At 67.8% G+C, this 113976-nt stretch carries 107 protein-coding genes, 1 tRNA gene, 3 rRNA genes and 2 pseudogenes (2 of these 113 only partly in view); 72 read left to right on the top strand and 41 right to left on the bottom strand.

The window, feature by feature from the left end:
• Positions 1–52: the start of an FAD-binding oxidoreductase gene (locus ABTV10_RS08715; RefSeq protein WP_499034037.1), read on the bottom strand. 1328 nt of this gene lie to the left of the window's left edge; only the first 52 of its 1380 coding nucleotides appear in the window; its start codon is at positions 50–52; its stop codon lies beyond the left edge, outside the window.
• 72 nt (positions 53–124) lie between these two features.
• Here ABTV10_RS08715 and ABTV10_RS08720 point away from each other — a divergent pair, with 72 nt between their 5' ends.
• From ABTV10_RS08720 to ABTV10_RS08740, 5 genes are all read left to right on the top strand, one after another.
• Positions 125–769 carry a maleylpyruvate isomerase family mycothiol-dependent enzyme gene (locus ABTV10_RS08720; protein ID WP_499034038.1) on the top strand — a complete coding sequence of 215 codons (645 nt, stop codon included), beginning with the start codon at positions 125–127 and terminating at the stop codon, positions 767–769.
• Positions 770–788: 19 nt separating this feature from the next.
• On the top strand, positions 789–1529 hold the full coding sequence (locus ABTV10_RS08725; protein WP_499034040.1) for a DUF429 domain-containing protein: 741 nt from the start codon (positions 789–791) through the stop codon (positions 1527–1529).
• A gap of 121 nt (positions 1530–1650) precedes the next feature.
• Positions 1651–2169: a DUF3558 domain-containing protein gene (locus ABTV10_RS08730; protein WP_499034042.1), complete on the top strand. Its 519-nt coding sequence runs from the start codon at positions 1651–1653 to the stop codon at positions 2167–2169.
• Between the two features lie 25 nt (positions 2170–2194).
• Positions 2195–2569: a hypothetical protein gene (locus ABTV10_RS08735; RefSeq protein ID WP_499034043.1), complete on the top strand. Its 375-nt coding sequence runs from the start codon at positions 2195–2197 to the stop codon at positions 2567–2569.
• Between the two features lie 98 nt (positions 2570–2667).
• Positions 2668–4242 (top strand): hypothetical protein, encoded by a 1575-nt coding sequence (locus ABTV10_RS08740; protein WP_499034045.1) that lies wholly within the window; start codon positions 2668–2670, stop codon positions 4240–4242.
• A gap of 16 nt (positions 4243–4258) precedes the next feature.
• On the opposite strand, the gene ABTV10_RS08745 is transcribed toward ABTV10_RS08740, so the two are convergent.
• From ABTV10_RS08745 to ABTV10_RS08755, 3 genes are read right to left on the bottom strand one after another with little or no spacing between them, the layout of a single operon-like run.
• Positions 4259–5698 (bottom strand): HAD-IB family hydrolase, encoded by a 1440-nt coding sequence (locus tag ABTV10_RS08745; RefSeq protein WP_499034047.1) that lies wholly within the window; start codon positions 5696–5698, stop codon positions 4259–4261.
• Positions 5699–5703: 5 nt separating this feature from the next.
• Positions 5704–7998 carry a glycerol-3-phosphate 1-O-acyltransferase gene (locus ABTV10_RS08750; protein ID WP_499034048.1) on the bottom strand — a complete coding sequence of 765 codons (2295 nt, stop codon included), beginning with the start codon at positions 7996–7998 and terminating at the stop codon, positions 5704–5706.
• The gene (locus ABTV10_RS08755) at positions 7995–9485 is read right to left on the bottom strand and encodes a wax ester/triacylglycerol synthase domain-containing protein (RefSeq protein ID WP_499034049.1); all 1491 of its coding nucleotides are present in this window, start codon (positions 9483–9485) and stop codon (positions 7995–7997) included. The genes ABTV10_RS08750 and ABTV10_RS08755 overlap by 4 nt, the downstream gene beginning before the upstream one ends.
• 199 nt (positions 9486–9684) lie before the next feature.
• On the opposite strand from ABTV10_RS08755, the gene ABTV10_RS08760 reads away from it, so the two are divergent.
• Positions 9685–9972, top strand: coding sequence for an FmdB family zinc ribbon protein (locus ABTV10_RS08760; RefSeq protein WP_499035152.1), 288 nt, complete (start codon positions 9685–9687; stop codon positions 9970–9972).
• Positions 9973–10002: 30 nt separating this feature from the next.
• Complete coding sequence (gene fmdA, locus ABTV10_RS08765; protein WP_499034050.1) at positions 10003–11256, top strand: formamidase; 1254 nt, start codon at positions 10003–10005, stop codon at positions 11254–11256.
• 18 nt (positions 11257–11274) lie between these two features.
• On the opposite strand, the gene ABTV10_RS08770 is transcribed toward fmdA, so the two are convergent.
• A complete protein-coding gene (locus ABTV10_RS08770) occupies positions 11275–12207 on the bottom strand; it encodes a hypothetical protein (protein WP_499034051.1) in 933 nt (310 codons plus the stop codon).
• Between the two features lie 352 nt (positions 12208–12559).
• On the opposite strand from ABTV10_RS08770, the gene ABTV10_RS08775 reads away from it, so the two are divergent.
• Positions 12560–12925, top strand: coding sequence for a hypothetical protein (locus ABTV10_RS08775; RefSeq protein ID WP_499034052.1), 366 nt, complete (start codon positions 12560–12562; stop codon positions 12923–12925).
• Here ABTV10_RS08775 and ABTV10_RS08780 read toward each other — a convergent pair.
• From ABTV10_RS08780 to ABTV10_RS08795, 4 genes are all read right to left on the bottom strand, one after another.
• Positions 12883–13548 carry a Type 1 glutamine amidotransferase-like domain-containing protein gene (locus ABTV10_RS08780; protein WP_499034054.1) on the bottom strand — a complete coding sequence of 222 codons (666 nt, stop codon included), beginning with the start codon at positions 13546–13548 and terminating at the stop codon, positions 12883–12885. The genes ABTV10_RS08775 and ABTV10_RS08780 overlap by 43 nt on opposite strands.
• A gap of 6 nt (positions 13549–13554) precedes the next feature.
• Positions 13555–14376, bottom strand: a complete 822-nt coding sequence (locus tag ABTV10_RS08785; protein ID WP_499034055.1) for a maleylpyruvate isomerase family mycothiol-dependent enzyme — start codon at positions 14374–14376, stop codon at positions 13555–13557.
• Positions 14373–15098, bottom strand: coding sequence for a mycothiol-dependent nitroreductase Rv2466c family protein (locus ABTV10_RS08790; protein ID WP_499034057.1), 726 nt, complete (start codon positions 15096–15098; stop codon positions 14373–14375). The genes ABTV10_RS08785 and ABTV10_RS08790 overlap by 4 nt, the downstream gene beginning before the upstream one ends.
• 345 nt (positions 15099–15443) lie before the next feature.
• Positions 15444–15818 carry a DUF488 domain-containing protein gene (locus ABTV10_RS08795; protein ID WP_433611705.1) on the bottom strand — a complete coding sequence of 125 codons (375 nt, stop codon included), beginning with the start codon at positions 15816–15818 and terminating at the stop codon, positions 15444–15446.
• 287 nt (positions 15819–16105) lie between these two features.
• Between ABTV10_RS08795 and ABTV10_RS08800 the strand changes: the two genes are divergently transcribed.
• The 3 genes from ABTV10_RS08800 to ABTV10_RS08810 are packed head-to-tail and all read left to right on the top strand — an operon-like array spanning position 16106 to position 18960.
• Positions 16106–17203 carry a Re/Si-specific NAD(P)(+) transhydrogenase subunit alpha gene (locus tag ABTV10_RS08800; protein ID WP_499034058.1) on the top strand — a complete coding sequence of 366 codons (1098 nt, stop codon included), beginning with the start codon at positions 16106–16108 and terminating at the stop codon, positions 17201–17203.
• The gene (locus ABTV10_RS08805; protein ID WP_499034059.1) at positions 17204–17536 is read left to right on the top strand and encodes an NAD(P) transhydrogenase subunit alpha part 2; all 333 of its coding nucleotides are present in this window, start codon (positions 17204–17206) and stop codon (positions 17534–17536) included.
• Positions 17536–18960 (top strand): NAD(P)(+) transhydrogenase (Re/Si-specific) subunit beta, encoded by a 1425-nt coding sequence (locus ABTV10_RS08810; RefSeq protein WP_499034061.1) that lies wholly within the window; start codon positions 17536–17538, stop codon positions 18958–18960. The genes ABTV10_RS08805 and ABTV10_RS08810 overlap by 1 nt, the downstream gene beginning before the upstream one ends.
• Before the next feature lie 84 nt (positions 18961–19044).
• On the opposite strand, the gene ABTV10_RS08815 is transcribed toward ABTV10_RS08810, so the two are convergent.
• Positions 19045–20253, bottom strand: coding sequence for an MFS transporter (locus ABTV10_RS08815; RefSeq protein ID WP_499034063.1), 1209 nt, complete (start codon positions 20251–20253; stop codon positions 19045–19047).
• A gap of 123 nt (positions 20254–20376) precedes the next feature.
• Here ABTV10_RS08815 and ABTV10_RS08820 point away from each other — a divergent pair.
• The 3 genes and pseudogenes from ABTV10_RS08820 to ABTV10_RS08830 form a co-directional block, all read left to right on the top strand.
• Positions 20377–20505, top strand: a pseudogene (locus ABTV10_RS08820) (hypothetical protein); the annotation flags it as partial.
• 33 nt (positions 20506–20538) lie between these two features.
• Entirely contained in the window at positions 20539–20868 is a 330-nt protein-coding gene (locus tag ABTV10_RS08825) for a transposase (protein ID WP_499035126.1), read from the top strand.
• The gene (locus ABTV10_RS08830) at positions 20865–21719 is read left to right on the top strand and encodes an IS3 family transposase (protein WP_499028888.1); all 855 of its coding nucleotides are present in this window, start codon (positions 20865–20867) and stop codon (positions 21717–21719) included. Before ABTV10_RS08825 ends, ABTV10_RS08830 begins: the two co-directional genes overlap by 4 nt.
• A 72-nt stretch (positions 21720–21791) precedes the next feature.
• Here ABTV10_RS08830 and ABTV10_RS08835 read toward each other — a convergent pair whose 3' ends face one another.
• From ABTV10_RS08835 to pdhA, 3 genes are read right to left on the bottom strand one after another with little or no spacing between them, the layout of a single operon-like run.
• Positions 21792–23027, bottom strand: a complete 1236-nt coding sequence (locus ABTV10_RS08835; RefSeq protein ID WP_499034066.1) for a dihydrolipoamide acetyltransferase family protein — start codon at positions 23025–23027, stop codon at positions 21792–21794.
• Positions 23024–24022: an alpha-ketoacid dehydrogenase subunit beta gene (locus ABTV10_RS08840; RefSeq protein ID WP_499034067.1), complete on the bottom strand. Its 999-nt coding sequence runs from the start codon at positions 24020–24022 to the stop codon at positions 23024–23026. The genes ABTV10_RS08835 and ABTV10_RS08840 overlap by 4 nt, the downstream gene beginning before the upstream one ends.
• Positions 24019–25116, bottom strand: coding sequence for a pyruvate dehydrogenase (acetyl-transferring) E1 component subunit alpha (gene pdhA, locus ABTV10_RS08845; RefSeq protein WP_499034068.1), 1098 nt, complete (start codon positions 25114–25116; stop codon positions 24019–24021). Before pdhA ends, ABTV10_RS08840 begins: the two co-directional genes overlap by 4 nt.
• Before the next feature lie 168 nt (positions 25117–25284).
• Here pdhA and ABTV10_RS08850 point away from each other — a divergent pair, with 168 nt between their 5' ends.
• The 4 genes from ABTV10_RS08850 (at position 25285) to ABTV10_RS08865 (ending at position 28069) form a co-directional block, all read left to right on the top strand.
• Positions 25285–25755 carry an Lrp/AsnC family transcriptional regulator gene (locus tag ABTV10_RS08850; protein ID WP_499034070.1) on the top strand — a complete coding sequence of 157 codons (471 nt, stop codon included), beginning with the start codon at positions 25285–25287 and terminating at the stop codon, positions 25753–25755.
• Between the two features lie 151 nt (positions 25756–25906).
• Complete coding sequence (locus ABTV10_RS08855) at positions 25907–26950, top strand: phosphotransferase family protein (RefSeq protein WP_499034073.1); 1044 nt, start codon at positions 25907–25909, stop codon at positions 26948–26950.
• Positions 26951–27014: 64 nt separating this feature from the next.
• Complete coding sequence (locus ABTV10_RS08860; RefSeq protein ID WP_499034074.1) at positions 27015–27626, top strand: DJ-1/PfpI family protein; 612 nt, start codon at positions 27015–27017, stop codon at positions 27624–27626.
• Positions 27623–28069 (top strand): MarR family winged helix-turn-helix transcriptional regulator, encoded by a 447-nt coding sequence (locus tag ABTV10_RS08865; RefSeq protein WP_499034075.1) that lies wholly within the window; start codon positions 27623–27625, stop codon positions 28067–28069. Before ABTV10_RS08860 ends, ABTV10_RS08865 begins: the two co-directional genes overlap by 4 nt.
• Here the strand turns inward: ABTV10_RS08865 and ABTV10_RS08870 are convergent.
• The 4 genes from ABTV10_RS08870 to ABTV10_RS08885 all read right to left on the bottom strand — a co-directional run bounded on the left by ABTV10_RS08870 (position 28066) and on the right by ABTV10_RS08885 (position 30993).
• A complete protein-coding gene (locus ABTV10_RS08870) occupies positions 28066–28524 on the bottom strand; it encodes an acyl-CoA thioesterase (RefSeq protein ID WP_499034076.1) in 459 nt (152 codons plus the stop codon). The genes ABTV10_RS08865 and ABTV10_RS08870 overlap by 4 nt on opposite strands.
• 29 nt (positions 28525–28553) lie before the next feature.
• Entirely contained in the window at positions 28554–29036 is a 483-nt protein-coding gene (locus ABTV10_RS08875) for a DUF6328 family protein (RefSeq protein WP_433611722.1), read from the bottom strand.
• 8 nt (positions 29037–29044) lie between these two features.
• Positions 29045–29884, bottom strand: a complete 840-nt coding sequence (locus ABTV10_RS08880) for a shikimate 5-dehydrogenase (protein WP_499034077.1) — start codon at positions 29882–29884, stop codon at positions 29045–29047.
• A 68-nt stretch (positions 29885–29952) separates the two neighbouring features.
• Entirely contained in the window at positions 29953–30993 is a 1041-nt protein-coding gene (locus ABTV10_RS08885; RefSeq protein ID WP_499034078.1) for an ABC transporter substrate-binding protein, read from the bottom strand.
• 452 nt (positions 30994–31445) lie between these two features.
• Between ABTV10_RS08885 and ABTV10_RS08890 the strand changes: the two genes are divergently transcribed.
• The 5 genes from ABTV10_RS08890 to ABTV10_RS08910 all read left to right on the top strand — a co-directional run bounded on the left by ABTV10_RS08890 (position 31446) and on the right by ABTV10_RS08910 (position 36666).
• Complete coding sequence (locus ABTV10_RS08890) at positions 31446–32543, top strand: AraC family transcriptional regulator (protein ID WP_499034079.1); 1098 nt, start codon at positions 31446–31448, stop codon at positions 32541–32543.
• A gap of 238 nt (positions 32544–32781) precedes the next feature.
• Entirely contained in the window at positions 32782–33837 is a 1056-nt protein-coding gene (locus tag ABTV10_RS08895) for a beta-keto acid cleavage family enzyme (protein ID WP_433610569.1), read from the top strand.
• A gap of 92 nt (positions 33838–33929) precedes the next feature.
• Entirely contained in the window at positions 33930–34955 is a 1026-nt protein-coding gene (locus ABTV10_RS08900; RefSeq protein ID WP_499034082.1) for an ABC transporter substrate-binding protein, read from the top strand.
• Positions 34952–35857, top strand: a complete 906-nt coding sequence (locus ABTV10_RS08905; protein WP_433611730.1) for an ABC transporter permease — start codon at positions 34952–34954, stop codon at positions 35855–35857. The genes ABTV10_RS08900 and ABTV10_RS08905 overlap by 4 nt, the downstream gene beginning before the upstream one ends.
• Positions 35854–36666: an ABC transporter ATP-binding protein gene (locus ABTV10_RS08910; RefSeq protein WP_499034084.1), complete on the top strand. Its 813-nt coding sequence runs from the start codon at positions 35854–35856 to the stop codon at positions 36664–36666. The genes ABTV10_RS08905 and ABTV10_RS08910 overlap by 4 nt, the downstream gene beginning before the upstream one ends.
• A 135-nt stretch (positions 36667–36801) precedes the next feature.
• On the opposite strand, the gene ABTV10_RS08915 is transcribed toward ABTV10_RS08910, so the two are convergent.
• The 3 genes from ABTV10_RS08915 to ABTV10_RS08925 are packed head-to-tail and all read right to left on the bottom strand — an operon-like array spanning position 36802 to position 39051.
• Entirely contained in the window at positions 36802–37446 is a 645-nt protein-coding gene (locus ABTV10_RS08915) for an NAD(P)-dependent oxidoreductase (protein ID WP_499034087.1), read from the bottom strand.
• Positions 37443–38264 carry an SGNH/GDSL hydrolase family protein gene (locus tag ABTV10_RS08920; protein WP_499034088.1) on the bottom strand — a complete coding sequence of 274 codons (822 nt, stop codon included), beginning with the start codon at positions 38262–38264 and terminating at the stop codon, positions 37443–37445. The genes ABTV10_RS08915 and ABTV10_RS08920 overlap by 4 nt, the downstream gene beginning before the upstream one ends.
• A 28-nt stretch (positions 38265–38292) precedes the next feature.
• Complete coding sequence (locus tag ABTV10_RS08925) at positions 38293–39051, bottom strand: SDR family NAD(P)-dependent oxidoreductase (protein WP_499034089.1); 759 nt, start codon at positions 39049–39051, stop codon at positions 38293–38295.
• Positions 39052–39097: 46 nt separating this feature from the next.
• Between ABTV10_RS08925 and ABTV10_RS08930 the strand changes: the two genes are divergently transcribed.
• Positions 39098–39589 (top strand): MarR family winged helix-turn-helix transcriptional regulator, encoded by a 492-nt coding sequence (locus ABTV10_RS08930; protein WP_499034091.1) that lies wholly within the window; start codon positions 39098–39100, stop codon positions 39587–39589.
• A 13-nt stretch (positions 39590–39602) separates the two neighbouring features.
• On the opposite strand, the gene ABTV10_RS08935 is transcribed toward ABTV10_RS08930, so the two are convergent.
• A complete protein-coding gene (locus ABTV10_RS08935; RefSeq protein WP_433611742.1) occupies positions 39603–39920 on the bottom strand; it encodes a hypothetical protein in 318 nt (105 codons plus the stop codon).
• Between the two features lie 88 nt (positions 39921–40008).
• Between ABTV10_RS08935 and ABTV10_RS08940 the strand changes: the two genes are divergently transcribed.
• The 4 genes from ABTV10_RS08940 (at position 40009) to ABTV10_RS08955 (ending at position 44450) form a co-directional block, all read left to right on the top strand.
• Entirely contained in the window at positions 40009–42825 is a 2817-nt protein-coding gene (locus ABTV10_RS08940) for a DEAD/DEAH box helicase (protein WP_499034093.1), read from the top strand.
• Entirely contained in the window at positions 42822–43628 is an 807-nt protein-coding gene (locus ABTV10_RS08945; protein WP_499034095.1) for an SWIM zinc finger family protein, read from the top strand. Before ABTV10_RS08940 ends, ABTV10_RS08945 begins: the two co-directional genes overlap by 4 nt.
• Positions 43629–43659: 31 nt before the next feature.
• Positions 43660–43872, top strand: coding sequence for a hypothetical protein (locus ABTV10_RS08950; RefSeq protein WP_499034096.1), 213 nt, complete (start codon positions 43660–43662; stop codon positions 43870–43872).
• Positions 43873–43952: 80 nt separating this feature from the next.
• A complete protein-coding gene (locus ABTV10_RS08955) occupies positions 43953–44450 on the top strand; it encodes an SRPBCC family protein (RefSeq protein WP_499034098.1) in 498 nt (165 codons plus the stop codon).
• Between the two features lie 56 nt (positions 44451–44506).
• Here ABTV10_RS08955 and ABTV10_RS08960 read toward each other — a convergent pair whose 3' ends face one another.
• On the bottom strand, positions 44507–44872 hold the full coding sequence (locus tag ABTV10_RS08960) for a nuclear transport factor 2 family protein (RefSeq protein ID WP_499034100.1): 366 nt from the start codon (positions 44870–44872) through the stop codon (positions 44507–44509).
• A 127-nt stretch (positions 44873–44999) separates the two neighbouring features.
• Here ABTV10_RS08960 and ABTV10_RS08965 point away from each other — a divergent pair, with 127 nt between their 5' ends.
• From ABTV10_RS08965 to ABTV10_RS08975, 3 genes are all read left to right on the top strand, one after another.
• The gene (locus tag ABTV10_RS08965; protein ID WP_499034103.1) at positions 45000–45773 is read left to right on the top strand and encodes a helix-turn-helix domain-containing protein; all 774 of its coding nucleotides are present in this window, start codon (positions 45000–45002) and stop codon (positions 45771–45773) included.
• A 74-nt stretch (positions 45774–45847) separates the two neighbouring features.
• Complete coding sequence (locus ABTV10_RS08970; RefSeq protein ID WP_499034106.1) at positions 45848–47176, top strand: alpha/beta fold hydrolase; 1329 nt, start codon at positions 45848–45850, stop codon at positions 47174–47176.
• 124 nt (positions 47177–47300) lie between these two features.
• The gene (locus tag ABTV10_RS08975) at positions 47301–48293 is read left to right on the top strand and encodes a linear amide C-N hydrolase (protein ID WP_499035153.1); all 993 of its coding nucleotides are present in this window, start codon (positions 47301–47303) and stop codon (positions 48291–48293) included.
• Positions 48294–48308: 15 nt separating this feature from the next.
• On the opposite strand, the gene ABTV10_RS08980 is transcribed toward ABTV10_RS08975, so the two are convergent.
• Positions 48309–49985 (bottom strand): sulfatase family protein, encoded by a 1677-nt coding sequence (locus ABTV10_RS08980; protein ID WP_499034107.1) that lies wholly within the window; start codon positions 49983–49985, stop codon positions 48309–48311.
• A gap of 215 nt (positions 49986–50200) precedes the next feature.
• Here ABTV10_RS08980 and ABTV10_RS08985 point away from each other — a divergent pair, with 215 nt between their 5' ends.
• The 6 genes from ABTV10_RS08985 (at position 50201) to ABTV10_RS09010 (ending at position 56902) form a co-directional block, all read left to right on the top strand.
• The gene (locus tag ABTV10_RS08985; protein WP_433611759.1) at positions 50201–51709 is read left to right on the top strand and encodes a CoA-acylating methylmalonate-semialdehyde dehydrogenase; all 1509 of its coding nucleotides are present in this window, start codon (positions 50201–50203) and stop codon (positions 51707–51709) included.
• A gap of 105 nt (positions 51710–51814) precedes the next feature.
• Positions 51815–52960: an acyl-CoA dehydrogenase family protein gene (locus tag ABTV10_RS08990; RefSeq protein WP_433611761.1), complete on the top strand. Its 1146-nt coding sequence runs from the start codon at positions 51815–51817 to the stop codon at positions 52958–52960.
• A gap of 48 nt (positions 52961–53008) precedes the next feature.
• On the top strand, positions 53009–54157 hold the full coding sequence (locus ABTV10_RS08995) for an isobutyryl-CoA dehydrogenase (RefSeq protein WP_499034109.1): 1149 nt from the start codon (positions 53009–53011) through the stop codon (positions 54155–54157).
• Positions 54154–55221, top strand: coding sequence for an enoyl-CoA hydratase/isomerase family protein (locus tag ABTV10_RS09000; RefSeq protein WP_499034110.1), 1068 nt, complete (start codon positions 54154–54156; stop codon positions 55219–55221). The genes ABTV10_RS08995 and ABTV10_RS09000 overlap by 4 nt, the downstream gene beginning before the upstream one ends.
• Positions 55218–56129, top strand: a complete 912-nt coding sequence (gene mmsB / locus ABTV10_RS09005) for a 3-hydroxyisobutyrate dehydrogenase (protein WP_433611765.1) — start codon at positions 55218–55220, stop codon at positions 56127–56129. The genes ABTV10_RS09000 and mmsB overlap by 4 nt, the downstream gene beginning before the upstream one ends.
• Positions 56126–56902 carry an enoyl-CoA hydratase gene (locus tag ABTV10_RS09010; protein WP_433611766.1) on the top strand — a complete coding sequence of 259 codons (777 nt, stop codon included), beginning with the start codon at positions 56126–56128 and terminating at the stop codon, positions 56900–56902. The genes mmsB and ABTV10_RS09010 overlap by 4 nt, the downstream gene beginning before the upstream one ends.
• 71 nt (positions 56903–56973) lie before the next feature.
• Here the strand turns inward: ABTV10_RS09010 and ABTV10_RS09015 are convergent, their stop codons facing one another.
• The 3 genes from ABTV10_RS09015 to ABTV10_RS09025 form a co-directional block, all read right to left on the bottom strand.
• Positions 56974–57510, bottom strand: a complete 537-nt coding sequence (locus ABTV10_RS09015) for a MarR family winged helix-turn-helix transcriptional regulator (protein WP_499034112.1) — start codon at positions 57508–57510, stop codon at positions 56974–56976.
• 954 nt (positions 57511–58464) lie between these two features.
• Positions 58465–59814 (bottom strand): alpha/beta hydrolase domain-containing protein, encoded by a 1350-nt coding sequence (locus ABTV10_RS09020; RefSeq protein WP_499034113.1) that lies wholly within the window; start codon positions 59812–59814, stop codon positions 58465–58467.
• A 232-nt stretch (positions 59815–60046) separates the two neighbouring features.
• Entirely contained in the window at positions 60047–60397 is a 351-nt protein-coding gene (locus ABTV10_RS09025) for a rhodanese-like domain-containing protein (protein ID WP_433611773.1), read from the bottom strand.
• Between the two features lie 108 nt (positions 60398–60505).
• On the opposite strand from ABTV10_RS09025, the gene ABTV10_RS09030 reads away from it, so the two are divergent.
• Positions 60506–61018 carry a MarR family winged helix-turn-helix transcriptional regulator gene (locus ABTV10_RS09030; protein ID WP_433611775.1) on the top strand — a complete coding sequence of 171 codons (513 nt, stop codon included), beginning with the start codon at positions 60506–60508 and terminating at the stop codon, positions 61016–61018.
• Here ABTV10_RS09030 and ABTV10_RS09035 read toward each other — a convergent pair.
• The 3 genes from ABTV10_RS09035 to ABTV10_RS09045 are packed head-to-tail and all read right to left on the bottom strand — an operon-like array spanning position 60973 to position 64084.
• Positions 60973–62109: a sulfotransferase family protein gene (locus ABTV10_RS09035; protein WP_499034115.1), complete on the bottom strand. Its 1137-nt coding sequence runs from the start codon at positions 62107–62109 to the stop codon at positions 60973–60975. The two genes, ABTV10_RS09030 and ABTV10_RS09035, sit on opposite strands and share 46 nt — an antisense overlap.
• A gap of 22 nt (positions 62110–62131) precedes the next feature.
• A complete protein-coding gene (locus ABTV10_RS09040) occupies positions 62132–62914 on the bottom strand; it encodes an SDR family oxidoreductase (RefSeq protein WP_499034117.1) in 783 nt (260 codons plus the stop codon).
• A gap of 3 nt (positions 62915–62917) precedes the next feature.
• Positions 62918–64084, bottom strand: coding sequence for a hypothetical protein (locus ABTV10_RS09045; RefSeq protein WP_499034119.1), 1167 nt, complete (start codon positions 64082–64084; stop codon positions 62918–62920).
• A gap of 92 nt (positions 64085–64176) precedes the next feature.
• Here ABTV10_RS09045 and ABTV10_RS09050 point away from each other — a divergent pair, with 92 nt between their 5' ends.
• The 3 genes from ABTV10_RS09050 to cysC all read left to right on the top strand — a co-directional run bounded on the left by ABTV10_RS09050 (position 64177) and on the right by cysC (position 68067).
• Complete coding sequence (locus tag ABTV10_RS09050) at positions 64177–65112, top strand: IclR family transcriptional regulator (RefSeq protein ID WP_499034122.1); 936 nt, start codon at positions 64177–64179, stop codon at positions 65110–65112.
• Between the two features lie 175 nt (positions 65113–65287).
• Entirely contained in the window at positions 65288–66214 is a 927-nt protein-coding gene (gene cysD / locus ABTV10_RS09055) for a sulfate adenylyltransferase subunit CysD (protein ID WP_499034124.1), read from the top strand.
• Entirely contained in the window at positions 66214–68067 is a 1854-nt protein-coding gene (gene cysC / locus ABTV10_RS09060; RefSeq protein WP_499034127.1) for an adenylyl-sulfate kinase, read from the top strand. Before cysD ends, cysC begins: the two co-directional genes overlap by 1 nt.
• On the opposite strand, the gene ABTV10_RS09065 is transcribed toward cysC, so the two are convergent.
• Positions 68068–69318: an RNA-guided endonuclease InsQ/TnpB family protein gene (locus tag ABTV10_RS09065; protein WP_433611789.1), complete on the bottom strand. Its 1251-nt coding sequence runs from the start codon at positions 69316–69318 to the stop codon at positions 68068–68070.
• A gap of 54 nt (positions 69319–69372) precedes the next feature.
• On the opposite strand from ABTV10_RS09065, the gene ABTV10_RS09070 reads away from it, so the two are divergent.
• Both ABTV10_RS09070 and ABTV10_RS09075 read left to right on the top strand, forming a co-directional pair.
• Positions 69373–70491, top strand: a complete 1119-nt coding sequence (locus ABTV10_RS09070) for a 3'(2'),5'-bisphosphate nucleotidase CysQ (RefSeq protein WP_499034129.1) — start codon at positions 69373–69375, stop codon at positions 70489–70491.
• 26 nt (positions 70492–70517) lie between these two features.
• On the top strand, positions 70518–70763 hold the full coding sequence (locus tag ABTV10_RS09075) for a Rossmann-fold NAD(P)-binding domain-containing protein (RefSeq protein WP_433611793.1): 246 nt from the start codon (positions 70518–70520) through the stop codon (positions 70761–70763).
• 28 nt (positions 70764–70791) lie between these two features.
• Here ABTV10_RS09075 and ABTV10_RS09080 read toward each other — a convergent pair whose 3' ends face one another.
• From ABTV10_RS09080 to ABTV10_RS09090, 3 genes are all read right to left on the bottom strand, one after another.
• Positions 70792–71265: an SRPBCC family protein gene (locus tag ABTV10_RS09080; RefSeq protein WP_499034131.1), complete on the bottom strand. Its 474-nt coding sequence runs from the start codon at positions 71263–71265 to the stop codon at positions 70792–70794.
• Entirely contained in the window at positions 71262–71615 is a 354-nt protein-coding gene (locus ABTV10_RS09085) for an ArsR/SmtB family transcription factor (RefSeq protein ID WP_499034133.1), read from the bottom strand. Before ABTV10_RS09085 ends, ABTV10_RS09080 begins: the two co-directional genes overlap by 4 nt.
• 66 nt (positions 71616–71681) lie before the next feature.
• A complete protein-coding gene (locus ABTV10_RS09090) occupies positions 71682–74987 on the bottom strand; it encodes an arabinosyltransferase domain-containing protein (protein WP_499034135.1) in 3306 nt (1101 codons plus the stop codon).
• Between the two features lie 90 nt (positions 74988–75077).
• On the opposite strand from ABTV10_RS09090, the gene ABTV10_RS09095 reads away from it, so the two are divergent.
• Both ABTV10_RS09095 and ABTV10_RS09100 read left to right on the top strand, forming a co-directional pair.
• Positions 75078–76115: a TIGR03617 family F420-dependent LLM class oxidoreductase gene (locus ABTV10_RS09095; RefSeq protein WP_499034142.1), complete on the top strand. Its 1038-nt coding sequence runs from the start codon at positions 75078–75080 to the stop codon at positions 76113–76115.
• A complete protein-coding gene (locus ABTV10_RS09100; protein ID WP_499034144.1) occupies positions 76112–77380 on the top strand; it encodes a hypothetical protein in 1269 nt (422 codons plus the stop codon). Before ABTV10_RS09095 ends, ABTV10_RS09100 begins: the two co-directional genes overlap by 4 nt.
• Positions 77381–77442: 62 nt before the next feature.
• Here ABTV10_RS09100 and ABTV10_RS09105 read toward each other — a convergent pair.
• From ABTV10_RS09105 to ABTV10_RS09115, 3 genes are all read right to left on the bottom strand, one after another.
• Positions 77443–77515: transfer RNA gene (locus tag ABTV10_RS09105), tRNA-Arg, on the bottom strand.
• 170 nt (positions 77516–77685) lie between these two features.
• Positions 77686–78411 (bottom strand): DUF305 domain-containing protein, encoded by a 726-nt coding sequence (locus tag ABTV10_RS09110; RefSeq protein ID WP_499034146.1) that lies wholly within the window; start codon positions 78409–78411, stop codon positions 77686–77688.
• Positions 78412–78420: 9 nt separating this feature from the next.
• A complete protein-coding gene (locus ABTV10_RS09115; protein WP_499034149.1) occupies positions 78421–79338 on the bottom strand; it encodes a thioredoxin-like domain-containing protein in 918 nt (305 codons plus the stop codon).
• Between the two features lie 167 nt (positions 79339–79505).
• Here ABTV10_RS09115 and argS point away from each other — a divergent pair, with 167 nt between their 5' ends.
• The 8 genes from argS (at position 79506) to prfA (ending at position 89986) form a co-directional block, all read left to right on the top strand.
• The gene (gene argS / locus ABTV10_RS09120) at positions 79506–81158 is read left to right on the top strand and encodes an arginine--tRNA ligase (RefSeq protein ID WP_499034151.1); all 1653 of its coding nucleotides are present in this window, start codon (positions 79506–79508) and stop codon (positions 81156–81158) included.
• Positions 81155–82576, top strand: coding sequence for a diaminopimelate decarboxylase (gene lysA, locus ABTV10_RS09125; protein WP_499034153.1), 1422 nt, complete (start codon positions 81155–81157; stop codon positions 82574–82576). Before argS ends, lysA begins: the two co-directional genes overlap by 4 nt.
• Entirely contained in the window at positions 82573–83886 is a 1314-nt protein-coding gene (locus ABTV10_RS09130) for a homoserine dehydrogenase (RefSeq protein WP_433611814.1), read from the top strand. Before lysA ends, ABTV10_RS09130 begins: the two co-directional genes overlap by 4 nt.
• The gene (gene thrC / locus ABTV10_RS09135) at positions 83883–84986 is read left to right on the top strand and encodes a threonine synthase (protein WP_433611815.1); all 1104 of its coding nucleotides are present in this window, start codon (positions 83883–83885) and stop codon (positions 84984–84986) included. Before ABTV10_RS09130 ends, thrC begins: the two co-directional genes overlap by 4 nt.
• Before the next feature lie 35 nt (positions 84987–85021).
• Positions 85022–85954: a homoserine kinase gene (gene thrB, locus ABTV10_RS09140; RefSeq protein ID WP_433611817.1), complete on the top strand. Its 933-nt coding sequence runs from the start codon at positions 85022–85024 to the stop codon at positions 85952–85954.
• A gap of 328 nt (positions 85955–86282) precedes the next feature.
• Positions 86283–88352 (top strand): transcription termination factor Rho, encoded by a 2070-nt coding sequence (gene rho, locus ABTV10_RS09145; protein ID WP_499034157.1) that lies wholly within the window; start codon positions 86283–86285, stop codon positions 88350–88352.
• Between the two features lie 159 nt (positions 88353–88511).
• The gene (gene rpmE, locus ABTV10_RS09150; protein ID WP_127917483.1) at positions 88512–88745 is read left to right on the top strand and encodes a 50S ribosomal protein L31; all 234 of its coding nucleotides are present in this window, start codon (positions 88512–88514) and stop codon (positions 88743–88745) included.
• Positions 88746–88906: 161 nt separating this feature from the next.
• On the top strand, positions 88907–89986 hold the full coding sequence (gene prfA, locus ABTV10_RS09155; protein ID WP_499034160.1) for a peptide chain release factor 1: 1080 nt from the start codon (positions 88907–88909) through the stop codon (positions 89984–89986).
• A 6-nt stretch (positions 89987–89992) separates the two neighbouring features.
• On the opposite strand, the gene ABTV10_RS09160 is transcribed toward prfA, so the two are convergent.
• Entirely contained in the window at positions 89993–90400 is a 408-nt protein-coding gene (locus ABTV10_RS09160) for a hypothetical protein (RefSeq protein WP_499034161.1), read from the bottom strand.
• A gap of 142 nt (positions 90401–90542) precedes the next feature.
• Here ABTV10_RS09160 and prmC point away from each other — a divergent pair, with 142 nt between their 5' ends.
• The 13 genes and pseudogenes from prmC to ABTV10_RS09225 all read left to right on the top strand — a co-directional run bounded on the left by prmC (position 90543) and on the right by ABTV10_RS09225 (position 101813).
• Positions 90543–91436, top strand: a complete 894-nt coding sequence (prmC, locus tag ABTV10_RS09165; RefSeq protein ID WP_499034164.1) for a peptide chain release factor N(5)-glutamine methyltransferase — start codon at positions 90543–90545, stop codon at positions 91434–91436.
• 33 nt (positions 91437–91469) lie between these two features.
• Positions 91470–92132, top strand: a complete 663-nt coding sequence (locus ABTV10_RS09170) for an L-threonylcarbamoyladenylate synthase (protein WP_433611827.1) — start codon at positions 91470–91472, stop codon at positions 92130–92132.
• Positions 92133–92195: 63 nt separating this feature from the next.
• Positions 92196–93374: a glycosyltransferase family 4 protein gene (locus ABTV10_RS09175; protein ID WP_499034167.1), complete on the top strand. Its 1179-nt coding sequence runs from the start codon at positions 92196–92198 to the stop codon at positions 93372–93374.
• 60 nt (positions 93375–93434) lie between these two features.
• Positions 93435–93890, top strand: a complete 456-nt coding sequence (locus ABTV10_RS09180; RefSeq protein WP_499034169.1) for a Cg1360 family ATP-synthase-associated protein — start codon at positions 93435–93437, stop codon at positions 93888–93890.
• A gap of 389 nt (positions 93891–94279) precedes the next feature.
• Positions 94280–95059, top strand: a complete 780-nt coding sequence (atpB, locus tag ABTV10_RS09185) for a F0F1 ATP synthase subunit A (protein WP_433611831.1) — start codon at positions 94280–94282, stop codon at positions 95057–95059.
• 70 nt (positions 95060–95129) lie between these two features.
• Positions 95130–95381: an ATP synthase F0 subunit C gene (locus ABTV10_RS09190; RefSeq protein WP_433611833.1), complete on the top strand. Its 252-nt coding sequence runs from the start codon at positions 95130–95132 to the stop codon at positions 95379–95381.
• Between the two features lie 27 nt (positions 95382–95408).
• Positions 95409–95951 carry a F0F1 ATP synthase subunit B gene (locus ABTV10_RS09195; RefSeq protein WP_499034172.1) on the top strand — a complete coding sequence of 181 codons (543 nt, stop codon included), beginning with the start codon at positions 95409–95411 and terminating at the stop codon, positions 95949–95951.
• 5 nt (positions 95952–95956) lie between these two features.
• Complete coding sequence (locus tag ABTV10_RS09200; RefSeq protein WP_433611837.1) at positions 95957–96781, top strand: F0F1 ATP synthase subunit delta; 825 nt, start codon at positions 95957–95959, stop codon at positions 96779–96781.
• Positions 96782–96851: 70 nt separating this feature from the next.
• Positions 96852–98366: pseudogene (gene atpA, locus ABTV10_RS09205) on the top strand (F0F1 ATP synthase subunit alpha); the annotation flags it as partial.
• A gap of 168 nt (positions 98367–98534) precedes the next feature.
• Positions 98535–99515, top strand: coding sequence for a F0F1 ATP synthase subunit gamma (locus ABTV10_RS09210; protein WP_433611841.1), 981 nt, complete (start codon positions 98535–98537; stop codon positions 99513–99515).
• Between the two features lie 39 nt (positions 99516–99554).
• Positions 99555–100967 carry a F0F1 ATP synthase subunit beta gene (gene atpD / locus ABTV10_RS09215; RefSeq protein WP_499035154.1) on the top strand — a complete coding sequence of 471 codons (1413 nt, stop codon included), beginning with the start codon at positions 99555–99557 and terminating at the stop codon, positions 100965–100967.
• A gap of 6 nt (positions 100968–100973) precedes the next feature.
• Positions 100974–101342 carry a F0F1 ATP synthase subunit epsilon gene (locus ABTV10_RS09220; RefSeq protein WP_127917497.1) on the top strand — a complete coding sequence of 123 codons (369 nt, stop codon included), beginning with the start codon at positions 100974–100976 and terminating at the stop codon, positions 101340–101342.
• Between the two features lie 36 nt (positions 101343–101378).
• Positions 101379–101813: a DUF2550 domain-containing protein gene (locus ABTV10_RS09225; RefSeq protein ID WP_499034175.1), complete on the top strand. Its 435-nt coding sequence runs from the start codon at positions 101379–101381 to the stop codon at positions 101811–101813.
• 81 nt (positions 101814–101894) lie between these two features.
• Here ABTV10_RS09225 and ABTV10_RS09230 read toward each other — a convergent pair whose 3' ends face one another.
• On the bottom strand, positions 101895–102473 hold the full coding sequence (locus ABTV10_RS09230) for a cob(I)yrinic acid a,c-diamide adenosyltransferase (protein ID WP_499034178.1): 579 nt from the start codon (positions 102471–102473) through the stop codon (positions 101895–101897).
• Between ABTV10_RS09230 and murA the strand changes: the two genes are divergently transcribed.
• The 4 genes from murA to rrf all read left to right on the top strand — a co-directional run bounded on the left by murA (position 102472) and on the right by rrf (position 109552).
• Entirely contained in the window at positions 102472–103788 is a 1317-nt protein-coding gene (gene murA / locus ABTV10_RS09235; RefSeq protein ID WP_499034181.1) for a UDP-N-acetylglucosamine 1-carboxyvinyltransferase, read from the top strand. The two genes, ABTV10_RS09230 and murA, sit on opposite strands and share 2 nt — an antisense overlap.
• 556 nt (positions 103789–104344) lie before the next feature.
• Positions 104345–105865: ribosomal RNA gene (locus tag ABTV10_RS09240) — 16S ribosomal RNA — on the top strand.
• A gap of 321 nt (positions 105866–106186) precedes the next feature.
• A 23S ribosomal RNA gene (locus ABTV10_RS09245) occupies positions 106187–109315 on the top strand.
• A 120-nt stretch (positions 109316–109435) separates the two neighbouring features.
• Positions 109436–109552, top strand: a 5S ribosomal RNA gene (gene rrf, locus ABTV10_RS09250).
• Together the 16S, 23S and 5S rRNA genes form the textbook arrangement of a ribosomal RNA operon.
• Positions 109553–109753: 201 nt before the next feature.
• Here the strand turns inward: rrf and ABTV10_RS09255 are convergent.
• Complete coding sequence (locus ABTV10_RS09255; protein WP_499034183.1) at positions 109754–111355, bottom strand: adenylate/guanylate cyclase domain-containing protein; 1602 nt, start codon at positions 111353–111355, stop codon at positions 109754–109756.
• A gap of 43 nt (positions 111356–111398) precedes the next feature.
• Between ABTV10_RS09255 and nucS the strand changes: the two genes are divergently transcribed.
• Both nucS and ABTV10_RS09265 read left to right on the top strand, forming a co-directional pair.
• The gene (nucS, locus tag ABTV10_RS09260; RefSeq protein ID WP_433611850.1) at positions 111399–112088 is read left to right on the top strand and encodes an endonuclease NucS; all 690 of its coding nucleotides are present in this window, start codon (positions 111399–111401) and stop codon (positions 112086–112088) included.
• 58 nt (positions 112089–112146) lie between these two features.
• Complete coding sequence (locus ABTV10_RS09265) at positions 112147–112467, top strand: Rv1322 family protein (protein WP_499034185.1); 321 nt, start codon at positions 112147–112149, stop codon at positions 112465–112467.
• On the opposite strand, the gene ABTV10_RS09270 is transcribed toward ABTV10_RS09265, so the two are convergent.
• Both ABTV10_RS09270 and mce read right to left on the bottom strand, forming a co-directional pair.
• Positions 112464–113417 (bottom strand): hypothetical protein, encoded by a 954-nt coding sequence (locus ABTV10_RS09270; protein WP_499034188.1) that lies wholly within the window; start codon positions 113415–113417, stop codon positions 112464–112466. The two genes, ABTV10_RS09265 and ABTV10_RS09270, sit on opposite strands and share 4 nt — an antisense overlap.
• A gap of 98 nt (positions 113418–113515) precedes the next feature.
• On the bottom strand, positions 113516–113976 hold the 3' portion of the coding sequence (gene mce, locus ABTV10_RS09275; protein ID WP_499034190.1) for a methylmalonyl-CoA epimerase. 19 nt of this gene lie beyond the right edge of the window; 461 of the gene's 480 nt are visible here — the last part of the coding sequence; its start codon lies beyond the right edge, outside the window — the gene reads right to left on this strand; it ends in the stop codon at positions 113516–113518.

Genomic DNA, 113976 nt, shown 5'->3' on the forward strand with positions numbered 1-113976 from the left:
CGGGTAGCGCGCCGATGAGTTGATCGAGAACCGCCGGGTCCAGCGTCGTCATGCGTCCATTCTCCTCCGGATGCCCGATTTTCGGACGGAGGCGGACCCGGGCCGATAGCGTCGAGGCGACGGTATGTCGACGAAGGGGGTTGGAGTGTCGGACTTCGAGCAGGATCGGGATCTGCTGATTCGGCTGTGGCGGATGTGGGCGAAGCGGGCCGCGGAACTGTCGGACGAGCAGTGGGCGGCCGAGACGCGGCTGCCCGGCTGGACCGTGCGAGACGTCTACGTGCACGTCACGCCCGATGTCCTGATCGCGATGCTCGCCGCGCCCGCCGCCGACGGCGACGCGCAGGTCACCAGCGCCGCGGAGATGCTCCGGATCTTCAACGCAGACCCGGCCGAAGCGGAACCGCTGCACGCGCAGCTCGCCGAGATGGTCCGTCAGCTGGCGGCCGATGTCGATCGCGGAACCATCGTCGAGCGTTTCGATACGGAGCTGCCCGAGGCGTTCGGTCGGCTCACCGGGCTGAGCCGCGACACCGTCATTGCGCACCCGATTCTGGAGTCCGTCTCGCTGGGCGCCTTCCTCGACATGGCGATCATGGAGGCGACGATCCACTGGCTCGACGTCGTCGACGCGGTCGGCGGTCCCGAGCCGGAGTCGCTGGCCCTCGAGCGTGCGCGCGACGTCCTCGCCGCGGTGCCCGATCCGTTGACGTTCGTCGAGGCGGCGTCGGGACGGTCGGCCAGCCAGGTGCTGCCGGTGATGCGCTGAGGATCGAAAACCCCAGGGCATGAGGACCGTCGGCATCGACCTCGCGGCCGAACCCGCGAAAACTGCTGTCGCGAGTATCGATTGGCGTGGCGGATCGGCTCGTGTGGTCGATCTCCGAGTCGGTGGCACCGATGACGACCTGGTCGCGGCGGTCGCTGGTGCCGACAAGTGTGGGATCGACGCGCCGTTCGGGTGGCCGGACGCCTTCGTCGACTTCGTTCTCGCACACCGGTCCCGGCGGCCGCAGCTCGAGCTCGAGCTGAGCAGTCGCGCCGGACGCCTGCCGCTGGTCCGGCGGCGCACCGACCGGGTCGTCCACGAGTCGACCGGCATCGTGCCGCTCAGTGTGTCGGCGGACCTGATCGCGCACGTCGCGCTGCGGTGCGCCGGGTTGCTGGCGCGGCTCGAGGTGTCCGGGGTCGACGTGGATCGAGTCGACGGCACGGTGGTCGAGGTGTATCCGGCTGCGGCGCTGCAGCAGTGGGGACTCCCGTTCCGCGGCTACAAGGGGCTGGCCAATCGGCCGAATCTGCAATCGCTCGTCGTCAGCTTCGACGCGCAGATCGACGGCCTGGAATTCGGCCAGTTCCGCGACACTTGTGAGTCGTCGGACGACGCGTTCGACGCCGTGGTCGCGGCGGTGATCGCGCGGGCGGCGGCGCTGGGGCGAACCCGGATGCCTTCGCCGGCGGACGAGGGCGTGGCGCGGCGCGAGGGCTGGATTCACCTTCCGGACGCGGGGATCGCGACGCTCATGTGACGCTCCGGCCTGCGCTGTCGTGCCGTAGACATACCTTCGAAAGGAGGGGAACCGAATCGGCCGGTCTTGCGTCTGTTTAGGGTGGAGCGGTCTGGAACTAGGGGAGGAGCGCCGGATGCGGGTGGGTGCCGTGATCGGGCTGGTCGGCGCTGGGGTGCTGCTGGCGGGTTGTGGGTCGGGTGACGTTGAGGGCACCGCTGCTGCTGTGGACGGCACGGCACAGGAGCCGGTGTTCAGCCCGTGCGACGACATTCCTGATGAGGCCCTGATTGAGTTAGGGCTTAGCCCTAGTACCGAATCGCCCGACATCGTCGGGGTGAAGCAGCCGGGCTGGAAGATCTGCAAGTGGCAAGGGGCGGGGCCTGCACTCAGCGTGTTCGCGACGACATACACATTGGACGACGTGCGAGCAAACGCACGGAACGTCGAGTTCAATCCTGTCGAGATCGGGAACCGGCAGGGTTTCACATACCGGGAGACGACGGACAAGAATCGCCGCAACTGCGACGTGGCACTGGCGTCCGGCAATGGTGCGGTCCTTGTCTCAGTCGCCTATCTGGGCGTGGATCGAGTGGAAGAGGAGCCTTGCTCGGTTGCCGTACAGCGAGCTACGCGCATCGCTCCATACATTCCGCGGTAGCTCGGGTGCGACTACAGGGGGATCAGTGAGATCTATCAGTTGGCAACAGGTCGGCGCTGCGGTCGAGGCAGGTGAGCTCTTCCTCGAACCGGGAACAGCTCGGAGGTGTGCGGATCGCTGCGACGAGTTGATAGCGCAGTTGAAGGACATGCATCTCGAGTCCCAGGGGCTGACAAAGATCGACGGGTTTGGCGACAAACTCCCATCGGGCCTCGCTTTGGCTGCGAAGTTCGAACGTAAAGCATCCGGTGGTGAGTACTCGCTTGATCAAGCCATTACCGACCACATCGCGGTCGTCGGTGAGATGCGCGACGTCTTCCTCAAGATCGAGGCCTGCTACGCCGCGACGGAGGAAGCGATCACCGCAGCCATGACGGCGGTCGGGTCGCAGATCAGGTAAGAACTTCGGGTGCCGCGGCTGAGGGGATGGCGTGGCACCGCATCGGCCTTTCCATCGGATCGGCCGAACGGAACGCACGACAAGAGGGGGAACGTGGCATGGCGTGGTCTGACTTCATCGGCGAAGCGGCATCGGAGGTTGGAGACGCGTTCGTCGATATTGGGCGCGGGGCGGTCGAGTATGCCCGCGACCCAGCGAACTTCGTCGCCGAACTCGTCACCGGCACCGACTACAACGAGCGTGACCGCGTCCGCGACGAGCAGGCCTCCGGCAACGCCGAACGCGCCGGGATCTACCAGGAGCAGACCGGACTGTACAGCCAGGTCGGCAACGACTTCGACGATCCGGTCCTCGGTTCGCCGGATGCGTTCGAAGCCATGTCACACCAGGACATCAAGTCTGCTGTCGACGCCATGAACGGTGAGGCACTCCGTGCGAGCGCCGAAGGCTGGAAGAAGATCGGCCAATCGCTCGAACAGTCCCTCAACGACTTTCGAGACTTCATGTCCTCGACGATCACGGACGGCGCGTGGGAAGGCGTCGCCGCGGACAGCGCCAAGCTGGCCACCGCCAACTACGCAGAGGACTCGGCCAGGCTCGCGGCCGCCGGCAAGCTCGTCGGCAGCAAGATCGAGGAAGCCGCCACCGCGATCGACCAGGTGAAAGCCACCGTCCCGCCCGTCGCCGAACGGTCGTTCCTCCAATCCGCCATCGACCGGACGCTCCCGTCCGTCGGGATGCTCAAGTTCATGCTCCACGAGCGGGACGAGGCCCACCAAGAGGCCATCCAGATCATGCGGAGCGTCTACACCCCGGTCATGCAGCAGTCCGACACCAACGTGCCCAAACTGCCCAAGCCGCCGCAGGTCACCAACGGTGATCCCGGTAACGCACCCTCGAGCACGGTCGACTTCCGTTGGGAAGGCGCACCGACCGACCGCATGCCGTACCAGGCACCGAACCCGGGCTCACCGGGACCGAGCGCGGGGCTACCGGGCGCCCCCGGAGGACCCGGCGCGGCACCCGGCGCCGACACCCCCGGCGCCGACACCCCCGGACCCGACGCCTTCGGACCCGGCACCACCGGCCCGAACCCCCTCACCCCCGGCGGCGGCGACCAGTATGCCGGCACCCCGAACGCCGTTGACGCGCAGACCAACCCGGCCTCCGCGTGGACGGCGCCGGCCGCCGCGAACGGCAGCGACGCCGCCGCACGCTACGGGCAGACCGGCCTTGGCACGCTCGGCCCGCTCGGCGCGGGAACCGGCAGCGGCTACGGCGGCGCGGGCGGCGGCTTCGGCGGCGGGGTAGGGTCGGCCGGATCCGGTGCGGGTGGCGGCTACGCCCCCAGCGGATTCCTCAGCGGCGGGCTCGGCGGCAGCAGCGGTGGTGGGCTCGGCGGCAGCAGTGGCGGCGGCGGCCTCGGTGCCAGCGGTGCAGGCGGCCCCGGTGCGGCGGCAACAGGAGCCGCCGGGGCAACCGGCGGCGGCGCGGCGGCGGCCGGTCGCCCCGGCGCCCCCGGCGGTTCCGGGATGATGCCCGGTGCGGGTGCCCGCGGCCGCGGCGAGGACGACAACGAGCACAAGACGCCCGGCTACCTCGTCAACGTCGACAACGGCAACGAACTGATCGGCAAGCTGCCGCTCGCCGCCCCGCCGGTCATTGGATCCTGAACGGGGCCAACAAGTCCTACGCCTTCACCGGCCCCGCCCGCAGCACGTCGTCGAACCGCTCCCGCACCTCGGCGATGTGCTGGTCGATGTCCTCGGCCGTCCAGTCCTCGGTGCTGATCGGTTCGAGGACGTCGACGTAGACGGTGCCGGGGTGCGCGATGAACGAGTTGCGCCACATCAGGTCGCCGGCGTTGTGGACCACGATCGGCACGATGGGCACCCGCGCCTGCATCGCCAGGTGGAACCCGCCCTTCTTGAACCGCCCCAATCGCGGTGTGGGGGAGCGGGTTCCCTCCGGGGCAATCGCGATCGACGTGCCGCTCTTCAGTTTCTCCACCGCGGGCGCCAACGCGGCCCGGGCCTGCGTGCTGTCGGCCCGGTCCACGTACGCCACATCCAGCAGCGCCCCGACCGCCGCGAACCGCGGATCGTGCGCCGCCTCCTTCTTCGCCACCCCGGTGACGTCGCGTCGAATCACCTTGCCCACCACCAGCATGTCCAGCGAACTCTGGTGGTTGAACATGAACACCGCCGGCCGGTCCTTCCACGCGTTGTCCTCACCGGTGATCTTCACGTCGATCCCGCAGATCGCGAGCGCCAGATCGGGGCCGAACGTGCCCACCAGATTGGCCGCCAGCCGCCGATTGCGGGCCAGCACCCCCGCCGTCACGCCCGCAACGGTCGTCGCAGTCAACGTTCCCAACGCTAACCCGGTGCGCGCCGTCGCGACCGGCGTCGCCCCCCGCTCGGGCTTGCGCAGGTTCACCGACAGCCACCCCTCGTCGTGCGCGATCCCCGCCAGCCGCCGGTCCGGATTCAGCGCCACCGGACGCCCCACCGAGTCGAGCATCGGAACATCCTCGACACCATTGGAATACGCGAACGCCTCCGACAGCGGCGCATCCACCTCGTCGGCGAACTCGCGCAGCGCCTTCGCCTTCGCCGGCCCCCACAGCGCCGGACCGGTCATCCCACCGGTCAGCATCCCGTCGACCACCTCCGGCCGGCTGCACAGCACATCGTCGATCCCGAGGTCGTCGGCGAGGTACTGCGCCTGATAGACCGTCGCCGACGTCGCCATCACGATCCGATGCCCGGCGCGGCGGTGCGCGTCGAGCAGCCGCCGCACGTCCGGGTAGATCATCGACGCGACCTCCTGACGGAACAGTCGCTGACTCCACTCCCACAGTTCGTCCTCGCTCCGGCCGGCCAACCCGGTGACCGCGACGGCCATCAACCCCCCGACGTCGGCGCCCCGGAACTGCGTGTCGAACGCCGCACCCGTGGTGCGCAGCAGTTCGGCGAGGCTGATGTCGAAGCGGCGCAACCGGTCCCGGTACACGACGCTGGCGGTGTACCCGGTGATGAGGGTGCCGTCCAGGTCGAACGCCGCCAGGGTCGTCGGGCCCTGGGGGGCGGCGGCGATCGCGGCGAACAGATCCTCGAGTCGGTTCATCGGTCCTACTCCGCGGGCCCGTCGGCCGCCCCGGCGACCGAGTCGGGGCCCTTCACCTCGTCCAGCTTGGCGTGCGCCAGGTCGCGGATCTCCCGGACCCGCCGGACCAGCATCCTGACCTCGGCGGCGAATGCGCGTCGCCGCTCGGGCACGGACGGGTCGTCGACCCCGATCAGCCTCCGGTTGCGCGCCAATTGCAGCGCGGTGCCGAACAGTTCCGAGGAGATCGATTCACTGCTCGCGATCTGCTGCCGCAGCCGACGCTGCTGCGCCAACGCGAGACACTCCGTCGTGAAGGTCTTCTCGTCGAAGTTCTCGGACACCGGGGCAGCGAGCAGGTGATCGGCCACCACCTCGTACGCCTCCAGGAACGGTTGCAGCACCCGGTGCGCAAAATAGGGGCGAACCTGCTCCAGGACGTTGCGCACGTGTCCGGGATTGGCGAGATCGTCCTCCCAGCCGGGATCGATCAGGCTGAGCTCCGCGCGCAACTCCTGGCGGAAGGTGTCCTTGTCGCTGAAGAAGAACTCGAATTTGAGCAGGTCCCGGATCCGCAGCGCCTCGCGCCACCCGTCGGCCAGCGTATCGGCGAACTTCTCGTCCACCGCCGCGACCAACACCATCTCCGCGATCGCCCGGACCACCAGGAAGTGGATCATGTTGTTGCGGTAGAACGCCGCCACCAGTCCCTGATCCCGGCCGAGGTAGTAGACGCGCTCGTTGCCCTCGTCGAACCGCTTGAGCACCCCGGCATCGACGTGGGTGAACAACGCCCTGCGGATCACCTGGGGGTTCGTCAGGTCGACATCCCCGGCGGTGGGCAGCTTGCGGTCGGTGATGTAGTCCACCATCGGCGCGAGAATGAAACCGAGTTCGGGCACGGTCAGCGCGCGGTCCTCGATGCCGAGGAACGCGAGCATCACCAGTGACGACGCCGTGATCGGCGTGACCTCGTTGATGCAGTGGCAGACCTCGATGCCGGTCTTCTGGATGGCCAGACGCAGATCGTCCTCGCGCGCCAGGGAGTCCCGCAGCGACAGCGGACGTCCGATCGACACATGCGCGACGCCGCGGCGCTGACCCTGCGCCCGGACGTAGCCGATCAACCAGCGGAAGCTCTCCTTGCGCTTGGCCGCGCCGTGCGCCTCGGCGGCCATCGCGCTCACCTCGTACAGCTGGTCGTACACCAGCGACACCGGTACCAGGTAGACGTCGGACGCGTCGCTCTCGAGGAACGCCTGCGCCAGGTAGGTCAGCAGCCCGTACCGCGGCGGGCGCAGCTTCCCGGTCCGCGAGCGGCCGCCCTCGATGTACCACTCGAGGTTGAAGCGCTTGTTCAGCAGGAACCGCATGTACTCGCGCAGCGTCCACTTGTAGATCTCGTCACTGCCGAACTTGCGTCGGATGAACACCGTGCCCGACCGCTTGCTGATCGGACCGACCGGCCAGAAACTGACGTTCACACCGCCCATCACGTGGTTGAGCGGCAGATCGTTCGCCAGCAGCGCCGGCCGCAGCACCAGCGGATCGAGGTACGAGCGGTGGCTGGGCAGGAACACCAGCGAATGGTCACGATTGAGTTCGCGGAGATCCTCGAACCGGGTGGTGTCGACGTCCAGCCGATACGCGCGAGCGAAGTAACGGCCCAGCTGATCCCACAGCGCGATGGCCCGCCGGCTCTGCGCCGCGACCATCTCGTCGAGGTCGGCGCGGGCCCGCTGGTCGACGTCGCTGACGGTGAGATTGAGCTGTGCGGCAAGCCTCTTCACGCCGGCCGTGAAGCGGCCGGTGTCGGTGATCTCCTCCACCACGAATCGTGACACCTTGTACTGCGTGCCGAGGAGCTTGCGCTCGGCCCGCTCGAGGGCGAGGGCGGCCTGCCGCCGGATGAAGTCGGGCAGCGACCCGCCGCCCCGCTCGGCCAGACGGTCCCGCAACTCGTTCAACGGCGCCGAGTCGCCCTCGATGACGCGGCACCGCGCGGGATCGTCGCGCAGCACCCGACGTTGCGCGCCGGGGCCCAGGTGCAGCGGATCGCGCGACGAGAGCACCTCGCGCAGCCGGCGGGCCCGATGCCCGTCGGTGATGTCGGGCAACCACACCACCCGTACCGGCGTCAGCTCCGGATCGTCGTCGCGCTGCGACAGCGGGATCAGCCCCTGATCGGTCGTCGTGACCGTCACGGTGGGCTCCCCGGACTCGGCCTCGCGCCGCTGGAGCCACGTCTGCAGCACCCGATTCTCGGTCTCGGTCATCGGCTCGGTGAGATAGACCCGCGTGTGATGGTTCGTGCTCGTCATCTCCGCGCTCCTTCCGATCCCTCCGCCTTGCCGCGGGCGCTCCCGAGCGCCACCACCTCGTCGAGCCCCTCCTGCAGGCAGCGCATGAACAGCGCCGGCTCGGTGACGGCGGCGGTGTCGAGGTTGACGCCGATGCAGCACACCCCCACATGCGAGACCATCGTCGCCATCACCGCGCACCCCGGCGCCGGCGCGAACGGGAACACCCGCTCGATCCGCGCGCCCGCCAGATACACCGGGACGGGGACGCCGGCGACGTTCGACGCCTGCAGATCCAGGCCCTTCGACTGGGACAGATACCACTCGGCCAGCAGTCGGGTCGGCAGGCGGACCAGCAGCGGCGACGCGGCCTCGACAATGTCGAGTGCGGGTTCCTCGCGCAGCGCCAGCACGATGGCGCGCACCTTGCGGATGCGCATCGCCGGGTTCTCCTCGGTCGCCGGACCGGCGAACCGGACCGCCGCGAACCGGTTGCCGCCGGACGTATCCGACGCCGCCCGCATGTTGATCGGCATGCCCATCGGCACCTTCCCGACCTCGGCGCCCATCGCCTCGTGGTAGCGGCGATACCCGCCGAGCAGCGCCGCGACGTACGCGTCGTTGACCGACCCGCCGGCGGCATGTGCGGCGATCCGCAGGTCGTGCAGCCCCACCTCGAGCACCCCGAACCAGCGGCCGAGGCCGCGGTCGCGGAGCAGGGGAGAGCCAGTCGCCGGCGGCGGTTGGACCACCCGGCGCAGCGAGTTCGCGTAGTCGAGGACCTCGCCGGCCGCGTCGAGCGGGCGGCGGACCGCGTCGAGCGCCAACCGGAGCGAGCCCGTCACCAGCCCGGCGATCCGGCTCGGCGCCCGCCGCGCCTCGGTGACCACCTCGTGGCCGAGCGCGGAGAGGTCGTTGAGATGCTCGGGCGGCGCCGGCTCGCGATCGGGCTTGTCGGGGGTGGGTTCGGGACGGCGGCTGTGCAGCAGCGTCATCATCTGGATGCCGCCCATCCCGTCGGTCATGCTGTGGTGCGTCTTGACGACGTACACCGCGCGGCCATCGTCGATGCCCTCGATCAGCACCGCCATCCACGGCGGGCGGGCCTTGTCGAACGGTTCGGTCGCCAGGTGACGGCACAGGCGCAGCGCGTGATCGAGATCGGCCGGCTCCGGCAGCCGCACCCGGCGCAGGTGGTAGTCCAGATCGAACTCGGGATCGACCGACCACACCGGGTTGCCCAGCCCGAACGCCGGTTCCACCGCCCGCATCCGGATCCGGGGAACGATGTGCGACGCCCACTCGTGCGCGCGGACCAGACGCTCCCAGTCCGGTGCCTGATCGAGAACGTCGACGGCGACGATCGGCGTCCGCAGCTCCGGCCGGACCTCCTCCATCCGCCACATGCCGGTCTCGAAGTCCGACATGATGCGACTCATGCCCCACCCGACCGCGGACAGGTCGACGTCCACCGCGCTCGGAGGGATGAACGGTTGTCCGTCGGCCATGCGCACGCTCCTCGGATCCGCACTGACGAGATCGCTCTGGGGTGTCGCTTCAAGTGTGGACCCGTGCGCGCGGACGCGTCATGGAATTCAGTGCTTCACCAGTTCGGACGATGCGGACATGTCGTGTCGCGCGCGGTCCGGCCCGGTCTCGGATACCGTTTGAGGGACTTCGATCCTTACCCAGCGAAAGGACGCGGTCATTCCCCTCTACCAGTTCCGGTGCGATCGCTGCGGTCCCTTCGACCGCACCTTCCCGATGGCCGCCGTCCCCGACACGAGCGCCTGCCCCGACTGCGCGTCCGACTCGCGTCGGCAGGTGACCGCACCGCGCCTCGGCCACGGCGCATCGACGCAGATGCGACTGCTCGACGCGACCGCGCGGTCCGCGAGCGAGCCCGCTGTCGTGCGCGGTCCGCGCCCCGGCGCAGGCCGCACCGCGCAGACGGTCACCACCAACCCGCTCCACCGAAAGTTGCCCCGTCCCTGAGTGATTCGCCCACGTCGTGAGGAGCCTTGCATGCCCGAGCTGTTGTTCCCGTTGGATTCCCGCAAGAAGTTCACCGAGCAGGAGAAGATCGGCCACAACCGGTGGCACCCCGACATCCCGGCCGCGGTGACGGTCAAACCCGGCGACTCGTTCCGGGTGCACTGCCGCGAATGGTTCGACGGCGCGATCCACAACGACGACTCGGCCGACGACATCCTCAATGCGCCGCTGACGACGGTGCACACCCTGTCCGGCCCGTTCGCGGTCGAGGGGGCGAAGCCCGGTGACCTGTTGATCGTCGACATCCTCGACATCGGGCCCATCCCGCAGGAGGATTCGGGGCCGCTCGCCGGACAGGGCTGGGGCTACACCGGCATCTTCCCGCGCGACAACGGCGGCGGGTTCCTCACCGAGCAGTTCCCCGACGCGTACAAGGCGGTGTGGGACTTCTCCGGGCAGACCGCCACCTCCCGGCACGTGCCGCACGTGAAGTTCACCGGCATCGTCCACCCCGGTCTGATGGGGACCGCGCCGTCGCACGCGCTGCTCGGCAAGTGGAACACCCGCGAGGCCGCGTTGATCGCGACCGACCCCGACCGGGTGCCGCCGCTGGCGCTGCCGCCGGAGCCGCGGGACGCGATCCTCGGCACGCTCACCGGCGCCGACTTCGACCGCGTGGCCGCCGAGGCCGCGCGCACCGCCCCGCCCCGCGAGAACGGCGGCAACCAGGACATCAAGAACCTCACCAAGGGCAGCCGCGTCTTCTACCCGGTGTTCGTCGACGGCGGCAAGCTCTCGGTGGGTGACCTGCACTTCTCCCAGGGCGACGGCGAGATCACCTTCTGCGGCGCCATCGAGATGGGCGGCTTCATCGACCTGCGCGTCGACCTCATCAAGGGCGGCATGGAGACCTACGGCGTCGCGGAGAACGCGATCTTCATGCCCGGCAACACCGACCCGCAGTACTCCGAGTGGCTGGCCTTCTCGGGAACGTCGGTGACCCTCGACGGCGAACAGCGCTACCTGGACTCGCACCTCGCCTACCAGCGGGCGTGCCTGCACGCGATCGAGTACCTCACCAAGTTCGGCTACAGCCCGGAGCAGGCGTACCTGCTGCTCGGCGCCGCGCCGATCGAGGGCCGACTGTCCGGCGTCGTGGACATCCCGAACTCGTGCGCGACGGTGTACCTGCCGACGGCGATCTTCGACTTCCCGATCGCCCCGTCCGCGGCCGGCCCCGTGAAGATCGATCCGGGTATCGGCGCGCCGCACTCGGCGCGTTAGGCCCTGCGCGTTTGCCGGTCAGCCCTTGCCCTCGACGAGGTGCACGACGAGGGTGAGGCGACCGGCCGGCGTCCACGCGCCGACGGCGACGTTCCCCGAACCCAGATACGTGAGGCTCTCGATCTCTCCCTCGTCGCCGAAGTCGATCGGCAGTGCGATGCGTTCGGGCGAGTCGAAGTTCTCGTCGGTGACGATCAATGCGTCCTCGGTCGCGTACACGGCGGCTCGGTCGTCGCTGATCCAGCATCCGGCGAGCCCGAAACCGTACGCGGCGTCGACGTCGCTCGCGTCGAGCCGTGCGATCTCCTTCAGATCCGGCCACGACAGGATCCGTACAGTCTCCGGATCGCTGGGATACGGGGTGACCAGCAGCCGTGCGCCCGACGGACTGAAGCCCGCGATCACGGGATCCTCTCCTGCGAGGATCTCGGTCAGGTGGAGGCGCGATCCCTCGGCATCGACGCGGAAGGCGAGAACGCCGTCCTGCCCCATGGCGACCTCGAGAATCGCCGTGTCTTCGGCAGGATGAGGATGCAGGAAGGCGCGAGCATCGTCGGCGTCGATCGTCTGGTCGTCGAGGATCGCCCCGGTCGCGGAATCGAGCACGAGCAGCCGGTGACACTCGACGTCCGGGACCGCGACGACAAGTACACCGCCCAGGAGCGCAGCCGCGTCGGCGCGTAGTCCGGGCACCGTGACCACGTCGTCTCCTGCGATGACGAGGCCGCCCGCGGAGGCGAGTACGAGCAGATCGAGGCCGGCCGCCGCAAGGACGCGGACCTCCTCCTCCAGAGCGAGCTCTCGCTGCGAGTTCTCGGCGAGTCTGTCGTCGAGAAGACGCACCGCACCGTCTCGCCACAGCGCGAAAGTCGGACGCCCGCCAGCCTCGCCCGCAAAGACGAGACCCGACATCGGGTCCAGGACGTCGATCACGTCAGCGGAAATAAGCATTCGAGCACTGTACAAAGACGTTGTCAGACACGATCCAGTCGTACGGTGCCGTCCTGTGCGCGCGCGATATTAGCAGCGCAATGTGCCCTTGTGGGGTCCTACGAATGGACTCGAGTCGAATTCGTCGGCCGCAGGTTTCGTCCGTTTGTGCGCCCGGTGAACGCCAGGTTTCGTTATTCAATCGTGATGATCAAACAGTAACGCCCCTGTCTTACGTCGCGTTAGCGTCGATTTCAATCGCTCAGCGCTATCGAAGTGTTACGCGAAGTCACCATCATCAACATCCTTGTCGCCCGGAACGTGATGTCCGTCAGACCGGGGAACGCCGTCGGGGAGAAAGGGGCGCGGAGTCGTGAGCGCTTCGTCGAACTGCATCGAGGACTACGTCGCGGCCATGTTCGCGTACGAATTCATGGACGGGGGAGTCGACTACGACTCGCTCGCCCGCATCCACCGTGGCGAGGTGAGTGACTGGGTGTCGGCCGTCGCCGGCTCCGGGCTCTTCACCAACGCGCAGGTCGAGGGCATCGATGCGGTGTGGCGGCGCGACCCGAAGGCCCTGCTCGACACCCTGCTCTCCGAGGCCGACGAGATGACGGTTCGGCGCTGCGAGACGACGTGGGCCGCGCTGGACCGGCCGGCGCCGGTCGAGCACGCCGAGATCGCGGTCGGCGGCTACAGCAACGTCGCGGTGGCGGCGTCCACCACGATCGCCTGATCGTCGGTCAAACATCTGTAGGGAACCCCGGCGGCACGGCAGGCCTCGATCATTCGGGCCGATTCGTCGCTGGGGTTCGCCATGTCCGGCGCCGTCTGTGCACTGTCGACGGCCGGGCAGTGCGGCACGATCGCGAAGTCGACCAACCCCAACCCGTCCCAGCGAGGCTCCCTCCCGCACGTCGGAGCTACCTCGGCGGGGTCGTCGGCGCTGTCCACCCCGACCAGCGTCGGCGCCATGACGCACGCACCGGCGCTGTAACCGGCGTAGGCGAGCGCGCCGGCGCGGAGCAACCGAGGTAGCACCTCGTCGCCGCCGCATCGGGCCAATTGCGCCCGCAGCACGAACGTGTTTCCGCCCCGCACCCAGACCGCGCGGAATGCCGACAGCGCGTCGGCCAACCGGTCCGGCCGGCCCGCGTGGTCGCGCAGATCCACCTCGGTGGCCGTGAACCCGAGCCGCCGCAGCGGGACAACGTCGCTGACCACCGCCGACTCCCGGGCCCGCGCGGGCCAGGCGTCGGCCGCGTTTGCGATCACCGCGATGGGTCCGGGCCCGCCCACCAGATCCACGAAGCGGTCGACGTGGGCGCCGAAACGATACGACGACAGGAACAGTCGCACGCGCGGTCAGATCGTGTACGTCAGGTTGTCGACGATCCGGCGGCCCACCCCGACGTCCCCGCCGAGTTCGAACTCCGAGACATGCTCGGCCGCCTTGGTGCGGCCGCACGCCAGGCGGGTGAACAGGCGCGAGTCCATCGCGATGGTCGACGTCGCCGGCCCGGACAGCTGCGGCACCACCGCGGCCCGGCCGTCCACCTCGACGTGGATGGTCCGGGCCAGCGGGCCGGACAACTCGAACGTCACCCGGGCGCCCTCGGGAGCGCGGCCGAGCTTGCCGACGATGAATCCCAGCGCGTTCTCGATCTCCATGAATGCGAGGTTCCCGCGGCTGCCGCCCTCGTCGCCCGCCGGTACGGGCAGGGCGTCGCGGATGTCGTGCTCGTGGATCCAGCAGTCGAACAGGCGGATGCGCATGAACCGGCCGTACGTCGCCGGGCCGGCGGGAGTGACGGCGGCGGCGTCGAAGTCGGCCTGCGTCATGTCGGAGAGCGCCTCGCGCCGGCTGGACGTGATCTCGCGGAACATCGCGAGAATCTGCTCCCCGGTATGGGCGCGCAGTCCCTCCACCCAGCGCTCGTTGAGGGCCCCGATCTCGTTGCGCACGTGGGGAAGTGCATGCACGTCGATCGCGGTCTCCGGCGGCTTCAGCCCCGACAGCAGCGACTCGGTTCCGATGATGTGCGAGACGATGTCGCGGACGGTCCAGCCGGGCAGTGCGGTCGGGGTGATCCAGGCGTCGCCCTCGACGGTGGAGAGCAGGTCGTCGAGGACGGCCCACTGCTCGGAGAGGGCATCGACGATCATGCCCTGGGGGAACTCGCTCATGTATCGCGCTCCGTTTCCAGTACCGAGAGGTCCACGACCTCTCCACGATCGACACTCTGCCAATCGCGGCCTCGCACATACGGTTCGAGGGCCCGTCCTATGTGCTCGGCATCCGACGGCCCCTTGATCCGCTGGATTTCGTACACGTGCGGGAACTCCAGCAGTTCGGTCACCGTGTTCCACAGCCGCACCGCCGCCTCACCCTCGGGCGGATCGATCAGCACAGGGCCGAAGAACGCGGTGCCCTGAACGAACAGCGTCGGGACGCCGAACCCGCCCGCCGCGACCACGCGGTCGTGGTCCGCCCGCACGTCGTCGTGCGTCGTCGGGTCGGCCAGGGCGGTGTCGAGCAGTCCCGGGTCGAGGCCCAGCCGGCCCAGCAGGTCGCGGGCCACCGCGGGGTCGTGCGGCTTCCCGCCGTCGACGTGCAGCAGGTGCCCGGTCGCGAAGTACCAGCGGTCCAGCAGGTCCATGCTCTCGCGGCGCAGCAGGGCACCGATCCGCATCAGTGACCATCCGTACGACCACTCACGCTCCCACGGGTGCTTCTGATCCTCGCGCCGGTTGATCTCCTCGAGGCTGAAGAAGCGCCACGCGACGTCGATGCCGGTCTCGGCGCGCACATGCCGGATCCACCGCGACGCGTGGAACGCGAACGGACACATCGGGTCGAAGTGGAAATCGACCGACGTGATCGCCTCGACGCCCCCGTCCGTGGTCACCCTGTCACTCTATGACCGATCGCCGTCCGGAGCGACGACTCGACCCGGAAACATCGCGGCAGGGCCGTCCGGTCACTGGCGCCTCACGCCGCCGAGGCTGCGTTCGTCGTCGACGACTGTGAGGACATGTATCACGCTGCGCCCGTGACGTTCTGCGGAACGATCGAGCCGGTGGGCGCGACGGTGATCGTGATGGACCGGTTCGAGGCGACCGAGGCGCTGGCCTGATCCACGTGTCGAGCATGTGAGGAAGTCAAGGCGATCGTCCAGCTGGCGGACGGTGTGACGGGAAACGCCGACGTGGAAGCGCGACCCCCGCTGGCCCGGTACGTCCTCGCGTGAGGGTCAGGCCGAGCGCTCGAGCTCCAGCAGGAACTCCCGCAGCACCGCCGCGTGACTGTGCTCCACGTCCTTGGTCGCGGTGAGGAGGACGAGCGGACGGTCGCCGGCGAGGGTCCGCACCCGCTCGACGGCGCTGCGGCCGTCCGGAGATTCCAACTCAGCGAGATAACGGGAGCGAAACTCGGCAAACTCTGCTACATCGTGGCTGTACCACCGGCGCAGTTCCGTCGACGGCGCGAGATCCTTCGCCCAGTCGTCGTAATAGAACGAATCCTTGCGCAATCCGCGCGGCCACAGCCGGTCGACGAAGACCCGGAAACCCCGTTCCGCACCGGGATGGTCGTACACACGTTCGATCTGGACGGTGTTCGCGGGCATCTCCCGCCTCCTTGTCTTGGGCCGATCCGGGCGCCAGGTTACGTCCATGTGAAATGGTGAGCTGTATCACAAAAAGTGTCTCGCATGGTGGTATACGTCTGTTCGGACTCGATTCAGACAGCTTCAGCGACTTGCGTGTGTTCCCTTGCTCACGGTAGTTCTGGCTACCATCGTGGACCACTTGCATCGGTCGGGTCATCGTCCGTCGATCGCTCGATAGTTGCCGCCCGTCGCGGCAGGCACACCATCTACCGCAGGAAGTCGAGATATTGGATACATCGAAGAGCGTGGCACAGGTGCGCCCGTCGGTCGGTGTCGTTCGGGAGACGAGCGACGGCGAACGACGGGTGGCGCTGGTGCCCAAGGTTGTGGCGTCGTTGGCCGCGAAGGGGGTCGACGTCGTCGTCGAGCCCGGTGCCGGGCTGGGCGCGCTGATTCCGGACGAGCTGTACAAGGAGGCGGGCGCGACGATCGGCGACGCCTGGGCGGCCGATGCGGTCGTCAAGGTCGCGCCGCCGTCGGACGCGGAGGTCGCCAAGCTCCGGTCGGGGCAGACGCTGGTCGGCTTCCTCGCGCCGCGCAACGCCGACAATCAGATCGGTGCCCTCGCCGCCGCGGGTGTCAGCGCGTTCGCCGTCGAGGCGATCCCGCGTATCTCCCGTGCTCAGGTGATGGACGCGCTGTCGTCGCAGGCGAACGTCGCCGGCTACAAGGCCGTCCTCGTCGCGGCGTCGGAGTCCACCCGCTTCTTCCCGATGCTGACCACCGCTGCCGGCACGGTGAAGCCCGCGACCGTGCTCGTGCTCGGTGTCGGCGTCGCCGGCCTGCAGGCGCTGGCGACGGCCAAGCGTCTCGGTGGCCGCACCACCGGCTACGACGTCCGTCCGGAGGTGGCCGACCAGGTCCGCTCGGTCGGTGCGCAGTGGCTCGACCTCGGCATCGACGCCGCCGGTGAGGGCGGTTACGCCCGTGAACTCACCGACGCCGAGCGCGCCCAGCAGCAGCAGGCCCTCGAGGACGCCATCAAGGGCTTCGACGTCGTCATCACCACCGCGCTGGTGCCGGGCCGTCCCGCGCCGCGTCTGGTGACCGCCGCCGCGGTGGAGGGCATGAAGCCCGGCAGCGTGATCGTCGACCTGGCCGGTGAGACCGGTGGCAACTGCGAGCTCACCGAGCCCGGTCAGACCGTCGTCAAGCACGGCGTGACGATCTGCTCGCCGCTGAACCTGCCGGCCACGATGCCCGAGCACGCCTCGGAGCTGTACTCGAAGAACGTCGCTGCCCTGATCGAGTTGATGCTCGACGAGAACGGCGCCCTGGCGCCGGACTTCTCCGACGAGATCCTCGCCGGCGCGTGCGTGACCCGGTCGAAGGAGAACTCGTAGATGTACACCGAACTGTTGGCGAACATCGCGATCCTGGTCCTGGCCGGGTTCGTGGGCTTCGCCGTGATCTCCAAGGTGCCGAACACGCTGCACACGCCGCTGATGTCGGGCACCAACGCCATTCACGGCATCGTGGTGCTCGGCGCGCTGGTCGTGCTCGGGCATCTGCCCGGGGACGCCCCGTGGTCGATCAAGGTCATCCTGTTCGTCGCGCTGGTGTTCGGCACCCTGAACGTCGTCGGCGGCTTCGTGGTCACCGACCGCATGCTCGCGATGTTCAAGCCGAAGAAGGACGCCCCCAAGGCAGCTGAGAAGAAGGGGGCTGACGCCTGATGAGCTACCTCGTCACGATCCTGTACATCGTCGCGTTCTCGATGTTCATCTACGGTCTGATGGGCCTGACCGGCCCGAAGACCGCGGTGCGCGGCAACTACATCGCGGCCGTCGGCATGATGGTCGCCGTCGTCGCGGTCCTGATCGACATCCGCGACACCGACAACTGGATTCTCATCATCGGCGGCCTGCTCGTCGGCGTCGTGCTCGGCGTCCCGCCGGCGCTGCGGACGAAGATGACCGCGATGCCGCAGCTCGTCGCGCTGTTCAACGGTGTCGGTGGCGGCACGGTCGCGCTGATCGCGTGGGCCGAGTTCCTCAACTCCGACGGCTTCACCACCGTCGAGACGACGCCGTCGGCGCCGTTCATCGTCGGCTCGCTGTTCGCGGCGATCATCGGTTCGGTCTCGTTCTGGGGCTCGCTGGTCGCGTTCGCGAAGCTGCAGGAGCTGCTGAACAAGGGCTTCGAGAAGAAGGTCGTCGCGTCGGCGAAGCTGTTCCAGCTCGCGAACATCGTCCTCGCGCTGGTGTCCGTCGGCCTGGCCGTCTACATCGGCCTGGGTGCCGACGGAGACCCGCAGTCGCCGTGGCTGATCGTCGGCCTGCTGGTCGCGGCCGGTGTCATGGGTCTGTTCGTGGTGCTGCCGATCGGCGGCGCCGACATGCCCGTCGTCATCTCGCTGCTCAACGCGCTGACCGGTCTGTCCGCGGCGGCCGCGGGTCTGGCGCTCAACAACCAGGCGATGATCGTCGCCGGCATGATCGTCGGCGCGTCGGGCTCGATCCTGACCAACCTGATGGCCAAGGCGATGAACCGCTCGATCCCGGCGATCATCTTCGGCTCCTTCGGCGGCGGTGACGCCGGCGGTGCGGGCGCCAGCGCGTCGGGCGGCACCGTGAAGGCCACCTCCGCGTCCGATGCGGCGATCCAGATGGCGTACGCCAACCAGGTCATCGTGGTGCCCGGCTACGGTCTCGCCGTCGCGCAGGCGCAGCACGCGGTCAAGGAGATGGCGGCCCTGCTCGAGGAGAAGGGCGTCGAGGTCAAGTACGCGATCCACCCGGTCGCCGGCCGCATGCCCGGTCACATGAACGTCCTGCTCGCCGAGGCCGACGTCGCGTACGACGCGATGAAGGAGATGGACGACATCAACGGCGAGTTCTCGCGCACCGATGTCACCGTCGTCATCGGCGCCAACGACGTCACCAACCCGGCCGCCCGCGAGGACGCGAGCTCGCCGATCTACGGGATGCCGATCCTCAACGTCGACCAGTCGAAGTCGGTCATCGTCCTCAAGCGGTCCATGAGCTCGGGCTACGCCGGCATCGACAACCCGCTGTTCACCGCCGACCAGACCTCCATGCTGTTCGGCGACGCGAAGAAGATGGTCTCCGAGGTCACCGAGGAACTCAAAGCCCTGTAGGCCTCGGCGCATTCCGGATACACGAAGACGGCACCTGGCGGGCGATCCCCCTCCGCCCGCCAGACGAAGGGACCCTTCACACGCTCACGGCGTGTGAAGGGTCCCTTCGGCCGTTACGGCGACCGTTCGGCGGGGCGGGTGCACCACACCGGCGAAGCGGGCCGCGACGAGAACGCACACGAGCGGCACGATCATGGCGATGGTGAGCGGCACCAGATGCGTGAGCCATCCGATCGTGGCCGGGCCGGCGAGGAAACCGATGTAGCCCATGCCGACGACTCGGGACATGTTCGCCCCGGCCGCGCCGGCGCCGAGGTTGCCCGCGGCGGTGAAGATCTGCGGCACGCACCCCGAGAGCCCCAGCCCGAACAGTGCCCACCCCAGCAGGGTCGTCGGCAGCCACCCGGAGACGACGACCAGCGCCATGCCGGCCGCCGCGACCAGGGCTCCGTAGCGGACCACCGCGACGGGACCGAGCGCGGCGCTGACGCGGTCCGCGGTGAACCGGCCCACCGTCATCGTCAGCGAGAAGGCGCCGAACGCGAGCGCCGCGACGGACTCCGGGACGGCCAGATGTTCCTTGACCTGCAGCGTGGTCCAGTCGTTCGCGACGCCCTCGGCGAGCATGAGCGCGAACGCGACGGCGCCCAGCGCCAGCACTCGCGGCGAGTATCGCCCGCCTGGGCGGGCGTCGTGGTGTTCGCGGCGCGGGTGCGCCGACAGCGGTAGCAGCCGGGTCGTGCACACCGCGACCACGACGACCCCCACCGCGGCCGACGCGGCGAGCGTGACCGTCGGCGACCGGCCGGCGGCGATGGTCGCCGCGCCGACCGCTGATCCCACGACGCCACCGATCGAGAACATCCCGTGGAACGCCGACATGATCGGGCGCCGGTAGGCCTGCTCGAGGAGGACGGCCTGCGAGTTCATCGACACGTCGAGGGCACCGTTGCCGAACCCGAAGATCACCAGTGCCAGGCCCAGCTGCCATGCGTTCGACGCCAGACCGGGGCCGATGGTCGCGACCGACAGCAGTGTGCCGCTGAGCGCGACCAGCAGCCGGCTGCCGAACCTGTCGGCGAGCGGTCCCGACAGCTGCATACCGGCGATCGCGCCGACGGCCAGCAGCAACAGCAGCGACCCGAGTGTCGAGTGGGAGATGTCGGTCCGGGTCTTGATCGCGGGAATGTGGACCACCCACATCGCGAGCAGGAACCCGTTGATCCCGAACACGCCGAAGATCGCGGCCCGCGCCGAGCGCAGATGCGTCGGCTGCTCGGTACGGGGATGCACGTATTCCTTTGTACCCAAGGCCCGGGACAGCTGAAGGGACCCTTCATACGCTGACAGCGGGTGTGAACTGCTCCCCGGAAGTTGGACTGAGAAATTCGGTTCCGATGTCCGGGGAGCAGTTTTATGCGTGCACGAAGTTCACTGTCCGAGGATCAGCGGGTGGTGGCTGTAGCGTTGTTCGAGGTCGGTGTGGGTGACCGCACGGTCGCGACGAGGTTGGGCGTGGGTCGGCCAGCCGTCAGACGGTTGTATGACCGGTGGCGGGTTCGCGGAAGAGGAGTTCTGGTGGCCAAACCTCGGGACAGACGGTCGTTCTCGTTCGAGTTGAAACTCGACGTAGTGCGCCGCGCTATCGCCGGCGAGGCGAAGGTCGACCTCGCCCGCGAGTTCGACCTGTCCTCGCCGAAACTGATCGAGACGTGGGTGCGCAAGTACCGCAACGAGGGCGAGGACGGGCTGCGCCCGAAGCGGGCCGGGCGTCCCCCGAAACCCGCCGATCCCGGGCCGGACGAGGTCAGTGAGCTCGAGCAGCTGCGCCGCGAGAACGAGGTGCTGCGGGCGCAGGTCGCCTACCTGGGAAAATTACGGGCCTTGAGGGCGCAACAACGACGGTGAAGGTCGCTGCCGTCGTCTCCCTCAAGGCCGAACACCGCATCGATGTGCTGCTCGAGGCCACCGGGGTGGCCCGGTCGACGTTCTTCTATCACCAGGCGCGTCTGCGGGCACCGGACCCGAACGCCGAGTTGAAGGCCGCGATCACCGAGGCGTTCGTGCGCAGCCGCGGCCGCTACGGGCACCGTCGCATCCACCACGCACTGACCCGTGCCGGCTGGCGGGTGGCGAAGAAGACGGTGCTGACGCTGATGCGCACGCTCGGGCTGGCCTGCCGGGTCCGACGCAAGCGCAAGTACGTCGCCTATCAGGGCCAGGTCGGCACGATCGCGGCGAACCTGCTCGACCGCGACTTCACCGCCGACGCCCCGAACCGCAAGTGGGTCACCGACGTGACCGAGTTCCGCATCGGCGACGACAAGCTGTATCTGTCACCGGTCATGGACCTGTTCGACCGGCAGATCGTCGCCCACTCGATCGGCCCGTCACCGACGCTGCAACTGACCAACAGTTCGCTGCAAGCCGCGCTCGCGACCCTCGACGACGGGCAGGCCCCGCTCGTGCACTCGGATCAGGGATTCCAGTACCAGCACTCGTCCTGGCGACGGCTGCTCGCTGAAGCCGCTGCGACCCAATCGATGTCGCGCAAGGCCAACTGCTACGACAACGCCGTGATGGAGAACTTCTTCGGCCACCTCAAAGCCGAGCTCTTCGACCACACCCGATACCCCGACACCGAGGCGCTGACCACCGCGATCGACGACTACATCGACTGGTACAACACCGAACGGATCTCCACAAAACTCGAGGGCCTGAGCCCGGTGCAATACCGGACCCAGGCCCTCGCGGCTTAGGCTCCCACTTAGCCAGTCCAACAATCGGGGACCAGTTCAGTGAAGGGTCCCTTCAGCTGATGCCGGGTGCGTTCAGAGCAGCGCGAGCAGGGCGGGCACGGGGTCGGTGAGCACGGCCCCGAGATCGGCGAGGAACGTCGACGCCTGCTCGCCGTCGACCAGGCGGTGGTCGACGGTCAGGCTCAGCGTCGTCACGTCCCGCGCCACGATCTCGTCGCCGCGGACCCATGGTCGCCGGTTGATCGCGCCGAGCGCGAGGATCGCCGCCTCGCCCGGGTTGAGGATCGGGGTGCCGGTGTCGACGCCGTAGACCCCGACGTTGGTGATCGTGATCGTCCCGCCGGTCAGGTCCTGCGGGGTTGCCCGACCCGATCGTGCGGTGTCGGTGAGGTTGGCGATCGCCCGGCACAGGTCGGGCAGCGTCAGCGTCCCGGCGTCCTTGACGTTCGGTACGACGAGGCCGCGCTCGGTTGCGGTCGCGATCCCGAGATTCACGTAGTGCTTGGTGACGATCTCCTGCGGGTCCTCCGACCACGACGAGTTCAGTTCCGGATGGGCTGGCAGCGTGAGCAGCAGCGCCTTCGCCACCAGCGACAGCGGCGTCAGGTGCAGCCCCTCGAAGGCCGTCGAGGCGCGCAGGTGCCCCAGCAGGTGCACGGTCTCGGTGACGTCGACGGTCAGGAATTCCGTGACGTGCGGCGCCGTGAAGGCGCTGGCCACCATCGCCGCCGCGGTCTGTCGACGGACGCCACGGATCGGTGTGCGGGTCTCCCGCGCGTCCGGGACGGGGGAGGCGACGGCGGGTGTGGCCGCCGGCCGAGCCTGCTCGACGTCGTCGACGGTGACCGCACCGTCGCGGCCCGTGCCGGTGAGTGTGGTCAGGTCGACGCCGAGTTCGCGGGCGGTGCGCCGGGCGGCGGGCACGGCGTCCGGCCTCGCTCCCGCGGACCGGGACGGCTGCGCGGCGGGCCGCCGGCGCCGGCTGGGGGCGGGGGACGACGGCCCGTAGCCGACGAGCACCGAGTCGGTCTTCGGCTCGCCCCGCGGTGCGGCGCCGGCGGGCCGGGCGGACTCGATCCGGATCAGGGCGGCGCCGACGGGCACCGTGTCGCCGGGCCGAGCCAGCAACTCCCGGACCACGCCCGCGAACGGCGACGGCAACTCCACCAGCGCCTTGGCCGTCTCGACCTCCGCGATCACCTGATTGAGTTCGACGGTGTCGCCGACGGCCACCGCCCACGACACCAGTTCGGCCTCGGTCAGCCCCTCCCCGAGGTCGGGGAGCCGGAACTCCTCCACCCCGCTCACGACGCCAGCACCTCGTCGACAGCGGCGAGGATCCGGTCGGCGTCGGGGACGTGGTGCTTCTCGAGCTTCGCCGGCGGGTACGGGATGTCGAATCCGCCGACCCGCTGGACGGGCGCCTCGAGTTGGTAGAAGCAGCGCTGCGAGATGCGGGCGGCGATCTCCGCGCCGAGCCCGACGAACACGGGGGCCTCGTGCGCGACGACGAGCCGTCCGGTGCGCCGTACCGATTCCTCGACGGTGTCGAAGTCGATGGGGGACAGCGACCGCAGATCGACCACCTCGAGCGACGTGCCCTCGGCGGCGGCGATGTCCGCGGCCTGCAGGGCGGTCGGCACCATCGACCCGTATGCGACGAGGGTGGCGTCGGTGCCCGCCCGGGCGATCCGTGCCCAGTCCAGCGGCAGGTCGGGTTGCGCGTCCACGTCCACCTCGCCGCGGTCCCAGTAGCGGCGCTTGGGTTCGAGGAAGATCACGGGATCGTCGAGGGCGATCGCCTGTCGGATCATCGCGAACGCGTCGGCGGGATTGCCGGGCGCGACCACGCGCAGGCCGGCGGTGTGCGCGAAGTACGCCTCCGGCGATTCCGAATGGTGCTCGACGGCGCCGATGCCGCCGCCGTAGGGGATGCGAATCGTCAACGGCGCCGTCACGTGGCCGCGGGTCCGGTAGTGGATCTTGGCGACCTGCGACACGATCTGGTCGAACGCCGGGTAGACGAAGCCGTCGAACTGGATCTCGCACACCGGCCGATAGCCGCGCAGCGCCAACCCGAAAGCGGTTCCCACGATGCCGGATTCGGCGAGCGGCGTGTCGAGGACCCGGGCCGGGCCGAAGTCCTTCTGCAGCGTGTCGGTGATGCGGAAGACGCCACCGAGCTTGCCGATGTCCTCGCCCATCAGGACCACCTTGGGGTCGTCCTCGAGCGCCCGACGCAGCCCGGCGTTGAGCGCGCCACCGAGCGTCATCGTGGTCGCGGAGCTGATGACGGCGTTCATGACAGGGCCTCCTCACCTGCGGTCAGGCTGTCGAGGTACGCCCGATACTCGGCGCGTTCCTCTGCGATCAGGGGATGGTCGGTGGCGTAGACGTGCTCGAACAGCTCGTCCGGGCCGGGCTCGGGCGCGTGGAGGGCACCGGCGCGCAGGCGGGACGCGACCTCGTCGGCGCGGGCGGTGACGCGCGCGTCGAAGGCGTCGTCGACCAGTCCCTCGCGGTCGAGCAGTCGGCGCATCCGCTCGATCGGGTCGCGCGCCTTCCACACCTCGTTCTCGGCCGCCGCTCGGTAGCGGGTGGGATCGTCGGCGGTGGTGTGCGGGCCCATCCGGTACGTGATCGCCTCGACGAACGACGGGCCGGCGCCCTCGCGGACGCGGCGCGCGGCCTGCCGGGTCACCGCCAGGACCGCGAGGACGTCGTTGCCGTCGACCTGGACGGCCGGCATGCCGTAGCCGGCGGCGCGCAGCGCGATCGGGTGGGGGCTCTGCAGTTGGACCGGTTCGCTGATGGCCCACTGGTTGTTCTGACAGAAGAAGACGACGGGCGCATTGAAGCTCGTCGCAAAGCCGAGTGCCTCGGCGATGTCGCCCTGGCTGGTCGCGCCGTCACCGAAGTAGACGACGGTGGCGATCTCGGCGCCGTCGAGGTGCGCGCCCAGCGCGTACCCGGTCGCGTGCAGCCCCTGCGATCCCACGACGATCGCGGGATTGGTCATGTTGACCGTCGCCGGATCCCAGCCCGAGTACGCGCAGCCCCGCCACATCCGCGTCATCACGGCCGGGTCGACGCCGCGACAATAGGCGACGGCGTGCTCGCGGTAGCTGGTGAAGATGTAGTCGTCGGGATTCAGGGCATGCACCGAGCCCACCTGCGCGGCCTCCTGCCCGAGCAGCGGCGCCCAGATGCCCAGCTGCCCCTGCCGCTGCAGGTGCGTGGCCTCGGTGTCGATGCGCCGGGAAACCACCATGTCCTCGTACAGATCCCGGAGTTCGTCGGGGCCCACGTCGGACACGAGCGCGGCGTAGTCGGGTCGGTGCACGCGCCGTCCGTCGGGTTGGACGAGCTGCACCGGAAAGTCGATCCTGTCGGCCATCGGGGTCACCTCGCTGGCTCTGGATCCGACGGCGCCTCGTGAGCGATCGCCGGATCGTTTGTGCTCTACCTCACAGCATCCGCCGTTCCGCGATCTGCGCAAGTGGCATCGTCACGATTCAGCATTGTGCACAGGTTCGGGGGTACTCCGACGGGCATACTGCGGATTATGACCACTCTCGATGCCACCGATGCCCGTCTCCTGCTCGAGCTGTCCCGGAACCCGAGGGCGACCGGTGTGGAGCTGGCCCAGCGACTCGGCCTGTCGCGCAACACGGTCCAGGCTCGCCTGTCCCGCTGGGAGGCGTCCGGTGCCCTCGGTGGGTTCGACCGTCGCGTCGACCCGCGGGCCCTCGGCTACCCCCTCGCCGCGTTCGTCGCCACCCAGGTGGACCAGCATCGACTCGACGACGTCGTCGACGCGCTGGCCGACATCCCCGAGGTCGTCGAGGTCTACGGCATGACCGGGCTGACCGACCTGTCGGTGAAGGTCGTGGCGACCGACGCGGACGACCTGTACCGGCTGGCTGGGCAGATCCTCAAGATCCCCGGCGTGGAGCGCACCAACATGGCGCTGGTGATGCGCGAACTGGTCGGTCCGCGAACCGCGCCGCTGCTCGACCGCACGGCCCGGCAATGAACGGTGAGCATTCCGTAATACCCGCGTGACGGCCTGTGGGGGGCTAGCATCTGCGGACGGGCGTCGCGGGGGCGCCGGATCGAAACACGCAGAGCAGTCGTTTTTCACCATCCGGAAGTACGCACGAGGCACGGCAGGGGAGTGATGCGCAATGGGCGTTGTGGGCCTGAACGAGGACGCCGTCTCGACGTGGATCACCGGACTCGGCGTGGGTGCGCTGGCGCCACTGTCGTTCGAGCGGATCGGCAGCGGCCAGTCGAATCTGACTTATGCGGTGCGTGATTCGGGGGGTGGCCGGTGGGTGCTGCGCCGCCCGCCCCTGGGTCGGCTGCTCGCCTCCGCGCACGACGTGGAACGGGAGCACCGAATCCTGTCCGCTCTGCAGGGAACTGGTGTGCCGGTTCCGAAAATGCTCGGTCTCACAAAGGATCCGGCGATCACCGACGCGCCGCTGGTCCTCATGAGCTACGTCGACGGCGTCATCATCGACGACGTCGTCGCCGACGGTGAGCAGGCGGCCGCGCGGCTCACCCCCGAGCGCCGCCGCGCGATCGGGCTGTCGCTGCCCAAGGCGCTGGCGAGTATCCATCGCGTGGACCTCGAAATGGCCGGCCTGCTCGATCTGGCCAGCACCAAGCCCTACGCGCCCCGGCAACTCAAGCGGTGGTCCGCGCAGTGGGAGCAGTCCAAGACGCGCGACGTGCCCGGCATCGAATCGCTCACCGAGCGCCTGTGGCGGAACATCCCGGAGCAGACGGAAACCACGCTGGTGCACGGCGATTTCCATCTCAGCAACGTCATCACCTCACCCGACGACGGCCGGGTCGTCGCGGTACTGGACTGGGAGTTGTGCACGCTTGGCGATCCGCTCGCCGACCTCGGCGGGTTGCTCGCGTACTGGCCGCAACGCAGCGACGGAATGTCCGGGCTGCTCATGGCGTCGACGCTCGAGGGCTTCCCGACCCGGGACGAACTGGTGGAGGTGTACGTCCACGAGACCAAGCGGGACGTGTCCGCCGTCGGCTTCTGGCACGTCCTGGCGCTGTGGAAGCTCGCGATCATCGTCGAGGGGGTCCTGCGCCGCACCATGGACGATCCGCGTAACCGGGCCGAGGGTGGTGGCCCGACGGCTGAGGTCGTCGACGGCATCGTGCGTCGGGCGGTCGCGACGGCCGACGAGGTCGGCCTGAGCTGATCGCACCCGCCGTGTCTACGCGCCGCACATTGACATGGTGCTGTCAACATGACAGATTGCTGTCATGACTGAAACTGTGTACGTCGCCGTGTACGACACCTTCGTCGACTGGGAGATCGGCCTCGCGATCGACCACATCAACAAGCCGACGTGGCAGAAGCAGCCGGGCCGCTTCACTGTCTCCACGGTCGGCGCCACCCGCGAACCCGTCGTGACCATGGGCGGTCTACGGGTCGTCCCCGACACCACGCTCGACGAGATCGGACCGCAGGGGAGCGCGATGTTCATCCTGGCCGGCAACGACATCTGGAACACCGACCAGTTCACCCCCTTCGCTGCCAAGGCTCGCGAGTTCCTCGACGCCGGGGTTCCGGTCGCGGCGATCTGCGGTGCCACCGGTGGGCTGGCGATGGCCGGGCTGCTCGACGACCGCGCGCACACGAGCAACGCGGCCGAGTTCCTGAACTCCGTCGGCTATGCGGGCGGGCACCTGTACCGAGACGAGCCGGCAGTCACCGATCGCGATCTCGTCACCGCCGCGGCGAACGCTCCGGTGCACTTCGCCCGCGAGGTCCTCGAGCGGCTCGACGTGTTCGAACCGAACGTCCTGGCCTCATGGTTCAAGCTCTACGGCCAGCGCGACCCTGCGGGCTTCTACGAACTGATGGCCGGATGAGCACGCGTGCGGAACAGGACCTGCTCAGCGGTCTCGCGCTCGGGACTTTCCGGCTCAACGGCCAGTTCCTCGACGTCGCGGAGGGCCTGGCGCGCCCGGTCGGGCTGACCGCGGCGTGGTGGCAGGTGCTCGGCGCCGTCTTGCCGGAGCCGCTGTCGGTCTCCGATATCGCGCGCGAGATGGGGATCACCCGGCAGAGCGTGCAACGGATCGCGGATCTGCTGGTCGCACGCGGACTGGCCGAGTACCGGCCGAACCCGGCCCACCGTCGCGCCAAGCTCGTCGCACCGACCGAGGAGGGGCGCCAGGCGAACTCCCGAATCAACCCTGCTCATGCGGAGTTCGCCGGCCGCCTGGCGCGGGCCGTCGGCCACGACGAGTTGGCGGACACCCTCGCCGCGATTCGCCGGCTGTCGGCCGCCTTGGACCGGCTCGCCGACTAGTCGTACGAGACGGTGAGCAGGCTTGCGGCGCTGCGGATCTCGGGCGGAATCGGGACCGGCCGACGGGTGTCGGGGTCGACGTACACATGGACGAACCGTCCTGTGGCGGCCAGTTCCAGGATGCCGTCGGGGTCCTCCCGGAAGATCGCCAGCGCGTACACGATGCTGCTGGTTCCGAGGCGTTCGACGGACAGGCCGACGTGCAACTGGTCGGGGAACGACAGTTCGCGCACGAACCGGCACGATGTCTCGGCGACTATCCCGATCGCGGGCAGCTCGCGGATGTCGAGTCCGGTGCTGGCCATGAGCCATCCGTTGACCGCGGTGTCGAAGTACGAGTAGTAGGTGACGTTGTTGACGTGCCCGTAGTGGTCGTTGTCGGCCCAGCGGGTCGGCACCGGCCACAGTGCGGGATACGCCTCGGCGCGCGGGTCGGGCTCGTCGGGGGCTGCCATGGGATCAGACGATAATCCCTCGCGCGCGGCTAGCGCAGTTCGTCGTCGCGCCGCAGCAGCGACGGGACGACGAACCACAGCGCGACGAAGACCAGCGCGGTCAGCGCGCCGATCAGCTTCGCGCCCCACCCGCCGACGGCGATTTCCGCGACGATCAGCACCGTCCCGACCATCGTGGCGGCGAGGAACCCCGAGCCCGCAAGCGCGCACCGGTTGGCCTGGCGGAGGATGTCCTCGCGACGGCGGTGCCGGAACAGGACCCGGTGCCACACGGCGGGGGCGATCAGCAGCGCCGACGACGCCGCCGCGCACAGAACGGTGATCAGGTGCAGGGTGCGCACGTAGGTGGACTGTTCCTCGTAGGCCTCGGTGAAGACGACCGCGAGCAGGAACGCGAACAGGATCTGCACACCGGCCTGCTGCACACGGAGTTCCTGCAGTAGTTCGCTGAAGTTCCGGGCGAGCCGCGCGTTCGGCGTCTCGCCCGAGTCGGAGGGTGGCAGGTGCGGCATCGGGGTTCCTAGGACCTCGAGAACTCCGACGCCCGCCGGATCTGGTCGTCGCTCGGCCGCACACCCGTGTACAGCGTGAACTGTTCGGCGGCCTGCAACGCGATCACCTCGGCGCCGGTGATGACGGTCTTGCCGTGAGCGGTCGCGGCGCGGATCAGTGGGGTGTCGGGCGGCACCGCGACCACGTCGAACACCGCCTCGGCCGCGTGGACAGCGTCCTCGGGGAACGGCAACGCGGCGGCCGTGTCGATGTCGGGGCCGCCCGCCATGCCGATCGGGGTGGCGTTGACGAGGAGCTGGGGGTGCGCGTCGCCGAGGTCGGGCTGCCACTCGAAGCCGTAGGTCTGGGCCAGCTCCGGGCCCACCTCGTGGTTGCGCGCGACGACGGTGACGGTGCGGAAACCGCTGTCCCGCAGCGCAGCGACCACAGCCTTCGCCATGCCGCCGCTGCCCGCCACCGCGACGGTGAGGTCGGGGCTCAGCTGCGCGCGGTGCAGGAGATCGGCGACCGCCTGGTAGTCGGTGTTGTACGCGTGCAGTTCACCGTCCTCGTTGACGATCGTGTTCACCGAGTCGATCGCCGACGCCGACGGATGCACCACGTCGACGTGCTCGATGCACGCCTCCTTGAACGGCATCGACACCCCGCACCCGCGGATGCCGAGGGCCCGGATGCCGGCGATCGCCGCCGGCAGATCGGTGGTGGTGAACGCCTTGTAGACGAAGTCGAGGCCGAGTTCGTCGTACAGGTAGTTGTGGAAGCGGGTACCGATGTTGCTGGGCCGGCCCGACAGCGACATGCACAGTCGGGTGTCCTTGGTGACGGCTCCGGTGATCGTGCGGTTCACCCGTCCACGCTAACCGGCGTCCGCCGCTCGTGTCGGCGAGTCGTCGCCGACACGAGCGGACGTCTTACCTATCGGGGATCGCCGCCCGCGCACGGCGCATAGGTCGAGTCGGCGAAGTTCGGCACCGACGGTGCAGGTGACGCGACCAGGGGTGCCTGCGCTGCCCACGCGTCGGCCTGAATCGTCGGCTCGAGGAAGGCGTTCTTCAACGTGGCCCAGGACTTCGCGCCTCCGGCGGGGGTGTCCCCGATCAGCTCGGCGAGCCACTTGCCCATCGCCTCGTCGTTCCGCGGGTCTCGCGAGAAGTCGTAGGCATCCCAGATGGCGCGGCAGTAGCTCATGATGTCGTTGGGCCGTTGTTCGACCGCGTCGCACGAGGTCGTGTAGTACGCCTGGACCAGCGGCGAGAGGGCGTTGCCGTCCCGGCCGACGATGTCGGTCACGCGGACGACCTCCGACGGGGGAAGCTGCTGCTCCATCGTGGGGCCGTAGTAGAGCGCGTCGACCTGCTTGGCCTTGAACGCCTGGATCGCAGTCGCGGGGGCACCCACGGCCACGAACGTGACGTCCTTCGCCGGGTCCATACCCGCTGCGCTGAGCAGCGCCGAGATCCACAGCTCGGTGCCGGATCCGCGGGCGATCACCCCGATGGTCTTGCCCTTCAGGCTGTGCATGGTGGTGTTGGGATCGGCGGGGTCACCCGTGATCTCCGTACCTGGCTGCGCGACGACCTCCAGCGTGTTGCCGACGGTGCCGCCCATGGCCTTGACACAGGCGCCTTTGTCGATCGCCGGCCACATCAGCGCGGGCACCATGGTGTCTACCGCGATGTCGTTGGAGATCAGCGCGGTCGCGAGGCTGTTGGCGTTGTCCATGGTGACCAGTTCGACGTTGACCCCGCGCTTGTCGAAGAATCCCTCGTTCTCGGCGACGTAGGTCATCAGGTCGGCGGGCACACCGCGCGACAACCCGACCTTCAGCACGGCGCCCTCGCCGTCGGCCCCGGAGCTGGCTGCATTGCTACTGCTGCAGGCTGCGAGCGAGAGTGCGGTGCCCGCTGCGGCGAGGAGGGCGAGCGCGTTGCGCGTCCAAATACGTTGACGATTCATTACTTCCTCATATCTGTGTACGGCCCACCGGGTGGGAATCGTCGGATGTGCGTAGTGATGCGCGTGCTCGCGCAGGGCGGTTGTTCGCCGTCGGCCTGGATCAGTCTTCGGACTGTCGCGTCCGGCGCGCGGTCATCTCCTCCATCAGGATGGGGAGGTCCACTCGGGTCCGTACAGCCCGTCCAAGCCCTCGTTCCAGCCGCCCTCGGCCCTCATGCGTTCGACAACCGGGTACGCGCTGTCCGTGCGAGTCATGGTGTCCTCCTGTCGGCCGGAGTCGGCCGGGTCTGCTGTGTGCCGGAATCGGCGAAGTGGATCAGATGGGCTGGTGCCGTGGCAGGTTCGCGGCCTCAGACGGCTGTCGAGTGACGTAGGTCACGGTAGCGTGCGGCTCGGGCCAAAACTTGACGGTCCGGGTCGCGAAACTTGACGATTGGGGCTAGCTTTCTCGGATGCTGATGCTCCGGAGTGCTGTTCTGAACGGCTATGTCGAGGTGGCGGAGTCGGTGGGCTTGAACCCGCATCCGCTGATGCGGGTCGTCGGGATCGACCCGGGCGCCTTCGCCGCCACCACCGGGTGGATCTCGGCGCACTCGGTGGATCGCCTCCTGGAGATCTCCGCGGCTCAGTCGGGCTGCGCGGATTTCGGCATCAGGATGTCGGTCGACCGCGGACTGTCCACCCTCGGACCGGTAGGGCTCGTCGCCCGGGAGGAGCCCGACGTCCGCAGCGCGTTGGGCATCGTCCTACGGCATCTGAACCTGCACAACGAGGCCATCAGCCTGAGCCTGGCCGAGACCAGGGGCCTGGCCACCTTTCATGTGCAGTCCGCCCCCGGCATCACCCTGGGCCGCCAGTCCATCGAGCTGGTGGTCGCGTCCGTCTTTCGGATCCTCGCGGACCTCCTGCCCGAGGGCTGGCGGCCGGTGGCCACCTATTTCGCGCACGAGGCGCCTCCGAACGTCGAGAGGCACCACCAGGTCTTCGATACGACAGTGGCATTCGGCCGCGAGATCGACGGGATCATCGTTCCGTCCAGCGACCTCGACACGCCGAACCCGCTGTCCAATCCGTTGTTGCGCCCGTTCGTTCAGGAGTACCTCGAGCTGTTGGCGCCGGCCACCGGCACGTCGATGTCGTTCCAGGTTCGCGACCTGATTGCCACGCTCCTGCCCACCGAGAGCTGCTCGGCCGCGCGGATCGCTCGCAGCTTGGGCATGGACCGGCGCACGCTGCATCGGCATCTGGCGATGTCGGGCGAATCGTATTCCTCGATCCTCGACGCCGTGCGAAGGGAGCACGCCCAACTCGCGATCGAGCGGGGGGACTGCTCGTTCACCGAACTCGCCGCGGAGTTGGGGTTCTCGGAGCTGAGCGCCTTCTCGAGGTGGTTCCGGCAGCGATTCGGTGTAAGTCCACGAGCCTGGACGAAACGGTTCGCATCCGATACCACGGCGGTGCGGAGCGGGCGGAGGCCGCCGTCGAAAGCGCATGTTCCGCTTGGGCGTTCGGCCCCGAAGCCCGCGTCCGATGCGAGAACGTCCGCCTGATCGTCGTCGGCGTCGACGGCTCGATCCCCTGGCTACTGCGAGGAAAAGTCTCTCCCAATTAGTCAAGTATTGCGACCCAAACCGTCAAGTTTGAGTTCGCGCCTCACGCTAACGTGATCTGCGTCACCCGGTAGCTGCGAGTGGTGCCGTCCCCGTTGTCGATCGACGCGACGGCATACCGCGCGGTGGCCCAGTCCGTGTCCTGACTGGCGCCTCTTTCCATGAACGGAGATCTGCAATGCATTTCCACGACGATGCACTCTTCCCTGAGAACCAGGACAAGCTCGTTATCACCGTCGCGCCGTACGGTCCGGAGTGGGCGGTGGAGGACTTCCCGGAGGATCTGCCGCTGACGATGGACGAGCACGTCCAGCAGGCGGTGGACTGCTTCGAGGCGGGCGCGACGGTGCTGCACATCCACGTCCGTGAGGAGGACGGCAAGGGCTCCAAGCGGCTGTCGAAGTTCAACGAGCTCCTCGGCCGGCTGCGTGAGGCGGTGCCGGAGATGATCCTGCAGGTCGGTGGATCGATTTCGTTCGCGCCGGAAGGTGACGGCGCGGACGCGAAGTGGTTGCCGGACAACGTGCGTCACATGCTCGCCGAGCTGGATCCGAAGCCGGACCAGGTCACGATCGCGATCAACACCAGCCAGATGAACATCATGGAGCTGATGACGCCGGGCGATATCAAGGGCACGTCGCTGGAGAACGCCGAGCTGGCGCACACCTACCGTGAGATGACGGTGCCGGCCGGCCCGGAGTGGGTCGAGGAGCACCTGCGCCGGTTGCAGGCCGCCGGCATCCAGCCGCACTTCCAGCTGTCGAGCATTCCGCAGCTCGAGACGGTGGAGCGGTTGATCCGTCGGGGCGTGTATACCGGTCCGCTGAACCTGACGTGGGTGGCGATCGGTGGTGGCTTCGACGGCCCGAACCCGTACAACATGATGCAGTTCATCAACCGGGTTCCGGACGGTGCCTGCCTGACCCTCGAGACGCTGATGCGCAGCGTGTTGCCGGTCAACACGATGGCGATCGCGATGGGTCTGCACCCGCGTTGCGGTAACGAGGACAACCTGTGGGCGCCGAGTGGCGAGGTGAAGATCACCTCGGCCGAGCAGGTTCGTCAGCTGGTGCGGGTCGCGAAGGAGCTCGGCCGTGAGGTCGCCACGGCGAAGGAGGCCCGCGACATCTACAAGATCGGTACCACCTACAAGGATGCCGACGAGACCCTCGCCCAGCTCGGTTACGCCCCGAACCGTCGCCCCGGCCAGGTCGGCTTCACCCAGCACGCCTGACGATCCGCCGGCGGAAGCCCGGCCGTCGTCGACGCAGGACGCGGCATACACCCGCCTGCTTCCACCAAACCTGAGCAACCAGAGGACTTTTCATGACCACAATCCGCACGCGCGCGGTCAAGACGGTTGCGATCGCCGCAACCGCCGTCGGCGCGGTCACGTTGGCAGCATGCGGTGGGGACACCTCGGCCGCAGAGGGCTCCGTGATGAAGGTCGGCATCACCCAGGGTGTGCCCGGCGACCTGATGGCGGTCGTCGCCGAGAACGAGGGCTTCTTCGACAAGCGGGGGGTCGACGTCGAGTTGATGCCGCCGTCGCTGACCACTGCCCAGTCCGCCGCCGTCATCTCCAACGACCTCACGGTCGGCACCATGGTGCCCGGCACGCTGTGGCCGGCGATCGACAAGGGCGCGTGTGTGAAGGCGCTCGGCTCGACCCTGGGCAACACGCTGGAGGTCATCGCGCAGCCCGGCACCGAGATCAAGGGCGACCCCACCGATCCTGACACCACGATGCAGAGCCTGAAGGGCAAGACCATCGGTGTCACGTCCCGTGGGTCCGGCATGGAGCTGTGGATCACGGAGTTGCTGAACGAGGCGGGCCTCGACCCGGCAAAGGACGTCACGTTCGTGGCCGTCGGCGCGCCCGCCACCGCGATCCAGGCGTTCAAGGCCAAGCAGGTGGACGCCATGTACTACGGCCCCACGATGGAGGAGCAACTGCCGCCGTCGGAGGTCGTCCCCGTGACCGACATCATCGGCCGGGACGGCAACGCGCTCTCGCCGCTCGTGCAGGGCTACCCGTCCGCGTCGTGCAGCACGATCGAGCAGCGCCCCGACGACGTGCTCAACTACTGCAAGGCCATGTGGGATGCCTACGACTTCTCGCAGGATCCGCAGAACGCGGCGACCATGGCCAAGTGGCTCGGTGGCCTGGTCGGCGTCACACCCGAGGCCGCGCCCGCGCTCTGGGAGTCCATCAAGGGCGTGTACATGCCCTTCACCATCACCGAGGAGTCGTGGAAGGCGCAGGCGCCGCTGGCCGGTTCGCCTGCACCCGAGGCACCGAACTTCGCCGACACCGTGTACCAGCCTTGCGCAGGAGGTGATCCCCGATGAGTGTCATGCCCGCTCAGGTTGCCCGATCCGAGACACTCGCTCCGAACGCGGCCGTGGGCGGCACGCGTGCCGCCGGCAAGGTGAAGAAACAGAAGAAGAACAAGGTTGTCGTCGGCGCCACCGGTGCCAAGGCGAAGCTGTCGGGTGCGTCGCTGCTGGCGGTGCAGCTGGGTCTGTTGGTGGCACTGCTCGGACTGTGGCAGTTGACCTACAACTACGCCGGTAGCAACAAGCTCGTGGTCTCGAACCCGCAGCTGGTGTGGAAGGCGTTCGTGGCCTGGCAGGACAAGGGCACCTTCTGGCCGGACCTGTGGTCGACGGTGTCGGCGGCGTTGATCGCGCTGGTCGCCAGCGCGGTGATCGGCATCGCTCTGGGCATCGGACTGGCGCTGTCGCCGAGCGTGGAGGCGGTGGTCTCCCCGTTCCTCGACGCGATCAACGCCATGCCCCGCATCGCGCTGGCACCGGTGTTCGTGATCTATTTCGGCATCGGCTCGACGTCGAAGATCGTGCTGGCCTTCACGCTGGTGGTGTTCATCATCACCATCAACACCCGTGCGGGTGTCGCCAGCGCCGACCCGGAGTTGCTGCGGCTGTCGGTGGTCATGGGCGCGAACAAGTGGCAGCGCTTCTACAAGGTGCTGCTGCCGGTGGCGGTTCCCTCGATCTTCGCGGGCCTGCGACTGGGTCTGATCTACTCGCTGCTCGGCGTGGTCGGCGCGGAGCTGATCGCATCGACCGCCGGCCTGGGCCAGCAGATCTCCGCGTCCTCGGCCGCGTTCGACCTGGGCACCGTGTATGCGGCGCTGATCGTGCTGGCGATCATCGCGGCGGCGTTCAACGCGGCGTCGGGCCGCATCGAGAAGGCAATTCTCCGTTGGCAACCCCCTCAGGACTCATGATGATGCATTCGACCGTGACGACGACGGGCGCCGCCGGCGCCGACACCATCGAGGATCCGGCCTTCGAGATCCGCTCCGCGACACTGGATTACACCCCGCCGGGGGCGACCACGTACTCGGGTGTGCGCGATCTGTCGCTCACCGGCAAGCGTGGCGAGCTCCTGGTGCTGGTCGGACACAGCGGCTGCGGCAAGACCACCGCGCTGAACCTGATGGGTGGACTGATCCAGCCGACCACCGGTTCGGTGTCGGTGCTCGGCACCAGCCCGGCACAGGCGCGCTCGCAGATGGGCTACATGTTCGCCCGCGACGCGCTCTACCCGTGGCGGACCGCGCTGCGCAACGTCGAGCTGGGCATGGAGATCGCCCACGTCGACAAGGCCGAGCGGCGCGAACGAGCGATGGACATGTTGCGCAGGGTCGGTCTCGAGTCGGCGGCCGACCGCTACCCCTGGCAGCTGTCCCAGGGCATGCGCCAGCGGGTCGCCCTGGCCCGGACGTGGGTGATGAAGCCCGCCCTGATCCTGATGGACGAGCCGTTCTCCGCCCTCGACGCGCAGACTCGCGACGTCGTGCGCGACGAATTCCTCAACGTGTGGAGTCAGGAACGGCAGACCGTCGTGTTCGTCACCCACGATCTGGGCGAGGCGCTGCTGATCGCCGACCGCGTCGTCGCGATGCGCGAAGGCCAGGTGGTGATCGACACGAAGGTCGAACTCGACCGGCCCCGCGACACCGTTGACATCGAGAGCTCCGCCGAGTACCGGGAGATGCTCGCCGAACTCCGCGAAGCACTGAACAAGCACTGACCTCACAGCACTTCCGAGGCACCGAGCGAGGGCCGGCCCAGGCGATGGGCCGGCCCTCGCCGTGTGCGCGTCGACGGCCGTGAGGTCAGCGGTGCGCCGGGCGGCACCGAACTCGGCGTCAGGAGCGCGGGATCGTCAGCGGCCTCCGGAGATTTCCACAGTCGCTTTCCATGTCGAGCGATCACCGATTGCAGAGAGCATGTAGTGAGCCAGGTCGGCGCGGGTGATGGTTCCGGCGTCGGGCAGCCGGGCGTCGACAGCGGTGCGGTAGCTGCCGGTGGGAGGCTTGTCCGTGAGCATGGGCGCTCGAATGACCGTCCATTCGGCCTCCTGGGTACGCAACGACGCCTCCATCCGTCTCATGTCCGCGTACCCGTGCCGGTACAGTCGCTGGACGACGAGACGAGTGACGATCTTCTGCAGGACGGGCGTGTCCGGGGAGATGTCGAGTCCGGCCGAGGACAGGCAGAGGAGTCGGCGTGACGGACTCGGGCCCATCGCGGCCAGCACGTTGAGGGTTCCTTCGGAATAGACCGTCGTCGGGCGTTTTCGGTCGGTGCTTCCCAGGCAGGAGAGCACCGTGTCGTGTTCGGCGGCGGCGTCCTGCCAGGCGCCGGCCTCGAGAACATCACCCGCGACGATCCTCAGCGTGGAGCTTTCCGGATGGGCGATCTTCTCGGGGCGGCGGGCGATCACCGTGACGTCGTGTCCGGCAGAGACGGCCTGGGTGAGTACCTCGGCTCCGGTTCCACCGGTCGCACCGAGCAGCAGAAGTTTCATCGCAGACCACCTTCGGAGAGTGCTTCCAGAACCCGGGCCGCCAGCGCCTCTTGGCTCGCGATGCCGAGGTGCAGGCCGTCCTCGGTGGAGGCATGAGGACCGGAGGCAGCGGGCGTGCTGTCGACGACGAGGCCGGGCAGGTCGGCGATCGCGGCCGCGAGCGAGGCGAGATCGGCGTTCGTCCACGTGATTCCGGCGCTGCGGAAAAACGGGAAGGCAGCGACCTGTGTTTCGTCGACCGGCGTCGGGGTCACCCAAACCCAGCGCGCGTTGTCACCCGGGAAGGCTTGGGCGCGCAGTGCGGTCAGGTTTCGTAGTGTCTCCTGTCGGGTCACCAGCGGGGGTCCGTCAGCGGCGCCCAAACGTCGGGAGTCGTTGCCGCCCAGCATGCAGAACATCCAGTCCGCGCTCTGTCCCCGGATCGCAGGCACCGCGGCGAGCATCTGCGTGCTCGTGGCACCGGCGACCGCAAGATTGGTGAAGCGCAGCTCGAGATCGGGCCGCTGTGTGTCGAGTGTTGCGCGCATTATCTCGAACCAGGAAAGTCGGTCGGCGGTGGTGCTCTCGCCGATAGCCACGATGCGCGCGCCGTGTTCGAACGGCAGCTTCTCGATGTGTGCGCTGACCTGGGGGTCGGCTGCGAGTCGGGCTGCCGCCTCGGTTCGCTGGATGTCGAGGGCCTCGAGGACCGCGCGGTACTGGTCCTCGTCGGTGCCGAAAATGCCTGAGAGCGTGGGTACATTCAGGTTCTGGGCGTAGGGAAGCACGCGCTCGGGCCGCTGAAATCGGATGAGTTTCTCGAGCATCGGGTTGATCATTTCCAGTCCCTTCGGTTGAGCGTCGTGGTCACAGAGTCATTCCTCCGGTGACGTCGAGAGTCGTCCCGGTGATCCACGACGCGCGGTCACTGACGAGAAACGCGATCGCTGCGGCGACGTCCACCGGCTGTCCGATCCGACCGAGAGGTACACGGGCGGCAATAGCGTCGAGCTGTGGTGAAGGTATGCGCTTGTTCAACGCGGCGGTCTCGATGATGGAAGGCGCCACACAGTTGGCCCGGACAGCCGACGCTGCGTACTCCTTCGCGATGTGCTCCGTCAGCATGACCACGCCTGCTTTCGCGGCAGCGTAGGCCGCGTTTGCCTGCGAAGGTCGACGACCGGCACTCGACGCGACGGTCACAATTCGCCCTCCGCCCCGCTTCACCATCCCGGGGAGCACTGCACGAATGGTGAGGAACACCGACGTCAGGTCTGTGTCGATCACACTTCTCCATCGATCGGGACCGAGGGCCGCGGTCGGAACAGGTGCCCCGGCGCCGCCGGCAAGCGTGACGAGCACGTCGATCGGCCCGAGTCGCTGTGCCACGTCGGCGACGACCTCCGCGAGATGGTCGCCGTCACTCACATCTCCGACATAGCCGGCACCGGCGACGCCCGCTGCCCGCGCTTCGGCGACGAGCGCGTCGAGAACCGCGGGGGTACGCCCGTGAACCGCGACGTGGGCACCCATTCGTGCGAGAGTCCGCGCGACCTCGGCGCCGATCGAGCCCGAGGCGCCGGTGACGAGAGCAACGTGACCGGACAGGGATTGAGTATCTGTCATGAATCATTCATAGCAGTGAATGATTATGTTTCGCTAGCATTATGCGGTGTCCGAACACGCGCAAATGCCTCAACAGCATCGAATCGCGCCATTCGTCAGCTTCCTGCTCTCCCAAGTGGGAGCCTTCGCCGCCGCGCGCTTTGCGGAGCGGCTGGAAGATCTGGCCCTGCAGCCCAGCGATGTCGGGATTCTGAGACTCATCGCCGCCGAGCCGGGTCTCAGCCAGCAGGCCCTCGCGGACAGGCTCAACGTCGCCCCCAGTCGGGTCGTCGTCTTGATCGACGGGCTGGAGAACAAGGGCCTGGTCGCTCGTGAGCGGAGCACGCGTGACCGGCGAATCTACGAACTTCAACTCACAGGCGACGGGCGCGCGGTGATGGGTCGGATGCGCGAGGTCGGTGCCGCACATGAAGCCGACATGGCAAAAGCGCTGACGGACGACGAACGAGAGACCCTCGCGATCTTGCTGAACAAGATCGCCGCGAGCCATGGGCTCACCTCCAACGTGCATCCCGGGTACCGCGCAGCCCGCGAATGAGCGGGGGTCCGGGTCAGGAGTGTGGGAACTTCGCGGCGTGGATCGAACCGGCGTCGACGCCGTCGTGGCCGATGAGCCACGAGCCGCCGTTCTGTCGGCACTCGGCGATCTTCCCGAAGATGCTCAGGAGGAAGTAGATCGCCTCCTCGGGGGAACCGGTGGTGGCCAGTCGATGCGATTCGCCGTGTTTGGTGACGTCGAGCCACACCCCGGCCTGTCCGTCGAGGCGCATCGCGACAATGTGATCGGTGTCGACGAACGCGACCTTGCGCTGCTGCCACGGTGTGTTGGGCGAGTACACCTGTTCGAAGACTTGAATCATGATCGGCATGACCGGCTCCAGTTTCGTCTGGGCTCAGTATGGCCTGGTAGCGGGGTGAATTCCAGGCATGTCGGTGCGGGCTGGTTGGATGGATCGCATGCTGCACGGGCTCTGGTCGCCGGGCGCGGGCCTCTTGCTGTGGCGAGGCCCGGAGTCCGAGCTGCCCGATCTGCCGGAGCCGCTCGGCCGGGTGCTGCGCCGCCGCTTCCGTCGCCACCACACCGTGCAGGTCCCGGGTCCGGTCGGGACGGCGCCGCAGCGGGTACCGGTGCTGGCGCTTGCGCCCGCCGAGGCCGCCGACGTCCTGCTCGCCGTCCCAGACGACGCCCCGCAGGTCTCGGGTGATCTGCGGTATCTGGCGCACGTCGCGCGTGGCGTCGAACGGTGGGCGCGCGCCGGTCGCGTCGTGCCCGAGCTGTACCGCGCGGAGGGCCACTGGTGGCCGCGGTGGCGGCTGCTGGGCGGCGAACGCCAGCGGGCGTGGCTGGCGGAGTTGTCGGCGGCCATGCCGTCCGTGCAGCGGTGCGAGGGCAGCCCGCGCGAGATCCTCGACGACTTCGTCGGCGAACTGACCGACGCGGTGGTCCGGGACCTGCTCGGCGATCGGGACTCGGAGCATCCGCTGCTGCGTTCGCTGCTGCGCGGCGAGCCGTACGAGGGCGGCAACCACCGGATGGCCAGCGGCCTCGACGCGTGGCGCGGCAGCCTCACGGCCGACGAGCCCGAGTTGGTGCTGCGGCTGCTCGAGCCCGAGGCGGAGGCTGTAGAGGACGGCGACGAGGCCGACCTCGCCGACGACGCGCTGTGGCGCCTGCAGGTCTGTCTGCGACCGGAAGGGGAGGCGCCGACCCCGGTCCTGTTGCACCGCACCGAGGCCCGCCTCCTCGAGATCGGTGTCCGCAAGCTGGGGGCGGCCGTCGCGGCGTATCCGCGGCTGCGGGACCTGCCGACCGACCCGGACAGCCTCGACCTGCTGCTGCCGACGGCCGTCGTGACCGACCTGGTGCTGCACGGTGCGCGGGCGCTGCAGCACGCCGGCATCACGCTGCTGCTGCCGCGCGCGTGGGCGGTGGTGTCGCCGTCGCTGCGGGTGCGGGTGTCGTCGCCGCCGGTGCCCGCCGCGGCCGAGGAGCGGGCCGTCGGCATGAACGAGATCGTCGGCTACGAATGGGAACTCGCGCTCGGCGACATCGTCCTCACCCCCGACGAGCTGACCCGGCTGGCCGGCACCCAGAGCGACCTGGTGCGGCTGCGCGGACAGTGGGTGCAGGCCGACGCCACCGTCCTCGCGCAGGCGGCCCGCTATGTGACGCAGCGCAGTTCGGGGGAGGGTGGGACGCTCGGTGGCCTGCTCGGACAACTGACGGAGGCGGAACGGCCGCCGGTACCGGTCGAGGAACTGCATGCCACCGGGTGGGTGGGCACCCTGCTCGACGGCACGCTCGAGCCGGCGCAGGTGCCCAAGCCCGCCGGGCTGAACGCCGAGTTGCGGCACTACCAGCAGCGGGGCCTGGACTGGCTGGCGTTCATGAGCGAGACGGGGCTCGGTGCGGTCCTGGCCGACGACATGGGTCTCGGCAAGACGCTGCAGTTGCTGGCGCTCCTCGCGCACGAGCGCTCCGACACGCCGACCCTGCTGGTGTGTCCGATGTCGGTGGTGGGCAACTGGCAGCGCGAGGCCGCGAGATTCGTGCCCGACCTGCGCGTCCACGTCCACCACGGAGCCGACCGCCGTCGCGGCGAGGACCTGGCGGTCGCCGTCCGCTCCAGCGACCTGTTCATCACGACGTACTCGCTGCTTGCCCGCGACGCTGCGGCGCTGGCGGATCAGGCGTGGCGTCGGGTGGTGCTGGACGAGGCGCAGCACATCAAGAACTCCGCGACCGCGCAGGCCCGCGCCGCCCGGGCGATCCCGGCCGACCACCGCATCGCCCTCACCGGAACACCGGTGGAGAACCGGCTCGATGAACTGCGGTCGATCCTCGACTTCGTCAACCGCGGAATGCTCGGCAGCCCACAGGCTTTCCGCGCCCGATTCGCGGTGCCGATCGAGCGGGAGCAGGACGAGGCGGCGGTGACGCGACTGCGGGCGGTGACGTCGCCGTTCATCCTGCGCCGTGTCAAGACCGACCCCACCGTCATCTCCGATCTGCCGGAGAAGCAGGAGATGACGGTGCGGGCCAACCTGACCGTCGAGCAGGCCGCGCTGTACCGCGCCGTGGTCGACGACATGCTGAAGAAGATCAAGGACACCGAGGGCATGCAGCGCAAGGGCGCGGTGCTCTCGGCGCTCACCCGGCTCAAGCAGGTGTGCAACCACCCCGCGCACTTCCTCGGCGACGGGTCCGGGGTGCTGCGGCGCGGGCGGCACCGGTCCGGCAAGCTCGGCCTGGTCGAGGACATCCTCGACTCGGTGACCGCCGACGGGGAACGCGCGCTGCTGTTCACGCAGTTCCGGGAGTTCGGCGACCTCGTGGAGCCGTACCTGGCCGAGCGGTTCGGGGTGGACGTTCCGTTCCTGCACGGCGGTGTCCCCAAGGCGCGCCGGGACCGGATGGTCGAGCGGTTCCAGGGCGACGACGGTCCGCCGATCATGCTGCTTTCCCTCAAGGCCGGCGGTACCGGCCTGAACCTGACCGCCGCCAATCACGTTGTGCACCTGGACCGGTGGTGGAATCCGGCGGTGGAGAATCAGGCCACCGACCGCGCCTTCCGGATCGGGCAGCGGCGCGACGTCCAGGTCCGCAAGCTGGTGTGTGTGGGCACGCTCGAGGAACGGATCGACGCGATGATCTCGAACAAGCAGGAGCTCGCGGATCTCGCGATCGGCACCGGCGAGAAGTGGATCACCGAGATGAGTGCCGATCAATTGCACGACCTGTTGATCCTCGGCGACGAGGCGGTCGGCGAATGAGCCCGCAGCGCGGTCGCCCGGACTTCAGCGCCTTCGGCAAGCGCAGGCCGGTGGTCGGCGGCGTCGAATCGGTCTCCAAGCGAGGCGCATTCGCGCGCGGTTGGTGGGGGCGCGCGTTGATCGAGTCGCTCGAGAAGGTCGGCGACACCGGCCGGCTCAGCCGCGGCCGCACCTACGCCCGCGGCGGTCAGGTGGTCGCGCTGGACATCGCGGCCGGACGGGTGACCGGCGAGGTGCAGGGCAGCCAGATCGCACCGTTCACCGCGGTGCTGACGCTGCGCACGCTCGACGAGGAGCACACCGCCGAACTGGTCGAGACGATCCGGTCGACACCCGGCACCCTCGCCGCGCTCGCCGCCGGGTCGGTGCCCCAGGAACTGGCGCCGATGCTGCTGCCCGACGGCGGACGCGAACTCGACTTCGACTGCACCTGCCCCGATCCGGGGTGGCCCTGCAAGCACGTCGCCGCCGTCGCGTACCTGCTGGCCGAGCGTGTCGACCGCGAGCCCCTGACGATGCTCACGGTGCGGGGCCTCGACCTGGACACGTTGATGCGGGCGGTCGGCGGCGAGGACGAGGAGCCGAGCCCCGCCTCCGGCGGCGACGACCACTTCGGTGACAACGTCCGCTACGAGGCCCTGCCCGCGATCGAATTCTCCGCCGCCCCGGATGATCTGGACGCGACGCTGCTCCGCGCTGTGCTCCGTGCGGGTGTGGAGGACGAGTCGGATGTCGTCGCGGCCCTGCGCGACCTCGACGAGTGCTATCGGGCCCTGGGGAGTGGATTCCGGCGGCGACGTTAACGAGTGGTGGCATCGGCCGGATATACCTGGCATGAACAGGATCAGAGCTGCCGCCGTCGTCGTGTCCGTGGGTGTCTTGTTCCTCGTGAGCGGCGGAATCGCGAATGCGAATCCGCCGGGTCCGAATCCCCTGGGAAGCCTGCCGGAACCGCTGTGGCCGCTCGCCGCGGTGGTCGGCCAGTTCTTCGTCGATGTGTGGAACTTCTTCTCCGGCATCGGGAACCTGATCATGTTCGGTTCGTGACCGCGTGGGGTGACGCGGCGTGCCGGAGCATGGGCGTAGCGTCACCTCCGAACCGCGAACCCGAAACCTGAAGGAGCCCCATGCGTCTGCGCGATACTCCCACCGTCGAGGTTGTCGAACGCCTGGCCTGCACGCCTGAGCAGGCGTGGGCACTGGTCACCGACATCGAACTGCCCACCCGCGCCGACGGCGAACTGCAGCGGGTCGAGTGGCTGGACGGGGCGATTGGTGTCGCCGTCGGCGCCCGGTTCCGCGGGCACAATGCGAGCCCGCAGGTGGGGGAGTGGCACACGGAGTCGGAGATCGCCGAGGTCGAGGACGGTCGCCGTTGGGTGTGGTGCGTGGGTTCGGTGGCGGACCCGATCGCGACGTGGGGCTTCGAGGTGGAGTCCGACGGCGACGGCACCATCGTTCGGCAGTGGGCCAAGGCCGGCACCGGACGTTCCCCGCTCTCCGATTTCATCGACCAGCATCCGGACAAGGAGGGTGCGATCGTCGCCCACCGGATGGGCGTGTGGCGGGACGGCATGGCGGCCAACCTTGCGATGCTCACGCAGGTCGTCGGCTCTCACGTCTGACGTATCCCGCGCCCCCGCTGCCGAGTGACGGTCGGCAGCGGGTTCCGGCGTCGGGGTCAGGCAGTGGGCACCTTGTCGAGAAACCCGAGAACCGTGCGCACCTTCCCGGCGGGGTCTCGTTCGAGGACGTCGAAACCGATCGCGAGGGGTTCGGCGTCGGCGGGCCCGAGAGCCCACGTGAACCGGGCCTGGTCGTGGTGGGCGTCGATGGCGCCGACGAGTTCGAAGCGCATCCCGTCGAACTGTTGCTGCACCGATCCGATGAGGGCGCTCACCGCGGCGGGTCCCTCGGCGCTGCCGATCGGGTCGACGTAGCGTCCGTCGCGGGCCCACAGGTCCGCGACGAGCGCGGCACGCTTGTCGGTGTCCGTCTCGTTCCAGGTGCCCAGGTAGCGCTCGATCAGTGCCTCGAAGTCGTTCATGGTGAACCCCTTTCGTATCGGCCGTCGGATTCGGCCGCTGCGAACGAGCCTGGCGCCGGCGGTGGTGGTCGGTCGATTACCTCGGAGGTAATGGGGCTCGTTACCGTGACCGCTTAGGGTCGACGGCATGACGCGGTCGCAGGTAGCGGTGGGGGACCTGATCCGGCAGTGGCGTGGTCGACGCCGGATGACCCAACTCGATCTGGCCAATCGGGCCGAGGTGTCGGCGCGGCACGTGAGTTTTCTCGAGACGGGGCGCGCGAAGCCGACCCGGTCGATGCTGCTTCGCCTCGGCGAACATCTCGACATCCCGCTGCGGGGCCGCAACGCGATGCTGCTGGCGGCCGGGTTCGCGCCCGAGTATCCAGAACACGTGCTGTCGGACGTGCCGATGGCCGTGGTCGCCGACGCGATCGCCGCCATCCTCACCGCGCATGCGCCGATGCCCGCGGTGGTGGTGGACCGGCACTGGAACCTCGTCGACTCGAACGACGCGGTGGCCCTGCTGACCGAGGGCGCCGCCGCCTGGCTGCTCGAGCCGCCGGTCAACGTCCTGCGGCTGAGCCTGCACCCGGAGGGTATGGCGCCGCGCATCACCAACCTCGCGCAGTGGCGGGCCCACGTGCTGCACCGGCTCGACCATCAGGCCGACGTCACGGGCGACCCGGAATTGCGTCGGCTCCGCGCCGAACTCGCCGACTATCCGGGCGGAGTGGACGCCGCGGAGCCCGGCCCGGCCCTCGTCGTCCCGCTGCGCATCGCGGTGGGGGACCGCGAGCTGGCGTTCCTCAGCACGACCACGGTGTTCGGGACACCCCTCGACGTCGCGGTCTCCGAACTCGCGATCGAATCGTTCTTCCCCGCCGACCTCGCCACATCGGAGTACCTGACGGCGCGGTGACACGGCGCCGAGCAGTGCCGCCACCGCGGCCTCTACCGTGGAGCCCGGCGTGTGATCGGCACAGGAGGAATCGCGTGAGGCTTCGGTGGGCGGCGGCACTGCTCGGCGCGGTCACCGTTGCTGCGGCGACGCTGTCCGGTTGCGGCAGGTCGGGTGGCGGCGGCCCCGTTCCCGTCGCATGGGAACCGTGCACGGATCTCGCCGCGTACGTCAACGATCTCGGTACCCCGTCGGGCGTTGTCGATCGCCTGCAGTGCGCGTCGGTGGACGTCCCGCTGGACTACACCGACCCCGACGGCCGCACGGTCGAACTCGCGCTCAGCCGCGTCGTCGGCACGGATCCGTCGGCGCCGACGACGTTCGTCAATCCCGGCGGTCCGGGGGTGGAGGGTCGCAGCATGGCGGCGACCGTGGCATCCGATCTCGGGCTCGGCGGCACCGTCGTCGGCATCGACCTGCGCGGGATCGGCTCCTCGACCAGCGTCACCTGCACCGAACCCGACGTCCCCGACTCGCGCGACGACGCGACCGTGACGGCGTACGCCGATGCGATCGCCGCCGCCAACCGCGACTGCATCGACGCCGACCCCGACTTCGTCGAGAGCCTGACCACCGCGAACGCGGCCCGCGACCTCGATCGGGTGCGGCAGGCGCTCGGCCTGGACACCGTCGACTACCTCGGTGTCTCGTGGGGCACGGTCCTCGGCGCCGAGTTGCAATCCCGGTTCCCCGACCACCTGCACCGGGTGGTGCTCGACAGCATGGACTACACGGGCACGTCCGCGGTCGAGGCGTTGCGCACCCTCGCGGCCGCAGATCCGGACGTCCCACCGGAGGCCCTGCCCGAGCCCCCCGACGTCGGGTTGGTCGGCGTCGGAGGCCCGGCACCGGACGATCCCGAGATTCCGCCGGGTTCTCCTCCGGCACCCGACGACAACGACGCCCCGGTCGACCCGGCCACCGCGGACTTTCTCGACCGTTCCGTCAACGGGACTGCCGGCACCGCCTACATCTGCAACAGCCTCGACCCGGTCGGCGACACCGCCGCACAGCTGGCCGCGAACGGCGCACTCAACGCCGAGATCGCACGAAACCCGCAGCGGCGCATCGAGTTCCCCGCCGACTCCGGCGTTCCCGGCATCAGCCTGTGTAGCGGTTGGCCCCCGCCGGCGGAGCCGACCGCGGTCGCGAACACCGGCACCGATCTGCTGATCATCGGCCACCGCATCGAGAACGTGACCCCCTACGAGTGGGCGCTCGAAGCGCAGGCGGCGATCGGTGGCCGGCTGCTCACGATCGAGGACGGCGTCCACGGCTCCACCGTGGGTTCGTCGTGCGGCGGTTTGGTCACCGCATTCCTCTACTCCGGTGAACTGAGCGAGAACGACTGCACCCCAATCTGATTACGGGACACGGCGAGGACCGGGAAAGCTGAATCGGCACCCGAGCCGCTGCTAGCATTCTGTCCGATTCACCTCGATGTCTCGTTGACAGATCTGCTCTCTGGAACCGCGAAAGGTGGAGCGAATGTGCACTAGGGTGATGTGGCCCGATGCGGCAGGTTCGGTGCTCGTCGGCCGCAACATGGATTACCACCGTGATACCGGCACCAATCTCTGGTCCCTGCCCCGCGGGATCGAGCGGAACGACGGCGTCGGCGGATCGCTCCGCTGGACCTCGAAGTACGGCAGTGTCGTCGCCGGCGCCTTCGACATGATGTCCGTCGACGGGATCAACGAGGCCGGGCTGTCCGGCCACATTCTCTGGCTCACCGAATCCGAGTACGGAACGTTCGACAAGTCGCGGCCGGCGCTCAGCATGGCGATCTGGCTGCAGTACTTCCTCGATAATTTCGCCACCGTCGCCGAGGCCGTCGCGTGGATCGACGAGACCAAGGTTCAGGTGGTGCCCCTGGGGGATCCGGCCACGGGCGAGGTGCCCGCGGTGCACCTGGCACTCGACGATGCCACCGGCGACTCGGCGATCGTCGAGTACGTCGACGGCGGCGTCGCCCACGTCTGGCACGACCGCAGCTATCGCGTGATGACCAACTCGCCGACCTACGACAAGCAGATCGACATGTTGCGGCAGGTCGACGGTTTCGGCGGTGACAAGCCGCTCCCGGGAACCACGCAGGCATCCGACCGGTTCGCCCGCGCCGCGCACTACGTCGGTCACCTGCCCCAGCCGAAGACCCGGGTGGAAGCCGTTGCGGGGATGTTCAGCGTGATCCGCAATGCGGCCCAGCCGTTCCGAGTACCCGAGCCTGGCAAACCCTACGCGTCGCAGACGATCTGGCAGACGGTGGCCGACCTGACGAATCGGCAGTTCGTCTTCTCGTCGACCACGCGCCCGAACGTCCTGTGGGTGAACCTCGCCGAACTGGACATCAGTGAGGGCGCCTCCGCGCGCAAGCTCGACCTGATCGGCGACACCGCACTGGAGGGCGGGCTCGGCGGCAACGTCACGAGTCGATTCACCGAAACCGCTCCCATGCAGTTCCTCGAACTCGTGCACTGACGCCGGTAGCGACCTCTACGAACCGACCAGCGGACGCGGTGTGAGTCCGCGTTCGGGTGTGGTGCCGCACCTGTCCATGACTTCGAAGAGCGTCTGGTGCATCCGCGCCGCCTGGGCCGGATCGAAGTAGCCGATGTTCAGTGGGTCGGCGCGGTTGTGCAGTTCGAGCGGGTCGGCCTGCAGGTCGTACATCTCGTACTGCGGCGGTGCGACCCCGGCCGGGTCGAAGTACGCCGAGTACTTCCAGCGTCGGTCGCGGACGGTGCGCATGTGGTTGGGCTGTGTGACGATGCGCTGCCCGTTCGGGGTGGCGCAGTTCTGGTCGTCGTAGGTGAAGTGCACGACGTCCTGCACCTCCGCGGTGGGTGCGGTCGGGTTCGCGGCGGCATCGGTGAGGATCGGCGTCAGGTCCACGCCCTTGAAGTCCCACGCCGACCGGTTCGGCACGCCCGCGAGGGTCGCGAGGGTGGGCATGACGTCGATCAGCGATGCGAGCGCTGCGGTGTGCACGGGCCGCGGGAACAGCACCGGATTGCTGATCACCATCGGCACGCGCAGCGTCTCCTCGTACGCGTTGAACACCTTTTGTCGCAGCCCGCCGTGCGACATGCCCATCTCGCCGTGGTCGGACATCCGGATCACGACGGTCGAATCCCGCATGCCGGGCCGGGAGTCGAGGGCGTCGAGCACCGCGCCGATGTGCTCGTCGACCACCTTGTGCATGTACGCGTAGAAGTTCACGTAGTTGCGGGCCGCCTCCCGGCCGGGCAGCGGACCGAGCCCGGCGGCGAGCAGCAGCTGCGACTGGATCTGTGCGGTGGGCTTGAAGTTGAGGGCGAGGTGCTCGTCGTAGGTGGGCGGCAGGTCGATGCCCTGCTCGAAGATGCCGGGCGCGTCGGAACCGTAGTTGTCGCACGTGCCGCCCCTCGCATCCCAGGTCTGCGGATAGGCGAGCACGTCGTGCGGATTGACGAACGAGACGATGAGCGCGAACGGGCGGTCGTCGCGTGGATCCAGGCCGCGGAGGAAGTCGACGGCCTCGGACGCGTAGCGGCTGTCGAGATCGGCGCAGCCGCCGCCGAAGTGGTCGGGGTCGGTGTCCTGGCCGCCCTCGGGTGGAATCCAGCCCTGGAAGCCGTACGCGGCGACGTCCGCGCTCGACGGGTCGCCGCCGTCGGCGCCCTTGCTCATGTGCCACTTGCCGCGGTAGTGCACGTTGTAGCCGGCGGACTCGAGCAGCCTGGCCATGTTCTGGAGGTTCAGCGGCAGGGTGGGCTCGGTGGGGGAGACGGTGCCGCCCTCGGTGAGCGTCGCGGTGACGCCGTGCTGTGCGGGATACAGCCCGGTGAAGAAGGCGCTGCGACTGGGCGAGCACATGGCCGCGTTGCAGAACGCGTTGTCGAACGACAGGCCGGTGTCGGCGAGGCGCGTCCGATGGGGCAGGTTCTGCTCGGCCCAGTTCTGCGGCCAGAACATCGGTGGGCGTTCCTGGTCGGTGATCACGACGACGATGTTGGGTCGACGCGGCAGCTCGCCCGGCCCGGCCGCCCGCGCGGGGTGCGGTGACGCCGACGCGTGCGCGGGCGCTCCCGCCATGCCCGCGACGAGCAGGGCACCGGCGCCGCCCAGGAACGTCCGCCGGGAGAACGGGTGGTCGAGGGTGTCGAGAATCGGTTCGCTCAGGGAGTCCATCGGCAGATCTCCGTCCGGGAAACGATCGCTGAATCCAGGCGCTCGGATCGTCATTCTGTCCGACGATTTCGCCCTCTACCTGCGGTTCGGGCAATTGTCGGGATCACACCCTGGACTTACGTGGACTTCCAACTATAGGATGAGCGAAGAATGCCGGAGGTGACGCACGTCTCCTTCGCGTCTCCGTGACGACCAGCAAAGGACGGGTTCGGACAATGAGCGTTCGAGAGCTCTCCCATTTCATCGGCGGCAAGCGCATCCCCGGAGCGTCGGGCAGGTTCGGGGACGTCTACGACCCCAACACCGGGCGGGTGCAGGCGCGCGTGCCGCTCGCAGACAAGGCCGAGACCGAGGCGATCATCGCCAATGCGGTGGACGCGCAGCGTGAATGGGCCGCCTTCAACCCGCAGAAGCGTGCCCGGGTCCTGATGAAGTTCCTCCAGCTGGTGCAGGAGGAGATGGACTCGCTCGCGCGGCTGCTGTCCTCCGAGCACGGCAAGACCATTCCCGACGCGAAGGGCGACATCCAGCGCGGCCTCGAGGTCATCGAGTTCGCGCTCGGGGCCCCGCACCTGCTCAAGGGCGAGTACACAGAATCCGCCGGCACCGGCATCGACGTGTACTCGATGCGGCAGCCGCTCGGCGTCGTCGCCGGCATCACCCCGTTCAACTTCCCGGCGATGATCCCGCTGTGGAAGGCGGGTCCGGCGCTCGCGGCGGGCAACGCGTTCATCCTCAAGCCGTCCGAGCGTGATCCGTCGGTGCCGCTGCGTATCGCCGAGCTGTTCGTCGAGGCCGGTCTGCCCGCGGGCGTGTTCAACGTGGTCAACGGCGACAAGGAGGTCGTCGACGTGCTGCTCACCGACGACCGGATCAAGGCGGTCGGCTTCGTCGGCTCGACCCCGATCGCGCAGTACATCTACGAGACCGCGGCCGCCCACGGCAAGCGTGCACAGTGCTTCGGTGGCGCCAAGAACCACGCCATCGTGATGCCCGACGCCGACCTCGACGAGGTCGCGGACGCGCTGATCGGCGCCGGCTACGGCTCGGCGGGCGAGCGCTGCATGGCCATCTCGGTCGCCGTGCCGGTCGGCGAGGAGACCGCCGATGCGCTCGTCGCGAAGCTCACCGAGCGGGTTGCCAAGCTGAAGATCGGGCGCAGCGACGACGAGGGCGCCGACTTCGGTCCGCTCGTCAGCAAGGACTCGCTCGACCGGGTGAACAACTACATCCAGATCGGTCTCGACGAGGGCGCCGAGGCCGTCGTCGACGGCCGCGGATTCACCCTCGAGGGCCACGAGGACGGCTTCTTCGCCGGTGCGACGCTGTTCGACAAGGTCACCACTGACATGCGGATCTACAAGGAGGAGATCTTCGGCCCGGTGCTGCTCGTTGCACGTGCCGCGGACTACGAGGAGGCGCTGCGCCTGCCCACGGAGCACGAGTACGGCAACGGCGTCGCGATCTTCACCCGCGACGGTGACACCGCGCGCGACTTCACCAACCGTGTGAACGTCGGCATGGTCGGCGTCAACGTCCCGATCCCCGTGCCGATCGCCTACCACACCTTCGGTGGCTGGAAGCGGTCCGGTTTCGGCGACCTCAACCAGCACGGTCCCGACTCCTTCCGCTTCTACACCAAGACCAAGACGGTCACGCAGCGCTGGCCCTCGGGCACCAAGGAGCACGCGACCAACCACTTCGTCATCCCCACGATGGACTGAGACGGTGCCGGTCGATGAGACCGGTGCAGTGCCAACCACTTCGGGTACCTCCGGTGCCCTGAGAATCCACGAGAACCCCCGACGACCGGATCGAGGACTTCGACAGTGAAAAAGTACGTACCGAGCTGGCACGACGACGAGGTCAGGGCGCTCTCCGAACTCGCGGCCGGATTCTTCGAACGCGAGGTCGTCGCCAACAACGAGAAGTGGGAGGCGCAGCGCCGCATCGATCGCGATGTGTGGCTCACGGCCGGCAAGCTCGGACTGCTCTGCTGCTCGATTCCCGAGGCATACGGTGGTGGCGGCGGCACGTTTGCACACGATCTCGCGGTGTTCGAGGCGCAGGGCCACGCGGGTGACCTCGCGTTCGGGGTCTCGGTGCACAGCGGAATCGTCGCGCACTACATCAACGAGTACGGCACCGAGGAGCAGAAGCAGACCTGGCTTCCCGGCATGGCGTCCGGGGAGATCCTCGGCGCCATCGGAATGACCGAACCGGGCGCGGGCTCCGATCTCAAGGCCATCCGGACGACGGCCGTCCGGGACGGCGACCACTACGTCGTCAACGGTTCGAAGACGTTCATCACCAACGGTTCCTCTGCCGACATGATCGTCCTCGCGGTCAAGACCGATCCCAAGGCCGGCGCCAGGGGAGTGTCTCTGTTGATCGTCGACCTGCGGGACTGCCCCGGATTCTCGGTGGGGCGGGTGCTCGACAAGGTCGGGCAGCATGCCGCGGACACCTCCGAGCTGTCGTTCGTCGATGTGCGGGTTCCTGTCTCGAACCTGTTGGGCGAGGAGGGGCAAGGGTTCGGTCAGCTCGTCGCGCAGCTGGTCCAGGAGCGGTTGATCATCGCGGCCCAGGCGTCGGGTGCGATGAACCGGGCCGTGGAGGAAACCGTCGCGTACGTCAAGTCCCGGCAGGCGTTCGGCCACAGCCTGTTCGAGTTCCAGAACACGGCGTTCGAACTCGCCGAGTGCCAGACGATCGCACGGACGTGCGAGGTGTTCCTCGACCACTGCATCCAGGAACACCTGCGCGGTGACCTCGACGCGGCGGAGGCGGCCATGGCGAAGTACTGGCTCACCGACAAACAGTGCGAGGTCGTCGACCGCTGCGTGCAGCTGCACGGTGGTTACGGGTACATGCGCGAGTACCTCGTTGCCCGCATGTACGAGGACGCGCGGGTGCAGAAGATCTACGCGGGTGCCAACGAGGTCATGAAGGGGATCATTGCGAAATCCCTCTGACGACAGCGGCCACAGCGTCATCATGACGACGAACTAGGAGCGAAGGCAATGTTCAGACTTTCCGACGACGAGCGCGCGATCAGTGACACCGCGCGCGACTTCGCCGCGGAATACCTGGCGCCCAACGCGATCGAGTGGGACCAGAACAAACACTTCCCGGTCGACGTGCTGCGCAAGGCGGGTGCCCTCGGCATGGGCGGCATCTACATCCGCGAGGACGTCGGCGGTTCGGGTCTCACCCGGCTCGACGGCGTCCGGATCTTCGAGCAGCTCGCCACGGGCTGCCCGTCGATCGCCGCGTACATCTCCATCCACAACATGGTCACGTGGATGATCGACGAGTTCGGTGACGACGAGCAGCGACGGCGCTGGGTGCCCGGCCTCGCGTCGATGGAGCAGCTCGGCAGCTACTGCCTCACCGAGCCCGGCGCCGGATCCGACGCGGCGGCCCTGTCCACCAAGGCCGTTCGCGACGGCGACGACTACCTGCTCACCGGCGTCAAGCAGTTCATCTCCGGTGCGGGCACGTCGGACGTGTACGTCGTCATGGCGCGGACGGGCAACGCGGGCGCGCGGGGCATCTCGGCGTTCATCGTGCCGAAGGACTCGCCGGGACTGTCGTTCGGCGCCAACGAGAAGAAGATGGGCTGGAACGCGCAGCCCACCCGCCAGGTGATCCTCGACGAGGTCCGGGTGCCGGCGGCGAACCTGCTCGGCGGTGAGGGTGAGGGCTTCCGCATCGCGATGAAGGGCCTCAACGGCGGACGGCTCAACATCGCCGCCTGCTCGGTGGGCGGCGCGCAGGCCGCGCTCGACAAGGCGGTCGCCTACCTCGGGGAACGCAAGGCGTTCGGCTCGGCGCTGATCGAGTCGCAGGCGCTGCAGTTCCGCCTCGCCGACATGCGGATCGAACTCGAGGCGGCGCGCACCCTGCTGTGGCGGGCGGCGGACGCTCTGGACGCCGACACCGCGGACAAGGTGGAGTTGTGCGCGATGGCCAAGCGCTTCGCCACCGACACCGGGTTCTCGGTCGCGAACGAGGCGCTGCAGTTGCACGGCGGCTACGGCTATCTGGCGGAGTACGGATTGGAGAAGATCGTGCGAGACCTGCGGGTGCACCAGATCCTGGAGGGTACCAACGAGATCATGCGGATCGTGGTGGCGCGTTCGGTGGTCGGTTCGGCGGGTGCGGCGTGAGCGAACCCGACGTCATCGTCGAACGGGTCGGCGGCCTCGGTCGCATCACCCTCAACCGGCCCAAGGCCATCAACGCGCTCAACCACACGATGGTGCAGGCGATGGCCTCGGCGCTGCTCGAGTGGGCGGACGACGAGTCCGTGCGTGCCGTGCTGCTGACCGGTGCCGGCGAACGTGGACTGTGCGCGGGCGGCGACATCGTCTCGATCTACCACGACGCCCGCGAGGGCGGCAGCGGGTCGAAGGACTTCTGGCGCGACGAGTACGTCCTCAACGCCGCGATCGCCCGCTACGGCAAGCCGTACGTCGCGATCATGGACGGCATCGTCATGGGTGGCGGCGTCGGTGTGTCGGCGCACGGCAACGTCCGCGTCGTCACCGAACGGTCGACCGTCGGCATGCCCGAGGTCGGCATCGGCTTCGTGCCCGACGTCGGCGGCACCTACCTGCTGTCGCGGGCGCCGGGTGAACTCGGCACCCACATCGCGCTGACCACCGCGCGGCTGAGCGCAGGCGACGCGATCGCGTGCGGCTTCGCCGACCACTTCGTCCCGACCGACCGGCTCGAGGAGTTCGAGCAGGCGCTCACGACGGGAGGCGTCGAGGACGCGCTCGCGCGGTTCGCGCAGCCCGCCCCGGCTTCGGAACTCGCCACGCAGCGTGACTGGATCGACGCCGCGTACGCGGCCGACACCGTCGAGGAGATCGTCGCGAACCTGCGATCGAGTGGTGTTCCCGCGGCGGCCGCGGCCGCCGAACAGATCCTGGCGAAGTCCCCGACCGCCGCGAAGGTGACGTTGCGGGCGCTGCGGCAGGCACGCGAACTCGACACGCTCGAGGCGGTGCTCGATCAGGAGTACCGGGTGTCGTTGGCGTGCCTGGGATCCCACGATCTCGTGGAGGGCATCCGCGCGCAGGTGGTAGAGAAGGACCGTAACCCCGCATGGTCGCCGTCGACCCTCGAGGCGGTCACCGACGAACACGTGGATCGATTTTTCGAGTCGCTCGGCGAGGCCGAACTCGGCTTGGCCGCAGGACTCGTGAGTGGGGAGGAAGTGCGATGAGCACCAGCGACATCACCGTCGGATTCGTCGGACTCGGCCACATGGGTGGACCGATGGCGGCGAACCTGGCCAAGGCCGGATACGTCGTGCGAGGCTTCGACCTCGCGCCGGCCGCGCTCGAGCAGGCCGAGCGCGACGGCATCACGGTCGTGGCATCCGCTACCGAGGCGGCCACCGACGCCGACGTCGTGATCACGATGCTGCCCAGTGGCAAGCATGTGATCGGCCTCTACGAGGGCGGCCTGCTGGCCGCGGCGCGCCAGGGCACGCTGTTCATCGACTGCTCGACGATCGACGTCGCCGACGCCCGAGCCGCGCACGAACTGGTCGAGCAGGCCGGTCACCGGGGCGTGGATGCGCCGGTGTCGGGCGGGGTCGTGGGCGCCGCGGCGGGCACGCTCGCGTTCATGGTCGGCGGCGACGACGAGGACTTCGAGGCGGCGCGTCCGCTGCTCGAGGTGATGGGCCGCAAGGTTGTGCACTGCGGCGGTCCCGGCGTCGGCCAGGCCGCGAAGATCTGCAACAACATGATCCTCGGCGTCTCGATGATCGCGATCAGCGAGGCGTTCGTGCTCGGCGAGAAGCTGGGCCTGAGCAACCAGGCGCTGTTCGACGTGGCGTCGAACGCGTCGGGACAGTGCTGGGCGCTCACCACCAACTGCCCGGTGCCCGGTCCGGTCCCGGCCAGCCCCGCCAACAACGACTACCAGCCGGGTTTCGCGGCCGCGCTCATGGACAAGGACCTCGGTCTGGCTGCGAACGCGTTGCGCGCCAACGGCGTCGACGCAGAGCTGGGCATGCGGGCCGCCGAGCTGTACCGGCGGTTCCATGAAACCGGGCACGGCGGCGAGGACTTCTCGGCGATCATCAGGGACATCAGGGACAGGTCGAACGGAGAGACTCGATGACGGACTACCAGACCATTCAGGTCGGACGGACCGGTCGCGTGGGCATGATCACGCTCAACCGGCCGAAGGCGCTCAACGCGCTCAACGCCCAGCTGATGTCGGAGGTGGTCGCGGCGGTCGACGACTTCGAGAAGGACCGCAGCATCGGGTCGATCCTCATCACCGGGTCGGAGCGGGCGTTCGCGGCCGGCGCCGACATCAAGGAGATGCAGAGCAAGTCCTTCATGGACATGTACCTCGACGACTGGTTCTCGGCGTGGGACCGCCTGGCGGCGGCCCGCAAGCCGATCGTCGCGGCCGTTGCCGGCTACGCGCTCGGCGGCGGGTGCGAGCTGGCGATGATGTGCGATGTGCTGATCGCGGCCGACACGGCGAAGTTCGGCCAGCCCGAGATCAAGCTCGGCGTGCTCCCCGGCATCGGCGGCTCGCAGCGTCTGACCCGCGCGATCGGCAAGGCCAAGGCGATGGACCTGTGCCTGACCGGCCGCACGATGGACGCCGAGGAGGCCGAGCGCGCCGGACTGGTCGCCCGCATCGTCCCGGCCATCGACCTGCTCGACGAGGCGATCGCGACCGCGTCGAAGATCGCCGACATGTCCCTGCCGATCGCGATGATGGTCAAGGAGTCCGTCAACCGGGCGTTCGAGTCGACGCTCTCCGAGGGCGTGCGATTCGAGCGGCGTGTGTTCCACTCCGCGTTCGCGACCGAGGACCAGAAGGAAGGCATGGCCGCGTTCACCGAGAAGCGCGACCCCACCTTCGGGCACCGCTAGGCATACGACGCAGTACGTTTCGGCCCCGCATCGAATCGCTCGATGCGGGGCCGAGGCGTGTCACGGAGTGGTCAGTGCCACTTGCCGGGCTTGTCTCCGGTATCGAAATCTCCTGCGCGGTAGCGCAGTTCGGCGAGGATGCGGACGAGGGAATCGAGCCGGTCCGGGGCCAGGCCCGGTTCGGCGAACACCTTGTCGTTCAGTTCCTCGGTGGAGCGCAACGCCAACTCCCGCCCTTCGTCGGTGATCTCGACGAGCGTCGCGCGGCGATCGGTCGGATGCGGGACGCGGCGCACCAGCCCCGCGGCCTCGAGGCGGTCGACCGCGTTGGTCACGCTCGTCGGATGCACCTGGAGTCGGGCGCTGGCCTTCGCCATCGGCAGCGCGCCGGTGCGGGTGAAGGTGAGCAGGGTCAGGAGTTCGTACCGGGAGAAGGTCAGACCGAACGGCTTGAGCGTTTCCTCGACGCGCGCCATCATGATCTGCTGCGCCCGCATCACCGACGTCACCGCGGCCATCCCGTCCGCCACCGCGCCCCAGCCGTGCTGCGTCCACTGACGATGCGCTTCCTCGATCGGGTCCAGTGGCAGCGGCGACGGTGACGGCATGTCCCGATCATCCCATGTGGACCGGGTCGGTTCATGCACCGGTCGCGGTACGTCCGGTCACCGATCGCCAATGCCCGAGCGCGAATCCGAGTGGTCTCGGTCCGGCTGCGAGACGCGGAACGGGCCGGGCTCGCAGAGCCCGGCCCGTTCCGCGTGCGTGTGAGAGGTCAGCTCGCGGAGCTGAGCTGCTGGATCAGCGCCATGATGGTCTTGACGGCGTCGATGGCTGCGCTGAGCGTGGTGAAGGAACCCATGTTTCAGTCCTCTGAGGTGATCGGTGGATGTGGCCCAACGCCACTGCCGGTGAAGCTAGCAGCCGTTCGCGAGACGTTGATGAACGACACGAAAACACTTGGACGTTTGTTCAATGTGGGGTGGCTCGCTGCGCGGACGGAAGCCGGAAACCCCGGTCTGGGCACTGCCGTGTGGCGTAGAACAGGGCTTCGGCGCAGGTACGGCGTCCGAGGCCGGCCGACTCGCCCTGAAGGACGCGTGCGAGCGGGCGTTGACGCCGGAGGCCGTCGTCGACGCGGGCACGTCGATGGTGGCGACGTCGACCCCCGATGAGCGTGGCTGCACGCCCCGGGTCTCGGCGAACACAACGACCTGTTCGCGTCCGGTTGGCCCGACTGACCCGGCCACCTGCAGCGGCGGACGGGCACGCTCCCGAAAGACGTGGAGGCCGGCCCCCATGGGGGCCGGCCTCCACGAGTCGTGGGGGATCAGCTCAGCACACTGACCGCGTCGATCAGCTTCATGAGCGCGCTGACGACGCTGATGACAGCGCTGGCCGTGGTGATGATGTCCATGGGGATCCTCTGGGAATGATGCTGAATGTGGCCCGACGCCACCGGCGGTAAAGCTAGCAGGCCTGCACGCGCCCCGGTGAAGCACCCAAAACCGATTGGGTGTTTGATAGATTGGCCGTTTCGGCCAAGGCTTGGACGGTGCGCGTCAGCCGCCGACGGACGCCGCGCGAGCCGCGGCCACCAGGGTGCGACCGTCCTCGAAGCGGAGAAATCCGCCGGCCACTGCTCGATCGGTCGCCTCCGCGAAGCGACTGAGGTACGTGGCCCTGTCCGGGTACAGCGACGCGAGAGTGTTCGCGTCGAGGGGAACGGTGGCGCCGTTGTTCGGAACGTGCGCACTCTCCCCGGTGAGGGTAGCGACCGGAACGTCGACCTGCGGTGTGCGCACCCCGCCACAGGCGTTGCCGAAGCGGTCGCGGACGATGTGGGCGTCGGTCGTCTCGATGGGGTCCGCGGACGCGGGTGCGACGCCGTCGGCGACCCAGGTGCGGAGCGCGCGCAGCGCCGAGGAGACGACCTGCGCCTGGGGTCCGTTGTTGACGATCGGGATGACGGCGCTCAGGTCGCGGACCGTGCCGAACTGTGCGGTGTACTGCGAGTGGAGGATTCGCAGGGCGTGGGCATCGGAGTGCGCGGTGCCGGCGATCTCCCAGGTGCGGATCCGGTCGGTGTCGGGTTGACGGGCCGCGACGAACGACCGTGGACCGGAGCCACCCCCGAGTTCGAACAGTTCGGTCTCGGTGATCACCTGGAAGACGGGCACGTCCAGGTCGGTGCGGACGCGCGCGGGGGCGACCACGTCGGGTCCGTTCGGTCCGTCCAACTTCGGCAGGCCGGTGCCGGATCCGATCGGTGCGCCGAACCCGGCACGGCCGTGGACGAAGAACCCGTCGAACACCGGGTTCTTCCGATGAATTGCGTTGACATAGGTGAGCATTCGCATCGCGGACTGGGACTGACCGGCCGCCAGGAGGCGTTCGACCGTCAGCCCGGCGAGTGGGTCGGCGCCCCGGGGTGCCCGCAGCGCGGCGCCGGCCTGGGCGAAGATGTCGTACGAGTAGGCGTCCCCCGGGTGGTGCAGCGGGCCGTACCGCTGCGGATCCCACGCCTTGAGTCCGACGACGTCGGGGCCGAGGGGGCTGCCGCCGGTGCTGTTGACGCCGGCGGCCTGGGCGGAGACGCCCACCCAGGCGTACCCCTGCAGCAGTTCCGGATGCATGTATGCGAAGTCGACGTCCACGTCGACGTTGCCGCTCACGTTCAGCCACTCGACGACGACCGTGCCGTTGAACCGGGCCGGGTCCTGCGGTGCCCGCACCAGCAGTCGAGTGCGGTACGGGGCCTGCCCCGCGTCGGCGACCGTCCAGCGCCCGTCCGACTCCCACGCGCCGTCCTCCCGGTAGGCGGTCGCGGTGCCGCTGAGGAAGAACTCGTGTTCGATGTAGCCGCACGCGGCCAGGTCGACCGAGGTCGCGGTGGCGGGAGTGCTGTGCATCCCTTCCGGGAGGCGGTGGCGGTCGCTGTCGAATCGTCTTGCGTGCAGAAACATCCGGATCGAGCCTCTCTAGCGGGGTTCCAGCGCCGTTGCAGGACTCTCGAGCAGGAAACTAGCCCACCGGTGTGTTTCATGTCACAGTCGGTCTCGCTGGGTGGGATTTCGATGCCGATCCCGGCCGGGACTGGATCGGGCCGCGAGCCCCCCCGGTGCTCGCGGCCCGATCTCCGGGTCAGTGTCGAGCCGTCGCGGCCGCCGTCCCCTCGACGGGCAGGCCGGCGGCCTCCCAGTCTGCGATGCCCTCGCGATACCGTCGCACGTTCGTGTAGCCGAGTGCCTCCAGGCGGCCTGCGACGAGCTCGCTGTTGCGGCACGCGACATTGGCGCAGTACGTGACGATCTCGGCGTTGCGATCCGGGATCAATTGGGGCGCAAGCGACTCCACCTCGTCCTCGACGAGATTCAGTGCGCCCGGGATGTGCATCTTCGCGTAGTAGGCGGGCCCCAGGGTGTCGAGCAGGGTCACCTCCCCTCGGTTGAGGGCCTCGGTCAGCTCGTCTCGGGTGATCGTCGACGTGGTCATCGTGTTCTCCTCGCTCTCTCGGTCGGTAATTGCGTGCGCACGCACATAATGAAACAGGAATGTGCGGCCGCACGCAACTGGTTTCGGGAATCTGACTACACTGCGCCGATGGCAGTGTCACGAGATTCGGCGCGGCGCCACCTGGCGGGCGACGCCTGGGGAGCGCTCCTGCAGGTTCATGCGCGTCTGGTTCCGGAACTCGACGCCGACGTGCGTCGGCCGACCGGACTCCCGCTGGCCTGGTACGACGTACTCCTCGAGCTTGCCGGGGCGCCCGATCGGCGTCTGCGCATGGGGGATCTGGGAGATCGCGTGGTACTGAGCCGCACCCGCGTGAGTCGGCTCGTCACCGAGATGGAGGCCCACGGGCTCGTGCGGCGCGAGTCGAATCCCGACGACCGCCGTTCGGCCTTCGTTGCCATCACCGACCTCGGCCGGCGCAGGTACCGCGAGGCGGCGCCGCTGTACCTGCGCGGCATCGAGGAACGGTTCGCCGCGCGCCTGACCGATCACGAACTCGAGGCGATCGCGACCGCGCTGCAGAAGGTGCTCGCGTCGGACGACGCGACACCTCGTCAGCGACCGAAGCGCTCGTCCACTTCCTCGGCGGTCAATCCGTAGTCCTCGAGGGTGTACTTGTGCGCCGGCTTGCGGCTACCCGATCGGCTCTCGGTGTGCATGTCCTCCATCGCGCGGTGCGCCTGCTCCGACAGCGGGATCGAGAAGTGTGAGTACACCTTCTCGATCGTGCCCAAGGGATCGGCGACGAAGTCGCCGTAGTCGACGTCGATGAACTGCGCCGGGTCGTACTTCGCCCGGGCCGCGGTGAAATCCTCGAGCCCGCGCGCCCACAGGTCGAGCTGGCTGCGGCCGATGACCTCGCCGCGGAACTTGTTCGACCAACCCTCGGTGGCGTGCTCGGCCAGGCTGCACATCGACGGGACGATCGTGCGCGGCGGGCGATGGGTCTGGATGATCAGCGCGTCCGGGTACACGGCCATCAACTCGTCGAGTGCGAACAGGTGGCTCGGGTTCTTGAGCACCCAACGCCGATCCTGGTCGTGCAGACCGATCAGCTGCAGGTTCTTCCGATGCCGCTCGTAAGCGTTGGTCCAGTCCTGGCCCTCGAGCCACTTCGAGTACGTCGGCAGGTTCGCCAGGCACTCGTACGACACCGACTTGAAGGTCTGCCGCAGCAGCTGCCAGCACTCCTCGACCTCGCCGGCCGACATGTAGTGCACGCCCATGAATTCGGGATGCTCCACGTGATGCTTGCTGAACTGCTGCTCGATCGCCTGGAACACCGGGTTCGACTCCCAGGTGTCGCGGGGCGGGCGCGGCTGCGGCATCTCGGTCAGCCACATCTCGAGGCCCTGGTGGGCCGGATCGACGGTGAGCAGGCGGTGCAGTGCGGTGGTGCCGGTGCGTGGTAGGCCGGTGACGAAGATGGGGCGTTCGATCTGCACGTCGGCGTGCGTGGGGAACTGCTTCCACGCCGCCTCGCTGAGCAGTCGGGCAACGAGCGCGCCGCGCAGGAAGACGCGGGAGATCTTGCTGCCGAACGGCGTCAGGTCCTCGTCCCGGGCATACGAGTCGAGCAGGACGCCGAGGGCCTCGGTGTAGTCGTCGACGCCGAAGTCGTCGAGGCCGGTCATCCGGGTCGCGGACGCGTGCAGGTCCTCGATCGTGCCGACGGTCGTGCGTTCAGTCATGGTGCTCCTTCTGGTCCCAGCTCTAGTGGTGGAACTCGCCGCAGTTGACGTCGAGGCACTGGCCGGTGATCGCGCTGGCCATCGGCGAAGCCAGGAAGATCACCGCGTCGGCGACCTCGTCGGTGGTCGGCAGACGCTTGAGGTCGCTGTTGGCCGCGGTGTGCTCGTAGATCTGGTCGACCGTGATACCGAACTTCTCGGCCTGATGCTCGAAGTACTTCTTCAGCGTGTCGCCCCAGATATAGCCGGGGGCAACGGAGTTCACCCGGATGCCCTGCGGGCCCAGCTCGGTGGCGAGCGACTGCGACATCGCCAGCAGCGCCGACTTCGCGAGTTTGTAGCTGCCGTAGCGCTCCTGCGAATGGCGCAGCACCATCGAGTTGACGTTCACCACCGCGCCCTTGGACTCCGCCAGCGCCGGGGTGAACAGCTGTGTCAGCCGCAGCGCGCCCAGCACCGTCAGCTCGATCGCGTCGCGGATGTGCTGGAAGTCGGTGCGCCCGAACGGCTTCATCGACGGGACGGTGAAGGCGTTGTTGATCAGGCCGTCGACCCGGCCGTACGCGTCCGTCGTGGCGGCCAGCAGGTGTGCGGCCGAGGCGTCGTCGGTGATGTCGGTCGAGACGGTCACCGCGCGCCGGCCCAGGTCGGTGACCTCCTTGGCGACCTCGTCCAGCCGCTCCTGCGTCCGGGCGGCCAGCACCAGATCGGCGCCGGCCTCCGCGCACCGCAGCGCGAGGGTGCGGCCCAGGGCCGGTCCCACGCCCGAGATGACGATAACCTTGTCCTGCAACAGATTTGTCATGTTCTACCCCAGCATCCGGTCGGCGACGGCGGCTTGACGCTCCGCGATGCGGGCGGCGAAGTCCTCCGGCGTGATCTTGTTGTGTTCGTGGAAAGGTAGTGCGGCGGGAATCTCGTCGAACTTCACCACCTCGACGGTCGGTCCGTCCGCGGGCGTGTACTCCCGGGACGTCCGCTGCCACCGGAACTGCAGGTAGCCGCGCGGGTGGCCGAGCGCCTCGAGCCAGTTGGTGACACCCGGGTTCCGCTCGCTGAGGACCATCCGGATCATGCCGTCCGGATCGACCTGAGCCTGAGCGTTGTTCAGGGACGTCTGGTGGTTGATGTAGTCGAGCGAGATGTACCAGAGGCTGCCCAGCTGGAAACCCTGGTAGGGCGCATCGGATTTCGGGACGGTGATGATCATCGCCTCGTCGTCGGCCAGTTCGTAGTGGCCCACCGACGAGTACTGCGTGGCCAGGCCGCCCGGCGTCAGGCGCGGCGCGGTGATCGTGTTGACCGGCAGGTTGTCGTAGAACCACTGCGGGAACTGCAGCCACGTCTTCACCCGGCTCACCAGGGCCTTGCCGGCGCGGGCGAACCGCTTCTCGGTCTCCTCGCGCGTCAACGGCGCGATCGGCACCCCGATCCGGTCGGCGCGTTCGATCCGGATGGTGCCGCGCTTCTGGTTCCAGTCGCTGTAGACCTCGCGGACCACGAGCTGGCTCGACCCGGAGGCGAGCGTGAAGTGGTTCCGGCGTCCGTCGGCCGGCCCCGGTCCGAACGTCGCGACGAACGTGCCGTCGTCCTCGATGTGCAGTTCGCGGTCGTCGAACGCGATCTCGCTGCCGGGGACGTTCGCGTTGGTGTAGTTGCCGCTGAGTACCTGGAAGCTCAGGTCCGCGGTGGTGCCGCGGGTGCCGGTGACGATGTACTCGGCGTCGTCGTTGATCCGGGCGCCCCAGTACAGGGTGTCGGGGTTGTCCAGGCCCATCTTCGTGAACGGGCCGGTGCCCTGGATGAAGAACGGATGCGTCTTCTCGGTGGCCCAGGCCGCGTGGACGGTCGCGAGTATGCCACCCGCCAGGTACTGCATTCCCTCCAGCAGATCCTGCTCGGACCGGATGTGGGGGGCGCTCTCGACGAGTTTTTCGGCCTCCGCGATGGCCTCGGCCAGTGGATCCGTCAGCACACCTTGCTCCTTCGATCCAGTGGTACAAATATGTACCTCGGTGGTAGAACTTGTGTTGGTCAGACGATAGAACGTGTTTCAAGGAGTGGTCAATGGCTTCCGGGATTGCCGAATCGAACGAGCCGAGCGGCCGCCGATCCCCTCCGACCGAGCGCGTGGTCCAGGTCCTCGACTTCCTCGTCGCGCGGGAGGAGCAGCGTTTCGGGTTGTCGGAACTCGCGCGCGCCCTGTCGATCAGCAAGCCCACGTGTCTCGGCATCCTCTCGGAACTCGTGTCGGGCGGATACCTCACTCGCGACCCGATCTCGAAGACCTACGGCCTCGGTCCGGCGCTCATCGCCGCGGGCCGGGCCGCGCAGCGCGGATTCGCCGTCGGGCCGATCGCGCGCGCTCAACTCGACACGCTCGCCGCCGAGTACGGGGCGGTGTGCACGGCGTCCGCGGTGGTGGGTGATCAGGTGATGATCCTCGAGACCGTCACCCCGCCGCGGATGACGCTCGGCCGCACCGCGGCGCGGGTGGGGCAGTCGTACCCGTTCGCGCCCCCGGTCGGGCTCATGTACGTGATCTGGGGCGGCGACGACGAGCTCGAGGCGTGGTTGCGGCGCGAGCCGGCGCTGCCGGTCGTGCTCGATCGCGACCTGCTCCGGCGGGTCGTCGACGACTGCCGTCGTGCCGGATACCTCGTCGAACGGCTCACGCCCGTTGGGCGCAAACTCTTCTCGCTCATGGCCGGCGTCGCCGGCCGGGATCTCCCGAACGAGCTGCGCGAGCTGATCGGCGAAATGGTCTCGAGCCTCGGAGAGCGTGTCTACCTCCACAGTGAGACCGAGGGCGACGTCGAGTACCCGGTGAGCCTGATCGCCGCGCCCTGCTACGACGCCGACGGCCACCAGTCACTGGTGCTGACGCTGGACGTCGGCGGGTCGATCAGCGGCGCGGACATCGCTCGGCGGGGTGAGGCGCTCGTGGCGGCCGCCGACGCGGTGACGGCTGAGGTCGGCGGGCGCCACCCCGTCCGCCCCTGACGTCGTGGCCGAATGTCACATGCGTTCCGTCCAACGGAACCGATGTGACATTCGGCCACCGGGGCGGAGGCGTTGACCCGCGAGTGGAACGCGTTCTATTCTCGCCTCACAGTCAGTATGCGTACCGATTCGGTACAAAAATGTACCGGTGCGCCGATCCGTCGAGGAGCTGCGCGTGACACCCCTGACATCCCCGCCCGCCTACGAGCTGTCGCACCTGCAGACGCTCGAGGCCGAGGCGGTCCACATCTTCCGCGAGGTCGCCGCGACCTTCGAGCGCCCCGTCCTGCTGTTCTCCGGCGGCAAGGACTCGGTGGTGATGCTGCACGTCGCCACCAAGGCGTTCTGGCCGGCGCCGCTGCCGTTCCCGGTGATGCACGTCGACACCGGGCACAACTTCGACGAGGTCATGGAGTTCCGGGACCGGACCGTGGAACGGCTCGGTCTGCGGCTCGTCGTGGCGAGCGTCGAGGACGACATCGCGGCCGGACGGGTGGTCGACGAGAGCGGGCCACGGGCCAGCCGCAACCGCCTGCAGACGCACTCGCTGCTGCGCGGCATCCGGGAGAACACGTTCGACGCGGTCTTCGGTGGTGCCCGACGGGACGAGGAGAAGGCGCGCGCCAAGGAACGGGTGTTCAGCTTCCGCGACGAGTTCGGGCAGTGGAATCCCAAGGCGCAGCGACCCGAGCTGTGGAACCTCTACAACGGCCGGCACCGCCGCGGCGAGCACATCAGGGTGTTCCCGTTGTCGAACTGGACCGAACTCGACATCTGGCAGTACATCCTCGAGGAGGACATCGCGCTGCCGTCGATCTACTACGCGCACCGCCGTCCGGTCGTCGAGCGGGACGGAATGCTGTTGGCGCACACTCGGTTCCTGACCCTGCTGCCGGGCGAGGAGGCGCGCGAGGAGCTCGTACGGTTCCGTACCGTCGGCGACGCGACCTGCACGGGCTGTGTCGAGTCGTCGGCCGGCACCGCAGAAGAGGTCGTGACCGAGGTCGCCGCCAGCCGGATCACCGAACGCGGCGCGACCCGCGCCGACGACCGGATCTCGGAGGCCGGCATGGAGGATCGCAAGAAGGAGGGCTACTTCTGATGGTGCACACCCGACAGCTCCTCCGCGTCGCGACGGCGGGCAGCGTCGACGACGGCAAGTCGACGCTCATCGGACGCCTGCTCTACGACTCGAAGTCGATCTTCGAGGACCAGCTCGAGGCCGTCGAGCGCAGCAGCCGCGAGCGCGGCACCGAGTACACCGATCTGGCGCTGCTCACCGACGGGCTCCGGGCCGAGCGGGAGCAGGGCATCACGATCGACGTCGCGCACCGCTACTTCGCGACGCCGCAGCGCAAGTTCATCATCGCCGACACCCCCGGCCACGAGCAGTACACGCGCAACATGGTCACCGGCGCCTCGACCGCGGACCTCGCGCTGATCCTCGTCGACGCCCGCAAGGGTGTGCTCGAGCAGACGCGTCGGCATGCGTTCCTGTCGACCCTGCTGGGGATCCCGCACCTGGTGCTGTGCGTCAACAAGATGGATCTCGTCGACTGGTCGCAGGAACGCTTCGAGGAGATCAAGGACGAGTTCGGGCAGTTCGCGACCAAGCTCGACGTGCACGACCTGACGTTCATCCCGGTGTCGGCACTCAAGGGCGACAACATCGTCACCCGCACCGAGAACATGCCATGGTACGAGGGCTCGTCGCTGCTGCATTACCTCGAGGACGTGCACATCGCGTCCGACCGCAACCTCATCGACGCGCGGCTGCCCGTCCAGTACGTAATCCGACCACAGCAGCAGACCGACGCCGAACTGCACGACTTCCGCGGCTACGCGGGCACCGTCGCCAGCGGCGTGTTCAAGCCCGGTGACGAAGTGGTCGCGCTGCCGTCGGGATTCACGTCGACGATCTCGGCGATCTGGGGGCCGGGCGGCGAGCCCGTCAAGGAGGCTTTCGCGCCGTCCGCCGTGTGTGTGCAGCTGGCCGACGACCTCGACGTCAGCCGCGGCGACACGCTGTGCCGGCCGAACAACCGGCCGCTCGTTGGCCAGGAGATCGACGCGATGGTCTGCTGGCTCACCGAGCAGTCCTCGCTCAGCGCCGACGCCCGATACACCGTCCTGCACACCACCCGGTCCACCAAGGCGCAGGTCGTCCGGCTCGACTACCGGCTCGACGTCAACACCCTGCACCGCGACGAGACCGCGCAGTCGCTCTCGCTCAACGAAATCGGACGCATCCAGCTGCGCACGCAACAGCCGCTGCTGTTCGACCCGTATAGGCGCAACCGAGTGACCGGCAGCTTCATCCTCGTCGACGACACCACCGGCAACACCGTCGCCGCGGGCATGATCACCGGCCCCACCCTCAAGGAAGCGAAGGTGGTGTGGCACGCGGCGGCCGTGTCCCGCGACGAGCGGGCCACCCGCGGCGCCACGGTGTGGCTCACGGGGCTGTCGGCGTCCGGGAAGTCCACCGTGGCGGTCGAACTCGAACGACGCCTGGTCGCCGCCGGGATCCCCGCGTACCGGCTCGACGGCGACAACCTGCGCCACGGGCTCAACGCCGACCTCGGATTCAGTGCCGAGGACCGGGCCGAGAACGTCCGACGGGTCGGCGCCGTCGCGCAACTGATCGCTGACGCCGGCCTGGTCGCGGTCGCGTCCCTCATCAGCCCGTACCGCGAGGACCGGGACCGGGTGCGCCGACGGCACGAGGAAGCCGGACTGCCCTTCGTCGAGGTGTTCGTCGACACCCCGATCGAGCAGTGCGAGGCCCGCGACCCCAAGGGCATGTACGCCAAGGCGCGAGCGGGGGAGATCACCGGGTTCACCGGGATCGACGACCCCTACGAGGCACCCGAGAATGCCGAGCTGGTGCTGCGGCCCGAGGACGGCGACCCGGTCGCGCAGGCCGCGAAGATCATGGAGTATCTGAACCTTTGACTACTCTCCGCCCCGAAGGACGGGGATTCCGTGACTCACGTCATGGAGTTCCTGTTTCACTGGCGATTGCCCCAGGGAGAACCCTTGGGGTCTGACATCGCCTCCGCAGGCGTTTCGTGTCTCCGCCAGCCCGGCGGCGACGAGGATGTTCTTCGCTGCGTTGTGGTCCCGGTCGTGCCAGGTGCCGCAGCTGGGGCACGTCCAGTGCCGTGTCCCGAGCGGCAGCGTGGTTAGCACATGCTTACACGCGCTGCACGTTTTCGAGCTGGGATACCAGCGGTCGATCACTACGAGTTGACGACCGGCCCGCTCAGCCTTGTAGGCGATCATCGACCGGAACTCTGCCCACCCGGATTCACTGATCGACTTCGCCAACCTCTGATTGCGAATCATCCCCGACACGTTCAGGTCCTCGACGGCGATGGTGTCGTACCGCTTGACGAGCCCGGTGCTTGTCTTGTGGAGGAAGTCGCGACGAGCGTCCCGTATGCGGGAGTGCTTACGGGCCAACTTCTCCCGCTGCTTCGCGCGATTTCTCGAGCCCTTCTGCAGACGCGCCAGACGCTTTTGGTGACGGCGCAGGCCACGTTCGTGGCGGGCCACGTGGTGCGGATTGCCGATTCGCTCCCCGTTGGACAGCACCGCGAAGTCTTGCACTCCGAGATCGACACCGACGGATCGTTCTGTCGTGGGCAGTACCTCGGCGGCCTTCCCGTCGACGGCGAAGGTCACGAACCAGCGCCCGTCCGGTTCGAGCGAGACAATCACCATCGTCGGATTGAGCGTGGCCGGATCGATATCGGGCCAGGACCATGCGACCCGCAACGGCGCAGAGGTCTTGGCAAGCCACAGGCCATTCGGTTTGATGCGGAACGCGGACCGGGTGAAGTGCGCGGACTGCCGACCGTGGCGGTTCTTGAACCGCGGGTAGTTCGCAGACCCCGTGAAGAACGAAGTGAACGCCGCGTGCTGGTGCCGCAACGTCTGTTGGAGAGGAACGCTCGACACTGCGGACAAGAACGACAGATTCTCGGTCTTCTTCCATGTGGACAGAGCCGCGTCGGTCTCCTTGTACGAAGTCGACTTCTGCTCGAGGGTGTATCGACGCCGACGGTCCGCAAGCGCCTTGTTCCACACCACGCGTACGCACCCGAACGTGCGACGCAGCAGTGTCGCCTGTTCGTTGTTCGGGTAGGCCCGGACCTTGTACGCCGTCCTCATCTTGTTGATTCCAGCAGAAAGGTCTGACATGTTCGATGCGATTCCTCCTCGACGTGAGGAGCGTGGCGCCCTGGAGAGGTTCTGTTGACGACTGATGCCGAACTCGCCGCCGAACTCGCGGCGCGCGCGGGCGACCTGCTGCTGGAGATCCGCGCCCGCGAGCTGGGGGAGACCCCGTTGGACGGAGCGGCCGCGAAGGAACTGGGCCGACGCGGCGACAAGGCGGCCAACGCCCTCCTACTCGAAGGGCTCGCGGCCGCCCGGCCCGGCGACGCCGTGCTGTCCGAGGAGTCCGCGGACGATCCTGCCCGCCTGGACAATCCGAGGGTCTGGATCATCGACCCGCTCGACGGGTCCCGCGAGTACGGCCTGGTCGGACGCGCCGACTGGGCCGTGCACGTCGCGCTGTGGGAACGCGGCGCCGGCATCACCGCCGCCGCCGTCGCACAGCCCGCCCTCGGCGAGGTGTACGTCAGCGGGAGCGCGCGGGCGGCGTCGTCGAATCGCGAACGTCCTCGAATCCTGGTGAGCGACAGCCGACCCCCGGAGTTCGTCGACGCCCTCGCGCAGCGCGTCGACGGCGACGTCGCGCCGATGGGTTCGGCGGGGGCGAAGGCGATGGCGGTGCTGCGCGGCGACGCCGACGCGTACGTGCACGCGGGTGGACAGTGGGAGTGGGACTCCGCCGCCCCGGTCGGAGTCGCGCTCGCGGCCGGCCTGCACTGCTCCCGCATCGACGGCGCACCCCTGCAGTACAACGAGCCGCATCCGTACCTGCCGGACCTACTGATCTGCCGACGGGACCTCGCGGTGCCGCTGCTCGCCGGCATCGCCGATCTGACCGCGGCGGCAGCGCAGGACAGCCCGCGCGTGGCGATGGCGCGCGAGTACATCGACTCGCTCGTCACCCACGACGCCAGCAAGGTGCGCCTCGCCCGGCACTGCCACCGCTACGAGAACGGGCAGCGCACAGGCGATTCCGGCGACGAGATCCGCGCAATGCTCGAAACGGGAGGGCAGTACCGGCCGATCAGCGCAGTGCGCGACCTCGAGTTCCGCGAGTGGGGCACCGACGTCGTCGCGAGGTTCCTGCTCGACATGAACGCCGGGCGCGACACCCTGACCGTCGCGATCACCGAGCACTTCTCGATTCCCAGCGCGGAGATCGACTCGATCACCGCGATCATCGAGCCGCACGGCTGAGCCGGGCCGACCGGTAGGCTCGCCCCGTGGCATTCGATGACGATGAACGGGCGGCGCTGCTGGCGTTGAAGGGGGTCGGGCCCACCGTCGTGCGACGGCTCGAGGACATGGGCCACGACAGCTTCGACGCGCTACGGTCCGTCCACGCCGACGACATCCTCGACGCGGGGGCCGCGATCACCGGCTCGACCTGCTGGCGCAACAGCCCGCAGGCCAGGGCGGCGGTGACTGCGGTCCTCGAGCTCGCACGCCGCGAGGGGCACGAGTCCTAGCCCCCTGGTCGGTCCGCGGGATCTGTGATCACGCGGATGCCGACTCCGCGGCGAGGGCGGCGTCGAGCGCGTCGAGCAGCAGGTTGGTGCCCTGCTCGCGGGAGCCGGCGTCGTCGTAGCCGTCGAGGAAGGCGCCCTGCTCGGTCATCACCAGGCGGGTGCCGTCGCCGGCCGGGAAGAACTCGATGGTGGCCAGGGACACCGAGATCCGGACGTCGTCCATGTGCATGTCGTAGCTGTAGACGATCCGCTCGTCCGGGACGATGTCCTGGTAGATCGACGAAAACGAATGCACGGGACCGCCTTTCGGTCCGCCGCTGACGGTCTCGCGGCCGCCGACACGGAAGTCCATGGCCGGTTCGTCGGAGACCCACTCGTCGGGTTGGGTGAACCAGCGCGACTTCGCGTCGGGATCAGCGAACGCGTGGAACACGCGGGCGGGGCTCGCGTCGTAGACACGCTCGACGACGAATGTGGAATGTGTGACCGATCGGTTGGTCATGGCGACTCCTCGGCTCTGGGGGCTGCGTCGGTCTCGGCGAGATACTCGCCGAGTCGGTCGAGGCGGCGCTCCAGGCTGGTGCGCCTCTGAGCAATCCACTGCGCCGCACCGTCGAGCGCGTCCGGAACCAGATGGCACGTGCGGGTCCGGCCGACCTTTTCGGATCGCACCAGTCCGCTGGCCTCGAGCACCTGGAGATGCTGGACGACGGCGGGCAGTGACATGTCGAGCGGGGCCGCGAGCTCGCTGACCGAGGCCGGGCCGCGGCTGAGCCGCTCGACCATCCCGCGCCGACTCGGATCCGACAGTGCATGGAACACCTGGTCGAGCGGTGCGGAATACTTAAGCACGCCCTTAAGTATTACGCACCGGCGACCGAAGTCAAGGGCGAACCGAGAAAAAACCCGGTCGAGCCGTCAGTAGTGCAGCACCATCGGACCCGGACTCCACAGGCCCGAGCGTCGTTCGGTGACGACAGTGACGTCAGCTGGGACGGCCGAGTCGGCGCGGGGCTCGAACTGTTCGATCTCGCCCCAGTCACGGCGCCAGTCGTTGTCCAGATACGACGGGATCGTGCGGGCCGTCAGTAGTTGGTCGGTCCAGCCGAGCGGGCCCCCGCCGAAGTGGTCCTGCCACAGGTTCGTCGACACCGCGCCACCGCGATCCGGCAGGATCCGGTACTGAGGTACCTCCGCGACACCCTCGTGATGAGTGAACGGCTGCTGACACGGGAACTGGAGTCCCACCGCCCAATCCGCGAGCACCGGGGTGCTCGAGCCGACCACGTCGTTCAGTGTCCGGGTCTGCGGCACGCGCGGGGGAGTAACCGCCAGCCACTGGTCCGGGTCACGGTTGTCGTCGGACGCGACCAGGCGGACCGTGTCGGCCTGCGCCGGCAACTGGTCGAGTGGCACCCGTAGGTTCCGCCACGACGGCGCCGGACCGATGTCGAGCGGCGTGGCACTTCCGAGGACGGTTACTGATCCGTCGGGCTGCCGAACGCCGTACTCGATCTCGAGATTCTGGCCGGGCGTGACGATGCCGTCGCGATCGACGGACCGGATCCGACCGGCGGCAGCGATCGAGACGATGTCGCCCCGCGAGCCGTCGGCTCCGACCGCCGGCAGGCTGTACCAGTCGCTGACCAGCGACGCGGGCGACTGCTCGCCGCTACGGTAGCTGCCAAGCACTGGGGTCGTGGCGGGATCGAGCCCGTACGGCAACGCGACCGTGCTGCCGTTGATGCCGACGGCGCCCTCACCACCGCCGGTGCCGGCAGAGGCCTCGGTCGATGTTGGCTTTGAGTCGGAATCGACGAGATTGGCAGCGCCCGAGGCGGCCGTTCCCGCGTCGGCGCTGAGGTCGGACGCGACTCCGTTCGGGGCGAAACCGGGGGACCCGTCGCCCGCCAGCGCCGAGGCAATACTGCCCGAGAGCGGTTGCAGCATAGAAGCGTTTGGATCCGTCTCGAGCAGCACGTCATTCGCGAGTCCGCAGTTCTGCCCGCGCAACGCATCGATGTTGGATCGGGCCAGCGAGTACGCCGGGTACTGTGCGACCGCGCCCTTCGCGAGCGAGAGTACCTCGAACAGCACCATCGCGGCCGCGGCGATCGTCAGCGGCGGCAGCGCCCACGCCCACCGGCTACTGGATCCGGGTGGGGGTACCCGTGAGTCGTGGAGGTGACACCATGCCGCGACTGCGAGCATGAGGATCGTCGCGCCGAACAGGATGGTCCCGGCGCCCGTGCCTGCGATCGAGGGTGGCTTGTCCCACCACATCACACCCCATGCCGACACGTACCAGTAGTTGTTGGTTCCGGTGAACGACATCGCCATGAGGAACAGCACCGCCGCCGTGAACAGCGCCCGGTTGCGGGGCGAGCGCAGCGCCGCCGTGCTCACCGCGACGGCCGTCAGTACCGCAAGTGCTCCGGCCAGCCCGGCGAAGACACCGAGATGGTGCGTCCACTTGGTGGGCGTGAACATCATCAGTGCGACGGCGCCGAGCGTGACCCCGATGATCCGGCGCGACGGACCGGCCGAGGTGCCAGGAATACGTCCGCCCTTGCGGAGTATCGCCAGGATGCCGACCACGAGACCGAGGAACATCACGAAGATGCCGAACCGGCGCGACAGCGAACCGTCAGCGGTGTAGTTCAGCAGCCACTGGTACCTCAGATACTCGGTGAACCACTTCTCGTTCGGAAGGCCCGCGGCGTGCGCGTCCTGCATCGTCGGGACGATCGCGAGGGTCTGGTCGGCGAAAAGCGCGACTAGGATGGCGCTGCCGGAGGCTACGAGTGGCAGCAGGAGCGCCGCGTAGCCGACCGCTTTGGCGCGAGCGACGAGGATCCGCAGCAGCGGCCGAGCTCCGGCGAGCAACGCTGCGAAGCAGATGATTCCGGACGGGCCCACCGAGAGCGTCGCGGCCGCGACGAGGATCGCGACCGCCGCCGGCAGCAGGCGCCGGGTCGCGATGGCGCGTTCGATCGAGCACCACGTGAGCAGCACACCGGCCGCGACGATCGGCTCCGGCCGCAGGCCGTTGTTGTAGGGCAACCACACCGCGAGGAAGGCCAGGGCCCCGGTCCACAGCGCGATCCTGCTCGTGCGTGCTGCGACACCGAGTCGTGGCACCACCTCGCGGCTGAGCACCATCCATGTGACGATGCCCGCCAGCAGCGCCGGCAGGCGCACCCACACGCTCGCGCTCCAGATGTCGTCGAGCAGGCCGAAGATGTAGTAGTACGGCGTGCCGAACGGCGTCTCGGGCACGGAGAAGTAGCGGAAGTAGTTCGACATGTAGCCGGACGACTGTGCCGAGCGGGCCATCGTGTACTGGTAGCCGTCGTCGGCGGTGGTGGCGCCGATGAAGTGCCACAGGACGAGCGTGCCGAGGACAACGGCGTCGGCGATGCCGAACCGCCACCAGCGGGCGGGCAGGAACCGTCGGGCACGCCGACCGTCGGAACAGTCGAGACGGTGCAGCGCAACCAGACTCACGAGCGTCGCGAGGACCGCCACGATCATCGCGACGACCTTGATCGGCGTCGGCGAGGACGAGAATCGCGAGTCGATCTCGGCGTTCACCTGCAATCCGGCCGGAGCGGCGCTGTCGAGATCGCTGAACACGCCCACCATCTGGGGGCGGAAGTCGCCGTCGAGGGTCTTGGACGGAATCGTCTCGGCGGCCGGAGAACCGGTGACCGACACGACCGTGCGGGAAGAGTTCGACGAGATCGTCACGGCGCAGTCGGCGCCGGTGAGGTCCGAGAGGGGAGCGGAGAGCAACGCGGTGTCGCGCAGGATCACCTCGAGACGTGCGGGTGTGTCCCCGGACGCCGCCACCGTCTTCGCGACCAACCCGTACCGCTCCGCGCCCGGCGCGCCGGCCGGTATCGTGGCCGCGACGAATCCGCCGGAGTCGAGACGCTGCGCCGCCGAACACGGAATCCGGGCGTCGAACGTCAGCGGAGCGTACGACACCAGTGGCGCCTCGACGCTCGTCGTCACGCCGTTCTGCGGCCACGACAGCGAAGACTGCTCCTGATCGACCGGCAGCAGCGGAATTGCCACCGCCGACAGCACACCGATCACCGCCGCGACGATCGCGATCACGCGCGCCTGCGCCAGCCCCCACCGTCCCGGACGTGCCGGTTCGGCGCCCCGTGTCGGATCTCCCGCGGATGTCTGCTCCGCCCCCACCATGCTCTCGACCACGAGAAGCGATGGTAACGGCAATCACACCCGCCGCGGGCACACTCACCGTGCCGCCGCGAAATCCGGCAATTCGCCGGGTAGAACGGACGGATGAAGGTCTACACCGGAACCGACGCCGCCATCGATCCGGCGGCGGTCGCCGACCTCGCCCGCCGCGCCGAGGCGGCCGGCTACGACGGTCTGCACGTGTCGGAGACCGTTCACGATCCGTTCCTCCTCGCGCTGCTGGCGCTGCAGGCCACCGAACGGATCGTCGTCCGCACGTCGGTGGCGCTGGCGTTCGTGCGCAGTCCCCTGCTGACCGCGTACACGGCGTGGGACCTGTCGAAGCTGTCGGGCGGGCGGTTCCACCTCGGACTCGGCAGCCAGATCCGGCAGAACATCGAGGAGCGGTACGCCATGGAGTGGTCGGCGCCCGCGGCCCGCATGCGCGAGTACGTCGGCGTGGTCCGCGCGGCGTTCGAGACCTTCCGCACCGGCGAACTCGTTGCCTACGAGGGGGATCGATACCGGTTCACCCGGATGCAGCCGTACTTCAACCCCGGACCCGACAGCGCCACCGCGATCCCGCCGATCTACCTCGGTGGTGTCGGGCAGCGCATGGTGAAGGTCGCGGGGGAGTGCGCGGACGGCCACGTCACGCACCCCACCAACTCGGACCCGCGGTATCTCGCCGACGAGTGCCTGCCGGTGCTCGCCGAGGGCGCCGCCGCGGCCGGACGTGCGCTCGACGGCTTCGACGTGGTCGCCGGACTGCAGGTGATCACCGGGGCGACCGACGAGGACGTGGCCGCGGAGCGTGAGCGGCGACGTCGGCTCTTCGCCTTCCTGTACTCGACTCCCGCGTACCGAGGCGCCCTGGAGCGGCACGGATTCCCCGACCTCCAGGGACAATTAGCCGACCTGGTCCGCCGTGAGAACTGGGATCGGTTGCGCGACATCGTGACCGACGATGTCCTCGGTGCGATCGTGCCCACCGCGCGCTACGCCGAGTTGGCCGACGTGGTTCGCGGCCGCCTCGACGGCGTCGCGCAGAGTGTCACGCTGGCGCTGCCGGAGAACCCCGACCACGATCGGCGCATGGCGGACGTGATCGCCGAACTGCAGGCCGGACAAGGAGTGGAATGAGCCGTCTCGCTCGGATCGTGCCCGTGCTCGCGGCACTCGTGTGCGGTGCGCTCGCCGGCCGCGTGCTGTGGTCGCCGCTGCCCGACGACTACGTCAGGGCCGAGAGTGCCCTGCCCGCAGCCCTCGTCACGAACGGTGCGGGTATCGCGGCCGCGGCCGCCGTGGCGGTGTCGGTCACGGTGGTGTTGGTACGTCAGCGCTCGGCGACGTTGGTGGCGGCAACTGCTCTCTCGGGACTGCTTCTGCTCGTGCTACCGGAGGTCGTGGTGTATCCCGAGGACCCGGCGGTTCTGCTGTACTCGAACGCCGTTGGCGCAGGCTTGGTCCTGGGGGCTCTCTCGCCTCTCGCCGCTCGCGACCGGGATGCTCAGGCCGGGCTTGCGGCGGGCGCCGTGGGTGCATTCCTGCTGTCGGCTTCCTTCTCCGAGGTGCGTGGCTCCAGGTCGGCGGACTTCGGTTGGGCCGCGTACACCCCGCTGACGTCGCTCGAGCCCGCGGCGCCGTCGGGCGTGGTGGGCCTGTGGCCGGTCGTCGCCGCGGCGGTTCTGGTCGTCCTGGCAGCCCTCCTCGACCGGAGGACGTCCTGGACTGCGCGGGTCGATACCCGCTGGCTCGCTGCCGCGGCCGCACTACCGGTCGCAATCTACGCCGTCGGGTGGATCGTGATGGAGTCCGGACTGCAGCCCGAATCGTGGTACCTCTATGCCGGTCTGGTGACGACGGTCGTGGCCTGGCTCGCATGGCAACTGCCCGGGAACGACGGGCGCGCGGTGTTCGCGGGTGCCGCGGTTCTCGCTGCCGCGATCGCGGGAACGCCGTCGACGAGCACGGATTGGTGGACCGTCGCGATACCCGCCGCCCTGATCGTTGTCGGCCTCGCGCTTGGCGTCCGGTGGCCGGTTCCGACGGTCGGTTTCGGGTTGCTCGCGGTCGGCGCGGCGGCGTCGCTCGTGGCTCCGGAGCAGTGGGACATCCACGCGATCGCCTACATGTTCCTACTGCCCGCCGCCGCGGGGTTCGTCGCGGGATCCTGCCTCCCCACATCGGCTCCGGCCTCGACGGTCGGGCTTGCGCTGCCGTTCACAGTCTCGATCCCGGGTGTCGTCGTCATGACCGGGGTGGTTCCCGAGCACTACGTGGACTACGGGCCCACCCTCGAATCGCAGATGCCGGGCGCCACGTCGGTTGTCGTGGCGGCGCTCGCAGTCATCGTCCTGTGCGGCGTGGGCGCGTGGGGACTCGACCTGCGATCCGCGGCACGCTGAACCGGTACCGGCCCGGAAAAGGCCGAAGGCCCCACTCTCGAACGAGAGTGGGGCCTTCCGTGTGCCCCCGGCAGGATTCGAACCTGCGGCCTTTCGCTCCGGAGGCGAACGCTCTATCCCCTGAGCTACGGGGGCGCACCGGAATTCTCCGGTGTGCCAGTGGGCGGAGTTAGCGTAGCGCATTGTCGGCGATCATCCACATCGCCTGGTAGATCGGCCTTTTTTGCGCTGCTGTGAGAGCGGAACGAGGCCGGGCGGAGCTTCCGCGGGGAAGCGCCGCCCGGCCCTGAGTCCACCGCAGACCGCTAGTTCATCGGCAGCGGTGCCGCGCCGCGCTCGGAGAGCATGCTCGTCATGAGCGTCGATTCGCCCTGCTGGGTCTCGACCATCGTCTTCGCCAGGTTGCGGACCGCAGGAACGTCCGCGTACTGGGCGCCGTACTCCATCATCGGCAACCCGCCCTGATGGTGACGCAGCATCAACTGGAGGAACATCACGTCGAGGTCGCGGCCCGACGCCTGACCCAGCGCCGACATCTCCGCGGGGGTCGCCATGCCCGGCATCGTGCCGGGGTCGTGCGCCATCGGGGTGGCGGTGCCGGTCGTTCCGTGACCCGAATGGCCACCGTGGTCGTCACCCTCGGTCATCCACGTCATGTATCCGCCGGTCGGCAGCGGTGCACGATCCCACAGCGCGAGCCAGCCCTGCATCTGCCCGACCTGGTTCTGCTGGGTCGTGAGGATGTCGTACGCGAGGTTCTTCACGGCCGTGTCGCCCGACTTCGTGAGCGCGATGGTGGCCATGTCGATCGCCTGATTGTGGTGCACCGTCATGTCCTGCGAGAACCCGACGTCCACCGAATCGGCGCTGGGAGCGGCCGATTCGCCGTCGTCGATCGGGAGCCGCGCGAAGAACCCGAGTGCGAACCCGATGGCCAGGACGCCGATCAGCCCGACGACCGCCAGGGCCGTGCGCTGGCTGCGCTTGCTCGGTGCCGTCTCGCCGGAGCTCTGTGTGTCGATCTCGGTCATGATCGTGTGTCAGCCGTTTCCGCCGGCACCGGGCTGCGGCGCACCGGCCGGCAGCTGCATGTCGGTCGGTGGCTGCATGTCGGTCGGCAGGCCGGCGGCGCCGCCGACCTCACTGCTGTCGGGCGTGATGCCGCCACCGTCCATCGGCACGGCGTCCGGGCCCGGGGCGCTCGGATCGAACGGCGGCGGGTTCTTCGGATCGAACGAGTCGGGGATCGTCGAGCAGCTCGCGCCCACCTCGGGGTACTCGTAGCGGTTCAGCCGCAGCGCGGTGATGAACTGGTCGATGCGCTTGTCGTCGGCGGTGTCGAGCTTGAGCTGGTGGCCCCACGACTGCAGCGAGATCGGGGTGTCCAGACCCGGGTACGGCGACATCAGCATGTAGCCGGAGTTGTCCTCCACCCGCTCGACGAGCTGCTGGCGCTGGTCGTCGGTGACCTTGTCCGGGTTGTAGGTGATCCAGATGGCGCCGTGCTCGAGCGAATGGACGGCATTCTCGGTACGGATCGGATCGGCGTACACGGTGCTCATGCACGTGGCCCAGATCGCGTCGTGCGGCCCGCCGAACGGGGGTGACTGGTCGTAGGCGACGCGCTGCGTCGGCTGGATGTGCACACCGGCCGGGTAGTCGACCGTGACGACGCCGTCGATCGCGGTCGACGGATCCTGGTTGGATTCGGACGGCGCGTACTTGTCGGCCTCCGCCTTCTCCTGGTACTTCGGCACCAGGTTGACGGCGAGGACGGCAATGAGCGCGACGACCGCCACGACGGCGCCGATGGTCAGCCACGGCAGCTGGCGCGGCGTGGCGCCACCACGCTTCGCCGCGGGCACGCCACCCTGCTTGTTGGCCGCCTTGATGGCCTTGGCTGACTTGGCCCCCGTGTTCTTACTGCCGGGACCGCGATTTTCCGAACCGCTGGGCATCGATGTGTGCTCTTTCGGTGATTGGACAAGGGCGTCCCCGAGGGGTAATGAGTCTCGTGGGCCCAATCACTGTACGTTCCCACCCTGAGGGAAACCTGGGAGAGCCCGATCCTGGTAATCGGCACTGGTTATCCGGCCCGGAGCCCCACGCAATAAGATGGACTCCTGTGACTCCAGCCGACCTTGCCGAACTGCTCCGAGGAACCGCCGCGAAGGTGCTCGCCGAGCACGGACTCGACGTTTCCGTACTGCCCGCGACACTCACGGTCGAGCGTCCCCGCAACCCCGAGCACGGTGACTACGCCACCAATGTGGCGATGCAGGTCGCCAAGAAGGCCGGCACCAACCCGCGCGATCTGGCCACGTGGCTGGCCGCCGCTCTGACGGCCGCCGACGGCATCGAGTCGGCCGAGGTCGCGGGTCCCGGCTTCCTCAACATCCGCCTTGCCGCCGACGCCCAGGGCGCGATCGTCGCGAAGGCACTCGCTGAGGGCGCGGCCTACGGCGCCGGCGACTCGCTCGCAGGTAAGCGCATCAACCTCGAGTTCGTCTCGGCGAACCCCACCGGCCCCATTCACCTCGGTGGCACCCGCTGGGCCGCGGTCGGCGACGCCCTCGGCCGGATCCTGTCCACCCAGGGCGCGGACGTGACGCGCGAGTACTACTTCAACGACCACGGCGCCCAGATCGACCGCTTCACGCGCTCGCTCATCGCAGCGGCCAAGGGCGAGCCCGCCCCCGAGGACGGCTACGCCGGCGACTACATCGTCGACATCGCCGCCGAGGTGCAGAAGCAGGCGCCCGGCGCCCTCGACCTGCCCGACGCCGAGCGTCACGAGACCTTCCGGTCCATCGGCGTCGAGCTGATGTTCGCGCACATCAAGCGCACCCTGCACGAGTTCGGAGTCGATTTCGACGTCTACTTCCACGAGAACTCGCTGTTCGAATCGGGCGCCGTGGCGAAGGCCGTCGAGACCCTCAAGGACTCGGGCAACCTCTACCACGAGGACGGCGCGTGGTGGCTCAAAAGCACCGACTTCGGTGACGACAAGGACCGCGTCGTCATCAAGTCCGACGGCAACGCCGCGTACATCGCCGGCGACATCGCCTACTTCCAGGACAAGCGCGCCCGCGGCTTCGACCTGTGCATCTACATGCTCGGCGCCGACCACCACGGCTACATCGGCCGCCTCAAGGCGGCGGCGGCCGCGTTCGGCGACGACCCGGACACCGTCGAGGTCATGATCGGCCAGATGGTCAACCTCGTCCGCGCGGGTGCCGCGGTGAAGATGAGCAAGCGTGCCGGCACCGTCATCACCCTCGACGACCTCGTCGAGGCGATCGGGGTCGACGCCGCCCGCTACTCGCTGGTGCGCTCGTCGGTGGACCAGAGCATCGACATCGACCTCGAGCTGTGGACGAGCACCAGCAACGAGAACCCGGTGTACTACGTCCAGTACGCCCACGCGCGCCTGTGCTCGATCGGACGCAACGCCGCCGACCTCGGGTTGAGCTCGCAGAACCCGAACCTCGGCCTGCTCACGCACGACCGCGAGGGCGACCTGATCCGCACGATCGGCGAGTACCCGCGCGTCGTCGCGAAGGCCGCCGAGCTGCGTGAGCCGCACCGCATCGCGCGGTACCTCGAGGAGCTCGCCGGCACCTACCACCGCTTCTACGACGCGTGCCGCATCCTGCCGCAGGGCGACGAGGAGGCCACCGACCTGCACACCGCGCGCCTCGCGCTGTGCGACGCGTCGCGTCAGGTCCTCGCCAACGGCCTCGAGCTGCTCGGCGTCAGCGCACCGGAGCGGATGTGAACGCGCACCCCGCCGGACCCCGGCACGCCGAGATCCCGCACGCCCCGGGGCTGCCCCCGCGCCCGGTGACGTCGTCCGAGATGACGACGCTGCCCGCGCAGGTGTGGCCCCGAGGGGCCGAGCGCGGCGACGACGGCGTCGTCCGCCTGGCCGGCGTCCCCGTCACCGAGCTCGCCGAGAGGTACGGCACACCGCTGTTCGTAATCGACGAAGACGACTTCCGGTCCCGCTGCCGCGAAATGGCGAGCGCGTTCGGCGGCGCCGAGCGTGTGCACTACGCGTCCAAGGCGTTCCTGTCCGCGGAGATTGCCCGTTGGGTGCGCGACGAGGGCCTGTCGATGGACGTGGCGTCCGGCGGTGAACTCGCCGTGGCGCTGCACGCCGGCTTCCCCGCCGAGCGGATCACTATGCACGGCAACAACAAGTCCGTCGCCGAGCTCGAGACCGCGGTCACGGCCGGCGTCGGGCACATCGTGCTCGACTCGATGGTCGAGATCGACCGCCTCGACGGGGTCGCGGCTCGTCACGGCATCGTGCAGGACGTCCTGATCCGCATCACCGTCGGTGTCGAGGCCCACACGCACGAGTTCATCGCGACCGCCCACGAGGACCAGAAGTTCGGCTTCTCGCTGTCCGGCGGCAACGCGATGGCCGCCGTCGAGCGGGTCTTCGCCACCGACAACCTGCGCCTGGTCGGTCTGCACAGCCACATCGGCTCGCAGATCTTCGAGGTCGACGGCTTCGAGCTGGCGGCGCATCGCGTCATCGGCCTGATGCGCGAGATCGTCGACCGGTTCGGTGCCGAGAAGACGGCGCAGCTGTCGATCGTCGACCTCGGTGGCGGTCTCGGCATCTCGTACCTGCCCAGCGACAACCCGCCGCCGGTCGACGAGCTCGCGGCCAAGCTCGCGCACATTGTCGCGACCGAGTCGAAGTCCGCGGGCCTGCCGGTTCCAACGCTCATGGTCGAGCCCGGCCGCGCCATCGCCGGCCCCGGTACCGTCACGCTGTACGAGGTCGGCACTATCAAGGACGTCACCCTCGATGCGGGTGCGACCCGCCGATACATCAGCGTCGACGGCGGAATGAGTGACAATATCCGCACGTCGCTGTACCAGGCGGAATACGATGCCCGTCTGGTCTCGCGCGCCAGCGAGGGCGAGCCGGTGGTCGCGCGTGTCGTGGGCAAACACTGTGAAAGTGGTGACATCGTCATCCGGGACGCATGGATGCCGGACGACCTCGGTCCCGGAGATCTGCTCGCGGTCGCCGCGACCGGCGCGTACTGCTACTCGATGTCGAGCCGGTACAACCTGCTCACGCGACCCGCGGTGGTGGCGGTGCGGGACGGTGCTTCGCGCCTAATCTTGCGTAGGGAAACTGTGGAAGATCTGCTCAGCTTGGAGGTTACGGAGTGACCAGCGAATCGGCGCAGCGCGCCATCGGGGTGGCTGTTCTCGGCCTCGGGACCGTGGGCAGCGAGGTGGCCCGGATCATCCGGGAGCACTCGTCGGACCTCGAGGCCCGAGTCGGTGCACGCCTGGAACTGCGTGGTGTGGCGGTGCGCCGCATCGACGGCGATCGTGGCGTACCGCAGGAACTGCTGACGACCGACGCGGAAGCGTTGGTGACGCGCGACGACGTCGACGTCGTCGTCGAGGTGATCGGCGGCATCGAATTGCCGCGCAAGTTGGTGCTCGCCGCGCTCAACGCGGGCAAATCGGTCGTCACCGCCAACAAGGCGCTGCTCGCCGAGTACACCGGTGAACTCGCCGAGGCCGCCGAGCGCGAGAGCGTCGACCTGTACTTCGAGGCGGCGGTCGCCGGCGCGATCCCGGTGATCCGCCCGTTGACGCAGTCGCTCGCCGGCGACCGGGTCGATCGGGTGCTCGGCATCGTGAACGGCACCACCAACTTCATCCTGTCCGCGATGGACGAGACCGGCGCCGACTACGCCGAGACGCTCGCCGAGGCCGGCCGCCTGGGCTACGCGGAGGCCGACCCCACCGCCGACGTCGAGGGCTTCGACGCCGCGTCGAAGGCCGCGATCCTCGCGTCGATCGCGTTCCACACCCGCGTCACCGCCGGTGACGTGTACCGCGAGGGCATCTCGAAGATCTCGTCCGCCGATCTGGACGCCGCCAAGTCGCTCGACTGCACCATCAAGCTGCTGTCGATCTGCGAGCGGATCGTCGACGGCGACGGCAGCGAGCGCGTCTCCGCCCGCGTGTACCCGGCCCTCGTCCCGCGTGAGCACCCGCTCGCCGGCGTCAACGGCGCGTACAACGCCGTCGTCGTCGAGTCGGCCAACGCCGGTCGGCTGATGTTCTACGGCCAGGGCGCCGGCGGTGCCCCCACCGCTTCCGCGGTCATGGGCGATGTCGTCATGGCCGCACGCAACAAGGTGCACGGCGGACGCGGTCCGCGCGAGTCCAAGTACGCGGACCTGGCCATCGCGCCGATGGGGGACATCCCGACCCGTTACTACGTCAACATGCAGGTGGCCGACCGCGCCGGTGTGCTCTCGGCGGTCTCCGCCGAGTTCGCCAAGCGTGGCGTCAGCATCTCCACGGTCCGTCAGGAGGGTGCCGGTGACGGCGCGCGCCTGGTGGTCGTCACCCACCTCGCGACCGACGCGGCACTGGCGGAAACGGTTGCCGCCCTTGCCGAACTCGAATCTGTAACCGCTGTGACCAGCGTGCTCCGACTGGAAGGTACCTCCGAATGACCGGCGCCAACTCCAAGGCCGACACCAAGGCGACCCCCGTCCACACCCCGTGGCCGGGACTGATCGAGGCCTACCGCGACCGGCTCGCGATCGGACCGAACTGGAAGACCGTCACGCTGCGTGAGGGCGGCACGCCGCTGCTGCCGGCCGGCCACCTGTCGGAGCTCACCGGGTGCGAGGTGTACCTCAAGGTCGAGGGCCTCAACCCGACCGGTTCGTTCAAGGACCGCGGTATGACGATGGCCGTCACCGACGCCCTGGCCCGCGGTCAGCGCGCCGTCCTGTGCGCCTCCACCGGCAACACCTCGGCCTCCGCCGCCGCGTACGCCGCCAAGGCCGGCATGGGCTGCGCCGTGCTGGTCCCGCAGGGCAAGATCGCGATGGGCAAGCTCGCGCAGGCCGTCATGCACGGTGCGCGAATCATCCAGGTGCAGGGCAACTTCGACGACTGCCTCGAGCTGGCTCGCAAGACCACCTCCGAGTTCCCGACGATCGGTCTGGTCAACTCGGTCAACCCGGTCCGCATCGAGGGGCAGAAGACCGCCGCGTTCGAGATCTGCGACGCGCTCGGCAAGGCCCCCGACGTGCACGCGCTGCCCGTCGGCAACGCCGGCAACATCACCGCCTACTGGCGCGGCTACTCCGAGTACTTCGCCGACGGCATCACCTCGGTCCGTCCGCGAATGCTCGGTGTCCAGGCGGCTGGTGCGGCGCCGCTGGTCCAGGGTGCCCCGGTCAAGGATCCCGAGACCATCGCGACCGCGATCCGCATCGGCGCGCCCGCGTCGTGGGACGGCGCCGTGGCCGCCAAGGAGGAGTCGAACGGCGCGTTCCGTGCGGCGACCGACGAGGAGATCCTCGAGGCGTACCGCCTGATCGCCGCGACCGAGGGCGTCTTCGTCGAGCCGGCGTCCGCCGCGAGTGTCGCCGGTCTGCTCGCCGCCCGCAAGGAGGGTTGGCTGGATTCGGGCCTGACCGTCGTGTGCACCGTCACCGGTAACGGGCTCAAGGATCCCGACACCGCGCTCGCGGGTATGCCTGCGGTGCAGCCCATTCCGGTCGATCCGGTCGCCGTGGCGTCGGCCCTCGAGCTGGCGTAGTGACCACGGCTCCGGACACGGCAGTGAACCAGGCGATGACTCAGACCCTCCCCACCGGACTCACGGTGACCGCGCGTGTTCCCGCGTCGAGCGCGAATCTCGGACCGGGATTCGACACGCTGGGTCTCGCGCTCGGTCTGTACGACGAGATCACTGTCACGACCACGGATTCGGGACTGACGATCCGAGTCGAAGGCGAAGGTGCGGACGACGTGCCGTGGGGTCCGTCCCACCTTGTCGTCCGCGCCATCGAGCGGGGCCTGGAAGCGGCAGGTCTGTGGGCCGACGGTCTGGACGTGGTGTGCCGGAACGCCATTCCCCACTCGCGGGGGCTGGGCTCGTCCGCGTCGGCGGCGGTCGGCGGCCTGGCCGCGGCCAACGGCCTGGCCCGCAAGGCGGCGCCCGAGTTGGCGCTGACCGACGCCCAGCTGGTCCAGCTGTCATCCGAGTTCGAGGGACACCCGGACAACGCCGCGGCCAGTGTCCTCGGCGGCGTGGTCGTGTCGTGGAGCGAGACGGAGATCGACGACGAGTCGCAGCGTCTCTACAACGCGGTGCGGCTGTCGGTCCACCCGGACGTGCGGGTCGTGGTGCTGGTCCCGTCGGAGAGGTCGTCGACCGCGCTCACCCGGGGGCTGCTGCCGGAGACCGTGCCGCATCGCGACGCGGCGTTCAACGTCAGCCGCGGTGCCCTCGCGGTGGTCGCGCTCACGCAGCGTCCCGATCTGCTGATGACGGCCACCGAGGACAAGCTGCACCAGGCGCAGCGCGCACCGGCGCTTCCGCTGACGACGCGGTGGATCGCGAAGCTGCGCGATGCCGGGATCGCGGCCACCGTCTCGGGTGCCGGCCCGACCGTGCTGGCGCTGTCCGACCAGCCGTTCCCGGACGCGCTCCGCAGCGAAGCCGAGCAGGACGGACTGCGGGTCCTCGAGCTCGAGATCGCTGACGGCGTGCAGGTGAACTGAATCGGACGCGCTCAGGATTGGTTACCCATCGGTTCTTGCCGAGTAGGGCATTCGCCGCTATCCTGAGCGTGTCCGTCCATCGTGCGCTTCAGACGCCGGTGCTTCACCAGGGCAATCACTCCATTTCTTCGGGGTATACCTGGCATGATCCTCACGCAAGTCGCTGCGTTGATCGATCGACAGCACTCGCCTTCTCGGGTGATGTGATGGGGGACAAGCCGAAATTCCATCCAGCGGATACGGCCACATCCGAGTTCAGTTGTCTACTGGACTGCGGGACGAACCCTCGACTTTGCGCAGCGCGAGCGAGGGAAGGGAAAGGACCTCCGTGACCGATACGGACCTGATTGCCACGCCTGTTCAAGATTCCCCGGCAGAGGCCGCGGGTACCCGGGCTGGTAATCCTCCACAGACTTCTGACGCTGCACCGCGCGAGGGCGCGGTCGCCGCGTCGACCAAGCGCGCCGACGCTCGTCGTGGCGCCGGACTCTCCGGAATGGTGCTCGCCGAGCTGCGTTCGCTCGCGGGTGAACTCGGCATCAAGGGCACCTCGGGGATGCGCAAGGGCGATCTGATCGCCGCTATCAAGGAGCGGCAGGGCGGCGGCGCCGCCAAGTCCGCGAACGGCACGTCGGCGCCTGCCGCCGAGGCTCCCGCTGCGGAGAAGCCGGCCACTCGCAAGGAGCAGGCCGCGTCGGCCCCAGCCGAAATCGACACGCAGGACGCCGACGCCGACCAGGCGCCGCGCCGCGGACGTCAGCGCCGCGGGGCGTCCCGCCGCGCGGGTGCCCCCGAGTCGTCGGGTGCCGATTCCACCGACACCGCGTCGACCGGCACGGCGACCGAGACCGCGCCGGCCGAGAACCGCGTCGCCGAGGTCAAGGACGGCGAAGCCAAGGACACCAAGCAGGGCGAGTCGCGCGAGCAGGGCAAGGACCAGCAGGCCGACGAGCGCGGCGAGCGCGGCGGACGTCGTGAGCGCGGCGACCGAGGTGAGCGCGGCGACCGTGGTGAGCGCGGCGACCGTGGTGAGCGCGGCGACCGTGGTGAGCGCGGCGACCGTGGTGAGCGCGGCGACCGTGGTGAGCGCGGCGACCGCAGCCAGGGCGGTAGCGGTCCGCGTGGCGAGCGCCGTGACGGCGACGACGAAGAGGGCGGTCGCGGACGTCGCGGACGTCGCTTCCGCGAGCGGCGTCGTGGTCGCGACCGCGGCGAGGCGGGGGAGGGCCGCGAACCCGAGATCCGCGAGGACGATGTCCTGCAGCCCGTCGCCGGCATCCTCGACGTGCTCGACAACTACGCGTTCGTGCGCACCTCCGGCTACCTGGCCGGCCCGAACGACGTGTACGTCTCGATGAACCTCGTTCGCAAGAACGGCCTGCGCCGCGGTGACGCAATCACCGGTGCGGTCCGTGTCCCGCGGGAGGGCGAGCAGGGCAACCAGCGTCAGAAGTTCAACCCGCTGGTCCGCCTGGACACCGTCAACGGGCACGATCCCGAGGCGGCCCGTAAGCGTCCGGAGTTCAACAAGCTCACGCCGCTGTACCCGAACCAGCGTCTGCGTCTCGAGACGACGCCGAACATCCTGACGACGCGTGTGATCGATCTGGTCATGCCGATCGGCAAGGGGCAGCGCGCGCTCATCGTGTCGCCGCCGAAGGCCGGTAAGACCACCGTCCTGCAGGACATCGCGAACGCGATCTCGGTCAACAACCCCGAGTGCTACCTGATGGTCGTCCTGGTCGACGAGCGTCCGGAAGAGGTCACCGACATGCAGCGGTCGGTGAACGGCGAGGTCATCGCCTCGACGTTCGACCGCCCGCCGGCCGATCACACCTCGGTTGCCGAGCTCGCCATCGAGCGGGCCAAGCGCCTGGTGGAACAGGGCCGCGACGTCGTCGTGCTGCTCGACTCGATCACCCGGCTGGGTCGCGCGTACAACAACTCGTCGCCGGCCTCCGGACGCATCCTCTCCGGTGGTGTCGACTCGACGGCGCTGTACCCGCCCAAGCGTTTCCTGGGCGCCGCGCGCAACATCGAGAACGGTGGCTCGCTGACCATCATCGCTTCCGCCCTGGTGGAGACCGGGTCCACCGGTGACACCGTGATCTTCGAGGAGTTCAAGGGCACCGGCAACGCCGAGCTCAAGCTCGACCGCAAGATCGCCGAGCGGCGCGTGTTCCCGGCCGTCGACGTCAACTTGTCGAGTACCCGTAAGGACGAGCTCCTGATGAGCCCCGACGAGTTCGCCGTCGTGCACAAGCTGCGGCGGGTGCTGTCCGGTCTGGACACGCACCAGGCGATCGACCTGCTCGTCGACCGGCTCAAGAAGAGCAAGAGCAACGTCGAGTTCCTCATGACGGTTTCGAAGACCGCCCCGGGCTCGCTCGCGGACTGACGTCCGATCGGCGCCCGTCGGGAATCTTCCCGGCGGGCGGCGCGTTTAGGAGAAGCACCGGCGATCTGGCAGAATGATCGACCGCGTGACAACTATGTCCGGTTCCGGTTCACGGCCTCGAACGGCGAGGTCGACCCGGCGGCCATTGAAAGGGACACCATGAAGGCTGGAATTCACCCCGAGTACGTTGCGACGACCGTCGTGTGCGGTTGCGGCAACACGTTCGAGACCCACAGCACCGCGCAGAGCGGACGGATCACCGTCGAAGTTTGCTCGCAGTGCCACCCGTTCTACACCGGCAAGCAGAAGATCCTCGACACCGGCGGCCGCGTCGCTCGCTTCGAGGCTCGCTACGGCAAGCGTGCCCCCAAGAAGGCCGCTGCCGACCAGTAGCTGCCCCGCCGACGCCCGTCCTGCGAATCGCAGGCCGGGCGTCGGCCTTTTTGTGGCACTACAGCTGTGCCTCCCCGATCCGCGTTTGGCGCACTTGCCGCGGTTCGGAGGGCCTCGTCAACACCGACAAGTGCGCTCATCGCGGAAAACAGGAGCCAACCATGGCAGGGACGACGCAGCCGTCGGCGATCGACGACATCCTGGCCGAGCACGCGGGTCTGGAGCAGCAACTTGCTGATCCGGCGTTGCACAACGATCCGGCAGCGGCACGCAGGGCGGGCAAGCGCTTCGCCGAACTCGCACCTGTCATGGCCACCTACACCAAGCTCAAAGCCGCCCAGGAGGACCTCGAAGCCGCCCGTGAGCTGGCCGCCGACGATTCCGCGTTCGCTGCCGAGGTTCCCGTCCTCGAGGAGGCGGTGGCCGAACTCGACAAGACGCTGACCGACCTGCTCGCCCCGCGTGACCCGCACGACGCCGACGACGTCGTGCTCGAGCTCAAGTCCGGCGAGGGCGGCGAGGAATCCGCGCTGTTCGCGTCCGACCTCGCGCGCATGTACGTCCGCTACGCCGAACGCGCCGGCTGGCGCGTCGAGATCCTCGACGCCACCGTGTCCGACCTCGGCGGCTACAAGGACGCCACGATCTCGATCAAGTCGAAGGGCGACGTCCGCGACGGCGTCTGGTCGCGCCTCAAGTTCGAGGGCGGCGTGCACCGAGTGCAGCGTGTCCCGGTGACCGAGTCGCAGGGCCGCGTGCACACGTCCGCGGCGGGTGTCCTCATCTACCCGGAGCCGGAGGAGGTCGAGGAGGTGCAGATCGACGAGACCGACCTGCGCATCGACGTCTACCGGTCGTCGGGCAAGGGCGGCCAGGGCGTCAACACCACCGATTCCGCGGTCCGCATCACGCACCTGCCGACGGGCATCGTCGTGACGTGCCAGAACGAGCGTTCGCAGCTGCAGAACAAGGCGCGCGCCATGCAGGTGCTCGCGGCGCGGCTGCAGGCAGCGGCCGAGGAGGCCGCCGACGCCGAGGCGTCCGCCGGACGCCAGAGCCAGATCCGCACGGTCGACCGTTCCGAGCGCATCCGCACCTACAACTTCCCCGAGAACCGCATCACCGATCACCGCATCGGGTTCAAGGCGCACAACCTCGACGCGGTGCTCGACGGCGACATGGGCGCGCTGCTCGACGCCCTCGGTCAGGCCGACCGCGAGGCCCGCCTCGCCGCAGAGTGAGCGACGTCAGGGCACGACGGTCGTAGCGACGCCGCCCTGCACCAGAACGCACGGTTGGCCGGCACCGTTCGTGTAGACGCCGTCGAGCACGGTGACGACGGTGCCGGGTCCGGTGTTCGCGACGAACTCGGCCCGGGTGCCGTTGTTGGTGAGTGTGGCGATGCCGTTGGCGCCCGTGCTGGTGTTGGTCCACACGACGCGGCCCCCGCCGGCCGGAGGGCCTTCGGGGACGCTGATCGCCAAGCGACCACCCGGTAGGGGAGTGGCGTCGGCCGGGGCCATCCCGTTGGGGCAGATCGCCGGCGCGGGTTGCACGTCGAACGGCGCGGCGAACGCGATCGCCGGTCCGATCGAGATGGTGGCTGTGGTGAGAAATGCGGCGGCGAGCACGCGGGCCGCTGTGGCGGAGAACATGGGACGTTTCCTTCGTCCGACCTCGGTCTGACGATAACCAGACCGGTCGCATTTTATCGCCGGTGGGGCCTCGGGAACCGTGGTGCAAGCCGACCGGCACCTATCCGTGCTGTGTCCGTGACCGACGTGGCAGTCTGTACGCGTGAGTCGACAACCTCTCCGCCTGGCCATCATCGAGGCAGCTGCCGAGTTGGAGCGGGCGGGGGTTCCCTCGGCCCGCGTGGACGCCGAACTTCTCGCCGCCCATCTGCTGGGTGTGGAGCGAACCCGCCTGGGCCTGGTGCCGCTCGTCGATCCGTCGGTGATAGACGAGTACCGCACGCTGGTGGCCCGTCGAGCCGAGCGGATCCCGCTGCAGTACATCACCGGTTCGACCGCGATGGGCAACGTCTCCCTCGAGGTGGGGCCCGGCGTGTTCGTGCCCCGGCCGGAGACCGAGCTGCTGCTCGCGTGGGCGCTCGCCCAGCTCGAGGCGAGTGGTCGACGCGCCCCGGTGGTGATGGACCTGTGCACCGGGTCGGGGGCGCTCGCACTCGCGATCGCGCATGCTCGCCCGGACGCCACCGTGCACGCGGTGGAACTGGAACCGCGGGCGCTGGCATGGGCGCGACGGAACGCCGATCGGCGCGGGGCGGCCGGGGACACGCCGATCAATCTGGTGCAGGGCGACGTCACCGACCGCGGCCTGCTGACCGCGCTCGAGGGCGGCGTCGACCTGATCGTGTCCAATCCGCCGTATATCCCGGAAGGTGCGGTGCTCGATCCCGAGGTCGCCGACCACGATCCGCACTCGGCGCTGTTCGGCGGCGCCGACGGTCTGTCCGTGATCAAGCCCATGGTCAACAACATCGCGCGGTGGCTGCGCATCGGTGGCGTCGTGGGCGTCGAGCACGACGACACCAACGGTGCGCAGGTCGCGGAGCTGTTCCGGGCCCGTCGGGTGTTCGGTCACGTCGCGGAGCATCCGGACCTCGCCGGCCGGCCCCGTTTCGTCGTGGCGCAGCGTGTCGCGACGGACGTCGAGGCAGCGCGATGACGGCGGCTCGAACGTGAGTGAAAGGATGGGGGCGTGAGCACTGTCTACGACTGCAAGGATCCCGACAACCGCGAAGCGGGGCTGACCGCCGCGAAGAACGCGCTCAAGGCGGGTCGGCTCGTCGTCCTCCCGACCGACACCGTGTACGGCCTGGGCGCCGACGCGTTCGACGGCGACGCCGTCGCGAGCCTGCTGCGTGCGAAGGGCCGCGGTCGTGACATGCCCGTCCCGGTCCTGGTCGGCTCATGGACCACCATCGACGGTCTCGTGTACTCGGTTCGCCCGCAGGCCCGGGACCTCATCAAGGCCTTCTGGCCGGGTGGGCTGAGTGTGGTTGTGCAGCAAGCACCTTCGCTGGCATGGGACCTCGGTGACAGCCGCGGCACCGTCATGCTCCGGATGCCGCTGCACCCGGTGGCGCTCGAGTTGCTGCGCGAGGTCGGACCGATGGCGGTCTCGAGCGCGAACATTTCCGGACGGCCCGCCGCAACGACGGTGGACGAGGCGCGGGATCAGTTGGGCGGTGCGGCCAGCGTGTACCTCGACGGTGGAACGGCCACGCACGCCGTTGCGTCGACGATCGTCGACCTCACAGCGGACGAGCCGCGGATCCTGCGCGAGGGCGCCGTCGCGACCGCCGACGTGGCCGAGGTGCTCGGAGTGACCGTCGAGAGCCTGCTCCCGGATGGAAAGTGACCGTGATCGGACGCGTTGCCCTCAATCCCGTCCGCGGACGGACGTGCCGGTAGCGTCGTCGAGGTGAGTTCTGCGGATACGGCGGTGCTGGCGCTCGCCCAGGGAGGAAACGGGGCTGGTGTCCCGCTGCGCGAACTGCTCCTGGTGTTGTTCACGGCGGCCGTGGTCACGTTCCTCGGGACCGGTGCCGTCCGGGTGGTCGCCATCAGGTTCGGCGCCGTTGCGGTGCCGCGCGATCGCGATGTGCACGTCCAGCCCATTCCGCGGCTCGGCGGCGTCGGGATGTACGTCGGCATGCTCGTCGCGCTGCTCTTCGCGCAGCAACTGCCGGCACTGACGCGAGGGTTCGAGTTCACCACCGACATCAGTGCCGTGCTGGTGGCCGGTTTCGTGATCGTGCTCGTCGGTGTCATCGACGACCGCTGGGGCCTGGACGCCCTCACCAAGTTCGTGGGTCAGGTCACCGCGGCCGGCATCCTGGCGGTGATGGGTGTGAGCTGGTACATCATCTACCAGCCCTTCGGGGACACCACCGTCATCCTTGACCAACTCCAGGCGGGGTTGGTCACCGTCGCGGTGACGGTCGTGATGATCAACGCGATGAACTTCGTCGACGGACTCGACGGTCTGGCCGCCGGACTCGGCCTCATCGCGTCGCTCGCGATCTGCGCCTTCTCGGTGGGGTTGCTGCACGACCAGGGCGGCGACGTCAGTGCGTACCCGCCGGCGATGATCGCGGCGGCTCTCGCGGGTGCCTGCCTCGGCTTCCTGCCACACAACTTCCAGCCCGCGCGGATCTTCATGGGCGACTCGGGGTCGATGCTGATCGGCCTGACATTGGCCGCGGTGTCGACGAGTGCGTCGGGTCGGATCAGTTTGAGCGCGTACGGATCCCGCGATCTTCTCGGTCTGCTCACGCCGCTGCTGCTGGTCAGTGCGGTCATGTTCATCCCGATCCTCGACCTGTTGCTCGCCATCGTCCGGCGGACACGGGCCGGCGTCAGCCCGTTCAGCCCCGACAAGATGCATCTGCATCACCGGTTGATGCAGATCGGACACTCGCACCGCCGCGTGGTCCTGCTGATCTACCTGTGGGTCGGGGTTCTCGCATTCGGCGCGGTCGGCTCGGCACTCATCGACAGGCGCGTAGTCGTCCTGCTGGTCGCGGCGGGGTTGGTGTTCGCGCTCGTGGTGACGGCGGTACCGTCGTGGCGGGGTCTGCAGCAGGACCGTCGCCAGTAGAAGGCGTGCGGGCGGGCTGGGGCGGATGTCCTGTTTCGGTGTTCCTCTAACCTGGATTCCGTGACTTCGACGCCAGAGCCGTATTCCGCCGATCCCACCGCAGCACTCCGTCGCGGGCTCCGCTACGGAGCGCTGGCCTTGATCGCACTCGCCGTCGGCGGCGTGATCATCGCCAGCCTGTTCGCGGGTACCGCCGGTTTGTGGGGTGCGCTGATCGGTGCCGCGGTGGGCGGCGGCTTCATCCTGTGCACGGCACTTGCTGTGCTGTTGACCGCCAAGCTGCCGGCGGTCACGGCGGGAGCGGTTCTGTTGGGCAGCTGGCTGCTCAAGATGATCCTGGCCATCGCCGTGCTCGCGATCCTCGATCCGCTCGACTTCTACAACCGCCAGGCGATGGTGATCGTGATCGTGCTGTCGCTCGTCATCGTGCTGGGTGCGGAGACGTACGGTGTGCTGCAGACGAAGGTCCCGTACGTGACGCCGACCGATTCCGACGAGCAGTCGGACACTGCCTGACAGGTCTCGGGCGCGGGTTTGTGAAACGTGTTCCAGAGTTCAAGGGGACCCCATCTACACAACGTCGTAGATGTCTTGATAGTCTCTGGGCCAAGCAAGTGCGCTGACGACGGGAAAGTCCAGAGATCCCGACGTGTGGCTGGCGCTTGTAGGCGACCAGGGTTGTCGGAGTTGTCCGGATTTCAGATTCGGATGGAACCGCCCCCGGATTGCCGAGTCGACGACAGTCGCCGACACCGACAGACGCCAGGACGGGTTCGCCCGAGTCTCCAGCTGCTGACGAATACGCGAGCCGACCTTGTCGACTTGTTAGATCGTCAATGTCCGATCGAACCGCAGACAGCGATGCCTGCGGCCGACTACGGGAGAGACCGCTGAGCGTCACCTTCATGGCCGCGGGTGAATATCATCCGCCGTCACTCGATGATTTCTACCCGCCCGCAGTGCTGTTCGAGGGCACCGCCTTCGAGCTCGACCGTCTGATGCTGATCCGTCTGCTGATGTCGGCAGTGGTCGCACTGTTCTTCATCATCGCGATGCGTAGCCCGAAGATCGTTCCGCGCGGTGTCCAGAATGTCGCCGAGTACGCCCTCGATTTCGTTCGGATCAACATCGCCGAAGAGATCCTGGGCAAGGAACAGGGCAAGCGCTTCCTGCCGATCATCACGACGATCTTCTTCATCGTGCTGGCAAGCAACGTCGCGAGTGTCATTCCTTTCCTGAACATCTCGCCGAACGCGCGAATCGGTATGCCGCTCGTCCTTGCGGCGCTGGCATACATCACGTTCAACTACGTGGGTATCAAGAAGTACGGTTTCTTCAAGTACGTGAAGTCGAGCATCGTCGTGCCGGGCGTCCCGCCGGCGCTGCACGTGCTGCTGATCCCGATCGAGTTCCTCTCGACGTTCGTTCTCCGGCCGTTCACGCTGATGGTCCGACTCATGGCCAACATGCTCGCCGGACACATCCTGCTGGTGCTGTTCTTCGGCGCCACGCAGTACTTCTTCTTCACCTCCGGAGGGTTCCAGGCGATCTTCGGTGTTCCGTCGATCATCGCGGGCGTCGCCATGACCTTCTTCGAGTTGCTGGTGATCGGCCTTCAGGCATACGTCTTCGCACTGCTCACCGCGGTGTACATCGACCTGGCCCTCCACGCCGACTCGCACTGACCACTCACATCGATAGACCTGACCCACCGGCCGACCGGCGGTGGGCAACAGAAAGGGAACGGAACACCAAATGAGCGTTTCGCTGCAGGCCGCTGAGGTTCTCGCGCAGGAAGCTGCCAAGGTCAAGGGCTACGGCGCCATCGGCTACGGCCTCGCGGCCATCGGCCCCGGCATCGGCGTGGGTATTGTCGTCGGTAAGGCGATCGAGGGCATGGTCCGTCAGCCCGAGATGGCCGGCCAGGTTCGTACCACGATGTTCCTCGGTATCGCGTTCACCGAGGCCCTGGCGCTGATCGGCCTCGTCGCCGGCTTCATCTTCTAAGAACACACCATGTCAACCACCATCGCATTGCTCGCGGCCGAGGGGGAGGAACACAACCCCCTCCTGCCCGCGACGTATGACATCACTTGGTCGATCGTTGCCCTGGTGGTCGTCGGGTTCGTCTTCTGGAAGTTTGTCCTTCCGATGTTCCAGAAGGTTCTCGCCGAGCGCACCGAGCAGATCGACGGCGGCATCAAGCGTGCCGAAGAGGCTCAGGCCGAGGCCAAGGCCGCGCTGGAGCAGTACCATGCCCAGCTCGCCGAGGCTCGCACCGAGGCCGCACAGATCCGTGAGGAAGCACGTACTCAGGGGCAGGCGATCATCGCTGAGATGAAGGCGCAGGCTCAGGAGGAGAGCGACCGTATCGTCGCCGCCGGTCACAGCCAGCTGGTCGCACAGCGTCAGCAGATCGTGACCGAGCTGCGGGCCGACCTCGGTAAGACCGCGGTCGACCTGGCAGAGAAGGTCATCGGTGAGTCGCTCGCCGACGACGTCAAGCGCGCCGGAACGGTCGATCGCTTCCTCAACGAGCTGGACGCAGTCAGCGCCGATTCCGCAGCAGGAAAGTGAGCACCATGTACGCAGCGAGCCGTGAAGCCCTGACGCAGACCCGTGCTGCGCTCACCGCGGCGTTGGATTCCGTTTCCCCCGGCGCGGCCACTGCGGCCGCGGCGCAGGCCGGATCCGAGCTGTTCTCGGTGGTCGAGGTTCTCGACGGCCAGCGCACTCTCCGGAGTGCGCTCGCCGACGCGTCCACGTCTGCCGCTGGTCGACAGGGCCTGGCCCGCCAGGTGTTCTCGGGGAAGGTCGGCGCCGAGGCGCTGGCAGCCCTCGAGGCCGCCGCGGGCCAGGACTGGTCGACTTCGGCGGATCTGCTGAACTCGCTGGTCACGGTCGGACGTGAGTCCTTGCTTCGTGCTGCGGCGGATCAGAACCAGAGCGACTCGGTCGAGGACGAGCTCTTCCGCCTCGGCCGCATCGTTGCCGGAAATCCGCAGCTGGAGCAGGCCCTTTCGGATCGTTCGACGCCCGTCGCCGGCAAGCGCGAGCTGCTGTCGAAGCTGCTGTACGGCAAGGTCACCGCGATCACGGAGGCCCTCGCCATCCAGGCCGTGGGTCGCCTGCGGACCGCTCCCGCGGACGCGTTCGACGAGCTGTCGGCCCTGGCCGCGGCTCAGCGAGACAAGGCCGTTGCGCACGTGCGTAGCGCCTCTGCGTTGTCGAGTGAGCAGGTCGAGCGGCTCGCCGCGACGCTGACCCGTACCTACGGCAAGCCCGTCACCGTGCACGTGGAGGTCGAACCGGCCCTCCTCAGCGGCATGGTCGTCCGGGTGGGCCACGAGGTCATCGACGGGAGCGCGGCCGGTCGCCTCGCTGCCCTGCGGAAGACCTTCAAGTAGCCGACGACCGAACACATACTCCCGATCTTTTCGAAGACCAGATACCGAGAGCAGGAAAAACATGGCGGAGCTGACGATCTCCTCCGACGAGATCCGTAGCGCGATCGAGAACTACACCGCGAGCTACTCACCGGAGGCCTCCCGCGAGGAGGTCGGCGTGGTGTCCGACACCAGCGACGGCATCGCTCACATCACCGGCCTGCCGTCGGCGATGGCCAACGAGCTGCTGGAGTTCCCGGGCGGCGTGCTCGGCGTTGCCCTGAACCTGGAGGCCACCGAGATCGGTGCCGTCGTCCTGGGCGACTACGAGCACATCGAAGAGGGCCAGGAAGTCAAGCGGACCGGCGACGTTCTGTCGGTGCCGGTCGGTGACGGCTACCTGGGTCGCGTCGTGGACCCGCTGGGTCGCCCGATCGACGGCCTCGGAGACATCGAGACCACCGAGACCCGCGCTCTCGAGCTGCAGGCCGCGACGGTGCTCGAGCGTCAGCCCGTCGAGGAGCCGCTCCAGACCGGCATCAAGGCCATCGACGCCATGACCCCGATCGGCCGCGGCCAGCGTCAGCTCGTCATCGGCGACCGTAAGACCGGCAAGACCGCGGTCTGCGTCGACGCCATCCTGAACCAGAAGGCCAACTGGGCGACCGGCGACCCGAAGCAGCAGGTTCGCTGCATCTACGTCGCGATCGGCCAGAAGGGCTCCACCATCGCGGGCGTCAAGGCTGCCCTCGAGGAGCAGGGCGCGATGGAGTACACCACCATCGTCGCCGCCCCGGCTTCCGACTCGGCCGGCTTCAAGTGGCTCGCCCCCTACACCGGTTCGGCCATCGGCCAGCACTGGATGTACCAGGGCAAGCACGTCCTCATCGTGTTCGACGACCTGACCAAGCAGGCCGAGGCGTACCGCGCCATCTCGCTGCTGCTGCGTCGTCCGCCGGGACGTGAGGCCTACCCGGGCGACGTCTTCTACCTGCACTCGCGTCTGCTGGAGCGTTCGGCCAAGCTGTCCGACGAGCTCGGTGGCGGTTCGCTGACGGCTCTGCCGATCATCGAGACCAAGGCCAACGACGTCTCGGCGTACATCCCGACCAACGTCATCTCCATCACCGACGGCCAGGTCTTCCTCGAGTCCGACCTGTTCAACAAGGGCATCCGCCCCGCGATCAACGTCGGTATCTCGGTTTCCCGAGTCGGTGGCGCCGCGCAGACCAAGGGCATGAAGAAGGTCTCCGGTTCGCTGCGTCTGGAGCTGGCGCAGTTCCGTGAGCTCGAGGCCTTCTCGGCCTTCGCCTCGGACCTGGACGCCGCTTCGAAGGCTCAGCTCGAGCGCGGCCAGCGTCTGGTCGAGCTGCTCAAGCAGGACCAGTACTCCCCGATCGCAGTCGAGGACCAGATCATCTCGATCTACCTCGCCGGCGAGGGTGTCTTCGACTCGGTGCCCGTCGGCGACGTGCGTCGCTTCGAGGCCGAGCTGCTCGACGACCTGCACCGCAACGCGGGCAGCGTCTACGAGGCGATCAAGGGTGGTAAGGCCCTCGACGACGCTTCGATCGAGACCCTCATGGCTGCGACCGACAAGTTCAAGGCCGGCTTCCTCACCTCCGACGGCGCTCGCGTCGTGAACGAGGCCGAGGCAGAGGCACTGGACGCGTCCGAGGTCGGCCAGGAGAAGGTCACCGTCAAGCGCACCACTGTCAGCAAGTGAGCGTGGTCCCCATGACTCAGCGTCACCCGAAGGGAGAGTGATCGATAGATGGCAAGCATCCGCGAACTGCGTTCTCGCATCAAGTCGGTCAACTCGACCAAGAAGATCACCAAGGCGCAGGAACTGATCGCCACGTCGCGCATCACCAAGGCGCAGGCGCGCGTCGCGGCTTCCAAGCCGTACGCGGAGGAGATCACCAAGGTGCTCTCCGAGCTGGCGAGCGCTTCGGCCTCGCTCGACCACCCGCTGCTCAACGAGCGCACCAGCCCCAAGCGTGCTGCGGTCCTGGTCGTCACCAGTGACCGCGGCATGTGCGGTGGTTACAACTCCAACGTCCTCAAGGAAGCGGAGGAGCTGCTGCAGCTCCTGCGCTCCGAGGGCAAGGAGCCTGTGATCTACGTGCTCGGATCCAAGGGCCTCGGTTACTACACGTTCCGCGGACGCACCGTCGGCGGCGCGTGGACCGGGTTCTCCCAGGAGCCGGGTTACGCGGATGCCGCCAAGGCGAGCCGTCACCTGGTCGAGCTGTTCATGGCCGGTTCCGGCACCGAGGTCGAGGCCCCGAACGGGGAAGGCACGATCGAGGGCGTCGACGAGCTTCACATCGTCTACACGCGTTTCGTCTCGATGCTGACCCAGACGCCGGAGGTCCGGCGGATGGCTCCCCTCGAGGTCGACTACACCGAGGACCACATCGAACTGGGCGAGGACATGCTGTCCAACGGCCAGCACGAGGGCAAGTCGGGTCCGACTGCGGTGTACAACTTCGAGCCCGAGGCCGCCACGCTGCTGGCAGCCCTCCTGCCGAAGTACATCAGCACGCGCATCTACTCGGCGCTGCTCGACTCCGCCGCTTCGGAGTCTGCCGCCCGTCGCACGGCGATGAAGGCCGCGACGGATAATGCGAACGAACTGGTGAACACCCTGAGCCGTCAGGCAAACCAGGCTCGCCAGGCCCAGATCACCCAGGAAATCAGCGAGATCGTCGGTGGCGCGAATGCGCTGGCCTCGAGCGCAGGAAGTGACTAGCACATGACCGCAGCAGTAACCCAAACCAACGCGAACGGTGTGGACACCACGTCCGGCCGGGTCGTGCGGGTCATCGGTCCCGTTGTGGACGTTGAGTTCCCGCGCGGCCATGTTCCCGACCTGTTCAACGCCCTGCACTCGGAGGTCACCCTCCCGTCGGTGGCGAAGACGCTGACCCTCGAGGTTGCGCAGCACCTGGGCGACAACCTGGTCCGCACCATCTCGATGCAGCCGACCGACGGCCTGGTCCGCGGCGCTGCGGTGCACGACACCGGCAAGCCGATCTCCGTTCCCGTCGGCGACGTCGTCAAGGGCCACGTGTTCAACGCCCTCGGTGACTGCCTCGACGCTCCGGGTACCGGTCGTGACGGCGAGCAGTGGGGCATCCACCGCAAGCCCCCGGCCTTCGATCAGCTCGAGGGCAAGACTGAGATCCTCGAGACCGGTATCAAGGTCATCGACCTGCTGACCCCGTACGTCAAGGGCGGCAAGATCGGTCTGTTCGGTGGTGCCGGCGTCGGCAAGACCGTTCTGATCCAGGAGATGATCACCCGTATCGCGCGTGAGTTCTCCGGTACGTCGGTGTTCGCCGGCGTCGGTGAGCGCACCCGTGAGGGCACCGACCTGAAGCTGGAGATGGAGGAGATGGGCGTCCTCCAGGACACCGCCCTCGTCTTCGGCCAGATGGACGAGCCGCCGGGAACGCGTATGCGCGTCGCCCTGTCCGCGCTGACCATGGCGGAGTACTTCCGCGATGTCCAGGGCCAGGACGTTCTGCTGTTCATCGACAACATCTTCCGGTTCACCCAGGCCGGTTCCGAGGTTTCGACCCTGCTGGGTCGTATGCCTTCGGCCGTGGGTTACCAGCCGACGCTGGCCGACGAGATGGGTGAGCTGCAGGAGCGCATCACCTCGACCCGTGGCCGTTCGATCACCTCGCTGCAGGCGATCTACGTCCCCGCCGACGACTACACCGACCCGGCGCCGGCCACCACCTTCGCGCACCTCGATGCGACCACCGAGCTCTCGCGTCCGATTTCGCAGATGGGTATCTACCCCGCTGTCGATCCGCTGACGTCGACCTCGCGCATCCTGGAGCCCGGCATCGTCGGTGCCGAGCACTTCCGTGTCGCGAACGAGGTCAAGCGGATCCTGCAGAAGTACAAGGAACTGCAGGACATCATCGCCATCCTCGGTATGGACGAGCTCTCCGAGGAGGACAAGGTCCTCGTCGGCCGTGCCCGCCGTATCCAGAAGTTCCTCGGCCAGAACTTCATCGTCGCCGAGAAGTTCACCGGTGAGCCCGGCTCGGTCGTGCCGCTGCGCGACACCATCGAGGCGTTCGACCGCGTCTGCAAGGGCGAGTTCGACCACCTGCCGGAGCAGGCGTTCAACAGCTGCGGTGGACTCGACGACGTCGAGGCCGCTGCCAAGAAGATCGCCGGGAAGTAGACCGACATGGCTGAGATGACCGTTGAACTCGTTGCCGTCGAGCAGCGACTCTGGTCGGGATCGGCGAAGCTCGTCAGCGCCCAGACGACCGAGGGTGAGATCGGTGTCATGCCCGGGCATGAGCCGGTCCTCGGTCAGCTGGTGGAGGGCGGCGTGGTTGCGATCACGACCGTCGACGGCGAGCGTGTGGTCGCGGCCGTGCACGGCGGTTTCCTCTCGGTGACCGCCACCACGGTGACGATCCTGGCCGAGTCCGCGGACATGGCGCAGGACGTCGACGTCGAGGCGGCCAAGGCCGTCCTGGCGGAGACCACCGAAGACCTCGAGGCGATCGCGGTCGCCAAGGGTCAGCTGCGTGCGGTCGAGCGCGCCTAGTCAGTTCACGACGAGCCGCGACGGAGCCGACGAGCAGTGACGATCGGGATGGTAGTTCTCATCATTCTGGTCGTCCTGCTCGCGGCTTTCGTCGCGGCTTTCGTGTATCGACTGGCAGTGTTGCGTCGGGGCGGTACCGCGGCGATCCTGCGGATCACACCGGCCCCCGGCGGTAGCGGCTGGCGCCACGGTGTGGTGCGGTACGGCGAGGGATCGCTCGTCTTCTACAAGCTGTCGAGTCTGCGACCCGGGCCGGATTCCCGGATGAGCCGGCAGGGCATCGAGGTCGGCGCCCGCCGCGGTCCGGTGGGCAACGAGTACGACATCATGACCGACGAGATCGTGATCCTCGAGATCTCCGACGGCGACCGCACGTACGAGATCGCCCTCGATCGGGGCGCACTGACCGCATTCCTGTCCTGGGTCGAATCGAGGCCGTCGGGACGGTCCATGCGAGGGCGTCCGGCCTGAACCGGTGCCTACCGGAGAAAGAGGACGACCAGATACGAAAAGGGAGGCCATCAGGCCTCCCTTTCGTCGTTCTCGTAGGGGTTAGGCGTTGCCGCCGGCACCCGGCTTCCAGAGCACGTCACCGCCGGGATTCGCGAGTCTGCTCATGATGAACAGCAGGTCGGACAGCCGGTTCAGGTACTTGGCGGGGAGCACGCTCGTGTCGTCCGGGCCGGCCTCGACGGCCGCCCACGCCGACCGTTCGGCACGACGCGCGACCGTGCGGGCGGAGTGCAGTAGGGCGCCCAGGGGAGTTCCACCTGGGAGGATGAAGGAGTTCAGCGGCTCGAGTCGCTCGTTGAACACGTCGCACCAGCCCTCGACCCGGTCGATGTAGGCCTGGGTGACTCGCAGCGGCGGGTACTTGGGCTCGGCGACGATCGGTGTCGACAGGTCGGCGCCGGCGTCGAACAGATCGTTCTGAATCTGACGCAGCACCTCGACGATCTCCTCGGACGGCGCCCCCAACGCGAGCGCGACGCCGATACTCGCATTCGTTTCGTCGCAGTCCGCGTAGGCGACGAGGCGGGGATCGTTCTTGGACACTCTGGAGAAATCGCTCAGTCCGGTCGTTCCGTCGTCGCCGGTCCGGGTGTAGATCCGCGTCAAATGCACAGCCATGGGGTTACGGTACCGCTCAGCGGTGGGGCGGCAGCCGTGGTTAGGCTGTGCGACTGTGAGTGAGCGCTTTCTTGTCACTGGTGGAAACCGACTCGTCGGTGAGGTGCCAGTGGGTGGGGCGAAGAACAGCGTCCTGAAGCTGATGGCCGCGGCATTGTTGGCCGAGGGTACGACTGTCATCAGCAACTGCCCCGACATCCTCGACGTTCCGCTGATGGCCGACGTCCTGCGCGGCCTCGGCTGCGAGGTGGTTCTCGACGACGACGTCGCGACCATCACGACGCCGGCACAGCCGAAGTACCACGCCGACTTCGCCGCGGTTCGGCAGTTCCGCGCCTCGGTGTGCGTGCTCGGCCCGCTGGTCGCGCGATGCCGGAAGGCGGTCGTCGCGCTGCCCGGTGGTGACGCGATCGGATCGCGGCCGCTGGACATGCACCAGTCCGGTCTGCGCCTGCTGGGCGCCCACAGCGAGATCGAGCACGGATGTGTCGTCGCCGAGGCGGACGACCTGCACGGCGCAAACATCCGATTGGCGTTCCCGTCCGTCGGTGCGACCGAGAACATCCTGATGGCTGCGGTGCTCGCCAAGGGCGAGACCGTCATCGACAACGCCGCGCGGGAGCCGGAGATCGTCGATCTCTGCAACATGCTGACGCGCATGGGCGCAAAGATCAGCGGCGCCGGCTCGACGACGCTCACCATTCGCGGCGTCGATCGACTTCAGCCGACGTCGCACCGGGTGATCGGCGACCGGATCGTCGCCGCGACCTGGGGCATCGCCGCCGCCATGACCCGGGGCGACGTGTTCGTGAGGGGCGTCAACCCCAAACACCTGACGCTCGTTCTGGACAAGCTGCGCGCAGCTGGATCTCAGATCACCCAGGAAGCGGACGGGTTCCGGGTGGTGCAGGCCGATCGTCCCCAGGCGGTCAACTTCGCGACGCTGCCGTACCCCGGATTCCCCACGGACCTCCAGCCGATGGCGATCGGACTCGCCGCAATCGCGGAGGGCACGTCGATGATCACCGAGAACGTCTTCGAGGCTCGGTTCCGATTCGTCGAGGAGATGATCCGGCTGGGCGCGGACGCCCGCACCGACGGACACCATGCTGTCGTGCGTGGGGTCCCCGAGCTGTCGAGCGCACCCGTATGGTCGTCCGACATCCGGGCCGGCGCGGGGCTCGTACTGGCCGGTCTCGTCGCCGACGGTGTCACCGAGGTGCACGACGTCTACCACATCGATCGCGGCTACCCGAGGTTCGTCGAGGACCTCGCCGACCTGGGTGGAGATATCCGCCGAGTGACAGGGGAGTAGGAGCCGCGCTCGACCCTGTGTGCGGCGTCACAAATTGCGGTTGTGCAGAATTTGGGGCCTTTTGCAATCGCCGACCTGGGGAAATGGAGTCGGATGAACGTCCGACCTGGCGGTTTGACGCCCCATGAACACTCGCGTAACTTATTCGAGGTCAGAGCGACACGGACACCGACCCGGCCGCGACCTTCACTGGTCAGCGTGGGAAAACGAGGTTGTACGGGGAGCGCCTGGCGAATCTGCTGAAACTCTCTCCGGGGATCGGATTTGCGTCCGGTGCCGGTAAGGGTTAGGCTGGAACGGTTGCCCCGGAACGAGGAACTGCATGGTTTCGAGTGATGGTGTGCGCGTGTTCTTTGAGAACTCAACAGTGTGTCGATGAATGTCAGTGCCAAATATTTTGGTACTCCACGCCATCATTTTTGGTGGGGTGGGTATTTGCTGATCGTCTCATTCTTCCGTCTGGGGCGGTCAGTGCAAGCTAGTTTGAGTTTTTTTGCTAGTGATTTGACTCGATGTCTATGGCTGATTGCCGGTTTTGCCGGCCAATCTAGAGTCTTCAACGGAGAGTTTGATCCTGGCTCAGGACGAACGCTGGCGGCGTGCTTAACACATGCAAGTCGAGCGGTAAGGCCCTTTCGGGGGTACACGAGCGGCGAACGGGTGAGTAACACGTGGGTGATCTGCCCTGCACTCTGGGATAAGCCTGGGAAACTGGGTCTAATACCGGATATGAGCTCCTGTCGCATGGCGGGGGTTGGAAAGGTTTACTGGTGCAGGATGGGCCCGCGGCCTATCAGCTTGTTGGTGGGGTAATGGCCTACCAAGGCGACGACGGGTAGCCGGCCTGAGAGGGCGACCGGCCACACTGGGACTGAGACACGGCCCAGACTCCTACGGGAGGCAGCAGTGGGGAATATTGCACAATGGGCGAAAGCCTGATGCAGCGACGCCGCGTGAGGGATGACGGCCTTCGGGTTGTAAACCTCTTTCAGCAGGGACGAAGCGCAAGTGACGGTACCTGCAGAAGAAGCACCGGCCAACTACGTGCCAGCAGCCGCGGTAATACGTAGGGTGCGAGCGTTGTCCGGAATTACTGGGCGTAAAGAGCTCGTAGGCGGTTTGTCGCGTCGTCTGTGAAAACCCGCAGCTCAACTGCGGGCTTGCAGGCGATACGGGCAGACTTGAGTACTGCAGGGGAGACTGGAATTCCTGGTGTAGCGGTGAAATGCGCAGATATCAGGAGGAACACCGGTGGCGAAGGCGGGTCTCTGGGCAGTAACTGACGCTGAGGAGCGAAAGCGTGGGTAGCGAACAGGATTAGATACCCTGGTAGTCCACGCCGTAAACGGTGGGCGCTAGGTGTGGGTTTCCTTCCACGGGATCCGTGCCGTAGCTAACGCATTAAGCGCCCCGCCTGGGGAGTACGGCCGCAAGGCTAAAACTCAAAGGAATTGACGGGGGCCCGCACAAGCGGCGGAGCATGTGGATTAATTCGATGCAACGCGAAGAACCTTACCTGGGTTTGACATATACCGGAAACGCCTAGAGATAGGTGCCCCCTTGTGGTCGGTATACAGGTGGTGCATGGCTGTCGTCAGCTCGTGTCGTGAGATGTTGGGTTAAGTCCCGCAACGAGCGCAACCCTTGTCCTGTGTTGCCAGCGCGTAATGGCGGGGACTCGCAGGAGACTGCCGGGGTCAACTCGGAGGAAGGTGGGGATGACGTCAAGTCATCATGCCCCTTATGTCCAGGGCTTCACACATGCTACAATGGCCGGTACAGAGGGCTGCGATACCGTGAGGTGGAGCGAATCCCTTAAAGCCGGTCTCAGTTCGGATCGGGGTCTGCAACTCGACCCCGTGAAGTCGGAGTCGCTAGTAATCGCAGATCAGCAACGCTGCGGTGAATACGTTCCCGGGCCTTGTACACACCGCCCGTCACGTCATGAAAGTCGGTAACACCCGAAGCCGGTGGCCTAACCCCTCGTGGGAGGGAGCCGTCGAAGGTGGGATCGGCGATTGGGACGAAGTCGTAACAAGGTAGCCGTACCGGAAGGTGCGGCTGGATCACCTCCTTTCTAAGGAGCATCTCCTGACTCGGACTCACACACAGGTGTGAGGGGAGCAGGCAGAGCCATTTCGGATTCACACGTAATCCGGTGGTGCTCATGGGTGGAACACTGACTACCTCATCCACGGTTCAGCGGGTCACATGGCCGGCTGGTGGGTGATATATCGGCGCACTGTTGGGTCCTGAGGGAACACGCGAGTGATCTTTCATGGAAGAAACGACAGCATCTGGGTGTGGTCATACCGCGGGGTTCGCTCCGGCTGGTGCCACGGGATATCTGGGTGTTGTGTGTTGTTTGAGAACTGCACAGTGGACGCGAGCATCTTTGTTGTAAGTGTTTAAGAGCGTACGGTGGATGCCTTGGCACCAGGAGCCGATGAAGGACGTAGGAGGCTGCGATAAGCCTCGGGGAGCTGTCAACCGAGCTGAGATCCGAGGATGTCCGAATGGGGAAACCCAGCCACAGTGATGTGTGGTTACCCGCGCCTGAATATATAGGGCGTGTGGAGGGAACGTGGGGAAGTGAAACATCTCAGTACCCACAGGAAGAGAAAACAACATGTGATTCCGTGAGTAGTGGCGAGCGAAAGCGGATGAGGCTAAACCATGGGTGTGTGATAGCCGGCGGGCGTTGCATTCGTGGGGTTGTGGGATCCGTCTTGTCAATTCTGCCGGATTGGCCGACAGTAAGAAATCATCGTGTTAGTCGAAGTGGTCTGGAACGGCCTGTCGTAGAGGGTGAGAGTCCCGTAGACGAAAACATGGTGACTGTCGTGGCGGACACCCGAGTAGCAGCGGGCCCGTGAAATCTGCTGTGAATCTGTCGGGACCACCCGATAAGCCTGAATACTCCCTGGTGACCGATAGCGGACTAGTACCGTGAGGGAAAGGTGAAAAGTACCCCGGGAGGGGAGTGAAATAGTACCTGAAACCGTGCGCTTACAATCCGTCAGAGCCTGCGCCACTTCGGTGGGTGGGTGATGGCGTGCCTTTTGAAGAATGAGCCTGCGAGTTAGCGGCATGTCGCGAGGTTAACCCGTGTGGGGTAGCCGTAGCGAAAGCGAGTCCGAATAGGGCGTTCGAGTGGCATGTTCTAGACCCGAAGCGGAGTGATCTACCCATGGCCAGGGTGAAGCGACGGTAAGACGTCGTGGAGGCCCGAACCCACTTAGGTTGAAAACTGAGGGGATGAGCTGTGGGTAGGGGTGAAAGGCCAATCAAACTCCGTGATAGCTGGTTCTCCCCGAAATGCATTTAGGTGCAGCGTCGTGTGTTTCACTCTGGAGGTAGAGCTACTGGATGGCCGATGGGCCCCACAAGGTTACTGACGTCAGCCAAACTCCGAATGCCAGAGTGTGAGAGCACGGCAGTGAGACTGCGGGGGATAAGCTTCGTAGTCGAGAGGGAAACAGCCCAGATCGCCGGCTAAGGCCCCTAAGCGTGTACTAAGTGGAAAAGGATGTGGGGTCGCGAAGACAACCAGGAGGTTGGCTTAGAAGCAGCCACCCTTGAAAGAGTGCGTAATAGCTCACTGGTCAAGTGATCCTGCGCCGACAATGTAGCGGGGCTCAAGTACACCGCCGAAGCCGCGGCATTCACATAACACCCCGGATGGTTTACGGATCGTCCGGCAGTGGTGTGGATGGGTAGGGGAGCGTCGTGCAGCCATGGAAGCGGCAGTGTGAACTAGTCGTGGAGGCTGCACGAGTGAGAATGCAGGCATGAGTAGCGAAAGACGAGTGAGAAACTCGTCCGCCGAATGACCAAGGGTTCCTGGGCCAGGTTAATCCGCCCAGGGTGAGTCGGGACCTAAGGCGAGGCCGACAGGCGTAGTCGATGGACAACGGGTTGATATTCCCGTACCCGTGTGAACGCGCCCCTGGTGAATCAGTGATGCTAAGCGCCCTGAAGCCGGCCGTTGTCCTTCGGGACTGTGGTTGGTGGATGCGCGTGAACCGATCTGGTAGTAGCCAAGCGATGGGGTGACGCAGGAAGGTAGCTGAGCCAGTCAGTGGTAATACTGGTGTAAGCGTGTAGGGCGTGGCCTAGGCAAATCCGGGTCACATACAGCCTGAGACGTGATGCGTAGCCGATTGAGGCGAATTCAGTGATCCTATGCTGCCGAGAAAAGCCTCTAGCGAGCTTTCACACGGCCCGTACCCCAAACCGACACAGGTGGTCAGGTAGAGAATACTAAGGCGATCGAGATAACTGTGGTTAAGGAACTCGGCAAAATGCCCCCGTAACTTCGGGAGAAGGGGGGCCTCTGCCGGTGACCGGACTTGCTCCGTGAGCTGGTGGGGGCCGCAGAGACCAGAGAGAAGCGACTGTTTACTAAAAACACAGGTCCGTGCGAAGTCGTAAGACGATGTATACGGACTGACGCCTGCCCGGTGCTGGAAGGTTAAGAGGACCGGTTAGCCAGTAATGGCGAAGCTGAGAATTTAAGCCCCAGTAAACGGCGGTGGTAACTATAACCATCCTAAGGTAGCGAAATTCCTTGTCGGGTAAGTTCCGACCTGCACGAATGGCGTAACGACTTCTCTGCTGTCTCAACCACAGACTCGGCGAAATTGCATTACGAGTAAAGATGCTCGTTACGCGCGGCAGGACGAAAAGACCCCGGGACCTTCACTATAGCTTGGTATTGGTGTTCGGTTCGGTTTGTGTAGGATAGGTGGGAGACTGTGAAGCGGGCACGCCAGTGTTCGTGGAGTCGTTGTTGAAATACCACTCTGATCGTATTGGACATCTAACCTCGGACCATGATCTGGTTCAGGGACAGTGCCTGGTGGGTAGTTTAACTGGGGCGGTTGCCTCCCAAAATGTAACGGAGGCGCCCAAAGGTTCCCTCAGCCTGGTTGGCAATCAGGTGTCGAGTGCAAGTGCACAAGGGAGCTTGACTGTGAGACTGACAGGTCGAGCAGGGACGAAAGTCGGGACTAGTGATCCGGCACCGGCAAGTGGAAGCGGTGTCGCTCAACGGATAAAAGGTACCCCGGGGATAACAGGCTGATCTTCCCCAAGAGTCCATATCGACGGGATGGTTTGGCACCTCGATGTCGGCTCGTCGCATCCTGGGGCTGGAGTAGGTCCCAAGGGTTGGGCTGTTCGCCCATTAAAGCGGCACGCGAGCTGGGTTTAGAACGTCGTGAGACAGTTCGGTCTCTATCCGCCGCGCGCGTTAGAAACTTGAGGAAGGCTGTCCCTAGTACGAGAGGACCGGGACGGACGAACCTCTGGTGTGCCAGTTGTTCCGCCAGGAGCACTGCTGGTTAGCTACGTTCGGAAGGGATAACCGCTGAAAGCATCTAAGCGGGAAGCCTGTTCCAAGATGAGGTTTCTCACCCCCTCGAGGGGGTAAGGCCCCCGGCAGACCACCGGGTTGATAGGCCAGAACTGGAAGCACAGTAATGTGTGGAGGTGACTGGTACTAATAGGCCGAGGACTTACCACAAAGAAGCTACGCGTCCACTGTGCGGTATCTGAAACAACACACAGAAACCATTCACCCCCAACACAATCCTCCGGGTTGTGGTTCGGGCGGGGGAATGATGGTGTGACAGTTTCATAGAGTTACGGCGGCCATAGCGGAGGGGAAACGCCCGGTCCCATTCCGAACCCGGAAGCTAAGCCCTCCAGCGCCGATGGTACTGCACTCGACAGGGTGTGGGAGAGTAGGACACCGCCGAACATCCTTTCCCGAAGGCCCCCACCAATTACTGGTGGGGGCCTTCGGCGTATCCACATATCGGCACGCGACGTGCCCGGGCCCACACGACCGCTGCGGCGTCCGTGACCCGCGGTCGGTGCATGTAGCGTCGCGTCCGCCAGGGATGTTGTCCTGAAGGCCGTGGGACCGGTTCGGTCCGACCTCAGTCGTAGCCAGTCGGAGTCAGTCGACGGTCGGAACCGCGGGGGAGTCCTCGTTCCGGTCAGTCCCGGATGGCCCGTCCACCGCGTGCGACAGCCGGGTCGGTGTCGTCCGGCCGCGCAGCACCACCAGGTTGCCGGGCCGCCACAGCTGGGCCTCCGACGCATGGGCGAGATTGACCGTGACGGCCGATGCGAGGAGGGCGTCCGGATCGGATTTGGCGAGCTCGGACAGTCGTGCGGCTTCGTTCACCGGATCGCCGATCACGGTGTACTCGAACCGTTCTCGCGCGCCGACGTTGCCCGCGACTGCGGTGCCCGCGGCGACACCGATGGCGGCGCGGCATTCGGGTACCTCGACCGGTAGCCGGCGTCGGATCGCGCGGGCGGCCGCCAACGCGCGGCCGGGTGCGTCGTCCAGGTCGCGCGGGGCACCGAAGATCGCCAGCGCGGCATCGCCCTCGAACTTGTTCACGAAGCCGCCGTGGTGGTCTACCTCGTCGACGACCACCTCGAAGAACCTGTTGAGGAGGTCGACCACCTCACCGGGAGGGCGGGTAGCGGCCAGCTCGGTGGAGCCGACCAGATCGACGAAGAACACGGCGATCTCGCGCTCCTCGCCGCCGAGGGTGGGCGGGGAGACCAGCGCCGCCTCGGCGACATCGTGGCCGACGTGTCTTCCGAACAGGTCGCGGATGCGTTCGCGCTCGCGGAGGCCGTCGGCCATGCGGTTGAACCCGGACTGGAGTTCGCCGAGTTCCGTTCCGTCGTACACGACGATCGCCGTGTCGAGGTGCCCGTCCTCGATCCGGCTCATGCCCGCCTTGACCGAGCGGATCGGCGCGACGGTGGCGCGTGCGTTGAGCAGAATGAGCAGCAGCCCGAAGAAGAGCGTGATGGCGCCGAGCCCGACGATTGCGATGATCAGTTGGTTGGGGGTCGTGTCCTTGCTGAGGTAGGCGTAGGCCGCGACGATCATCAGGCCGGCGATCGGGACGCCGGTGCCGAGGACCCATGCCAGCAGCGTGCGTCCGACGACACCGCCGAGGCGGACGTCGGGCCGCATGCCGGTCTCGAGGGCCCGGGCGGCCGCCGGCCGCAAGGCGAACTCGCTGAAGACGTGGCTGAAGGCGCAGATGGTGATTCCGCCGAACGCGATGGTGAAGCCGATCTTCGGTAGGGTTTGCGGATCGACCAGTCCGTAGGCGGTAGTGAGGAAGATCAGGGCGAGCGTCCACTGACCGATCTGCATCCTGGTCAGACGCCACGGCATCGTCAGTGCGGTGAGCCGGTCGCGTTCGGTGGGGGTGCGGTCCTGCACGATCCACTGCAGGCTGTGCAGCGCGCGCTGAGTGCCCCGGATCGTCCCGACCAGCAGGGCGACGGCCAGGTACACGGGGACCACGACGAAGTTCAGGAATCGGAACTTAGGGTCGAGCATCTCGGGGCCAGGCACAACGTACGTCACGAGTACCGCAACGACCGCCGCGCCGATCAGGTTCGCGCCGACAAGCGAGGTGGTGAGCAGCGTCTGCACTCGGATCCGTCGGATACGCGGTGTCTCCGTGGGGGTTCCGAGCAGGCGGGAACCGAGGGGCTGGTCGGTGGATCGGCGCAGGTCCATGGTCGTTCGAGATTAGTCCGAATCCATCCACTAGGGTGGGCGAGTGCGTCTTGTCATTGCTCGTTGCCGTGTCGACTACGTCGGTCGACTGACCTCCCACCTGCCCATGGCGCGTCGACTCCTCCTGATCAAGGCGGACGGTTCGGTCAGCATTCACGCCGACGACCGTGCCTACAAGCCGCTGAACTGGATGAGCCCGCCGTGCTGGCTGTCGGAAGCCGCCGACGGTGAGGGCCCCGACGGTGCGGAACAGCAACTGTGGGTCGTCACCAACAAGGCCGGTGAGGAGCTGCGGATCACGATCGAGGAGATCGAGCATGACTCGAGTCACGAACTCGGCGTCGATCCCGGTCTGGTCAAGGACGGCGTCGAAGCGCACCTGCAGGAGTTGTTGGCCGAACACGTCGAGACGCTCGGCGAAGGGTACACGCTGATCCGCCGCGAGTACATGACAGCGATCGGCCCCGTCGATCTGCTGTGCCGCAACGCCGACGGGGCAACGGTCGCGGTCGAGATCAAGCGGCGCGGCGAGATCGACGGCGTCGAGCAGCTGACCCGCTACCTCGAACTGCTCAACCGGGATCCGCTCCTCGCGCCCGTGACCGGTGTGTTCGCGGCCCAGCAGATCAAGCCGCAGGCGAAGACTCTCGCGACCGACCGCGGAATCCGATGTCTGATCCTCGATTACGAGGCGCTGCGGGGCACCGAGAGCACCGAGTTCCGCCTGTTCTGATGAGACTGCGGTGCCGGCGACGACGTCGTCGCCGGCACCGCAGCCCTAGACTGGTGGGGTGCCGCGCCGTAACCAGTCCCGCAAGTCCCACCGTCACACCGAGACGGCGGTGGGCGGCAGCCTGTTCGGAAATGCCCTCGCGCGTGAGGAATCCGGTCCGGCAGGCTATGAAGGCGAGCGCTACATGGTTCGCCAGATCCCCGGTGCCCGTGCGACCAAGACGTACCGGTGCCCGGGTTGCGACCAGGACGTGCGTCCGGGCGTCGCGCACGTAGTGGCGTGGCCATCGGACCCCGGCGGTGCCGACGATCGGCGCCATTGGCACACCGGGTGCTGGAGCGGACGCCGCACGCGCGGGCTGACGCGCCGCTGGTCCTAGCTCTTCGCGGGCGCCTTCTCGGGAGCGTTCGCGGGCGCCTTCTCGTCGGCCGCCTGCGCCGGGGACTTGTCGCCCTCGGTCGCCGGCTCCGCGGCGTCGGCGTTGTCGAGCAACTCCGCCTCACGGTTGACGGAGGCGAGCATGGCGGGCACGGAATCGAGCTGACCGCGAATGCCCAGGAGCTGAGCCAGGATTCGGCTGCGCAGCACGCGCAGTTCCTCCGCAAGTTCCTTGGCGTGCGCGATCTTGCGCTCGGATTGTTCGGTGGCCACCTGGAGCCGGCGCTGCGCCTCCTGGCTCGCCTCCGTGACCCGGCGGTGGGCGTCGGCCTTGCTGGTCGCCTCGAGTTCCTCGATGGCGGCAATCACCTTGGCGCGGCGCTCGGCCATGGTGATCTCAAAGTCCTGCTGCACCTGGGTGCGCTTGGCTTCCGCCTCGGCGGTCAGCCGGTCGCGCTCGGCCTTGGCGGCCTCGACGATGCGTGCGGCCTCGGCGCGCGCGGTCTCCATGGTCTTCTCGTGCTCGCGTTCGAGGGCGACCCGACGCTCCTCGAGCTCGGTCACCTTCGATTCGTACTGTCGGCGTAGGCGCTCGCTGTCCTGCTCCGCCACGGAAACCATCTCCGCCGCATCGGCTTCGGCCTTCGCGCGAACCTCGGACGCCTCGTCGGACGCGAGGCGGAGCATGCGGGAGATGCGCTCGCTCATGCCCTCCGCGGTGGTGGGCGGAACGGACAGACGATCGACGTCGCGGCGCAGTTCGTCGATCTCGTCCCGAGCGTCCTCGAGCTGATTGGCCAGTTCGCGGGCCTGGGCGGCCGCCGCGTCACGATCGGTGGCGGTGAGGCGGAACTCGGCGTCGAATCGGTCGAAGTAGCGCCGAACCTCATCCTTGTCGTATCCCTTGCGGACGATGGTGAACGGCATGCCGCGGTCGTGATCGTAGGCCATGCCTGCCAATCTACCGGCGGCGATAGCCGCAGCGCCCGCGGAGTGGGACCGATGTCGTCACATCGACCCCACTCCGGGTCGGCGTCGGCGGAGGCGGTTCAGTGGCCGCCGTCGGCTGCCGGCTCGACGAGCTCGACGAGGACGCCGCCCGCATCCTTCGGGTGGATGAAGTTGATGCGCGAATTCGCGGTGCCGCGGCGCGGTGCGTCGTACAGCAGGCGGACGCCGTCGGCGCGGAGCTCGGCGCTGATCGCGTCGATGTCGGTGACGCGGTACGCGAGCTGCTGGAGGCCGGGGCCGCTGCGGTCGATGAACTTCGCGATCGTGGAGTTCTCGTCGAGCGGGGCGAGCAGCTGGATCGCCGGGGCGCCGGCCGGCGAGCCGACGACCGAGAGCATGGCCTCGCGGACACCCTGCTCCTCGTTGACCTCCTCATGGGTGGACACCATGCCGAGGTGCTTGGCGTACCACTCGATTGCGGCATCGAGATCCGGCACGGCGATGCCGACGTGGTCGATCGCGGTCACGAGCTGCGAGGACAGTCCGCTCGCGGCGGGGC

Origin of the sequence: Paraburkholderia sp. RHO2 (assembly GCF_050955445.1) — a bacterium.
GTDB lineage: Bacteria > Actinomycetota > Actinomycetes > Mycobacteriales > Mycobacteriaceae > Prescottella > Prescottella agglutinans_A.

Bases quoted from the DNA above. Each gene is read 5' to 3' on its own strand.
- ABTV10_RS08920 (WP_499034088.1), bottom strand. From the start codon at position 38,264: ATGATCAACCCGATGCTCGAGAAACTCATCCGATTTCAGCGGCCCGAG.
- ABTV10_RS08915 (WP_499034087.1), bottom strand. From the start codon at position 37,446: ATGAAACTTCTGCTGCTCGGTGCGACCGGTGGAACCGGAGCCGAGGTA.
- ABTV10_RS08935 (WP_433611742.1), bottom strand. From the start codon at position 39,920: ATGCCGATCATGATTCAAGTCTTCGAACAGGTGTACTCGCCCAACACA.
- ABTV10_RS08725 (WP_499034040.1), top strand. From the start codon at position 789: ATGAGGACCGTCGGCATCGACCTCGCGGCCGAACCCGCGAAAACTGCT.
- ABTV10_RS08900 (WP_499034082.1), top strand. From the start codon at position 33,930: ATGACCACAATCCGCACGCGCGCGGTCAAGACGGTTGCGATCGCCGCA.
- ABTV10_RS08950 (WP_499034096.1), top strand. From the start codon at position 43,660: ATGAACAGGATCAGAGCTGCCGCCGTCGTCGTGTCCGTGGGTGTCTTG.
- ABTV10_RS08985 (WP_433611759.1), top strand. From the start codon at position 50,201: ATGAGCGTTCGAGAGCTCTCCCATTTCATCGGCGGCAAGCGCATCCCC.
- ABTV10_RS08945 (WP_499034095.1), top strand. From the start codon at position 42,822: ATGAGCCCGCAGCGCGGTCGCCCGGACTTCAGCGCCTTCGGCAAGCGC.
- ABTV10_RS09040 (WP_499034117.1), bottom strand. From the start codon at position 62,914: ATGACAAATCTGTTGCAGGACAAGGTTATCGTCATCTCGGGCGTGGGA.
- ABTV10_RS08805 (WP_499034059.1), top strand. From the start codon at position 17,204: ATGTACACCGAACTGTTGGCGAACATCGCGATCCTGGTCCTGGCCGGG.
- ABTV10_RS08770 (WP_499034051.1), bottom strand. From the start codon at position 12,207: ATGCTTATTTCCGCTGACGTGATCGACGTCCTGGACCCGATGTCGGGT.
- ABTV10_RS08720 (WP_499034038.1), top strand. From the start codon at position 125: ATGTCGACGAAGGGGGTTGGAGTGTCGGACTTCGAGCAGGATCGGGAT.
- ABTV10_RS09115 (WP_499034149.1), bottom strand. From the start codon at position 79,338: ATGCCCAGCGGTTCGGAAAATCGCGGTCCCGGCAGTAAGAACACGGGG.
- ABTV10_RS08740 (WP_499034045.1), top strand. From the start codon at position 2,668: ATGGCGTGGTCTGACTTCATCGGCGAAGCGGCATCGGAGGTTGGAGAC.
- ABTV10_RS08980 (WP_499034107.1), bottom strand. From the start codon at position 49,985: ATGGACTCCCTGAGCGAACCGATTCTCGACACCCTCGACCACCCGTTC.
- ABTV10_RS09025 (WP_433611773.1), bottom strand. From the start codon at position 60,397: ATGACCACGTCGACGATCACCCGAGACGAGCTGACCGAGGCCCTCAAC.
- ABTV10_RS09160 (WP_499034161.1), bottom strand. From the start codon at position 90,400: ATGTTCTCCGCCACAGCGGCCCGCGTGCTCGCCGCCGCATTTCTCACC.
- rpmE (WP_127917483.1), top strand. From the start codon at position 88,512: ATGAAGGCTGGAATTCACCCCGAGTACGTTGCGACGACCGTCGTGTGC.
- ABTV10_RS08795 (WP_433611705.1), bottom strand. From the start codon at position 15,818: ATGCCCGCGAACACCGTCCAGATCGAACGTGTGTACGACCATCCCGGT.
- ABTV10_RS09095 (WP_499034142.1), top strand. From the start codon at position 75,078: ATGAAGGTCTACACCGGAACCGACGCCGCCATCGATCCGGCGGCGGTC.
- ABTV10_RS08855 (WP_499034073.1), top strand. From the start codon at position 25,907: ATGGGCGTTGTGGGCCTGAACGAGGACGCCGTCTCGACGTGGATCACC.
- ABTV10_RS08905 (WP_433611730.1), top strand. From the start codon at position 34,952: ATGAGTGTCATGCCCGCTCAGGTTGCCCGATCCGAGACACTCGCTCCG.
- ABTV10_RS08865 (WP_499034075.1), top strand. From the start codon at position 27,623: ATGAGCACGCGTGCGGAACAGGACCTGCTCAGCGGTCTCGCGCTCGGG.
- ABTV10_RS08850 (WP_499034070.1), top strand. From the start codon at position 25,285: ATGACCACTCTCGATGCCACCGATGCCCGTCTCCTGCTCGAGCTGTCC.
- ABTV10_RS09110 (WP_499034146.1), bottom strand. From the start codon at position 78,411: ATGACCGAGATCGACACACAGAGCTCCGGCGAGACGGCACCGAGCAAG.
- ABTV10_RS09230 (WP_499034178.1), bottom strand. From the start codon at position 102,473: ATGGCTGTGCATTTGACGCGGATCTACACCCGGACCGGCGACGACGGA.
- ABTV10_RS09255 (WP_499034183.1), bottom strand. From the start codon at position 111,355: ATGGACCTGCGCCGATCCACCGACCAGCCCCTCGGTTCCCGCCTGCTC.
- ABTV10_RS08810 (WP_499034061.1), top strand. From the start codon at position 17,536: ATGAGCTACCTCGTCACGATCCTGTACATCGTCGCGTTCTCGATGTTC.
- thrC (WP_433611815.1), top strand. From the start codon at position 83,883: ATGACCGGCGCCAACTCCAAGGCCGACACCAAGGCGACCCCCGTCCAC.
- prfA (WP_499034160.1), top strand. From the start codon at position 88,907: ATGGCAGGGACGACGCAGCCGTCGGCGATCGACGACATCCTGGCCGAG.
- ABTV10_RS08940 (WP_499034093.1), top strand. From the start codon at position 40,009: ATGCTGCACGGGCTCTGGTCGCCGGGCGCGGGCCTCTTGCTGTGGCGA.
- murA (WP_499034181.1), top strand. From the start codon at position 102,472: ATGGGGTTACGGTACCGCTCAGCGGTGGGGCGGCAGCCGTGGTTAGGC.
- cysC (WP_499034127.1), top strand. From the start codon at position 66,214: ATGGTGCACACCCGACAGCTCCTCCGCGTCGCGACGGCGGGCAGCGTC.
- ABTV10_RS09015 (WP_499034112.1), bottom strand. From the start codon at position 57,510: ATGCCGTCACCGTCGCCGCTGCCACTGGACCCGATCGAGGAAGCGCAT.
- ABTV10_RS08955 (WP_499034098.1), top strand. From the start codon at position 43,953: ATGCGTCTGCGCGATACTCCCACCGTCGAGGTTGTCGAACGCCTGGCC.
- ABTV10_RS09080 (WP_499034131.1), bottom strand. From the start codon at position 71,265: ATGACCAACCGATCGGTCACACATTCCACATTCGTCGTCGAGCGTGTC.
- ABTV10_RS08910 (WP_499034084.1), top strand. From the start codon at position 35,854: ATGATGATGCATTCGACCGTGACGACGACGGGCGCCGCCGGCGCCGAC.
- ABTV10_RS09210 (WP_433611841.1), top strand. From the start codon at position 98,535: ATGGCAAGCATCCGCGAACTGCGTTCTCGCATCAAGTCGGTCAACTCG.
- ABTV10_RS09100 (WP_499034144.1), top strand. From the start codon at position 76,112: ATGAGCCGTCTCGCTCGGATCGTGCCCGTGCTCGCGGCACTCGTGTGC.
- ABTV10_RS09035 (WP_499034115.1), bottom strand. From the start codon at position 62,109: ATGACTGAACGCACGACCGTCGGCACGATCGAGGACCTGCACGCGTCC.
- ABTV10_RS08925 (WP_499034089.1), bottom strand. From the start codon at position 39,051: ATGACAGATACTCAATCCCTGTCCGGTCACGTTGCTCTCGTCACCGGC.
- ABTV10_RS08750 (WP_499034048.1), bottom strand. From the start codon at position 7,998: ATGACGAGCACGAACCATCACACGCGGGTCTATCTCACCGAGCCGATG.
- ABTV10_RS08885 (WP_499034078.1), bottom strand. From the start codon at position 30,993: ATGAATCGTCAACGTATTTGGACGCGCAACGCGCTCGCCCTCCTCGCC.
- ABTV10_RS08870 (WP_499034076.1), bottom strand. From the start codon at position 28,524: ATGGCAGCCCCCGACGAGCCCGACCCGCGCGCCGAGGCGTATCCCGCA.
- ABTV10_RS08995 (WP_499034109.1), top strand. From the start codon at position 53,009: ATGTTCAGACTTTCCGACGACGAGCGCGCGATCAGTGACACCGCGCGC.
- ABTV10_RS08875 (WP_433611722.1), bottom strand. From the start codon at position 29,036: ATGCCGCACCTGCCACCCTCCGACTCGGGCGAGACGCCGAACGCGCGG.
- ABTV10_RS08965 (WP_499034103.1), top strand. From the start codon at position 45,000: ATGACGCGGTCGCAGGTAGCGGTGGGGGACCTGATCCGGCAGTGGCGT.
- ABTV10_RS08860 (WP_499034074.1), top strand. From the start codon at position 27,015: ATGACTGAAACTGTGTACGTCGCCGTGTACGACACCTTCGTCGACTGG.
- ABTV10_RS09220 (WP_127917497.1), top strand. From the start codon at position 100,974: ATGGCTGAGATGACCGTTGAACTCGTTGCCGTCGAGCAGCGACTCTGG.
- ABTV10_RS08745 (WP_499034047.1), bottom strand. From the start codon at position 5,698: ATGAACCGACTCGAGGATCTGTTCGCCGCGATCGCCGCCGCCCCCCAG.
- ABTV10_RS09050 (WP_499034122.1), top strand. From the start codon at position 64,177: ATGGCTTCCGGGATTGCCGAATCGAACGAGCCGAGCGGCCGCCGATCC.
- thrB (WP_433611817.1), top strand. From the start codon at position 85,022: ATGACTCAGACCCTCCCCACCGGACTCACGGTGACCGCGCGTGTTCCC.
- ABTV10_RS08840 (WP_499034067.1), bottom strand. From the start codon at position 24,022: ATGAACGCCGTCATCAGCTCCGCGACCACGATGACGCTCGGTGGCGCG.
- ABTV10_RS09065 (WP_433611789.1), bottom strand. From the start codon at position 69,318: ATGTCAGACCTTTCTGCTGGAATCAACAAGATGAGGACGGCGTACAAG.
- ABTV10_RS09020 (WP_499034113.1), bottom strand. From the start codon at position 59,814: ATGCACAGCACTCCCGCCACCGCGACCTCGGTCGACCTGGCCGCGTGC.
- ABTV10_RS08975 (WP_499035153.1), top strand. From the start codon at position 47,301: ATGTGCACTAGGGTGATGTGGCCCGATGCGGCAGGTTCGGTGCTCGTC.
- fmdA (WP_499034050.1), top strand. From the start codon at position 10,003: ATGCCCGAGCTGTTGTTCCCGTTGGATTCCCGCAAGAAGTTCACCGAG.
- ABTV10_RS09030 (WP_433611775.1), top strand. From the start codon at position 60,506: ATGGCAGTGTCACGAGATTCGGCGCGGCGCCACCTGGCGGGCGACGCC.
- ABTV10_RS09010 (WP_433611766.1), top strand. From the start codon at position 56,126: ATGACGGACTACCAGACCATTCAGGTCGGACGGACCGGTCGCGTGGGC.
- mmsB (WP_433611765.1), top strand. From the start codon at position 55,218: ATGAGCACCAGCGACATCACCGTCGGATTCGTCGGACTCGGCCACATG.
- ABTV10_RS08960 (WP_499034100.1), bottom strand. From the start codon at position 44,872: ATGAACGACTTCGAGGCACTGATCGAGCGCTACCTGGGCACCTGGAAC.
- ABTV10_RS09190 (WP_433611833.1), top strand. From the start codon at position 95,130: ATGAGCGTTTCGCTGCAGGCCGCTGAGGTTCTCGCGCAGGAAGCTGCC.
- ABTV10_RS09270 (WP_499034188.1), bottom strand. From the start codon at position 113,417: ATGGCCTACGATCACGACCGCGGCATGCCGTTCACCATCGTCCGCAAG.
- pdhA (WP_499034068.1), bottom strand. From the start codon at position 25,116: ATGGCCGACAGGATCGACTTTCCGGTGCAGCTCGTCCAACCCGACGGA.
- ABTV10_RS08895 (WP_433610569.1), top strand. From the start codon at position 32,782: ATGCATTTCCACGACGATGCACTCTTCCCTGAGAACCAGGACAAGCTC.
- atpB (WP_433611831.1), top strand. From the start codon at position 94,280: ATGGCCGCGGGTGAATATCATCCGCCGTCACTCGATGATTTCTACCCG.
- ABTV10_RS08755 (WP_499034049.1), bottom strand. From the start codon at position 9,485: ATGGCCGACGGACAACCGTTCATCCCTCCGAGCGCGGTGGACGTCGAC.
- ABTV10_RS08785 (WP_499034055.1), bottom strand. From the start codon at position 14,376: ATGAGCGAGTTCCCCCAGGGCATGATCGTCGATGCCCTCTCCGAGCAG.
- ABTV10_RS09200 (WP_433611837.1), top strand. From the start codon at position 95,957: ATGTACGCAGCGAGCCGTGAAGCCCTGACGCAGACCCGTGCTGCGCTC.
- ABTV10_RS08890 (WP_499034079.1), top strand. From the start codon at position 31,446: ATGCTGATGCTCCGGAGTGCTGTTCTGAACGGCTATGTCGAGGTGGCG.